Genomic DNA, 115,343 nt, shown 5'->3' on the forward strand with positions numbered 1-115,343 from the left:
CAAAACTCAAGACTAACTCTCCAGGGCCTCTACCCCTTCCAAAAGCGGCTGCAAAGAAAATCATTATTATCCCATTTCTCCAAACTTTTTCCAATCTTTTTTTACCCCTTTTTTATTACCATTCCTTAATCCCTTGAAATTGTGCTGTATAACATGAAAATTATTTTTACATGTTTCATAAATAAAGAGCAAAAGCTTTAAGAATAATACTTTCAGAAGTAAACTAAGAACTACGCGTCTGAGATAAGACACGATTAATATAACAGATAAAATTGCATAGTTGTTTACAAATAAGGCTTAAAAAAGTAAAATATATCAGTACATTCCAAAACATACATTAACGTTGTAACAGAAGAATGTCTACACTTTATCTATATAGGCAATCCATAATTATTTTAAAAACACAATAAATGTGATATTTTTGCAGTTCAATTTAATTAATCAGAAATGGCGCTATCAGAATTAACTGCAGTATCTCCAATCGACGGTCGGTATCACAGTAAAACAAAAGAATTAACGGACTATTTTTCGGAATTTGCACTCATAAAATATAGAGTTGAAGTAGAGATCAAATATTTTATTGCATTACACGAACTCCCACTTCCCCAGCTAAAAGACATCAAATCAGAAGATATAGAATCGTTAAGAAGCATAATTTCTAATTTTTCTTTAGAAAATGCCCAACGCATAAAAGATATTGAAATCGTTACAAATCACGATGTAAAAGCAGTTGAATATTTTATCAAAGAAGAATTTGATAAAATCGGGTTCAGCAAGTATAAGGAATTCATTCATTTTGGACTTACATCTCAGGACATTAATAATACCGCTATCCCATTATCTATTAAAGAAGCATTTGATAAGATTTATTATCCACTACTGTCGGAGGTAATTAATGTTCTTGCAGACGACGGAGAAAAATGGAAGGATATTCCTATGCTTGCCAAAACACATGGACAACCGGCATCGCCAACGAAACTGGGTAAAGAGATAATGGTGTTTGTTTACCGGCTTGAAAGACAGATAGAACATTTTAGCCAAATCCCTTTTACTGCTAAATTTGGAGGGGCAACCGGAAACTTAAATGCACATAAGATCTCCTTTCCGGAGATCGACTGGATGCAATTTGGAAATAAATTTGTATCAGAGTATTTAGGTTTAACACGGGAACAATACACAACACAGATCTCAAATTATGATGAACTGGGCGCATTTATGGATAACCTGAAGCGCATCAATACCATACTTATTGATTTGTGTCGGGATATTTGGACCTACATTTCGATGGACTATTTCAAACAAACGATTAAAAAAGGCGAAATCGGTTCATCAGCTATGCCACATAAAGTAAATCCAATTGATTTTGAAAATGCTGAAGGGAATCTGGGTGTTGCAAATGCTATTCTGGATCATTTAACATTAAAACTACCTATTTCCAGATTGCAGCGCGATCTTACCGACTCAACTGTACTAAGAAATATTGGTGTCCCATTTGGCCATACTTTAATTGCATTTAAATCGTTATTAAAAGGATTAGGAAAACTCCTATTAAATGAAGAAGCATTAAAAGCTGATCTGGATAAAAACTGGGCAGTTGTTGCAGAAGCAATTCAAACAATTTTGCGCAGTATTGGTTATCCTAATCCGTATGAAGCTTTAAAGGAACTAACAAGAACAAATAATGTAATTAACAAGGAAAGTATTCACTCTTTTATTGAGTCATTAAATATTGATAATGAACTGAAGGTAAAAATGAAAACAATTACACCTTATAATTACACAGGAATCTAATTAAACCAACCATTAAAGATTATTAATGAAGGATTTTTTCAAAATCTTAAGACGTTTTATTCCTCCTTATAAAACCAACTTAACACTTAATATTGTATTAACCATACTTAGTACTTTTGCCGGTTTGTTTTCATTTTATATGATGAAACCAATTCTGGAAATTCTATTTGGTATTAGTAAAGAGACTTACATCCATCAGAATATTTCTTATGAAAGTATTAAGGCCCTTACGGATTCTCTGAGCAATAACTTTTACTATTATATTGGTCATTTGATTGATATGAAAGGTAAAAGTTACACTCTGGGATTCATTGGAATATTTCTTATTGTATTCTCACTATTAAAAACTGGCCTTGCTTATCTTGCAGCTTATAGTATAATACCGATGCGTGCAGGTATATCCAGAGATATACGCGATATTATTTATAAGAAAATTCTTGATTTACCCATCGGTTTCTTTTCTGAACAAAAAAAAGGTGACATAATGTCCCGAATGTCAAGTGACGTACAGGAAGTTGAAAACTCAATTTTCAATTCTATTGAAATCATGTTTAAGAATCCCATCATTATCCTTATATATCTGGTGACCATGGTATATATGAGTTGGAGATTAACAATTTTTGTTTTTGTCTTACTGCCAATTAGTGGTACGATTATAGGTAGAATCGGGAAAACACTTAAACGAACCAGCAACAAAGGTCAGATTCAACTTGGCATAATTCTTTCAAACATTGAGGAATCGCTGTCCGGATTACGGATCATAAAAGCCTTTAATGCCGAACCTAAAAGCAAAAGAAATTTCAGGGAGAATGTTGATAAACATTTCCGGATCCAAAAAAGATTGATGCGTAAACGTCAGTTGGCTCACCCCGTTAGCGAATTACTCGGAACTATTGTCATAGTTATTGTACTATGGTATGGAGGAAAGTTAATTTTTGCAGGCTCAGCCTCTCTTGAAGCATCCATGTTCATGGTATATCTGGTTATTTTTTACAGTATTATCAATCCGGCAAAAGCATTTTCCACAGGATTTTATTCCATTCAGAAAGGTTTGGCCAGCATGGAACGCATAGATGAGATACTTCAGACCGAGTCAAATATTGTAGATAAAAGAGATGCTGAAGAATTGACTGGTTTTCATGACAAAATCGAATATAAAGATGTTAGCTTTAAGTATGAAAAGGAGATGGTTCTCAGTAACATTGACATTTCAATTTCTAAAGGCAAAACAGTGGCATTGGTTGGACAATCGGGATCAGGAAAAACGACCCTGGTGGATCTGCTTCCCCGTTTCTACGATGTTACAAATGGAGAGATCATCATAGACGGACATAATATTAAAAATGTCAGAGTAAAATCTCTGAGGCATTTAATGGGAAATGTGAATCAGGATCCCATTTTATTTAATGATACTTTTTATAACAATATTGCATTTGGTTTAGAGAACAGCACCAAAGAAGAGGTTATTGCTGCAGCAAAGGTGGCTAATGCCCATGAATTTATCATGGAAACAGAATTTGGATACGATACCAATATTGGTGACAGAGGAAGCAAACTTTCCGGTGGACAGAGACAAAGAATAAGCATTGCAAGAGCTGTACTGGCTAATCCCCCGATTTTAATTCTTGACGAGGCAACATCAGCACTTGACACAGAATCAGAACGATTGGTTCAGGATGCATTGGAGAACCTTATGAAAAACAGAACCACCATAGTAATCGCACACAGGCTATCAACTGTAAGAAATGCTGATGAAATTTGTGTTATGCATGAAGGTAAAATAGTTGAACGTGGTAAACACGAAGATCTGATCAGCCTTAAAGGGATTTATAAAAAATTGCATGACATGCAAATGTTCTGATCCAACAAATTGATTAGAGTCAATCATAATGTCATATCAGATTTCCATCCTGTCATGCCTTCCTAAACTTTAAAATCAAAATTGACAATTTGACGCATTTTATTACAGTCACCATTGTACCTCTGACATATTTTCAAGGTTAAAATCAACTTCCTTTTTTGGCATAACATTTGACTTAACAGTGGCGTGAATTTGAATATTAACCACTAAAAAAATAAAAAATGGGAAAGATTATAGGAATCGACCTTGGAACAACAAACTCATGTGTTTCTGTAATGGAAGGAAATGAGCCGGTTGTGATCCCTAACAGCGAAGGTAAACGTACAACTCCATCAATGGTGGCGTTTGTAGAGAATTCTGAGCGCAAAGTTGGTGATCCGGCAAAACGTCAGGCCATTACGAATCCACAAAAAACGATTGCATCAATTAAACGTTTCATGGGTGAAACTTATGATAACGTTACAAAAGAAATTAAGAGAGCTTCTTATAAGGTAGTTAAGGGAGAAAATAATACACCTCGTGTTGATATCGATGGCAGATTATATTCCCCGCAGGAAATATCTGCAATTGTTCTTCAGAAGATGAAGAAAACAGCAGAAGATTATCTTGGACAGGAAGTTACTGATGCAGTTATTACGGTACCTGCTTATTTTAGTGACTCACAACGTCAGGCAACAAAAGAAGCCGGAGAAATTGCTGGGTTAAATGTGCGAAGGATCGTGAATGAACCTACAGCAGCGTCATTGGCATATGGTCTCGACAAGCAGGATCATGATATGAAAATCGCAGTATTTGACCTTGGTGGAGGGACCTTCGATATTTCAATTCTTGAATTAGGCGACGGAGTTTTTGAAGTTAAATCAACAGATGGTGATACACACCTTGGTGGTGATGATTTCGACCAGGTAATTATTGACTGGCTGGCCGCCGAATTCAAAGCAGACGAAGGCATTGATCTTCGCGAAGATCCGATGGCTTTGCAACGTTTGAAAGAAGCAGCAGAAAAGGCAAAAATTGAGCTTTCAAGTTCAACTCAGACAGAGATCAATCTGCCATATATTATGCCGGTAAACGGAATTCCAAAACACCTGGTAAGAAGTCTGTCAAGAGCTAAATTTGAACAACTATCAGATTCTTTAATTCAGGCTACCGTTGAACCATGTAAGAAAGCATTAAAAAATGCCGGATTATCACCATCAGATATCAATGAAGTTATTCTAGTTGGAGGGTCAACACGTATTCCTGCGGTTCAGGCTAAAGTAAAGGAATTATTTGGCAAAGAACCTTCTAAAGGGGTCAACCCGGATGAAGTAGTTGCTGTAGGTGCAGCTATTCAGGGTGGCGTTTTAACCGGTGAAGTTAAGGATGTACTTCTTTTGGATGTTACACCGCTGTCTTTAGGTATTGAAACAATGGGTAGTGTGATGACTAAATTAATTGAAGCCAACACGACTATTCCAACCAAAAAGACAGAAACATTCACAACAGCTGCAGACAATCAACCTTCGGTTGAAATTCATGTATTGCAGGGAGAACGTGCGATGGCAAGAGATAATAAAACTATCGGACGCTTCCATTTGGACGGAATTCCACCAGCCCCACGAGGTGTACCACAGGTTGAAGTTACATTCGATATTGATGCCAATGGCATCCTGAACGTTTCTGCAAAAGATAAGGGAACTGGCAAAGAACAGAGTATTCGTATTGAAGCTTCTTCAGGACTTTCAGACGACGAAATAAAACGAATGAAAGACGAGGCTTCTGCAAATGCTGATGCCGACAAAAAAGAGAAAGAACGTATCGACAAACTTAACGCTGCCGACAGTATGATTTTCCAGACTGAAAAACAGCTCAAAGAATTTGGCGACAAGTTGCCGGCAGATAAGAAAAAACCGATTGAAGATGCATTAAATAAACTAAAAGAAGCACACAAGTCGCAGAATATTGAAGCAATTGATTCTGCCATGAATGAACTGAATACTGTATTTCAGGCTGCTTCCCAGGAAATGTATAATGCAAGTCAGGCTCAGGGCCAGGGACAACCTGATCCTGGAGCAGGTCAGCAGACATCCGGCGGTGAAAGTCAGAAAGGCGGAAGCAACGACGATGAAGTAACTGATGTGGATTTTGAAGAAGTAAAATAATACTGATATGTTATTACAAAAATGGGTTAGCAGTTGCTAACCCATTTTTTTTGCCATAAAAAAGAGGTAATTAAGAAAATTACCTCTTTAAATTAATTATTTAGAAAGCTCTTTAGTTTTGAGCAAATCCTGTATTCTCTTCTAATGTAACCTCAAGATATAAATTTTTATTCTTCTTAATTTTCAATTCCTTTTTAACAGGTTTATATCCTGCAAAAGAAAATGTTACAGTATATTTTCCTTCGGGTAAATCCAATTCAAAATCACCGGTTTTTTCAGAAAATGTTCCAATTGTAGTTCCCTTACACTGAATATTTGCCAGTGACAAAGGAATTTTATATCCTCTCACATTTTCGTAAACCACACCACTTATTTTAGATTTTTCCTGTTTATTAGAACCAAAAACAGTTACCGAGAAAAGTATAAAAAATAATAGAACAGTTGTTTTCATGCATTACAATTTGATGCTACAAATTAATGCCATCATCATTACAACTAATCGACACCAATATTTCAATATTGTTAAAATTTAATGACAAAAAAAGCTGCCAATTCTGGCAGCTCTCTATATGTTGCTTTTGCTTTGCATCAAATTATTCACCCAACATAGCCATTCTGCTTTTAGCCAATGAAACGGCTTCTCCATTTGGAAATTGTTCCAGATATGCATTATAAGCTTCCATAGTGTCCTGACTTTTGGCTTTTTGCCAAGAAACAATATCAACGGTCTTTTCTGCTTTTGCGGCAAACTGCCCCTCTGGATAAGTCTCCAGATATGATTTCAGTCCCCGAAGGTTAAAATCATTTACTGCATTATCGTAAGCTACAATGAAAAGTTCCTTTTCTAATGTTGCTTTAACTTCTTCACTGTTTTTACTGTCTGGGTAATTAGCAAGATATAATTCACACCTCTTTACAGATGGTGAATTATCTATTAATTTTTTAAATTTCTTTTCCGACGGGACCAAAACAATATCGGTATACAGGTCAACACCATCAAGCTGTGCTGCTCTTTTCACACCTTTATAAACAATATTGAGTACTGCATCCGGTGCTGCATTTATTTCAAAATACCCGTTTACATCAGTTTTCACCTGATCTCCATTGGCATTTATAACCTTTGCACTTTTAACTGGTTCATCAACGAAATACACAACACCTGAAACCTTTTGAGCAAATGTGTATGCTGAAAAGATTATTAATAATCCTAATACTAACTGAAACTTTTTCATGTCAATCTTTTTTAAATTTTCAACCAATTAATCCGGCTAACCGGAATCTCGTTTCATTGTTGTTTCGTTGCTTTTTCAAAAGTATTGCATGAATATTACAGGAATATTACAAAAATGTTTCAATTAGCTATTCACAAGCTTTTTAAACTGGTTTTAGATAAATTTTCCCGGAAAACCGGAATAAATATCTTAGTTTAACAACTTGTCCATGTGTGCCATATTAACCTGGTTAATAATATTTTTAGCTTCCGGCGTATATAAATATTTCAATTCCGACTCAAAATGTTCCGTAATTCTTGCCCTGACGATCTTCATGGTGCTGTTCATCAGTTTATTTTCCTCGTTGAATGATTCTGACAAAACACTTACCGAAGTAGGCAACCATCTTGCAGGAAATAAGTTTTGCATACTGCCACCGGCTTTGAATTTATCAACTTCACCTTGAAGAACCTTTAGTGCTTCTTCTTTCCCTTCCTTTGATTTAGGATCGACTGATTTATCTTTTAAATGTGCCACCAGCGCCTGTTTATTTGGAACTAAAAACATTACCGTATATGGATCCTGATTATTATGCAGCATTGCCTGCTCAATAAATTGCGAATTATCAACAATCGCCTCTTCAATTCCTTCCGGACTATATTTTTCGCCGTCGCTGCTAATCAAAAGACTTTTAAATCTTCCAAACACATACAAAAAACCATCATCATCCATATATCCCAAATCACCGGTATGCAACCATCCGTCTTTAAGCGTTTCTTCCGTCGCTTTAGGATTATTCCAATATCCTAACATTACATTATCGCCTTTTACCAGTATCTCCCCCTTTTCGTAATTTGGAAGCTCATTTCCTTCGTCATCAACAATTTTCAACTCCATATTTTTTACGAGATAACCCGATGACCCCAGTTTATGACGAAACATTGAATTTGCAGAAATAATTGGAGAAGCTTCACTCAAGCCATAGCCCTGAAGCATAGGGATTCCGAGCGCATAGAAAAATCGTTGCAGTTCTGTATCCAGCAAAGCACCTCCTCCTATAAAAAATTCCAGATTCCCACCAAAACCCTCACGAACCTTGGAAAAAACAATCTTATCAAAGAGTCCAACCAATGGTTTCAACAATTTTTTTGCTCCTTTGCCTTTGTCAAAACCCAGACTATTATACCTGTAAGCTGTATTAAGCCCTGTATTAAAAAGAGTTGTAACAACCTTTCCTTTGGCCTTTATTCCGGATTCAATGTTCTTTCTGAAATTTTTAGCCAGTGCCGGCACACTCATCATAATATGAGGCTTAATTTCATTGATATTTTTAGAAACATTTTTCAGCGTTTCCATCTGTGTTTTACCGGTCTGAACCGAAGCTATACTGGCCCCGAAATACATAAAAGCGTATAAGCAGGCTGTATGGGCAAATGCATGATCCCATGGAAGTATAGCCAGGGTTTTGTGCGTTTCGGGAATTGACATCAATGTAGAAGCCTGTTCCACATTGGCCGCATAATTCAGTTGCGAAAGCATAATACCCTTTGGATCCGCCGTGGTTCCTGAAGTATATGAAATATTAGCCACATCATCGGGCTTTATTGAATCCCTGAGTTTAAGAAATTCCTTTTCGTGATTCTTAAGGTAATTTTTTCCTTTCGCCAGAATATCACCTATATAAATCTCTTTTTCCTCCAAAGGAATACTGTCAAATACTATAATTAGTTCAATGTCCTTTAACTTATCTTTGATATCCCGTAATTTATTAATCTGATGTTTACTGGTTAAAATAAACCTGCTCCCTGAATGTTTTATCCTGAAAAACAACTCATTTTCCGCATCCAGTTTAACCGAAAGTGGCACATTAATACCGCCAGCATACAATACAGCCAGTTCGGAAATAAGCCATAAATTTCTGCCTTCTGACAATAACGAAGCCCTGTCGCCCTTTTTAAAACCGGAAGCAATAAGCCCGTTTGCCAAAACATAAACATCATCACGAATTTCGCTATATGTCTGAGAAACATAACCTTTCCCCATATTTTCGTACAGGAATGGATTACCAGAGTACTTTTCCACAGAAGTTTCAAACAATTCAATGATTGTCTTCATAATGAGATCAAATTTGGTTAACGTTCAAAAATAAGCATTTATTAGAAATAAAATACGTGATTTCCCCCCTTTAAATAAAATAGGTTATATAACATAATAATTTTAAATTTGCCTCTGAACTTAAATTTTTAATCTAAATAAAAATATGAAAGTAGCTGTAATAGGGACTGGTTACGTGGGATTGGTTACAGGCGCCTGTTTATCTGAGACAGGAATTCAGGTTGCATGTATTGATGTCGATAAAAATAAAATTGAACGTTTAAAACAAGGCATTATTCCTATATACGAACCAGGTTTAGACCGACTGGTTAAAAATAATTATGAAAAGGACAGACTTCAATTCTCTATTAGTTTGCCTGAAGGAATTAAAGATGCGGAAGCAATTTTCATCGCAGTAGGAACACCTCCGGGAGAAGATGGAAGTGCTGATCTGAGCTATGTAATCGCAGTAGCAAAAGAAATTGGTCAAAACCTTACTAAGTATGCAGTAGTTGTAACTAAAAGTACTGTACCTATTGGGACCTCACATAAAGTAAAGGCAGCTGTACAAGAGGAACTGGATGCGAGAAATTCTGATATAAAATTTGATGTGGCATCCAATCCGGAATTCCTGAAGGAAGGAAATGCTGTGGAGGATTTTCTAAGGCCTGACAGAATTGTATTGGGTGTGGAAAGTGAACAGGCGATAAAAATATTAAACAGGGTATATCATCCTTTTATGCTCAGTGGACACAGAATCATTACCATGGATATTCCATCAGCGGAAATGACCAAATATGCTGCAAATGCAATGCTAGCAACTAAAATCAGTTTTATGAATGATATTGCCAATTTGTGCGAAATTGTTGGTGCTGATGTAAGCATGGTACGCAAAGGTATTGCAGCTGATGCAAGAATTGGAAATAAATTCATATATCCTGGTGTAGGCTTTGGGGGATCCTGTTTTCCTAAAGATGTAAAGGCTCTGATTAAAACAGCCAGCGAATACAATTATTCCCTTGACGTACTTAAAGCTGTCGAATCAGTAAATAACAGGCAGAAATTTGTTATTGTAGATAAGATAAAATCGTACTTTAAAGACGATATTAAAGGAAAAAAAATTGCGATCTGGGGATTAGCGTTCAAACCAAATACTGATGATACGCGCGAAGCACCGGCTTTCGTTATCATTGATGAACTTTTAAAGCTGGGAGCCCAAGTTGCAGCTTATGATCCTGCAGCCATAGAGGAGACGAAAAAAGTATTCGGCGATAAAATCTTATACGGAAAAGAATCATATGATGTTTTAGTGGATGCTGATGCATTAGTTCTTGTTACAGAATGGAGTGAATTCAGGGTTTTGAATTACCCGGTTTTGAGCAAACTCATGAATGGAAGGGTCATTTTTGACGGAAGAAATATTTATTCCCCGCAAGAAGTAATTGAACATGGTTTCGACTATTTTAATATAGGAAGTCAACCTTTGAACCATTTATAATGAGGTAAAAGGAATTCAGCTAACCCTCAGATCTGACAAAAAACATAAAAGAAGGCTTTAACAATCTCGTTGGAAAATGGTTTATATAAGAGTAATTAATATTTTTGAAACCTATTATAAATATAAATAAGACTTTATGAAAGGAATAATTCTAGCAGGTGGTTCGGGAACCAGGTTATATCCAATAACCAAATCCATTTCTAAACAGATCATTCCGGTTTATGATAAACCCATGATATACTATCCTTTATCGGTTTTAATGTTGGCCGGTATCAAAGAAATTCTGATTATATCAACACCACAGGATTTGCCACTCTACAGAAACCTGTTTGGTGATGGTTCTGATTATGGATTAAGACTTGAATATGCGGAACAACCTTCACCAGATGGTTTGGCTCAGGCATTTATTATTGGTGAAGAATTTATAGAAAATGATAACGTTTGCCTTATCCTTGGGGATAATATATTTTACGGTTACAATTTTAGTGGGAAACTTAAGAATTCATCTAAACTGGAAGATGGTGCAGTAGTCTTCGGTTATTATGTGCATGATCCTGAACGTTATGGCGTTGTTGATTTTGATGATAATGGCAATGTATTAAGTATTGAAGAAAAACCGGAAAAACCAAAATCGCATTACGCTGTTACAGGTCTGTATTTCTATAGTAACGATGTGGTTGAAAAAGCCAAGAATCTGAAACCTTCAAAAAGAGGAGAGCTTGAGATCACCGATTTAAACAAACTGTACCTTGACGAAGGACGGCTAAGTGTTGAGCTGATGGGCAGAGGTATGACCTGGCTGGATACTGGTACGCACGACAGTTTATTGCAAGCCTCCAATTTTATATCAACAATACAAAACAGACAAGGATTAATGGTTTCATGTATTGAAGAAATTGCCTATAAAAGAGGCTTTATTAATAAAGAAAAACTAATTGAACTGGCGAAACCGTTAATTAAAAATCATTATGGCAGGTATTTAATGGATGTTGCCAATAATTACACAAATGAACTAACGAAATAATGGAAATAGTAGAGACTCCAATTAAAGACCTATTGATTATTAAACCCAGAATTTTTAAAGATGACAGAGGTTATTTTTATGAATCATGGAATAAAAAAACATTTGAATCGGAAGGTATAACAAATAGCTTTATTCAGGATAATGAATCCCAGTCTTCTTATGGTGTAGTAAGAGGCCTGCACTATCAGCTAGCTCCTTTTTCTCAGGCAAAACTCGTTCGGGTATTATCAGGTTCTGTGCTGGATGTAGCGGTGGATCTCAGAAAGAACAGTCCTACGTTCGGAAAATGGCACGCAGTGGAGTTAACCTCAGAAAATAAGCTTATGTTTCTTGTACCAAGAGGTTTTGCACACGGATTTGCTGTTCTTAGCGAAAAAGCAACGTTTGCATATAAGTGTGACAACGCCTATAATCCACAAAGTGAAAGAAGTATTAATCCGTTTGATTCAACGTTAAATATTGACTGGAAAATTGACAAGGCCGGTGCAATTTTGAGTGCAAAAGATAAGGACGCACCTGATTTTTCAATTGCTGAATTCAATTTTTAATCATTCTCATCATAAATAAAACAAATATGAAGATTCTTGTTACAGGCTCAAATGGTCAGTTGGGTTCTGAATTCAAAAACAGAGTTTCTGATTTTAAAAAATGGAAATTTGTATTTACTGATGTTGCAGAGCTCAATATAACTTCTCCTGATGCCATTGATAATTACATTAAAAAACAAGGGCCTTTCAATTATTTAATAAACTGTGCTGCTTACACGGCAGTAGATAAAGCAGAAGATGAACCAGAAAAGGCGAAATTGCTTAACTCTGACGCCCCTGGATTTCTTGCAAAAGCCTGTAATAAAAATGATATCAAACTAATTCATGTTTCCACTGACTATGTTTTTGAGGGAAAAAACTACTTACCTTATACAGAAAATGACGAGACAAAACCAAATTCAGAATATGGCAAAACCAAACTTAACGGAGAACTTCAGGTTTTAATGTATAATCCTCAGAGTATTATTATAAGAACATCGTGGTTGTATTCAAGGTTTGGACATAATTTTGTAAAGGTGATGCAAAAACTCGGAAGCGAACGCGATAAAATATCCGTTGTTTTTGATCAGATTGGAACACCCACGCATGCTTATGATCTGGCAGATGCAGTACTTGCTATACTTTCAGCTTCAGAAAATAATAAACAGGACTGGATTAAGGGTGTATATCACTTTTCCAACGAAGGCGTTTGTAGTTGGTACGATTTTGCAAGTGAAATTATGAAACTCTGGAACATTGATTGTAGCATTGAACCTATTACTTCAGACATGTATCCCCAGAAGGCACCAAGACCTTTTTATTCTGTCATGAATAAAACAAAGATCAAAAAAAATTATGCAATAAAAATTCCAAATTGGAAAGATTCGCTCCGGCATTATAAAGAACTGACAAAATAATGCTTACAAAATGTCAGTTTTTTCTCAAAAAATAACTTTTTCCAGTTAGACGAATCCAAGAACCTAAAAACTAAAAAACGAGGGGGTACAAGTAAAATTTTACCTTTTTATATCAAAACACCCCTGAATTGCTCATACACTTATCCAATATTTATCTAATTTAATCACAAATACCCCTTCCTTAAACAGGGAACAAACATTATTGACCTATTATACAAATTCATTATAAATACACTTTTTGATATCATTTTTCCATATATGATATTTTTATGTAAGACCAATGCATTTTTTGTAAACTATTTGATTATATTTGCAGCGGAGTGCATGACAAACGATATTAATTAGAATAAAGAATATTCATTATGTGTGGAATAGTTGGAGTGTTTGATGTAAAAATTGAAACAACCGGTTTAAGACCTCAGGTTCTGGAAATGTCTAAAAGAATTCGTCACCGTGGTCCGGACTGGTCTGGAATTTATTGTGGGGATAAGGCTTTGCTGGCACACGAACGCTTATCAATCGTAGATCCTCAATCCGGTAAACAACCCTTGTTTTCTCCGGACAAAAAGATAATTCTTGCGGTTAATGGTGAAATATATAACCACAAGGAAATAAGGCAACAATATGAAGGCAAATATGATTTTCAGACCAATAGCGACTGTGAAGTAATCATTCCGTTATACCTGGAAAAAGGAAAAGATTTTATAGAAGACTTAAGTGGAATCTTTGCCTTTGCACTGTATGATTCAGAGAAGGACATTTACCTGGCTGCAAGAGATCAAATTGGGGTAATACCAATGTATCGTGGATGGGATAAGTTTGGCAATTTTTATGTTGCTTCTGAATTAAAAGCTCTCGAAGGTTATTGTAACAATATTGAAGTATTCCTTCCTGGTCATTTAATGTACAGCCCCGATGGTATTGATTTCCAGCGTTGGTATTCAAGAGATTGGTTTGAATATGATAACGTAAAGGATAATCCTACGTCTATAGAAGATTTAAAAGATGCTCTGGAAACAGCTGTACATAAGCAACTCATGTCTGATGTTCCTTACGGCGTGTTGTTATCAGGAGGACTGGACTCTTCTGTAACTTCTGCTCTGGCCAAGAAATTCAGCGGAACAAGAGTAGATACAGATGATAAAGAAGAAGCATGGTGGCCAAGACTCCATTCTTTTGCAGTAGGACTTGAAGGTTCTCCTGACCTTGCTGCTGCTCAAAAAGTAGCAGATCATATTGGAACAGTTCATCATGAAATACACTTTACCATTCAGGAAGGAATTGATGCGTTAAGAGATGTAATTTATCATCTTGAAACATACGATGTAACAACCATTCGCGCAGCAACGCCGATGTATTTACTGGCAAGGGTTATTAAATCTATGGGGATTAAAATGGTATTGTCCGGAGAAGGTGCAGATGAAGTGTTCGGTGGCTACCTTTACTTCCACAAAGCACCAAATGCCAAAGAATTTCACGAGGAAACCATTCGTAAATTAAATAAGCTTCACTTATACGATTGCCTGAGGGCAAATAAAGCACTCGCTGCCTGGGGAGTGGAAGGCCGTGTGCCGTTCCTGGATAAAGAATTTCTTGACGTTGCCATGCGCCTGAATCCACAGGATAAGATGATAACACCTGAAAGAATGGAAAAATGGGTTGTTCGCAAAGCATTTGAAGATTATCTTCCGGCAAGCGTTGCATGGCGTCAGAAAGAACAATTTTCTGATGGTGTTGGTTACAGCTGGATTGACAGTTTAAAGGAATTGGTAAACAAGAAAGTTACCGACGAGGAAATGGCAACTTCAAAATATCGTTTCCCTATCAACCCTCCTATGAGCAAGGAAGAATATTACTACAGGACAATATTTTCTGAACATTTCCCATCAGATGCAGCAGCAAGATGTGTTCCTTCGGTACCTTCTGTTGCATGTAGTACTGCTGAGGCACTTGCATGGGATGAGTCATTTAAAAACATGACAGATCCGTCAGGAAGGGCCGTTAAAAACGTACACAAAGATGCTTATAAATAGCAGATCATAATTTTATATACTGAGCCACAGCAAATGATGTTGTGGCTTTTTTATTTTATTTCCATCGCAACACTTTTAGTCAGAATTGTATCCTAATTTTTATAAATTTGTGAATCAATAATAATTAATGGAACGAATCATTGTATTAGAAGATATAGACCCTGTATCATTTTACGGCGCTAATAATGCAAATCTGGATATAATAAAAGCATTATATCCTAAATTAAGAATAGTTGCACGGGGAAGTATCATTAAGGCAAATGGAAGCGAGGATCAGATTGCTGAATTTGAAGAAAAAATTAATGACCTGATTAAATATACAATTCAGTACAATCAGCTGACCGAAAAGATTATCAGGGAGATTATCACTGAAAATAAAATTTACGAAAGTATTCCATCCGATGCTATCTTATACAGTACCAGCGGAAGGCCTATTGTAGCAAGAACTCCTAATCAAAAAAAGTTTGTGGATGCATTTTACCACAATGATCTTTTGTTTGCTATCGGCCCTGCCGGATCCGGTAAAACTTATACGGCTATTGCCCTTGCTGTAAGAGCTCTTAAAAACAAAGAGATTCGAAAAATTATTCTTTCGAGACCTGCGGTTGAAGCCGGAGAAAGGCTTGGTTTTTTACCTGGCGATCTGAAAGAAAAAATTGATCCGTATTTGCAACCCTTGTATGATGCACTAAAAGATATGATTCCTGCGGCCAAACTTAAAGAATATACCGAAAATGAAACCATTCAGATTGCTCCGCTTGCTTACATGCGGGGCCGCACATTGAATGATGCCATTGTCATACTGGACGAAGCACAGAACACGACCAGGAATCAGCTTAAAATGTTTCTCACACGAATGGGGCGCAATGCCAAATTTATCGTTACGGGAGACGTGACACAGATAGACTTGCCAAGTCGTCAGGATAGCGGTTTGGTTCAGGCATTGCAAATACTCAAAGATATTGAAGGCATAAAACGCATAACCTTTAATGCAAAAGATATTGTACGCCACAGACTGGTACAGAAAATTGTAGAAGCTTACGAAAAAGAATAAATTATGAGCAAAACATCCCTGATCATCCAAAGAGAGTACCTGACAAGAGTAAAGAAAAAGTCGTTTATTATTATGACCTTTTTAACTCCCGTTTTATTTGCCGCTTTAATTCTTGTGCCTGTGGTATTGTCACAGACCATGAAAGACGATTCAACAAAGGTCATTGCCGTTGCAGATGAAACAGGATTGTACAGAAATGTCTTACAGAATAAGGATTATGTCAAATTTCAGTACTCCTCTGAAAATTTTAAAACGCTTGAATCAGAGTTTAACAGCAAGGGATATTATGCCATTTTAAACATTACGGCAGATCTGGAAAAATATCCTGATTCCGTTTTTATATATTCTAACAAACAGGTAAGCCTTGATATACAAGGTATGATAAGCAAAGACCTTAAAAACTATATCAGGGAAGAAAAGAAGAAGGAATATAACATTGCAAACCTCGACAATATTCTTGCCGACCTGAATAAAGGAGTTAATATTACATCTATAAAATGGGGCAAGGGTGGTGAAGCCAGAGAATCGTCTACAGAGCTGGCTATGGCCATTGGTTATATTTCAGCGTTTATCATTTACATGTTTATTTTTATGTATGGCGTACAGGTGATGCGTGGAGTGATCGAAGAAAAGACCAACCGAATTGTCGAAGTCATCGTTTCGTCGGTGAAACCATTTCAGTTAATGATGGGCAAAGTAATTGGACTGGCATTGGTTGCCCTGACCCAGTTTTTACTCTGGGTTATTTTATCAGGGGTATTGATTTCAGTCATCAAGGTATTGATTTTACCGGATATGCCGCATGATGCCAATACGCAAATGCAGTTATTGAATGCGGCACAGGAAATGCCGCAGGGCGCCGGAGCTGACATGGTCAGATTTATGAGTAAGATCTATTCATTCAACATTTATGAAATCCTGTCCTTCTTTATTATTTATTTTATAGGCGGATACCTGCTTTATGCGGCCTTGTTTGCCGCCATTGGATCAGCCGTTGACAATGATACAGATACACAACAATTTATGCTGCCGGTAACTATTCCAATGGTATTTGCATTATATGTAGCCATTAGCGCGATTAACAATCCACACGGCCCGATGGCATTCTGGTGCTCTTTAATACCATTTACCTCCCCGATAGTAATGATGGTACGGATACCATTTGAGGTCCCGGCATGGCAACTCATGGTTTCGGTTTCATTACTGATCCTTACATTTATTGGCATGATATGGGTGGCATCACGTATTTACCGGACTGGCATTCTAATGTATGGAAAGAAAGTAAGTTACAAGGAAATATTTAAGTGGCTAAGATATAAAGGATAAACTTACAATAGTATTTCTCCTTTCATATACAGAACGGCTGAACCGGAAATTTTTACCCGTGAATTACTAAGTTCAACCTCAAGATAACCTTTTCTGGCAGATAGTTGTCTTGCGGTAAGCTTTGCTTTATTCAGTTTATCAGACCAGTAAGGCGTAAGAGTAGTGTGTGCTGAACCGGTTACCGGATCTTCATCAATTCCGGACTGAGGCCCGAAAAACCGTGACACAAAATCAACATCTGTTCCGGGCGCCGTACAAATTACACCCCTTGCATCCACAGAAGCAATCGCATCCAAATCAGGTTTTAAATCTATAACCTGCTGTTCCGATTCAAAAATAACCAGATAATCATCTTTCCCTTTAAATATATTCCTAGGTTCAAAACCAAATGCATCGACCAAACCGTAAGGCATAAATGTCTCCTCAAGATGATCAACAGGAAAATCCAATTCGAACAAGTCGCCTTGCCGTTTTACATATAATGCACCCCGGTTCAGCGTTTCTAAATGAAGAATTTCTCCATTATAATTCAGTTCATTAAACAGCACATAAGCAGATGCCAGTGTGGCATGACCACAAAGATCTACCTCGCAGGTAGGCGTGAACCACCTGATATCATAAATGCCATCTTTAGCTACAAGAAATGCCGTTTCAGGCTGGTTGTGTTCTGCTGCAATCTTCTGAAGTTTTTCATCTGGCAGCCATTTATCCAGAATACATACGGATGCGGGATTTCCGCCAAAAACATTTTTTGTAAATGCATCTATCTGAAAAACCTTATAAGACTTTTTCATACATATTCCTTTTTAATTGAAGACATCAAGTCCTGTCGTGTCATCGAGAAAGTCTTTTCCCGCTCTTCAAGATATTCAAGTATAAACAATGCTCTTTCGAGCATCATGTTACTTCTGTTCCTATCGAACAATGTATGCATTTCAAAGAGTGTCCGTGCAAACAGTTCCATATTCTGAATATTAAACTGCTCAAGCTTTTCAAGAACCTGAACCATTTTAACCGGTTCCATCCGCAATATTTTGTCAACAGAAAGATCTGTTATTGATTCCAGTTCTTCCAGTTCGTTATTTATCTCAGCCACGTCCTGTTTCTTTTGAAGCTTGCCAATTATACCAAGCAACAACTCTCCTATTTTCTGGATCTCACGCAATATAAAATCTTCCTGCCTCATTTATGATATTTATGGATAAGAACTAAAACTGACACCGCTTCACCTAAGCAATTTACTAATTTTTAAAAATATACGAAGATAAAAAAAGGCCTTCATTAGCTGAAGACCTTTTTTAAATCATATCATTTTCAGGCTTCAGCACCACCTGAGTTACGCATTCCCATTATATCCCGATCAAAGAGATAAAGATTTCCATTGTCACCAATAAGGTTTAACCTGTCGAGGATATTTGATACAGATGCCTCTTCTTCAATTTGCTCATTCACAAACCACTGAACCCACTGGTGTGTTGCAAAATCCCTTTCTTCATGACACACAGCCACAATAGTATTTATAGCATCGGAAATATATTGCTCATGCTCCATTGTACGCTGAAATAAATCACTTACATTCTTAAAATCAACCGGAGGTGCATCAATTGCTGGAATAACAGCCTTCCCTCCTCTCTCATTAAGATAGCCAACAAACTTTAGCATATGAACGCGCTCTTCATCTGACTGAGCATACATCCATTGTGCTATTCCGGGGTAGCCATTGCATTCGGCCCAGGAAGCCATTGCCAAATACAAATTAGAAGAATACGCTTCTTTTCCTATCTGTTCAACTAAAATTTTTTCAACTTTTTCTTTTAACATATCTGATTATTTTTAGATTACAAGTGGTGTTTTTCAATTCTCAAATATAGTTAAAAAAGCCTGATGAAGCAATATAGAGCCGGTTATAAGGTCTCTGGTTAAGTATTTTTAATATATTTACCAACTTATAACAAAACCTGAAAAATACTTAAAATCGTTACAAAATAATATTGACTAATAAATTGTCTGCCGTTTTAAAATCCATAATTTGTATCTTGAAATCGCAAATGAGATTGCCGACTTATTACATATTAATCATACTACTGCTGTTTAGTACCTCATTGAGTTCACAAACTGTTATTTCAGGTACTATAGTGGATACTAAACGTGAACCTGTTCCCTTTGCAAATATTGTACTGAAAGGATCAACGGAAGGAACAACATCAGACGAATACGGGAATTTCAGGATCACATCTAATAAAAGCCTGGATACTCTTTCAATTTCTGCGGTTGGTTATATAACCAGGGTAATTCCAATTCGCCCTTATACAGGACAGCACGTAACCATACCCTTACAGGAAAATATATATTCATTAAATGAAGTCAGTGTATTGCCCGGTGAAAATCCGGCTCACCCCATATTACGCAACATCATTAAAAACAAACAGAACAATAATCCAAACAATTTTCCGTCGTGGAAAAGCAGGGTTTATAATAAACTTGAGGTTGATCTGAAAAACCTTGGAAAGCCGAAAAAAAACAGAAAGTTCTGGGAAGATATGGAATTTGTTTTTGAAAATCTGGATACACTTCCTGAAGACAGTGTGCCTTATTTACCGGTATTTATTTCAGAGTCAGTCTCTGAATATTATCATTCGCAAGAAGACAATACATCGAAAGAAGTTATTCTGGCAAATCGATTATCAGGAGTACGCACCAAGACGATTACCCAGTTTACAGGAAAATTTTACCAGGATTTTAACATTTATAAGAACTTTATCAATGTGGATAACATTGGGCTTATCTCCCCAATTAATGATCAGTGGAACCTTTTTTATCGCTATTACCTTGTTGACAGCCTAGAATCAGGGGGGCGAAAACTATATAAAATAGATTTCAAACCACGCATGACACATGAAGCCGCATTTGAAGGGTCCATGTGGGTAATTGATTCAATTTTTGCAGTTTATAAAATTGATATGAGCATTTCACCGAAAGCTAACATCAACTTCTTAAATAAACTTGAGATTCGCAAAATGTATGTTTTAAAAGATACTACCTGCATCCCTGAAAAAGAAGAAATTATGGCTGACTTTAACGTGGAAGGCAATAATAAAAACCGTACTGTGGGTATTATAGGGAGAAAAACTTCAATTTATCAGGATTTCGAATTTGCAGAACCTCCACCCGATTTAATGGCAAGCCCGTTTCAGACCAAAGTTGAAAAAGATGCCCTGCATCATCCTCCCGAGTATTGGGTACAGGCCAGACCAGAACGTCTAAATATCCGCGAACAGGGCATTTACGACATGGTAGATTCTCTACAGAATGTACCTAAATTCAAGTCAATTACAGAAATTGTTGAAACAATTTTATTTGGCTACAAGGATTTCGGAAAATTCGAGCTAGGACCATATTTTTATATGTACAGCTACAATCCTATTGAAGGAAACAGGATCAGACTTGGCGGTAGAACCACAAAAGATTTTAACGAAAAGCTACGGCTGGACGGATACATTGCTTACGGGTTTAAGGATAATCACATGAAATACAGCCTGGGTGGATATTACTACTTTAATAAGCAGCCGATGAATGTTTTAAGCATGCATTTTGAACACGACAACCAACTCCTGGGTAAAAGTCAGAATGCATTTATGGAAGATAACTTTTTATCTTCTCTAATTAGCAGGAATCCCAACAATAAACTAACCCTCACAGATCAGCTTGATGTGCAATATCAGCATGAATGGTTTACAGGACTGACTACCACCGGCATCTTCAAATGGCAATATATCAGACCAGGACAAAATGTTCCATTTTACGAACCGGACAGTACCGAAGCAAAGGCATTATACAATAAAGAATTTGGAATCAATACACACATTGCAATTGGTGAAACATTTATTCCTGGTGATTTTCAGCGGATCAGTCTGGGAAGCAAACGTCCTGTATTTAATGTGTATACCGGAATCGGAAGTGTAAGGCTGAACAAGACTGATTACATTTATGGAAGGATTCATCTTGATATATTTGACAAGCTTCCCATCAATCCTATTGGATATACTCTCTATTATTTGCAGGCCGGGACGGTTTTAGGAAGTGTTCCATTTCCTTTATTAAAACTACATGAAGGCAACGAAACACTCACAAACGACCTTTATGCATTTAATCTGATGAATTATTACGAGTTTGCAAGTGACAAATATGCCAGTTTATTTATTGAGCATCACTTCCAGGGCTTCTTTTTAAATAAAATCCCCTTATTCAGAGCATTAAAGTTACGCGAAGTTGGTGGGTTTAAAATATTGTATGGAGAATTAAGCGATACAAAACACAGGCAGATACTGTTTCCCGAAGGCTTATCCGGTATTGGCAAAGCGCCTTATATGGAAGCTTCAGCTGGCATTGAAAATATTTTTCAACTGATTCGCATCGACTCAATCTGGCGACTGAATTACCTCCATCATGCAGAAAATATTGTGGACTGGGGTATCAGAGTTTCATTGCATATTCGATTCTGATCCGGATAATTCCAACCATATCCCGACCATTCTTCTTTATTTCAAATAATTAAGGTGACTCCTTGAAGTTATATCAAACTCTCATTACATAATATGGAAGATCTTTTCAGATAAGAGATTCAATATTCATCATCACTCGACTATTTATAATCATTAAAATTTAAATCTTTTTATGTTAAAATAATCATAACTTGTTTTAATTATTGATGTTTTTTATATTTATTTGATGTAAAATTATCTTAAATATAATATACATGAATGACAAACATTTTAAAAAGTCAATTTTATTATACCTGTTTAAAAATATTACCGGAAATGAAGAAAAGACGCTTAACAAAAAGGGGAAATACAATGTCGTAAGTACTTCGTACGAAATCCCAGGCTATATTACTCTTTTCTATGGAATAAAGATTTATCTGAATTCATCGCCATAAGCCTTCAAAATCAATTCACAGTATATTACTATACAATCAACTAAAAATAGCTAGAAGTAATTTAATATATAAAAGCAAAACGATATGAAAAAACAAATACCGAACAACATGAAAAGCATTAAAAGATTCTCACTAATAATTTTTCTTTCTATAGTTTATTTCACAGGATCAATTTATGGTCAAACGACGTATTCTTTCGATTTCAATACGGCAGGCCTGTTAAATCAGGAATTCACAGGTACCGGTGCAACAGGCAATGTTAGCCAGAGTACGAATACCGGCATGGCTGGCTCAGGAGCAATAAGTGTTATTAGTACTTCAACAAACGCTGTCTTCATAACCAAACAGGCTTATGCAATAGGTGGTCCGGGTTCTGTTTATGAGTTTACGGCCTACATGAAAAGTGTATGGAATAGCGGTTATGGCGGTGTTGGCTTTACAACAGATGCTAATGCAACCTACTCGAACTACGCACATCCTACAAATTCTATAGGCATCTCTGTGCACGGCGGGGGTTATATTCTCAACAGTGGAACGCAATATTCGACCGGTAGCTGGACTCTGAGCGGCGGTGCACCTACAGATCTTCTCAATAACGGATCACCTGACGATTGGTATAAAATTGTTTATACCATTTCTCAGCAAGAAAACTCCATATTTGATGTAACTGTTAAGGTTTGGAGCGTGTATAACGATTATTCACTTGTCAGAACCGGGCCGGATGCAACACAAACATATTCATTTACAAATACCACTATAGCTAATGCTAGTTTACTACATGCATATTTTTGTTTTGGTGGATCCAGACTTTCAGACTTTGATGATTACATGATTACATTGACAAACAGTAGTATAATCCTTCCTGGCAACCCTGTGGTTATTGGTTCAGCCAGTGAATCATCCGGGGATATAAATCTTACAGGAAATGTAACATCTGAAAACGGAGCTCCTGTTACTGAAAAAGGGTTTGTATGGTCAACAAGTATATCTGAACCAACCACTACAGATGGCACCAAAATTATTAATGAGACAGGAGGTTCAGGAGAATTTACATCTCAGATCACTTCTCCGCCAACAGGAACGTATTATATCAGAGCATATGCAATCAATTCAGGTGGAACCAGCTATAGTTCAACATCAACAGTAATAATAGCTTCACCACCTCCAACAATCACTTCTTTTACTCCAACATCAGGTACAACAGGTACAACTGTAACTATTACCGGCACAAACTTTACCGGCACAACAGCGGTTAGTTTTGGTGGCACTAATGCTACTTCGTTTAACGTAGTTTCGCCAACAAGCATTACAGCAGTTATTGCTTCAGGTGCTTCAGGTGATGTAAGTGTGACCACTCCGGATGGAACAGCGACATTGGCTGGTTTTACATTTTTAATAAATCAATCTATAACCTTTGATGCATTATCTACTGTTGCTTATGGTGATGCTCCATTCGCAATAAGTGCGACAGGTGGTGCGTCAGGAAATCCGGTAGTATTTAGTAGTTCCGATCCAACAGTAGCAACCTGCACGGGCACTAACGGAACAACAGTGACCATTATCAAAGCCGGTTCATGTAGTATTTTTGCGGATCAGGCAGGTAATAACAGTTACAATCCAGCAACACAGGTTTCCCAACTACTGACCATTGACAAAAAGTCTCTTGCAGTGACAAATGCATCAGTGACAACTAAAACATATGACGGAACAACTGATGCGGCTATCGCAGGTGCATATCTGGCAGGTGTCGTAGGTTCGGATGAGGTTACACTGGAAAATGGAAACACAGGTACGTTTGAGTCTGCTAATGCAGGTACAGGTATTAACGTCACTACCAACATGACTCTGAGCGGTGCTGCTTCGGATAATTATACTCTTGAACAACCATCTCTGACCGGAACTATTGAAACCAAAGCATTGACCGTAACAGATGCATCAGTGACAACTAAAACATATGACGGAACAACTGATGCGGCTATCGCAGGAGCATCTCTGGCTGGTGTTATAGGTTCGGATGAGGTTACACTGGAAAATGGGAGCACCGGTACATTTGAGTCTGCTAATTCAGGTACAGGTATTAACGTCACTACCAACATGACTCTGAGCGGTGCTGCTTCGGATAATTATAACCTGACACAACCATCTCTGACCGGAACTATTGAAACCAAAGCATTGACCGTAACAGATGCATCAGTCACAACTAAAACATATGACGGAACAACTGATGCGGCTATCGCAGGAGCATCCCTGGCTGGTGTTATAGGTTCGGATGAGGTTACACTGGAAGATGGAAACACAGGTACGTTTGAGTCTGCTAATGCAGGTACAGGTATTAACGTCGCTACCAACATGACTCTGAGCGGTGCTGCTTCGGATAATTATACTCTTGAACAACCATCTCTGACTGGAACTATTGAAACCAAAGCATTGACCGTAACAGATGCATCAGTGACAACTAAAACATATGACGGAACAACTGATGCGGCTATCGCAGGAGCATCTCTGGCTGGTGTTATAGGTTCGGATGAGGTTACACTGGAAAATGGAAACACAGGTACGTTTGAGTCTGCTAATGCAGGTACAGGTATTAACGTTACTACCAACATGACTCTGAGCGGTGCTGCTTCGGATAATTATAATCTGGAACAACCATCTCTGACTGGAACTATTGTTGCAGCGGAACTCACTATTGAAGCCGATGACAAATCCCGCAAAGAAGGAGAAGCTAATCCTGAATTTACCATGACATATACCGGTTTTGTTAATGGTGAAACATCGGCGGTATTAAACACGCTACCAACGGTATCCTGTAATGCTGATATTTCAAGTGATGCAGGCAACTATGATATAACCGTTTCCGGAGGTGAAGCCACAAATTATAGTTTTATTTACGTATCAGGCACCCTTACGGTAACTCCAGCAACAGGTATTTCTGAAGTTGAGGCAGGTTATATGGTATATCCAAATCCTGCAAAAGACTTCATTTATTTCAAAGAAAACGTTTCAGTAAATATTTACAATCTACATGGGAAACTGGTTAAATCCGCTATTCATGAGAACAAAATGAATGTTTCTGATCTGGGGAAAGGCTTATATTTAATTAAAATAATCAACAGTCAGAAACAGGAATTTATAACCAAATTAATGATTACCAAATAATTCTGTTATTCGAGATTTTTTGATAAATAGATCAGATATTTTATATAATGAGGCTGTCCTATAAGTAATGGACAGCCTCTTAATATTTTAATACACATCCTTTTGATATCTATTATCTGTAACTAGCTGGTTTAAGTATTGTTTTGCAGTGTTGATATCCATCTTACCTTCATTTCTTACAATATCAAGCAAGGCAAGGTGAACATCAGTTGCCATCTTCTTTTTATCACCACACACGTAAATGCTGGCTCCTTTTTGTAACCACTTCCATACTTTGTCTGATTTCTGAAGCAAACGGTGCTGCACATAAATTTTTTCATCCTGATCACGACTAAAAGCAAGATCCAGTTTCTGCAGATAGCCTTCAGCCTTTAGGGTGTTCCATTCTTCACCATATAAAAAATCAGTTTCTTCATGCTGATCCCCGAAAAACAACCACGCTCCTTTCTTAATACCCTCATGTTTTCTTTGCTGAACAAACGCACGGAACGGTGCTATGCCGGTTCCTGGTCCTATCATAATAATTGGGACAGACTTATCTTCTGGCATTTTGAATTTCTTTTTATTCTGAATAAACACGGGTATTCTGTCTCCCTCTTTTACCCTGTCAACAACAAAGGTTGATATTGCCCCTTCACGAATGCGTTCATTTTTTTCAAACCGTACAGCCGCAACAGTAATATGAGCTTCACCGGGATGAGCATCAAAGCTTGACGCAATGGAATACTTTCTCGGGGGTAGTTTTCTTAAAACAGAAACGAGTTCCTGAGCATTTAGTGTTGCCGGAAAATCAGTCAGCAAATCAAGCACATCACTGCCATATAAATAATCAGCCAATTGAACCGGATCATTGATTAAACCGGTTAACTCTGCAGAACCGGCAAACTTGTTATATCGATCCAGTATCACCGGATTGATGACCGTTATCTCAAGATAATTCCTCAAGGCATGGTATAGGGTAAACATCTGTTTATCCAATACAACTTCTTCATCCCTACTGAAACTGAATTTATCCAGAATAGCTTCTACAAGCGAAGGTGGATTGTCCCCGACAATGCTCAAGGTATCACCAGGCTGATATGTAAATCCGGAATCACGTATTGAGAGTTCAAAATGATAGACCTCTTTGCCTGAACCATCACCATTTAATAGTTTCTTCTTCAGAATCTTTGCATAAAACGGATTATTCCGGTCATAAACACGTTTAAATGAAGGTACTGTAAAACCAGCCCTGGCCACTCCACCTAAAACAAGTCCTCCTTCGGGGGCTTTAACTTTCTCCGGCTTCAGCACAACAGAATTCCCTGAAAAATGATTGATAATCTGATCCATCCATTTCTTTGCATCCGGCATGAATTCAGCATCGCATTTACGAATTGGCAAAATTGGCTTTGCCTTTAGCTTCTTTAAAGCCTTATGAAAATCGACTCCTGCCTGACTGAAATTGGCATAGGTTGAGTCTCCCAATCCCAGCACAGCATAATTCAGCTCCGGCATTTCAGGCGTATTTTTGTCTCTTAAGTAATCCAGAAATCCCATGGCGTTCGAAGGAGGTTCCCCTTCACCGTGTGTACTGACAACAACAATAAGATTTTTTAATAACGGCGTATTTTTATACTCAAATTTTTCCATGATGGATATCTGCATATCCAGACCATTGTTCTTTGCAAGTTGTAACAGCTGTTCCGAGATAACTTCACTGTTACCGGAGTGGGTGCCATAAAGCACCTGAATATTAGGCATAGCGGGTCTTTCTTTTTTTTCTGATTTATTATTGTTTTCACCTTTTCCTGCCAGGTAACCGCTTGTCCATAACAATTGTTCCTTTGTCATTCCCTCCACAAGCTGATTCAGCAGCGTCTGTTCATCTTCACTCAATAATCCAAACGTCTTCTTCATCCCACAGTATTATTATGTCAACTAAACCGAACAAAAGACGCTTTGTTTAAAATGATTCAAAATAATTTCACAATATTCCGACCATAACATTCGCATTCACACCTTTCTTACGCACAACCGGACATTCCAAGCCAGCACAATACCAGTCAAAAGAGTTGCCCTTTTTCCCATTCTGTTGCTTATAATAATTTAATTCTCTACTTTTAAAGGAACTAATGGCCGAATGAAAAGTCACCTGGATAACAACCATAAAAACGTAATCGGCTCATTCAATTATTCCAAATTGAAATACATAAAAAAACACCTAACATAATTTATACTAAAGAGCCTGAATAATGACACTTAAGAATATGAAGAACAAATTTTCTAAATATGCGCTGCAGTTGCTAATTCTACTGTTTACAGCAAACTTATATGGTCAAAAATACTGTATCTATGAATTTGGAGACACTATTATCGATTATGAAACAAATTTCAAAAACCTTTTTGAAAACTGGAAACCGAATCATATAACGAATGCCGATGACTATGCTTTACTGAGTTTTTCATATGTAGAGACTATATCAAGCCCCAAAGTACTTAATTACTATCGCAATTATTTTTCAGGTGATCAATTTATTAGTCGTGCTGTCCGTGAGAAAGCCGGGGCAAATCGGTTTGGAAGCTACAGAGAATTCTATATTCAACCCAGTTATCTTTCACAAAGTTTTGTAGATACAACGCATATGTCGGCTGAATCGAAACGAATTTTTACCCGCGATTTTACAAAACAAATTAATCAACTGATGTCAGCAGAGATAAATATAGATTCCTCCACCTTATACAAGTACAATTATGAACATACTACGGTTGATACAATTACAACTTCTAACTCAGAAAAAATTAAAAGCAGTAGTACCTTTTCGCACATTATTTCTGAAAACAAACTAACTGAAGGTTGTGGAGATTTTATGTCCGGTGAAAAAAGATTTTCAGAAATCAGCGATAAAGAACAACAAAAGTTGCTCCTGGCAGAGTTAAATACCCAACGTTTAATTATGCAAAAAGCATTTAATGACATTGTCGAATTGGGTGATGTTGTTTATGGAGTTAATTTCAGATATCTTGATAAGTTTTATTCAAATTACGTTGTTTGCAGCAAGAAAACAAAAGAAGTTATACTTGACTATTTTTTTAAGGGTATAAACATTGAAGAAGTTGAATGATAAAATTACGTAAGCCTATGTATGGTTATAGTGCATCCCGACAAATCAGAACGACAGTTTCTTGTAGAACGTTGCCAACATAAAACAGAATTCATATATACATGATCACAATAGACTTTTTTCATACTTTACAGGTACTTTTTTCGTCCTTTAGTTACTTAGGCATTGAAAAGCGATACTCTAAATTTGTTCTGTAAATTAATTTCGAACTAAAAACTTATCATCATGAAACAGAAGAAAATTTATTTGGTATTATTTTCAATCATAGCCTTTATGCTATTTGGAAAAGTGTCGATGGGTCAAGTCGTAGTTGTTGATTCCGTTATTCCGGGTGACTTTCTTAAATCTGAAGGTTTAAGAAAAGTCTCAAAAGACACTAAGCCGTACGAAATTGAAATTTTGATAGGCGAAAAAACTCCTGAGTTGAAATTACAAATAAGTGCTGGTATCACCTCCGGGACTATCGCTTATACGATTTATGACCCTGCAGGTAAAAAGCAGGATGACGTTTCCATAATCTGGAGTGAGAAAGGACAAAATATTTATATAACAGAAGACTTACCTAAAGAAATATCCGGTATCAATAATGAATCGAAAAAGATTAGTGTAAGAGGTAATATTTTTGTTTCATATGAAAATCCTATCCCGGGGAAATGGTTAATTAAGGTATCTCCGCATAATGCCAATGGCAATTATAAGATTTATCAAATACGAACGAAATAATATTACTTCAATGAGATTACCACCAAAGGCAATATTGTTTTTAATCCTTTTTCAATTCTTCTTATCTGCCAACTCCTATGCTTCCCAAGGCACCATCTCAGGTCAGTTGCAAATTGACAGCACATGGAATCCGGTTATTTATTTGTCCTATATATCAAATTTTCGAGAGATGAATAGCATATCCAACACAATGATAATCTCTGAAGCACCCTTAGACAGCAATGGACATTTTAATATTGAAATCGGCTTTTTACCTAAAGAAGACAATTTATTCCGCATCCATTTAGTAAAAAGAGGATATCCCCCAAACACATTGATAATTGGTGGGAAGGATGAGAATTCAATATTTTTCCTGGCGAACCGGGATGCTAAGATTAATATTAAAAATAATGACAAAAATGGTTTATTCAAAGATGTTACATTTAGCGGCGATGCTAACAATATTGCGTTCCAGCAAATAACAGAAATTGTAGCATCATCAGATGATGAAATTGTGTTAACAAATTCGATATCGAAAAAAGAACTCATTGAAAAAGCTACATCTGAGCAATTAAGAATTATAGCTGATACCTGCAAAAACCCTTTAGTGTCACTTTATGCTTTGTATGAAAGTGATTTTGAATCAAACTATTCATCCAATTTATCTTTTTATAAATCATATCTAAAAAGGTGGAAAAATAATCATTCTACTTATTTTGAAACATTTAGGAACGATCTACCAATTACAAAAAATCACACAGGAATAGATGCTCTTGTTGGAATTCTTTTATTGTTAAGTGTCTATATAATTTTCACCCTTATAAACAAAAAGAATAATAACCAATTTAAAAAATTAAGCATTCAGGAACGAAAGATTCTTACGTTACTTCAGGCAGGATTAACAAACCAACAAATATCGGATGAGTGTAATATTGGATTAAGCACTGTAAAATCACATGTAAGTAGTATTTTTTCCAAACTGAATGTTAAATCAAGAAAAGATGTAATAGATTTGAAGAAATAAAGTATGATGATACATCGGTATACTTCATTCCAATAGATTGAAATAACTTCATATTACGGGAATATGCCATTCGTAGAAGAATAATGCAAACAAAACCATCATTACTAATATGAAAATACTGGCAATAGAAAAGGAATTAAAACATGTGGATTGGGAAAAAGAGTCCCAAACACTGATTGAAGAAGCAAAATCGGCTTATAACATGATGCTCTCAGATAAGCTGAGAGAAATATACTTCACTGAAAACAAGAATGCTGTTCTCTTCCTTGAATGTGAAGATAAATACACAGCCAGGCAACTTTTAGATAAATTACCGCTGGTAAAGAAAGGAATAATAGACTTTGAAATTATGGAACTAAGGCCATATACAGGTTTTTCCCGATTGATGGATTTAAAATAAAACGGCATACTGCAGCGTTCTGATAGATCAGGGCAATACTTTTTGAAAGTTAAATTTCAATTACAAATAAAATAGATTAGAATAAGAAAAAACAGCTGTAAATAGCTACATTTTTGATATTACAATCAAAAATCCATCCGAGTCTTTTATCATTATACCATTTTTCGGCCAGTATGGATTTACCGGAATTTCTAATTTTATTGTGTAGAAAAAAATATATAATTATATCACAAAAATTTATACCTTTAAGTTGTATAACGAACCTGTTAAATCAATTTGTTTGAATCTTTTTAAATTTAGTCCTTATGAAACCTGTTAGTATTTTTACCCTGTTTTTGACATTATGTTTATCAACACTTTCTGCACAGAATTATCAATCTGTTATATCCAACCGTACTGCATATTTTGAAGGTGACAACGGATATATCAGTTGCATTCGAATTGATTCAGTAAAATTTGATACTGATTCTATTTTATATCCGATGAAAAGTATCCGGCAGCTGGATTACGATTGTTTTACACCATACGGTGACTCATGGATCGGAGGAAAAGTAATCGTTAATGATAACGGAATCAATTTATTCTTTAATAAAAATCATGATACCATCCGCATCGAAACCCGGGCCAAACTTAACGATGAATGGACAGCCTTTTATCTTACTGATTCCATAACTATAAAAGCTGCCATAACAAAACACGACACTTTGCATTTTATGGGACTTATTGACTCCGTAAAAACAATTGACTTTGCAGCTTATGACAAAAACATGAATCCGGTAGAAATAAATAAGAAGAGTAAATGGCAGATGAAAATCAGTAAAAACTATGGCCTTGTTCAAACATTTGATATGTATTATTTTACATTATCAGACGAGGAATATAGTTATTTTCAGTCAGTTCCAGATTCATACATATTAGCTGGACTTTCCAGCCCAAAAATTGGTGTTCAAAATTTAACATGGTTTGATGTTTATGATTTCAATATTGGAGATGAGCTACACATTACAGATGTTTCAATGCAACTTGACTTTGATTATTCTTCAGAAAGTATAAATAAGAGTATTTTTATATACTTTGATAAAGTTAGTACCTCAAGTTCAATAACATATAAAATATCCAGAAAAGAAAGTAAATACAAGGATTATGATGGAGTGAAAACGTTTGAATACATTCATGATACTATCACTCAAACTATTGTATCAAATGAGTTATTTGATAATTACCTTCCAGGTGAGCCTGTATTTTACGAGAATAGTGCTAAAACATTCAGCATGATTAGTGATAATGTTAAAATTGATCTTTCACCATATATGGAAATTTATAAGACCGAAGATAGCTGCTGGGCTAACGGCATTTGGGATGGATGTTTTCCTGAAAATAGATTCTACAAAGGATTAGGCGGACCTTATTACTACTGTGAATATGCCGGTTATTCAGAGCGAAAACTGGTTTACTACAAAAAAGGAGATATAGAATGGGGAACACCGTTGGTGATTACAGCAATTGATGAAAAACAAGCTGAAAATAAGATTAATATCTACCCTAACCCGACATCAGACGTCATTACCATCGAAAGTAACAATGTAACTGAGGAAATATTCTTTGAATTAACAGATTTAAACGGAAGACAAATACTTGAAAAAGAACTAAAATCAAATTCTGAAATAATTAAACTAATGGATCTTGAACCTGGTATATATATTTATACCATTCGCAATTCAAATAACATTTATAAAACCGATAAACTCATAATAGAATAAACGTTAGCATTGCTAAATAGATCGATCATTTAAGACAATAAATGTCCCCTATCACTGTTTTATGATCTTTCTATAATAATGCTGTTGGTCAGAATCTTTAACAACACCGATGTAAATGCCATTTTCCAATTCACTTATATTCAGCGCAAAACTGGTCTGTACGGATTCCGTTAAATTCTTTGTAAAAATCAGCTTCCCTTTTAAATCATAAAGCTCAAAACATACCAGTTTCCCTGACATACCACTTATATTAACAATAGCTGTTGAGCTTACCGGATGCGGATAAATTTGCCAACTGTTTGAACCAGCTAAGCTGGCCTCATTTATGCCGACATTATCTTCAGCTATTTTTGCCATAAAAAGATCATAGGCAGCTGCCGGACCCAGCGTATTGTTGCCGATTTTCAGTTCATCAACAAAATCACCTCCTACGAAGTAATTGCCGTTTAAATCAGAGCAAGAACCGTTAATCCTCTGACCACCTGTTCCGCCACTTTGCAATCCCCACAGAATGTTTCCGGCTGAATTAAGTAGTAACACAAAACCATCCGCATAACCCTGAGATGTATATTCCAGTTCTCCAAAATTCACTTTTCTTTCAAATGTTCCGGCCAGTAATATGTTATCATCGGTATCACAATGCACCGTTCTTGGCTCGTCTGAGCCACTGGCTCCATATTTCACAGACCAGTTAGGCTCCAATGCACTGCTAAACCTGGCTAAAAAAACATCATATTCCCCCCATGAAAAAAGGGTGTTGGAGCCTATGGTTAGATTGGTCATGAACCAGCCTCCGACATAAATGTTACCCTCGCTATCAATGTCCATCCCTTGTATGTCCTCATTCCCGCCGCCACTCAACGATACCAACTGTTTAAAGACACCCACATTGTTATAGATGGCAATAAAGGCATCAGCCGCATCAATGGCTGTTATTGTAGAGTCGCCAAACGTTGCTGTTCCGGCATACCTTCCGGACATGACTACATCACCATTTGGAAGCACCTTTACGGCTCTTCCATAATCATAATTTGTTCCTCCGGCACTTGTTGCCCACAGGTTCGTACCCGACTGGTTCCAGGCAGCTAAAAATATATCAGTCACCCCCTTAAACTCAGTTACATGGTCCCCAAATACAGCCTCATAATTCATATCTCCGGTGACATAGATCGTTCCGTCATTTCCCAGGGCGAGCGATTTTGCCGCATCATCGGAAGTACTGCCACCGGTAACTGACCAAACAATATTGCCTTCCATATCCAGTTTAATCAAAAACATATCCATATCATCAGTATTACTGGCTGAACCCACACTATTTAAAACGGAATCCTTAAACGTTGCTGTTCGGGTAAAGCTACCGGTTACATATACAAACGCATTATCCGTAGCAATGTCCCATCCTGTATCTTCATAGGTTCCACCACCAGTCATAACCCAATTCAGGTTCCCATCCGGATCAAATGATGCCACAAAAACATCGGTATATCCGGCTGAACCAATTTCCTGTCCGAAAAAATCAACCGTATCCCTGAATGAACCCGTTGCATAAAGGTTTCCTGAATCATCACTGCACAGGGATAAAACCGTTTCATTATTAATACCGCCTTCCGAAATGGCCCATTGCCAGTCATACTGGGCGTAAGCACCAACAAACACAAAACAAATAAATGTAGCTAATAAGGAAAATGTTTTCATAGTAAAAGAGGATTAATTTATGGATATAAATTTACAACTTTATTTTTTTACATCCACATACAGGAAAAAAGAAGGAAATAATACCATATCAAAAAGTGTAAGAATCCTGAATTTTAGAACACGGAACTTACTTTGTCAAATTGATTAAGCCTTCTTACAACAAACACTCGGCGGATTTGAAATCAATAACCTTGCTAATCTACATCATCAATACCATCCCCAATTCAAACGAGGATGAGACACTTTCAAAAATGAGTCTTGTATCTTATGTCTTATGTCTTATGTCTTGTGTCTTGTGTCTTGTGTCTTATGTCTTGTGTCTTATGTCTAATTCCCATCCACCAGGTAATTTCGCAGGTATTTGGATTGCGGTTTTTTGAGAATTTCCGGGCTGCCGGTCTCGATAATTTCACCATTGTACATAAACACAACGTGATCAGCTAAGCGGACTGCCTGGCGCAATATGTGTGTTACGAGGATAATGGTATAATGTTTTTTAAGTGTACGGAACATATCTTCAATATTCTTACTGGATGCAGGATCAAGGGCAGACGTAGGTTCATCCGCTAAAATAATGTATGGTTTTACCGCAAGTCCCCGTGCCAGGCATAGCCTCTGTTGTTGTCCAATAGATAGCTCTGAAGCCGGATTATTTAGCCTGCTCTTTACCTCTTCCCACAAATTCACCTCCCGAAGCAGCTTTTCCACTACATGATCTACCAGTTTCCGGTCGCGAATTCCTTTCAGTTTCAGACCGTATGCCACATTTTTATAAATAGACATTGGTAACGGATATGGCCGTTGTGACAGCAATCCCATTTTCTGTCGCAATTCCGGAAGATTTTTCTTTGTATTCAGAATATCTTCATTTTCAATAAGAACCTGCCCGGTAACATTCAACTCTTTATAGAGGTCTGTTAACCGGTTCATACTTTTTAAAAGGGTGGTTTTGCCGCAGCCCGAAGGCCCCAGCAAAACCGTTATCTTATTTTTAGGGATCTTCAGATTAATATTTTTCAGGATGAGCCTCTCCCCTGTTCCTACATTCAAATTTTTAATGATGAGTGCATCTTGAACAGCCGGTTTCACTAAAGGCTGCTCAACTTTCAAATCCAGTGTTTCTATATTATACATATCATTCATTTTAAATTTGTTTTCGAATATTTTCCGGATAAAATCCTGGCTGAAATACTAATCACTAAAATTATTATTGTCAGAATAGCAGCAGCGGCAAATGCCCTGTCCCTTACTGCCTGTATCGGTGAACTCAACTGAAAAAAAATGGAAAGCGGCAACGTTGCTGCCGGTTCGTTCAGATTTACGGGGATCATATCGGTATAACCTGCTGTAAACAAAACCGATGCAGCATCACCAATTCCCCGGCCAAAGGCCAGTAGTATGGCAGTAATAAAACCTGGAAAACCTTGTTTAAACATCACGTTAAATGCTGTTTCCGTTTTGGTTGATCCCAACGCATAACTCGCTTCCTGTAAGCCAAGAGGAATCGTACTAAGCACTTCATCAAACGTTCTGACCAAAATCGGTGTTATCAGGAGTGCTACCGTAATAATTCCTGCTAACAACGATGCATTCATGCCCATATAAAGCATCAATGTAAAACCAAATGCACCATAAACAATAGACGGAATTCCCCACAGGGCATCAAGCAAATAGCGGATTGTATTTTGGGTCCGCTTAAACCGGATCAGATGAACATTTAAAAACAAAGCCGAAGGTAAACCAATAATAACGGCAAGCACAAGGGCTCCAAAAGCAAGATAAAAGGAACCGATAATCGCATTTAGTACACCACCCTCTCCACCATAATAATATCCTCCTTTGGGCAGAGTAAACACCATTTTTAATGACAAAGAGCTGAATCCTTTAGCAAAGATCATAGCAATAATGAACAACAGAACTACAACCAGCGAATAAGTTGCAGCGCGGCTCAAACCGCAAAAAATCTTTTCCTCTAAATATTTTAAATTATTCATGTCACACGGGTTTTATAGATAAAGTACCTGAAAACAAGATTAATAAGCAGGATGACTACCAGTAGAATCAGCGCAGCCAGCATTAGAGCCGAATCGTATTGTGGAACAGACAACATTTCTCCGTAGTTATTGGCGATCAAAGCCGGCAACGGATATCCCGGATCTAACGGATTCCATGTTAACTTTACCATATTTCCGACTACCATCATCACGGCAAGGGTTTCACCAAAAGCCTTGGCCAAACCAAGGCCGAAAGCAGAAATTATACCGGGCATTCCCTTTTTCAGAATTACATGTTTAATGGACTCCCATTGAGTGGCTCCCATTGAAAGCGATGCTTCTGTTAGCTCAACAGGAATGCCTTTAAAAACCTCAATCAGCATATTCAGCATGTACGGAATACACATAACAGCCAGCACAACTCCTCCTGCCAGGATAGAATATCCTGAAGATGATGTATTAAATACCGGAGCAACTACCTTGCTGATAAACGGAACAATAATAAGAATTCCCCAAACACCGTAAATTACAGAAGGCAGGCCGGCCAGAATATCTATTACAGGATGCATGAATTTAATTAACCTTTGCGTAGCATATTGGGTCAGGTAAATAGCAGCCAACAACGTTACAGGTGCCGCAAATAAAAATGAAAGTACAGTCACATAAAACGAACCGGTAATAAAAGGCCAGAATCCGAATTTTCGGTTAGCCGGGGCCCAGTCATTCGAAAACAGAAGGTCTGCCAACCTGATACTCTCAAGTATAGGCAATGACTTCAGATACAGAGCCACCGCAATGATTACCGGCAACAACAAAATAAGGATCAAAGCAACTATCATCCAGACATTTGTCAACCTGTCCGTTATTACGCGCTTTAAAATCATTCAATTCAGCTTTTCAAGATATTGGTTAATACTGTTTTGATTCAATGGTACATAACCTGATGCTTTTACATAAACCTGTCCCTTCGTCAACGTCCATTTCATAAAGTCGATTACCGATTCTTTCCCGGGCTTGCCATGTGCCACAAAATAGAGTTCCCTTGCCGGAGGCGACGGATAAATGCCCCTTGCAATAGCATTCAGAATGCTGTCAAATGATTCGTAAAAATTTTCATTTGCTTCAATTATTCCGTTTTCGTTAATATCTATCGGTATAATCTCAATACCGTCACGTTTCTTACCTGATTGTATGTCATACGCAAAAATGGTATTGTTAAAAGCAATGCCGGCAGCATCTTTGCTCACGGCATCTGCCAGTCCCGGATCACCATAAATACCCACACCTTTAAGATCTTCCTGTCTTCCTTCCAGATATTTTGCCCAGGTGCCCGCCGCTCCGCAGGCATCAGAACGGGTGTAAACCACAATATTCTCCCCATCTGTTGAACCCAACAGCTCTCCCCAGTTGGTGATGGAACCATCAATAAAAATGGCTTTAAATTCTTCACGGGTCAATCCGCGTTGTTTTATATTTTCAAGATAAGGATGTTCTGCGCTTATGGTTGGAACAACGGCATCAATGGTAAGACCTACCCACCATACACCTTTTTCCTTCTCTTCCTGAGATATTTCCCGTGAGAACATGCCCAGATCAACCGCCCCGGCCAGGGCATCAGCCATTCCTTTGCCGGCACCACCACCAGAAATATTAAACCGCACGTCAGGATTCTCTTTTTTGTATTCTTCGGCCCATTGTATAACCAGAGGATAAAGCGCGAAAGCGCCCGAAATACTAATGGTCCGATCCTTCTTTTTTTGTGACACACATGCACTTATCAGCAGTAAACCTATTATCAGCGCGATTATACTTTTTGTCTTCATGGTTTTAGTTATTTGCGATTATATTATTATTGTTAACTGCATGTATATAAACTGGTTAAATCTTGAATCTGTCACCCCTCGAATTGTATTAATTGTTTGTGTCGGAATATAAAACAGGTATCCGCCTTCTAACGTACCCCATTTCTGAAATTTACATTTCACAACCAAATCGTTCTCAAATCCAAGATTTTTATTATCCGGTGTTAGTTCGTTGGTTTCGGTCAACCTGAAATAGTGGCATGTATTCAAAATAGTTACTTTCCCAATTGCTTTCAAATTCAGAGAAGCATAGTAATCCGACAAACCGCCTTGTGCCGTATGGGATGTCAGATTTTTAAAATAATCCATATTTCCATAGAAGCGATGCCTTGCCCCATATAGAAAGTCAAAAATATGATCGGTAATTTGGCTACTTCCTGTATGGTGATTGCCGGAAATTATCGTTGCACCTATTCCGGGAGTAAAGCCCAATAAATCATAACTCAAATCTGCACTGATCAAATATGCACGCACTTTTGTTCCGGATGCATTCCTGCCATATTGGTAATATGCATCTCCCACAAAAATCAGATTACCGTTTTTATAACTTGAATAAATTCCCGTTGTATGTCTGAGATTCAGAGTATTCGTGGTATCAGTTTCAGTATTGCCTGATGAAACGTGAAGCAACGACAGGTTCAGCTCGTTGTCAAATTTACGGTTCACCCATAAAAAATTTAGTGTCTTAATCCGGTTCGAAGGATAAAGATTATCTATTAATGATTCATTCAGACTGTTCCAGGTTGACCCTATATGTATAGCGTAGTTTTTAGGGTTAAACTTTAATAGCAGCGCATCGTACGAAATTCCGTTATTGTTCCAGTTACGGGCTGCAAGAATCCGCTGATTATCATACACCAGTTGTTGCCGGCCGGCAGACAACCATCCAAGTTCTCCTAACTTTAGCTCAGCATATCCTTCAAACAGTTCCAGAGATGCTTCGTCGCCAAATAAACCGGTTAAGCTACGCATGGTTTCGGATCCCCACAGACGAACATCCTGAGGTGAAATTTTAATTTTAAGTACTTCGGAATCGTAAATAAATGACAAACGCGTACGCTGAAAGATCATAACTGCCGGAACAGCATTCTTTTCTGAAGGAATAGTATAGCCATCTCTGATTTCAAACCGGTTTCTGAATTGGGCCTCAAATGTTATCTGTGCCTTTACATAGAACGAACACGTCATAAGGACCAGAATTATCAAGGATCTTAATCTGAGAAATTGCTTCATCAACTGAACTTTGAAAATGATAGAGCAAAATTAGAGCAGCTGAAAAATTCAGAAAACAGCTAAAAAACGTAAATTTTAATACGTGTTTATACGTAGATCTAAATCTCAACAATTCCGTTTTTTATGGCAAATACCACCAATCCTGCAGTATTATTTGAACCAGATTTGGATAACAGGTTCTCGCGATGCTTGTCAACAGTACGTTTGCTGATTTTCAGTTTATCGGCGATTTCCTGGTTTGACAGTCCGTTGCAAATCAGGTGAAGTATTTCCTCTTCCCTTTCTGTTAGTGACAATGGAGAAGCTTGTTCTTGTTTGGGTTTCAATTGTTTTAAGAGACAGTCAAGAATTTCCTGTGCAAAATATGTTTTCCCTTCACTTATATAGTCAATAGCCATTTTCACTTCCTGAATTCCTGAGTTCTTGAGTATAAACCCTTTTACACCGGCATCAATCATTTGGGTATAATAATTTTCATCGGAATACATGGAAAGTGCAATGATATTCAGCTCAGACTTAATGCGAAGTGCTTCTTTCGTCGTTTCAATTCCATTGAGCCCGGGCATTTCAATATCCATAAATACAATATCGGGCTGATTTCCGGATTTGAGGTAATCCAAAAATTCTCTGCCGTCCGAAGCCTCTTCCACAATTCCGGTATCAGGCAGGCTTTTCAACAAAAGTTTCAAACCTTCCCTGAATAACTGGTGATCATCAACAATAATAACCGACAAACTTTTCATGATTCCAGTATAATTTTACTTTTAACATGAACACCTTCCCCCGGCTCACTATAAATTCCGAAAGTTCCGTCAAGAGATTTAATCCTCGACCTGATATTTGATAAGCCCTGACCTGTTTTTTCCGTTTCTTCCAATAACGGATCAAACCCTTTTCCGTCGTCAATGTATTCAAGCGAAATTTCTGTTCCCTCTGCAAACAAATCGATATAAATATTTTTGGCATCGGCATGTTTTAAGGTATTGTTTATAAGCTCACAAATCACACGATACAATACCACCTCCACATTAAACGGGAAACGCTGCTCTTTAATATTATTTTTTAGATGGATATTCGGCTCATCAATAATTTTAAGTTTACCAATAAAAGAATTCAACGCTTTTAACAGGCCAAAATTAACCAGAATATGCGGACTAAGGTTATTGGATATATCTTTCAACGTAAAAATCGATTCATCAATCAGTTTTTCTGCGTTCTCAAGTAGTGTTGGATTTTGGTTATTCTGAAACCTGCAGGTTGAAATGGTCATTTTTACCGACGACAGCAGCGGCCCAAGGCCGTCGTGAAGTTCTTTTGATAAATGCTGCCTTTCTTTTTCCTCTGTTCTGACGATAGCTGACAAAACCCTCGATTCATTTTTTTGTCTCAGTTCATCAAACTGCTTCTGAATATTAAAAATACGTTTGATATAAATCAGGCTCAAAAGCATTATTACAGATATAAGCACTCCGGTCCAACTACCAAGAAATCCGGATATAAGTGCACTTTCTGAGTTATAAACCTGCATAATTTCAAAAACTCTTCTGAAAGCCATAAGCAAGAATCCAAGTGATATCAGCCACCAGGCTACATTGTTTCGGGTTCTTCTAATAAGCGTAATAGCAATAAAAGCTGCGGAAAACTGTAAAACCACAGAAATAATAAGGGCTATTTTGATGGGCATTTTTTTTTAAAAGTATAAAAAATTTACAGAGTGTTTATGGATCGTCCCATAATTAATAGCATATTATTCATTACGCAATCTTAACTTTTTTCTATTTTTGTGACCCTATTTAAATACGAGACAAAAACATCAGAAAATGAGTATTGACAGCAAATACAATCCGTTAAACGTTGAGGACAAGTGGTACAGCTACTGGATGGAGCAGGGCTTTTTTAAATCTGAGCCGGATGAAAGAGAACCATACACTATTGTTATTCCACCGCCAAACGTAACCGGAGTTCTCCATATGGGGCACATGCTGAATAATACCATCCAGGATATTCTGATCCGGAGGGCCAGAATGCTGGGCAAAAATGCCTGCTGGGTTCCGGGCACCGACCATGCATCCATTGCCACAGAGGCCAAAGTTGTGGCTAAATTAAAATCGGAAGGGATCAAAAAAACCGATCTTACACGGGATGCATTTCTGGATCATGCATGGGAATGGACACATAAGCACGGCGGGATCATTCTGGAACAATTGAAAAAACTTGGTGCTTCGTGCGACTGGGACAGAACCTGCTTTACCATGGATGAAACACGAAGTAAAGCGGTAATCAAGGTTTTTGTGGATCTTTATAATAAAGGTCTAATTTACCGTGGCGTAAGAATGGTAAACTGGGATCCGGCTGCACAAACCGCTGTTTCTGATGAGGAAGTTATCTATAAGGAAGAAAAATCGAAACTTTATTATGTACGCTATAAAATTGAAGGAACTGAAGATGAATGGGTAACCGTAGCAACCACACGTCCTGAAACGATTCTGGGCGACACCGCTGTTTGTGTGAACCCGAATGACGAACGTTTTTCGCATTTAAAAGGGAAACACGTACTGGTTCCGCTTGTTAACCGTTCGGTCCCTATAATCATGGACGATTACGTGGATATGGAATTTGGTACAGGCTGTCTGAAAATTACACCGGCCCACGACGAAAACGACTACGAAATAGGTATGCGCCATAATCTTGAGATTATTGACACCTTTAACGATGATGGTACTTTAAGCGAAGCGGCACAATTATTTGTTGGCGAGGACCGCTTTGACGTACGCAAAAAGATTGTTCCTGAACTTGAAAAAGCAGGTAACCTGGTTAAAATTGAAGACTATAATAATAAGGTAGGTTTTTCGGAACGTACCAATGTTGCTATTGAACCGAAACTGTCTGCGCAGTGGTTCCTGAAAATGGAAGAACTGGCTAAACCAGCCCTGGAAGCCGTAGAAAATGACGATGTAGAATTTCATCCGAAAAAGTTCAAGAATCTGTATCGTCATTGGATGAGCAATGTAAAGGACTGGTGTATTTCACGGCAGTTATGGTGGGGCCATCGTATTCCTGTGTATTATTTGGAAGATGGAAGTTTTATTGTAGCAGAATCTGATGAATTGGCCCTGAAACAGACACAGGAAAAAACGGGTAATGAAGAACTAACCATGGCTGACCTGCGCCAGGAAGAAGATGTGCTGGATACCTGGGCATCGAGCTGGCTGTGGCCAATTTCTGTTTTCGATGGTTTTGATCCGGAAAATAATGAAATAGACTACTACTACCCGACCAACGATTTGGTAACGGGTCATGATATTATCTTTTTCTGGGTGGCCAGAATGATTATCGCAGGCTATGAATTCCGTGGTACTTTCCCGTTTAAGAATGTGTATTTCACCGGGATGGTTCGTGATAAACAGGGCCGAAAGATGTCGAAACAACTTGGCAACTCGCCTGATCCTCTGGAACTGATCAAACAATTTGGTGCCGATGGTGTACGCGTAGGCATGCTGCTGTGCTCTCCTGCGGGTGGAGACCTGCTGTTTGACGAAAGTCTGACAGAACAGGGCCGTAACTTTGCCAATAAAATATGGAATGCGTTCCGTCTTGTTAAAAACTGGGAAGTCAGTGAAAACATTAACCAACCGGAAGCTTCTCGTGCTGCACTGAATTGGTTCAGCCATAAATTAAATGAAGTTTTGGCACAGGTTGACGACCATTTCAGTAAATTCAGGATTTCCGATGCACTGATGTCAACCTATACGTTGTTCAGGGACGACTTTTCAGGATGGTTGCTGGAAGCTGTTAAACCTGAATATCAAAAACCTATTGATGCAGCAACCTATAATGAAGTTATCGAATTATTTGAGAAATTACTGAAGCTATTACACCCTTTTATGCCATTCATCACTGAAGAATTGTACCAGGAACTGAAGCCAAGAAGCGAAGACGAAAGTATTATGGTTACCTTGCTGTCTGAAAAGGAAGAATGGAACGCTACAATCCTCGAAAAATTTGAAGAGGCTAAAGAAATTGTTGCAGCCATCCGTAACGTGAGGAAGGAAAAAAACATTGCTTTTAAAGATTCTCTTAGTTTACAGATTGTAGCCGGCGAAGCAACTTATTTTTCAGACTTTATTCCGGTTATAAAGAAACTGACAAATATCGAGTCAATTTCGTTTGTTGAAATTACGGACAGTACGGCAGCTTCATTTATGGTTAAAACAACGGAATATGCCATTCCGCTTGGTGAAATGATAAATGCTGAAGAGGAGATTGCAAAACTTGAAAAAGAACTGAAATATACCGAGGGATTTTTAACCAGCGTTAACAAAAAACTAAGTAATGAAAGGTTTGTAAACAATGCGCCGGAGAAAGTAATAGAAGTGGAACGTAAAAAGCAAACTGACGCTGTGATTAAAATTAGAAGTCTGCGTGAAAGCATTGAAAAATTAAAAAACTGACAACACAAATATTACCTCCAAAAAAAACCGGACTTTGTTCCGGTTTTTTTATCCTTATTTATAATGAATATTTATTATATATAAATTTAATTTCTTCCTTAAATTTAATGTCAAAAATTGCATATTTAATTAGCGTAGAACATACGCTATCCTCTTTTTAGGTCACATATTACATTTTAGAAATAAAAGTCTAATTAAATGCAACTTATACTCAAAATAAACACATAATCCTACCGCATTATATCATATATAATTATTTCAATCCGAAAATAAGCGTAAAATTTACATTTATTATTTGGTGTCAAAATGTGCAAGCAATGTGCCAATTTATATATTGCGAATAAAACCGGAATAGTTTAATTTTAGTTAATTTTTGAAAACAACATTTAATGCCACAACATTAAGTTGTAAAAAATCCGCTGATAATCGACAATAGAGGACGATTTGCAACTAAAGAATCAATACAGAAAAAAACGTTTTTCTGCATAATAGGGTTTGAATTGGAAAGTTTTTCTTTCTTAAACATATTTAAAATTTTAGATATGTTTAACCTATCGCTAAAATTAGAGATCAGAAATACGACCTAACAAAATGTAATATTTTCTTGAAATTTTCATTTCTATCTCATTATTGGTACAAGAAAGAGAGTTTATTTTCCATTAACCTGAAATTAATCAAAGGAAGAACATTAACTAAACAGTTAACTAAGTTACTGGAAAACTAATATTTATTGTATGAAAACACATCTCAGAACTGAATTATCACACAGACAATTTTGTTGTGTCAAAACATTAATTACAAACGCTAACAGAGCATTCAAAATAATTTAAATTCATTTTTATGTTACTTAGAAGAAAGTTAAATATACTATCATGGTTTGGAATAATCATGGTTCTGGTTTTATCCTCCTGTAAGGACAGAATGGCAGAGCATTACGAAGATCCGCCATGGTTAGTGGGAAGTGCAACTGATTATTTAAAAAGTCAGGGAAACTACACCATTTTTCTGGATGCACTTGAAAAAACAGAGTATGGCAATATTGTAAGTGGTCGGGGACTGGTCACCGTTATGGCTCCGAATGATGAAGCCTTTACTGCTTATTTAAGCAGCAAAGGTTACAGCTCTATTGATGATATGCCACAAGCTGAACTGAACACCTTAGTCGGATACCATTTAGTAGATTACAAATACAATAAGGAATTATTTGCCAATTTTCAACCTGGTGGACGCGAAAGTTACAATCCGGCGGAGAAGGGATTGTTTTACAAACAACGAACAAAAGCAGCTAATCCCATAACAAAGGAACAGGGTTACGAGCCCAACGGAAGACCACGTGAATACTCGGTATTCCACAGAAACCTTTATTTACCGATATTCTCAAGCTATATGTTTGATTCCAGAGAAATAGAAGCTAAGTATAACTATGAGTTTTTATACCCAAACAGCACCTGGACCGGAGACAACGGAGGCTTTAATATTTCTGAGGCCAGTGTTGATGATTATGAAATTGCAACAGATAATGGTTTTATCTATTTAGTTGACCGTGTTCTGGATCCAATGAAAACGATTTATGAGAGTCTTAAATACGAAGGTAACTACTCCAACTTTCTGACACTCTATGATCAGTTTTCTTATTATGAATATGATGCAGATTTATCAGACGACTACGGCAATGGAGACTCTTTATTCATCCATATGCATACAGAATTGCCGGCAATTGCCTCAGAATGGCCAGTACAAAATGCTAATTCATGGTCTATATTAACACGTTTCGCTAATAGTGTTTTTGTACCGGACAACAACGCTCTGGAGGCATTTTTCCAACAAACATGGGAACCGTATTATGATTCTTTTGCAGATGTAAATCCGCTTGCAGTATTATATTTACTTTATAATCACACTTATTCCGGCGATCTGGCCTTCCCTGAAAATATTAAGAAGGGCGAAATAACCACCTACTGGGGAACACCTGTTACATTCGATCCTGATATAGATGTATCTAAAAGCCAAATATGTGCTAACGGAGTTTACTATGGTCTGAATACTGTACTTACACCCCCCATGTTCACAAGCATTACCGGTCCGGCTTTCAGAGATCCAAAATACAAAATGTTTTTACATATGATGCTATACGGTGAAGGCTCTCTTCCCCTTACCAGTACAGCTATAAATTATACTATATTTCTTCCTTCTGATAATAAAATTGTGAATGCAGGTATTGACGGATTAGACGTCAGGTATTACGATCCAACACCTGGGAGATTCGGCGATGAAGCTGTTCAGGTAAATGACCAGACCTGGGGTGACATGTCATCTTCTACTATGGCCTATTATATTAATAGTCATGTAGCAACTGATGTTCTTACAAATGTAGACGGTATTGATGTATATAAAAGCAGAAACAGTTATTCTTACTTATTTGTGAAAGGCGATTCGGTTGCATCTAATAAAATGTACAACGAAGGCAGTAAATTCGCTGCCATAGAACCCATAGAAGGAGACTGGACAAATGGATCCTGTTATAATGTGGATTCAGTTTTACTTACAGAAAAAGGTGAATTTAAATATCTGATAGGTCTGGCAGATGAAATACCTTACTTGTCGGCCTATAAAGAATTCGCTAATCAACTGACACTGGCAGGTTTATTACCACTTAATGCACCATTACCGGATATAAGAGATAAGTACATGTTATTTGTTCCATCGGATGAAGCCATACTGAATGCGCCGGCAGGAACAATTCCATCTGATCCTGATACTTTGGCAAATTTTCTAATGTACTATTTTATTCCTGTACCGGATAATGAGATTTCGGATTATGCCTTTCCCGGAGCAGGTATAGAAGGTGATTTTGTTACTTATCAGGGACTGATTAAAACAAGTTCGACAGATACCGTACCTGTATCAAGGGTAATTTTATCAGATTTGGGAAGTAGTTTGAGGCTGACAACTCCTGATGGAAAGACAGCTAATGTTACCAGTAACATTCCCAAAGTATATGGAGATTGTGCCGTATACACAATCGATGCTTTAATTCAACCGTGATAATTAAAAATTAATGGAAAATAAAAAAGCATACCGGGTAATTTTAAATCTGAATCATAGTATAAAGCTGAGAACCAGTCTGATTAACAGGGCAGGTCAAGAATATAAAATATTATTCTAATGAAAATAAAGTACAAAATATTGGCTGTTTTACTTTTCACTGTTTCGCTTATTCACGCACAGGACAAAGTGCTGACCGGAAAAGTAACTGATGCAAAAGGAGAACCACTAATGGGTTGTAATATCCATGTGGAAAACGAATTACACAGATCTTTGTCGGGAACCATTGCAGATATGGATGGTAATTACCGGTTATCGGTTCCGGATAAACCAAACCTGTCAGTCGTTTTTTCTTTTATTGGTTTCGAAAGTAAAGTCATTCCTTATACAGGACAGTCCGTTTCCAATGTTGTTCTGGGAGAATCAAATGTAGAACTGGAGGGCGTAACCATAACCTCTGAAAGGATTGAACGTAACTCTCTGGGGCTCAGCAACAGGGAGTTGGTAACCTCAACACAGACCATAGATATGAAAGAATTGGAATCAACTCCATCGGCCTCCATTGAGGATCAACTTCAGGGAAGAATGGCAAACGTGGATATCATTACCAGCGGTGATCCGGGTGCAAGAAGCTCCATCCGAATCAGGGGTACATCATCCCTGAATGCTTCATCAGAACCATTAATAGTTATTGATGGTGTTCCCTATCCAACGACCATTAATGATGATTTTAACTTTGCAACAGCTAACGATGAAGATCTGGGTGCTCTGGTAAATATCTCACCCGCCGACATTGAGTCAATAGAAGTACTGAAGGATGCTGCTGCTACTGCCATTTGGGGCTCCAGAGGAGCAAACGGTGTTTTAATCTTCAAAACAAAGAAAGGGACTCGTGGTAAGACAAGGTTTTCATTCAACTCTAAATTTGACATAAAAAAAGAACCCAACACTATTCCGATGCTAGATGCTGATGGGTTTATTACACTTTTGAACGAGATGAACTGGAATACCTTCCTTGACGAAGGAGAAAGCAGAAGTGATGTTTTAACCAATTTAAGTGATCGTAAAGAGATTAATAATGACCCAAACTGGATATATTATGATGAATATAACCAGGAAACAAACTGGCTGGATGAAGTTACCAGAACCGGTTTCACCACAGATAACAGCTTTTCCATGAGTGGCGGTGGTGATAAGGCAACTTACCGCATCTCACTGGGGTACTTAAATGAAACAGGAACTACCATTGGAACAGGACTGGAGCGTTTCAACACCCTTATAGGTTTGGACTATCGTTTTTCCGACAAATTCAGGTTAACAGCTGACTTTTCATATTCACAGGCCGGTATTGATAGTTACTGGGGTGGTTCAAACCCGCGTTCTGAGGCACTTAAGAAGTTACCTAATATGAGTCCTTATATTATTGGGGATGATGGTCAGCGTACGGATGAGTACTTTACGCCTGTAGAAAATGTACAGGGCTCCTGGGCTTCAAATAAAATGTACAATCCGGTCGCCATGGTAAATGAAGCAACTAATCATTCCACAAAACGAAACGGCAGGGTAGTATTTGGTGCAATTTATAACATTACCAAAGGACTGGAATATAGAAGTATCCTGGGAATGGACATGAGAACCACCAAAAACAAACGGTTTCTTCCCAATATCGTAACTGGGGTTAACCTCACCAATTCCAATAGTAACGAAGGAAGCGATAATTTATCGGATAACATGTATATACAAACAGAGAATAAACTGATCTACCGTAAAACATTCTCTGAACAACATAAAATTATACTTACAGGGATTTTTCAGACCTATGAAGGTCGTTCAGCAGGATATTCCAGTGCAACCAGTGGTTCACCATCTATATTTCTGGCTGATCCGACCTCAGGATCAAATGTTGCTTCAATGGGATCAGGAAATTCAGTCGTCAGAAATCTGGGCTTTATTTCAAATGCCCATTATACATTTAAAGATAAGTACATGATTTCTGCCGGATTCAGAAGAGAAGCCAATTCAAGTATGGGAGCAGAAAATCGTTGGGGCTCCTTCCCTACAGTGGGTTTGGCGTGGCATTTTGGTGATGAGAATTTCATGCGTGCCGTTGATTGGTTCAACATGGGTAAACTACGTCTTAGCTGGGGCCAGAGTGGTAATGCTCCGAGTGGATCTTCGCCATATATCGGAACATTCCGGGGTCTTAATGAACGTTATGTTACTATGACGGCAGTTGAGCCACAGAGACAACAGCTCGATAACCTGAAATGGGAAACCGTATCTCAGACCAATATTGGTATGGATATTGAACTTATTCAGAACAGATTACGGATTACTACAGATTTTTACGACAAAATGACAACTGACCTGTTACAGCGTGACGTTAACATACCATCGTCCACAGGCTATTCTCAGGTTAAATGGTACAATTCCGGTGCAATGTCCAACAGGGGATTCGAGTTAATCGTTGGATATGATATTATCAAAAGTAAAAACTGGAGTTTTAATACAGATGTAAACTTTTCCAAAAACATCAACAAAGTAATCGACCTTCCGGATAACAAGGAATTCGAGAGTTTTGAACTGGCAAACGGAAACTATGCCCATAAAATAATTGAAGGAAACCCGCTCGGATCATTTTACGGATTCCGCTGTCTGGGTGTTTACCAGAATGAAGAAGAAACATTGGCACGCGATCCGGAAGGAAATGTAATTTATGATATCAACGGAGAACCAGTTTATATGCAGAACGGACTAACAGAAAATTACAGGGTATATCCGGGTGATGCCAAGTATGAAGATATAAATGGGGATGGCGTCATCGACAAATATGATATTGTGTACCTGGGAAATGCCATGCCTCTGTTTACAGGTGGTGCTTCGTTTAGAGTGAGGTACAAAAATCTGACCTTATCATCTTTTTTCCATGGGCGTTTCAAATATAAGATAATTAACCGAACACAAATGAACTTAGAAAGTATGATTGGGCCAAACAACCAAAGTACAGCAGTCATGAGCAGATGGATAAAAGAAGGTAATGATACAAATATTCCAAGAGCCTTATGGGGTAAAGGGAATAACTACCTGGGATCAGACAGATTTGTGGAAGACGGAACCTTTGTACGTTTAAAAACGCTCTCTCTGAAATACGCTTTCCCTAAAAAACTCATCAGGGACAAAGGTATCGACAGACTTGATTTATGGGTAACCGGCTATGACCTGTTTACCTGGACAAACTACACCGGACAGGATCCTGAAGTGGGATTGTCAAACAATATCTACCTTTTAAGTGAAGATAGATCCAATACACCGAAAGCACGTAGGTTTGCGGTTGGTATAACAATGAACTTTTAATCGATGATGAAAATGAAGACTAACATAAAAATATTACTGTTAATCGCTTTAATTGGTTTTAGCTCTTGTAACCAATGGCTGGATGTAATACCTGAAAATGAGCAGGTAGCAGACGAATACTGGAAAAACAAAGAGCAGGTAGACGCAATTATTGCTTCCATCTACATAAAGTACAGAACAACGGTAAAAGATCAGATTGTATGGGGTGAGGACCGGGCAAACTCTATTGCCCCGTTTACAATTACCGGAAATGAATTGGATATTATGAGATGGAATATCCTGCCTGATAATAATTATTGCCAATGGGGCAAATGGTACCAGATTATAAATCTTTGCAATATGGTTATCAAATATGCTCCCGGAGTTGCGGATCCTTCATTCCCTGAAGAAGCTAAAAATGCAACTATTGCCGAAGCAACATACCTCCGTGCTCTGGCCTACTTCTTTCTTGTGCGGAATTTCAGAGACGTACCGCTTATCCTGGAGCCATATATGAATGATTCCCAAAATTATGAAATCCCTAAGTCACCTGAATCAGAAATATGGGCACAGATTAAGGCGGATTTATTGTTTGCTGAACAGAACATAAAAGACTCATATTCAGCCGCTGAGCCATGGATGAACAAAGGACGGGCAACAAGGCTGGCTGTCAAAGCCACCATGGCTGATGTTTATTTATGGACGGAAGAATATGATAAAGCCATCATAGCATGTAACGACATTATTGGCTCAGGTAAAGTAGGGCTGATACAGGGGCTGACTGGTGAGAATGAAAATAACTGGTTTTCGCTTTTCAATCCGGGAAATTCAAATGAAAGCATCTTCGAGCTGCAGTGGAATAATGCACAGGGACAATCTAACAGCAGCCTGTTTAACATGTTTAATGGAACAACATATAATTATCATATATCCCTGACCTTGTACATGAAATATTTACAATCGTACAACGATATCAGAGGTCTGAATGCAACATACACTGCGATGCCGACACTTAAGGTCTGGAAATATATAGGTTCAAATGCCGGGAATCATTTACTGACAACAGAAGTTGGTGCAGAAAGAACTGATGGCGAAAAAGACCAGAACTGGATCATGTACCGTTTTGCCGATGTTTTGTTAATGAAAGCAGAAGCACTGGTAATGAAAGAACCAGGAAATCAAACCAACTATGCAGAAGCTGTTGATATCGTAAATACTATTAAAGAAAGAGCCCAGGTCACTAATCTGATCACTGATATTCCACAGACTGAACTGGAAATGCTGGAAATAGTGATGGATGAAAGATCACTGGAACTTGCCATTGAAGGTAAACGCTGGTACGATTTGCTCAGGGTGGGGAAACGCAATAATTATCAGTATCTTGATTATATGATAGATGAGGTATTAAAAAATATTAGCCCGGAAAAGGCGTTAATCGTTCAATCAATACTAAGGAACAAGGACAGTCATTATTTACCGATTCATTTCGATGAACTGACCAATAACAAAGAACTGGTTCAGAATCCTTACTATGAGAGTCTCAAATAATTAATTAAACGATTTATTGCATCATGAAAAAAGCTATAAAAAAAATAAATATGCAAAAAATATTAACCACATTCTTATTAGGCTTTGTTCTTTTCGCATGTAAAGATCCATACGAAGGAACCACATATGTTGCCTATGATGAATTGCCTGTTGCCAGTTATTTGAACTCGCGTTCCGAGGATTTCTCATTATGGGTCGAACTGCTCCGCTATACAGGACTGTATAGTACATTTAATCTGTATACTGATTATACGGCTTTCGTTCCTAATAATGCCGCTATGGAAAAATTTATGAACGAACAAGGGTACAACTCAGTAACGGATATCGACAAAGAATACGCTACATTCCTGGTTAAGTATCATACGTTACATAATAAAGTGCTTAAACAAGAAGAGTTTTCAAGCGGTGTGATGAACTGGCCTACAGCAATTGACGAATATTTATCCATATCGTTTGGTGAAGGTGGATTAAATGCCATTTATATTAACAACACCAGTAAAATTGTTGAATTGAATATTGAAGTGACCAATGGCGTAGTTCATGTTCTGGATGAAGTTCTGATTCCTGTAGTAGAGACTATCTGGGACAGAATTGATTCTGATCGCTTCTCCATCATGAAAGATGCTGTAACAGCTACCGGTTACAATGCGCTGCTGAATAAAGTGCAGGATACGGCACTTGACCTGAGTGGTAATGAAATTATTAAAAGGTATTATTTTACACTCTTTGCTGTACCGGATAGTATCTACAGCATTGACGGTGTCCAGTCTCTTGATGATCTGAAAACTAAAATTGGTGTTGATCAGACTGATTACACAAATCCTGATAATCTGCTCAACCAGTACGTTGCTTATCATATTGTTTCTCAGAGACAATCGTATGATGTACTGGCGACTTTTCAGGATGGTGTGGAATCTAAAAATATCAATACACTGGCCAATAAGGAGCTGATAAACATTTCAAAATCTGATAACGGAATCTGGATCAACTATGATGAAACAGTTCAAACGGGAACCAGGTTTATTCCGTTCAGAAATGACATTACCTGTAAGAATGGTGTATTACACGAGGTAGACACCTGGATGCCCGTAGCCACCCCTCCCACTACTGTTATTGACTGGGATTTGTCCAATTATGCTGATCTGGCAGCCATCTGTGATTATTTCCAGAGTCCTAACGGCAGAGGCGGTAGTGGAACATATGAAAAAGTAGTTCCTGAAGATGAAGTTGCTGCGTACTACTGGGAAGCCATTCCACTGACAAAACCGGATGTGATTAAGTATGTAAATAACCGAAACAATGATGGCGCTTATTATGACTGTAAGTTTTACGACCATCTTGAAATCTCTACCGGTGCAGGAGGATGGGTTGAAATTAAAACGCCTGTTATAGTGAAAGGGACATATAAGATGACGCTATTTTACGTGAGCTATTTATCTGTAAATAGTGCAGGTGAAATGCAATGTTACATGGATAATGATACAAAACTGGGCTCGTCTTTCTTCGTGTCCAATGCTACTTCTACCAGATATTCAGAAAAAGTTTTGGTTAATTCGATCACATTTGATGAAACAGATGAACATACCTTAAGAATAGTGGGAATTGATGGAAAAAAACTGGAACTTGATTATATCAAATTTGAGCCAATAAATTAAAAATAATAGTTATGAAACGTTTAACATATATTTTAGGTCTGGCAATTCTGTTGCTTGGTGCGTGCCAGGATAACTGGAAAGAACATTATGATGAAGGTAATTCCACTATTTCATCGCAAAGTGTGTTGGAGTATCTGAAATCCAATCATGACTATGACAAATTTGTTGCTGCTCTTGAAGCAACAGGCGTAGCAGAAGAACTTGAGCGGGATCAGAACTTAACGGTCTGGGCGGTGAATAATGAAGCTATGGATCAGTTGGCTGACCTTGAGAAAATGTTTACCGATACCTTTATCATGCAATATCAAATCAATAACCTGACATTTGGATATTCCAAATTATATGATGGATTAAGATTGCGTTCTCTGAACGGTAAATATATTTCTGTGTCCCTTGGTAGCGATGATGCGTATGTAGCAGACGCAAAAGTCCTTAAAACGGATCAGTTCTGTAAAAATGGCGTGGTACATGAAATTAACCACCTGATGGAACCGGTTATCGGTATTTATGACTATCTGCTGGCACTCGGTGATAATTATTCTACCATTGTCGATACTATATTCAATTCAAATGACACAGTATTTGATGTAGAAAACAGTGTGCCGATTGGCGTTGATATCACTGGGAATACTATTTACGATTCAGTATTTGTAATTGAAAACCCATTGCTTGCTCAGGCAGATTTCAAATCGGAATTTTCCCAGCTTACCATGTTTTTACCTGACAACAACGTTATTGACGAATGTCTGGAAAATTATAAAAACCAGCTGCTCTCTATTGGGAAGCCGTGTACATTAAAAGATACAATCCTTGCATTCAACTGGATTAAAGGTGCACTTTTCTACGACGGTATAATGCGAAATATTGATCCTAATACCGACCTGGTTTCTGCGGTATCGATGCCGGAACCTGATGGCAGAAATATTGTTTGGAGAACGTCGGTTCAGCAACTGGATATGAATCCTAAAATGATGAGTAACGGTATCATTTATAATGTAACCAAAATGAAGATCCCTAATAACATTTTTATTACCAGGATAAAATCGTTGGTTCAGTATATACAATATGTGCCGGAAGAAGAAAAGCCAAATTTTATTCAGTATTTCAACGAGACCAGCCACACTATTGTGCAAGGTGATAGTTACGATTTTACAAAGTATGGTTACCCCAAAGGGTATTATTTCTATTTAAAAGCCCTGGGAGATATTAATGATAGTCTACCATTGGCTGTGGAATTCTCACCATTAAAAATTGAGACCCTTCCCGATAATACTACGTTAGCGTCTGAGATGCTGATACCGGCCGGAGAGTACAAGTTTTATTTTGGGTTCAGAAGTAAAAACCATGCTTACGTCAATTTCTATTTCAATGGAGAACTGGTTGGCGAAGAGGTGAAAGTAAATCAGTCCAGTCCCTGGAACTATGACCGCGTAACGGAAACTGTGGTATCAAAATATGATGGACTGGGAGGTCTGGTGAACATTGTTAATGTTGCCGGTGAAGGTCTGCAACATGTTAAAATAAAAGTTGAATTCAGTAGATTGGGAGGAGGAAGTACAGAAGAACTACAGTTATATCACTGGGCACTCAAACCAACTGAAAACAACTATTAAAAAGCCGTCTCTAATGAAGTTAAATTGTTTTCAAATTAATAAAAAGGCTGATCCCGTTTCCGACAGGAAGCGTAAATCAATACATCTTAAAAATAATATCCTAATGAAACGATTCCAGTTTTTTCAGGACAAGTTCCCCGTCCGATCCGGTTTGATCCCATCGGGCATCCAAACAATAAAATATAATTCACGGATGAAAAAATGTATTAATCTCTTCCTTGTGATATGTATGCTCTTGACAACAGTATCCGCATCAGCACAAGAGCCGTTAAAAATTACAGGAAAAATATTAAGTCCATATAATAATGAACCGGTTAAGGGCGCTGTTATTACGAGTTCAGTTGCAACTGAATCTGCCACAACCGACAGCCTGGGACAGTTCTCACTGGAGGTAAGTTCACTTGACGGTACAATTGAAGTATGGGGACAGGGTTATTTTCAGCAAAAGCTTCCAATTCTGGGTAAAAGTACTTTCCAAATAACCATGATCCCTTCCGATAAGTTTGACTATAACCAGGATAAGGTTTTACCATTCCACCCGTCAGATTATAATATAGTAACCGGAAATAGTCAGAATATAAATGAAAAAAACATAGATCCGGGTGCTGCTACGGTAGATGATGCTCTGTTGGGTAATATTTCAGGACTTTATATGATCAACAAAGGCGGTATGCCGGGTGAAGGATCATATTTAAACCTTAGAGGTATACAATCTGTACTTGGAAATAATGCTCCGCTGATCATCTTAAATGGTGTCCCCTATTTGCCTGACATGAATGAATCTCCTATTATTGGAGGGTATTCAAAAGGTATTTTCAATGCTATCAGTGTGAATGATATTAAGAATATTACCTTACTCAAAGGACAGGAGGCTTCACTTTACGGTTCAATAGGATCAAATGGTGTACTACTCATAGAAACTAAAAAAGCAACGGACCTTGAAACGGCAGTTGAATACTCGGGGCAGTACGGCATGGCATTTAACAATACCACGTTGCCGGTACTTAATGTTTCGGATTTTAAAGCCTATATCGGTGATGTCGGGATAACTCAATATGCTGACATGGGAGAATTCCTGACCGATTTTCCGTTTTTGAGAGATGATCCTGATTATTATTATCAGTTTTTATATAACAACAATACCAACTGGCAACAGGAGATTTACCGTCCTGCTTTTGTTACCGATAATAATATAAGGATTAAAGGTGGTGATGCGGTTGCCAAATATGATTTATCAGTCGGCTATTTCGATCAACAGGGAACCGTTGATAACTCAAGCCTGGCAAGATATAATACCAGGTTAAATGCAAATATCAACTTAGGTCAGAACATTGATCTGTTTTCATCTGTTGGTTTTGCCTTTTTAACCAGTTCATTGTATGAACAGGGAATGTTGAGTGCAACGAACCCATTACTCACTGCATTATATAAAGCACCAATTTTAAATCCTTACAGAAAAGATGCATTTAACAGTACTTTACCCGGATACGATGCCGTACGCCAGTTTGGCGTAAGCAATCCTTTGGCCGTGGTAAACCAACTGACGATCGGATCAGATGTTTACGATTTCAGTTTTAACACCGGCATAAATTACCGCGTTACACCGAAACTGACGTTTACAGGAACTTTCGGTCTGTATTATAACTACAGCAGGGAAAACGCTTTTATTTCCGGAAAAGACAATCTGTCCATTCTTCCGCTTCAGGATGGATTTGCACTTAATACTGCCCGTGCCGGTGTTGGGGAAGCAGTAAACTACTACTCCAATGTAAATAGTGTTTATAAAACCATGATTGGTAAAAACCCGTTTAACGTATCTCTGGGCTTCCAGTCCCTGATAACACGCCACGAATATGATGCAGGAAAAGGAACAAATACGGCATCTGATTTCTACCGAACACTGGACTATGTAACTCAGGATAAAGACTTCTGGGGTTATATAGAAGAATGGAACTGGATGAACTTTTATGGTCATGCGGATTATACTCTGAATAATCTGCTTACCCTTTCAGCCAACGCATCTTACGACGCAGCATCTTCAACAGGTAAAGAGGCAACACGATGGGGTATTTTCCCATCAGGTGGTGCTACACTATACCTGAAAAATACATCGTTTCTTACCGATGTTGATCCCATTAACAAACTTAATCTTAGAGGTGAATATGGCATAAGTGGTAACAGCCGTTTCTCTACAAGAATCAGTAAATACTATTACTTGAGTACACCTTTCCGTGATCTGTCAGGTATTGTTCGTGGAAATATGCCGAACACCCTGCTGAAATGGGAAACCAGTAAGACATTTGATGCAGGATTGGATATGGGAATGTTTAAAAACCGTGTTCAGGCTGAGTTGAGCTATTACAGTATCATAACGTCTGATGTTATTATGCCAAGTAAAACACAACCGGAGTTCGGAATTGAAGAAATCATATATAATCAGGGTGAAATTAGCAACAAGGGATTTGAGTTGTCACTGATGGTTGATGTGATCAGCAGCAGAAACTTTGGTTTTACCTTAGGTGGTAACGCATGTCTGAATAAAAATGTGCTGGAAAGCTTAGGAAGCTCAAATGAAATTATTCATGAATTAAGCGATGGATCTGCTGTTATTTCGCGCGTTGGTGAATCGGTATACAGCTTTTACGGGTACGAGACAGAAGGCGTTTTTGCCTCTCAACAGGATGCTGAAAATGCTGGTTTAGCAGATTATAAAGGTGATCCGTTCAATGCCGGTGATATTCACTTTAAAGATTCATACGGAAACGATAACATCATAGACGCGCGTGACAGAACAATAATTGGTGATGCCAATCCGGATGTATTCGGTGCATTATTTGCTAATTTCAGATACAAACAATTTGATCTTTCTGCTGCATTCGGTTACAGCTATGGTAACGATATGTATAATGCTGTAAGAAGATCACTGGAGGCTGTTGACAGTTATAACAATCAATCGGCTGCTGTGGTGAGAAGATGGCAAACAGAAGGTGAGGTAACAGATATTCCTAAAGTAACCTATAATGACCCGATGAAAAACAATCGTTTCTCTGACAGATGGATTGAGGATGCATCATATATTAAACTCAGAAGCATCACCTTATCTTATACACTGAAACCTGATACGTATGATTTTATAAAGAGTGGAATTGTATATGTTTCAGCTGAAAACCTGTATACACTTACAAATTATCTGGGTTTGGATCCGGTAACATCTTATTCTTACGATCCAATGATGCAGGGATTTGATTATGCCAAAACACCTGCCCCGGCTTCAGTTAAACTCGGTCTAAAACTACAATTCTAATGGAGGATACAATGATGAAGAAGATGAAATATGCAATAGTTTTAATATCAGGCTTGGTTCTTTTACAAAGCTGTTCAGATTTTTTCAATACTAACCCGGATGATTTGCTTTTAGGAGAAGATTACATTTCGAGTAACGATGAACTCTACTCCGGATATATGGGTGTTGCCGCAAAAGTAGCCGATGTTGCAGACAAGGCAGTAATCCTTTCTGAGCTTCGTGGCGACTTGCTTGAACCGACAGAAAATGCACCTCAGGGTTTATGGGAGATTTATAATTACACCAACGATAATAACAACGAATTCACTAATCCCAGCGATTTTTACGATGTGGTGGTAAATGCCAACGATTTTATCCGAAATGCGATCATTTACAAAAAGAATAATCCCAAAGCTGTTACTGATGACGTATTTGACGGTTTTATCAGTGCTACAATCCGGTATAAAGTATGGGCTTATCTTATGATCGGAAAACTCTACGGAAAAGCAATTTACTTTGATGACCCTATGGTGGAATATCAACCTGACCACAACTATCCTACTCTGGATTTTGATCAGTTAATTGATCAGTTAATTCTGTTAATGAGAGATGGAATAAGTATTACTAACGATACAATTGATTATAAGATTAACGGCATGGTTCCATTTCTTTTCTCTGATGTGATTTCGTCAGAAACAACAGATCAGTCCTGGGATATTATCAACCCATTCCCTGAATGTCTGAACATTGAACTTGACCTGTGGGATGAAAATTATGATCGGGTTATCGATGAGGCTATATGGTTTCTGTATGCTGATGGATCAACAAAGAAATGGAAGATTACATTTGATGAACATGATAATGAATGGATATCTGACATCTTCACAACAATCAATAACGGATTGCTAACAGATATAAGAATTAATACGACTCTTTACAATTACGAAAATGGGCAGGTTAACGATCTGTTACGCTATTTTTCCAATAAGGAGCCTAATTTTTACTATCTGAGGCCCACAAAGGCTATTATGGACCGGTTTGATAATCAGTATCAGAAAGATGGAATAACCAAAGGGGATAAATACCGTGGTGATGGCAGATCATATGATGAAATCAATGGACAATTAGTATATCGTAAGCTGACACGTTATTTTGAGGATGATCCCAACCAGGTATATAAAACGGTGGACAATATTTACATGTACAGGGCTCCGGATATCCATTTTTTCCTCATGGAAGCATTGAATCAAAAACATATGTTCAGGGAAGCAGAAGCCCTTTTAAACGGAGGTATGTTTAGTGATTACTATTCAAAATTTGAAGAGTCAGAATGGCGTTATCCATTTACAGATCCTTTGATTTATGATGCGTTTACAAATAATAAATATCCGAATGCCGGTGTAAGAGACCGTGTTTCACTTGCCTACGTATTTCCGTCTGCAGATTCCATTGCACAGCCGGATACCTACTGCTACCAGCTCGATTCTCTGATACTGGATGAAACCTGTATGGAGAGTAATGGCGAAGCCCGCTCCTATTTTGCTATGATCCGTATGGCAAAACGCTGGGACGATCCATCCATTTTGGCGTCAAGGGTCAGTGCAAAATATACTGACGGAAAAAAAGAAGAAGTATACCAGTATCTGATGACACCGGATAACTGGTTCATAAAATTTGACTTATCGAATAAATAAAACGTTTACAGGAGAGCAGCAACAAACTTCTCTCCTGTTTTTTTAATATCGAATACGAATTATCAAATGGAAGGAGTAGTTTACTCCTAAGCAGGTTATACCAGTGCCTTAGTAAGGCTAAAAATTTAAGCGGATGAAACAGATACTATTAATAACTGCTCTATTACTTACCTTATCCATAAATGCACAACAGCTCGCATTTCCGGGTGCGGAAGGTTATGGGAAATATGCAGTAGGCGGAAGAACAGGAACAGTATATCATGTTACAAATCTTAACGATAGTGGCACCGGATCTTTTCGTGATGCGGTAAGTCAGCCAAACCGCATTGTTGTATTTGATGTTGCCGGCATCATACGACTTGAGAGTGTTGTGGTCGTTAGCCGCAATGTTACAGTTGCAGGGCAAACTGCTCCGGGCGATGGAATTACACTTTTTGGCAACAGACTGGCATTCAACAGTAATTCAGGAAATAATATCATCAGATATCTCAGGGTCCGTCTGGCACGGGCTGCCGGTAGCGGTGTGGATGCCATGTCCATTTCGGATAACGCGGACGACATGATGTTCGATCATGTATCTGTGACATGGGGAGCTGACGGTACTTTTGATATTAATAGTGGAGATGCAGAAAATATCACCATTCAGGATTGTATCATTGGCCAGGGTGCTGACTGGCACGGGCATTCAACCGGAGGCCTGATTCAGTGCGGCCCGATTTCCATTATCCGTACACTATGGATCGATAATAATACGCGTAATCCCAAAATAAGGTTTGAACACGAAATCATCAACAATGTATTATACAACTGGGGTTCACGCGGTTTAATTATGGGTGATACCGAGGGTGCAGATTCCCATTGCAATCTCATTGGTAATTACTTTATTGCCGGCCCATCGAGCAGTTCAGACAGTTATGTTTCAGGAACCACACCATACTATCATGTTTATCAGCAGGATAACTGGCTTGATATCAACAAAAACGGTTCGTTGGACGGCACATTACTTGGTAGCGGAGATTACAAAACAGCTACCGTTGAATCAACACCATACAATCATCCCGGAGTTAACACAATACTCTCAGCACAGGATGCCGTTGCACATATTATTGATAACGTTGGCCCCTCAATAGCCAGAGATGCCGTAGATAAGTTTCTTATCAATCAGTTGTCATCTTACGGAACCTCCGGTGCAATCGTAATGGATGAAAACAGTAATGGTATACCCAATGGTGGTCTTGGTTATGTTTTTAATGGTCCTAAACCACTTGATTCAGATAATGATGGAATGCCTGATGACTGGGAAGATGCAAACAGCTTAAACAAAAACAGCAACGACGCAATGACAATTGCCGCCAATGGTTATGCGAATATTGAAAATTATATCAATTCAATCAATGGGCCGGTACAACCTTTCTTAAGATATCCAACCGGGGTTTACATTACAGGAAAAACAGAGAATTCCGTGTCATTAAAATGGACAAACAATGACGAAGCTGACAAGATATATATTCTATACGGTAAATCCATTGATAATTTAATCAGATCGGTTTACGTAACGGGTGATCAGACTACTGTTACTATCCCCAATCTGACCAGCAGCACAACATATTATTTCAGGTTGATGGCAGCCAGTGCAACAGCAAATTCTACCTATTCAGATGTTATTTCTGCTAAAACCGACGATGCACCAATGCCACCTGTCGCCTGCTCTTCACCTTCTCCTGCCAATGGTTCTACGTTGAATTTCACAGACGACATACATCTGACATGGGATAATACCACCAATACTCTTGGTGGAGTATTGTATTATGATGTCTACTTGGGCACAAGTCAGGAAAATATGAGTTTAGTGGCTGAAAACATCACGGATAAATCATTTGCTGCAGGTTCACTGGAAGCAAACCAGACATATTACTGGCAAGTTAAGACAACCAACGACCTGGGGACTGATGATGGTGTAATATGGTCCTTTTCAACAGAAAGCAGCAGTTTAACTAAGCTTCTTTACATCCCGTTTGATGAATCAAGTGGAACAACCGCAGCGAACGAAGCCGGATCACAAAATGCCGTTGCAAAAAATATTACGCCGGTGTGGATGGCCGGAAAAGTCAATAATTGTGTGTATCTGAATCCTATAACCACGCAAGCCGGAATGGTGGTTCCATACTATTCAGACCTTTATATAAACAACACCTCTTTTACCATTACATTCTGGATGAAAGCAGATGTAAATGCGAACGGAGATGACGTTTATGTGATTCATAAAGGAACACATAACACAGACAACGGAGGAACCGGAAAATGGATTGGCATTCAGTTAAAAAAAGGGGAACGTTTTACATTTGGAATCGATGATAATTCAACTAAAACCGTGATCGATTTAAAGAGTAATCCTAATCAGTATTTTAATAACCAGTGGCGTTTTATCACCTTTATACGTGATGTTGAGCAGGATCAGTTAAAAGTATACATTGACGGTAATTTGGTACAGTCAACCACAGACAATACCGGCAATATTGGAGAAACAGGGGATTTAGCTATTGGAAATAATAATACGGCATACGATACGCCTTACAAAGGTTCCATTGATGAGTTGACAATTTACGATGGGGCATTAGTTCCTGCTGACATACAATATTTGTTTAACTCATCTGTGAGTGCCATAAAAGGACTAAACCTTAAATCGCTGGAAATTTATCCTGTCCCATTTTCTGAGAACCTGAATATTACGAATCCTGAACAAAATTCAGAAGCTGTTAATATTCAAATCTTTGATTTGTCCGGACAGTTAGTGCACTCAGCTTTGGCATCCGGTTCAGTATTGCATATTAAAAATCTCAGCGGTTTAAATGCGGGCTTATACACATGTCAGATAAAAAGCAAACAAAATCTGTACATTCAGAAAATAATAAAACTTTGATCAACGTCAGTTCGATGTAAGGATATAATTTGACTATAACGGTTTTTATCTGGTAAAAAATCCCCCTGCTTCGCACCCCCTTTTTCAAAGGGGGACTTCAAAACCTGCAATTCGTTGTAAGTTTCCTCCTTGCCCGAAAGGAGGTGGATCCTGACCAAAGTGTCAGGAGACGGAGGATTTAAAACTATTGTTTTCTAAATTTATACCAAACTCACGTTAATTAAGCTGATCACTTACTATTTGACCCGGAAATTCTTTTCCGGGTCTTTTTTTAGCATCTTATTTCGATTGATTAAGAAGATCAAAAAACCTATTTTTGTACTAAGCAGGTTTTGGATAGTGTTCCCCTGCCCTGTTTTAACTTAAAACTTTGAAGCATGCCATTTCTGGTCACTGAAATCAATCCTGTTTTTTCCAATATCGTAGTGCTTTCGATGGTTATTATTGCGGCGGGATTCATTTTTAATCTGCTTAAACAACCATCTATCATATCGTATATCCTTGTAGGCATCCTTGTTGGCCCTCATGTGTTTGGCCTGATTACAAATGAAGCACTAATATCTGATTTCGGTTCATTGGGTCTGGTTTTGCTTTTGTTTTTCCTGGGCATGGAACTCTCACTGGATTCCCTGATAAAAAACTGGAAACTGGCTGTTATCGGCACACTATTTCAGATTATTTTCAGCATTGCAGCCATTGCGGTTATCAGCTCCATATTCGACTGGAACTTTAATAAAATAATAATCTTTGGATTTCTTATCAGTTTAAGCAGTACGGCCGTCATTATTAAAGTTCTGGAAGGCAGGAAAGAGCTCGACACAAAAGTTGGGCAACAGGTAATTGCCATTCTGTTGGCCCAGGATATATTAATTGTCCCTATGATGCTGAGCATTAATTACATGGGAGGTGATAAACCCGAAATGAAAGAAATCTTACTGCAGGCTATAGGTTCTGTGGCTATTATTGCCATACTGGCCTGGATTTTTTATAAAAAGCAGATTAAACTCCCGTTTGAAAAACTAATTCTCCGCGATCACGAATTACAGGTTTTCGTGGCTTTCTTTATTTGTTTTGGGTTTTCTTTACTGACGGCTATCTTTCATCTTTCGGCAGCATTGGGGGCATTCGTTGCAGGTATTATTGTGGCCTCTTCCCGATCTACAAACTGGGTACATTCCAGCCTGCATGCGTTTCACATCATCTTTGTAGCCATGTTTTTTGTTTCCATTGGTTTAATGCTGGATATTTCATTCTTTCTGGAAAATTATGTAAGGGTAATTATTCTGGTTGTTACGGTACTTGTTATCAATAACATCATAAACGGTGTGGTTTTTAAAATTTTTAAGGCACCCTTATGTAACAGCATTTATGCCGGTTCGTTGCTTGCTCAGATCGGAGAATTCAGTTTCATTATAGGAGCAACTGCTCACCTGAACGGAATATTGACTACCGAGGAATACCAGATTGTTATCAGCGCCATAACGCTATCCCTGGTACTTAGTCCTTTCTGGATTTCACTTATCCACCGCTTATTCAGAAAGAAACTTAGTGCCTGCAACTTTTAAATTCTTACTAATTGCATCTGAATTTAAAAAAATTGTAAACGTTTACAGTTTTTTTTAAATTAATCCCGCTATAACTTTAATGATCGGCTATTTTTTCATATTTTAGTGGTGATATTAGTATGTTTCACTTATTAAAATAATTATAGTATGAAGAGAATCTTTACAATTTTAATTGCTTTTACACTTTTAGTAACATTTGCAAATGCGCAAAAGAATGTAGTGTATTGTACAACTTTAAGATCTAACCCTGCTGCAAACATGTGGCCCGAGAATAATGATGTAATTATTCAAATGCTGAATGCAGATCCAAATTTCAATGTTACTGTAGTAGTTTTGGAAGAAGGTGGTATTGACCCGGACACACAAAGTGCAGTGGACCTTTCAGGCTATGATGTTATAATTCTCCATGATGGTTTAGGCTCAAGTGATGCATTCTGGAAACCTGACGGTGCTGCTGCTTTAGCAACATTGCCTGCTCCTACTTTATATGATAAAATTTATGCACTTCAAGCGGGTAAAGCGTTCACAACCAGTGATGGAGCTTCAACAAATGCAGAAAATGTTTATAACCTGACAATTGTTGATGGCACAAGTGATTTATTTAAAGGGATAGATGTATCATCGGGTGTTATTACAGCAATGAAAGGTGGTGTAGCAGATGATGGTAGTACAGGCGTTAGAGGTCTGCAGTATAATAAAGGAAATGTAGTACCTGATAATACATTGCTTGCATATCCAGAAGGAGCATCTGATGTTACTATATCTTTTTCCGATTATGCTGCAGGCTCAACAATTGATGATGCCACACTTCAAAACAGGGTAATTGTATTAGGATATAATGTTGGTGTAACAAGAAACACTGATTACGCAGACAAGTGCGCGTTGACAGCAGAAGGATTGACAATTTGGAGAAACGCAATTTATATGTTAGCTGAGTTGGCTGTACCGGAAACGTTAGCAGATTTTAGCTTTTTAGCAACCGGTATTGAAAAAACTCAGGTTGAGAGTGCTTCTGCATATGCTGTAAGTGGTGGTATAAGAGTACCTGCAGAATCAAATGCAAGTATATATTCCATTTCAGGAAAAGTTGTTGCTAAAGGTATTACCAGCGATTTCGTAGAATGTCCAAAAGGCATTTACATTGTTGAAATTGCAGGTAAAACATCAAAAGTTTTGGTGACTAAATAATTTCAAAGACATATTACCATATTACAGAAAAGCGGTAGAATTCTCTACCGCTTTTTTTATGCCATTTTTTTAATACCCATTGAAATTAATTCACTTCCTATAGTTAATTTACTCCTCCCTAATATTTATATTAAAACTAAATAGAATGGTTATTATTACCAAACCCTTTGTTAATACTATAAGTAATAATAATCTAACCGTTTTCCGTGATAGTATGTTTTATGGTTTTCCGTGATATTTTAGAGCTAGAATATGATTTTCTTTATGTATTAATCTAATAAAATTTATTATTCAACTTTAAAAATGATGTTGTGAAAAAGATAATTTTATTTCAGTTGTTAATGATGCTTCCATTAGCCAGCTGCACTTTATTTGATGAAGTTGAAGAACTCACAGAAAACGATAAAGAATGGCTGGTTTGGAATAATGATAGTTTGTACTACTTGTTTAACGGTTTGGATACTGTTACAATAGACATTATCACAAATATTTGGCAGGAGTCATATTCTTACAGATGGGGAATACCACATGGAGGAAATGACTATAATGGAGAAACAAGCGTAGTATTTAATTTTTCTGAATCAGAAAGGATTTTTTTTAGTACAAGTGTCTCAGGAGGAGGAAATTATAATGTTTGCTTCTCTTTAAGCGTTATTGTAGATAGGGAAAGATTTGATAGATATATAACTTGTCTACCCAACGATACCATTTCAGATAATGCACAGGTATTTAACGGTAAAAGGTACGATGAATGCTATAATATAGCTTTTGATGAGGAAGCTGGAATTAAAAAGTTAGTTTATCATAAAGATTATGGTGTGCTAAAGTTGGAAACAACACAAAATGATGTGTTTGAGATATTGCCTATTGGGTATTAGTAGTCACTTTAAACATGTTCCTTACAGATGTTATGTTTAAAGAAAACATAATAACACATAAAATTATATTGAAAAACGAAACCAGATTAGTAAACCTTGTGCCGAACCTGGTATCCTTCGTGGTAAAATTTAACCACAAAGAAACTGTTCCTAAACAAGAAACGCCACCGAAAACGGCAGCGTTCCTTTACAAATTGTTATTAATATTTTAAAATCCAAAAACATCTTCCAGCGTCAGCGTTTTGACCGGGGCAATGGATTTGAGTTTATCGTTGGTTACAATATTCTGATCACCGATAATAACATATGTATATTTTTTATCTTTAATATGTTCATCAAAGAAATTCTGCACATCATCAAGCGTCATGGTCTGTGCAGCTTCATAATAATCTTTACGAATATCGTGATCTATGCCTTTTTTCTCATTGGCAAGCCAGGTCCAGAAGATCCGTTGTTTGGTAATTCTGTCCGTCTGAATATTCTTGATGATATTGTTACATGCAATATTAAAAGGATTCTCAGACACAACCATAGTTTCCAACAACCCATCCATGGCTGAAACAGCATCCAGCATTTTATCTGCCTGTGTATAAATTACGCCCTGAATAAAGAAATTATCATCCTTCTCCTTTGGTGTTATATAACCAGCCCAGGCCGAATATGCCAGCGCTTTTGCTTCCCTGATTTCCTGAAAGACGATAGAGCTCATGTTTCCACCATAATATTCATTAAAAATATGCGAATCCACCATAACCTTTTCATTATAAGGCACATCTTTGGATAAGTAAAGTACATCAACCTGTGTTTTGGGATAATTGAGGTACAGCACATTTTTAGCGGTAAAATCGTTGGTTGTAAATTTCTTCTCTGCCGGACAATCTGCGAGCTCTCCTTCCACCCTGTGATGCTTTTTAATAATATTTGCTACTTCAGGTGCCATTTGTGGTCCATAGTAAAATACCCTATGCTTAAAACTATTGAATTCTGCAATGGCATCAGTCAGATCCTGTGGATTCATAGATCTCAAATCATCTTCAGATAATATATCTGTTATAGGTGAAACAGGACCGTATTTCGCATAATTCAGGATAGCTGTTCTGATGGCACCGGGGTTCTTCTTCTGATCGCTGCGACTTTTTAAGATTCTGTCCACAAGGCTCTCATAAGCTGCAGAATCAGGTTTGGCGCTCGCCAGCAAATGTTCTACTAATTCCAGTCCCTGCAACATCTTTTCACTTAATCCGGAAATTTTAATGGTCGATTGAGTCCCCCCAACACTGGAATTAAATGTAATTCCCATTTTATAAAATTCCTTGCTTATTTCCTCAGCCGTATAATGATCTGTTCCAAGAAATTGGAGATAACTCATGGCCAAAGCCAGTTTTTTGTCGTTCCTGTCACCCATATCCCAAATGAAATCCAATTCAAAGAGATCGTTGGTAGTGTTTTTAATATAATCCAGTTCAAGGCCCGGCTCCAGCTCTTTCCGTTCAAGTAATTCGTCAAAATTCACAAAAACGGGTTCTATAGAATCCGTCTTTTCACTCAGAAAATGCTTCAGATAATCGGACTGAATATCACGGTTAATTTCCACGGAGGTGATTTGCGGTTTTTCAACTTTTACAACGTCGCCCGGCTCTCCGTTTCGCTTATAAACAACCACATAATTATCTTTATAATGTTCATTGGCAAACGCTACGAGTTCACCTTTGGTGATCCTGGCTACCTGATTATAAAAATCAAATAATTCTGCCAGATTCATGTTGTACACAAAAGCATCCAGTAACAAACTTACCCTGTTATTACTTTCAGTACGCTTTATCATATCAACTTTAAAATTATTATTGACAGCATCCATCAGCCAATCTTCAAACTCACCCTTTTTAACCTTTTCTATTTCGCCCTGGATAAGATCTTTCACTTCCTCCAGTGTCTGGCCCTCTTTCGGAACACCGTAAAACATATGCATGCCGTAGTCGCTCTGAAAGCTCGGCCCACAGCCAGCATTCAATACTTTCTGTTTCTGTACCAGATCCAGGTCAATTAAACCAGCCACACTGTTGTTCAGGATCATATCAATCATGTACACATATTTTTTATCTTCCGACTTTTCTCCGTTGAACCGGTAGGCAAACATCACATTCTCAGCTTCCGGACCATAAACATCCTTTTCAATAACGTGCGTAATTGGCTCTTCTTTGGGATGTTTTATCTCAGGCAATGGTTTTGATTTGAATTTTCCAAATGTTGAATCTACCAGCTGAATGGTTTTATCATAATCCAGATCACCACTTAAAATCACGGCCATATTATTAGGCACATACCAGGTATGAAAAAATTCCATGATATTCTTCTGGGAAGGATTTTTCAGATCTTTGGGGTAACCGATTATATCACGGCCAAGCGGATTATTGGGAAACAGGTTCTCCATAAGAACAGATCTTTCCCTTGACATATCCCTGTCCTGACTCATATTGAACTCTTCATACACTGTTTCCAGCTCGGTGTGGAATAGCCTTAGTACAGGATCTGTAAAACGCTCCTGCTCCATCTCCAGCCAGCGTTTCAGTTCATTTGATGGAATTTCATTGACATATGTCGTTGTTTCGTACGACGTAAATGCATTGGTTCCGGTTGCACCGATAGCCGAGGTCATCCTGTCATATTCATTCGGGATGGCATATCTGGATGCAATTTGAGACAATCTGTCTATTTCCTTATAAATAGCTTTCTTCTCTTCTTCTGTTGCCGCATTCTTATGCTGTTCGAACAAATCAGAGATACTATCGAGATAGACCTTTTCCTTTTCCCAGTTCGAAGTACCAAACTTAGCCGTTCCCTTGAATAGCAAATGTTCAAAATAATGAGCCAGACCGGTTGTTTCTTCCGGATCATTTAATGAACCGGACCGTACCGAAATATAGGTCATAATACGTGGTTCATCCTTGTTAACAGAAAGATAAACCTTCAATCCGTTATCAAGTGTATAAACGCGTGTATCAGTAGGATCATTGGTTACTTTTTCATAGGAATAACCATTTTCGTCAACCATCTCGCGAACAACGTATTTATCCTTGTTACATGAATAGAAAATTAACGTTGTTAAAATGGCGGTTAATAGAATAAATCTTTTCATTATATACCTGTTTAAATGTGTAAATACAAAAATACTGAATTGTTTACATTGTTCTATAAACGCATGTTATTAGTACGCCAATTACCTCTTTTTATCGGTAAACAGCGAAAATAAGGGGTTAACCGACGTAGGGCTTATTCAACATTCAGTTCAAGCTCTGCTGCTTCTATTTCTTCCCGGCTTCCAAAATCAATAACTCCCAAAGCAGAATACTTTCCCGCATTCAGGGTATCGGGCAAGGCAAAAAACACTTCACGTTCTGAATCAGGAAGCATGGTGAAAGCTTTCACCCCGATCCGGTCTACTTTACCGGTGCTATAGCTTGTAAGTTCAACATACGAGGCACAGTTCAGGATTGCTTCGCCCGTATTATCAACGGTCATCAATAAACCGTTTTCACCTTTGTCGTTTTTATTTTTTTCAAAACCGGTAATTTCAGCGCGTTTCAGGTTTACGGCCGGCGGCGTCTGAAATACATAAACAACCAGCTGGAACGTTTCCATAATACCGAACCCCATTTGATTACCATTTTCACCAGGCTGCCTCTCCCTTGCCAGTCTAACAACAACAGAACCCCATTTTACCTGGTTCGCCTCCGGTACATTTGCCAGATTTATGGCCACATTTATTTCCTGCGTTTCGCCGGGACCCAATTCAAAGAAATTAGGTGTGGCTGTAATATTACTCTTTAACGAATGAACCGATTCACCATGCTGCATCATTCTTGTTTTCCCCTTGTTTCCCTCCGGTTCAAAATCCGAAAAACTTATGGCATATGCCTGATTCGTAGATGTACTGTTTGTGACTCTAAGCGTCTGTGTTTCTGATGATCCGGGACTTGCACTGAAAAATAGTCTGGATGGTGCAACTGTGGCTCCCTGTCCATAAGTATTCAATACTATAATGGTAAAAAATAAAATTGCGGGTAATAACTTCTTACTTAATTTCATGGTTCTTAAAATTTCTTTATGTTCATTCTGCGTTCCTGTTCTGATATTAAGAAATTTACAAATACAGACTTGTTTTTATCGTTAATTTCCACCGGAATATCATTTTCCTGTACTGAGAATCCGGATCCAAAAACAGCACCATTGACGGCTACGGTATAATTTCCGCCCGGCACTTCTATTTTGAAAAATCCATTCTGATCCGTCAGTGTGGAATATTCATTTCCAAAAGCATCTTTTGCAACAACTCTCACATTGGACATTTCTACATCTTTTTCAGAGAACCGGGTATATTTTGCTTTTTGAATTTGCAAGGTACCCATAATTTTTCCTCCTGAAGAGAAAGGTAAATATACAACTTCGTCTTTAAAAAGCTCAATTGAATTTATGCTGTTGTTGTAAAACCCATCCCCCTGGGTGAGTTTTTCCACCAGCAGTGTGTAATTTCCCCTGGTTATATTTTCAAGAAATCCTTCACCATCATCACCTGTAAGAACCTTATATCCATCCATTGAATTGAATAAGCCTTCATCTTCTGCCGGAATGAGCGATACCAATACGTTTGACAGACTTTTTTCGTTTTTATCCTTAATGCCATTACCGTTTTCATCATAAAAGGCGATGCACTTTACATCGAAGAAACGCTTCCCCGAAACCGGAATTCCAAGTTCCTTACGCACACCAAATCCCAGCTCCAGATTTGTAGATGAAGTCCTGTTGTAAGTATCAGGTTGATTGATAAACTGCTGTTGTCTGCTGAAATAGGATATATTACTGTAAAAGCTGAACCGGAATCCGGTCTTTGAATACCAGAATAATTCAGGCCTGGAATTAAAAATATGTTGCTTTCGGATCAACCTGTAATTATAGTTGCCGCTGAACCGGGCCAGCAACCTGTTTTTTGCCATCCATAAATCGTAATATCCATTCAGGAAGATCGTTTGTGGATTTTCCCTGGACTGAGCATATTCACTGAATTCGTAATAATAAAACGGACCGTAATGATATCTGAGGTTAACCAGAAAGTTGCTCCTGTACCTGTAAGAGGTCTTTAAACGGGCACTGAAAAAGGATCCGAAACCTGCTAACTCAGGAAACTGATTGACATCCGTATTTACCGAGGCAGATATGCGTGAATTATCTTCAAATCTGCGGTAATACGAAAGTCCTACTCCCTCGTTAACCATTTGCAGACTGTTATAAAAGCGCTCGCGCGCGTAGAATGAACCGGTAAATGTATTCATGCGTTCCGAAGCAGACAATTTGTATTCTGCCTGATTTGTCCTTGACCTCAAACCCTGCTGAACGAGATTTCCAAATACATCGTATATGTCAGGTCTTGAGGAGAAATGACTGACCAGCAACCGGGATTGCAAACCGTTGCTATGGTAATAACCGGTTATCCCCGACAGTTGTGTAATACCCGGCGATGGTTCATATGTTGGTGTTCCGTAGCGCCCGGTAGCAGAAAAAGTTACGCGGTTAAACCTGCCGCCGTAACTTAACCGGGCTCCGTAACCGTTTTTGGTAAAATTTCCCGGATTCTTATACAGATAGGTCCTCATGTTGTAGCCCAGCATCAGGCGCACCATGTGGTTCTTATTTATTCTCCACGAAGATTCAGGAATAACCGTAACATTTCTTTGGTTGTTATAATTGTTTTCTTCGTAAAATGAATAAACAGCTGAATTAAGATTACGGGGTGAGTAATTATATTTATAATACAGGCTTCCACCCCATCTTTCAATGTCAAACATATTCGGACTGGCAACAATACCTCCACCTACTTCATGGCCTCCTGATCTGTATCCGCCCCGGACACCCTTACCCGAAACAGATGCTCCTTCATGGTTCAGAACAAGGTTACCCAGTTCGCCATAATATTTCGGAGCGTTGTAACCAACAAAAAAGTAATCACCCAGAAAGGCATCAGCATTCAGGACGTTTGTATTAAAATTGGTCTGGTAGAAATAATTTAATTCATTTACCTCATTTATGGTTTTATTTCCATAAGCCTGAAAACTCAAATAAGTGGATTGCTCCAGAATATTATAGGCATCAAGTTGCACTACCAAAGGCAAACTGACAGATCCGTACCGGTTTTCCTGGTAATAATCAGAAACCTTATTGAGAGTAATATTTTCCTTATCCACAGCATACAAATGATCATCACCCTCATTATTCGCCTCTGCCCTGACGTTATAAATTTCGCGGTTAGGCTTTTTAATCAGTGTGTTATATGTATTCTCTCCCTCGAATGTCCTGTTGATGGCCGCATGAAAATTCAATACCGTATCTTTTCCACTTTCCAGACTAAAATTCTCGGGTTTAAAAATTCTGTAATTATCATCGTATAATACAAGTTTATCTCTGAAAGCATCCAGGTTAAAGGTCAGGTTTTCTGTCGCATTACCCTGATTTATCACAGAAAAGCTTATATCTGCTGTATCCTTCCCCTGCAAAAAATAAATCTGATTTGATTCCGGTTGAATATGCCAGTTGCTCATTCTTTCGACGGTTAAAATCCAGTTGTCGTTGCTAACCAGAAAACCATCACTGAATAATTCAGCTCCCAGAACAGCATAATCACCTCCCTGTATGTTTTTATCCGGAATCATGTACACCGGAACATATATACTATCATGAGGCGCAAGTATAAACGTCCGGCTCTGTATCCCCAATAGTTTCCACTTTTGAGGAACCTTAAAATTCAATAGAAAAGGATATGTATTATTTGTATTATTCAGGATCTTTATTCTGTTCCGTGCTATTTCGGAAACAGATTCAGATGAATTTTTTTCCAGAAACTGCATTACGATTCCCTGTTGGGCATACAATGCCTGAAAACCTACTATCCAGAGTAATATATACAGTAAATATTTTTTCATTTACAGGTCTTCACTTATTGTAAAAACAATTTCCAGCCGGTACAGGCCGGGCCTTAAATAATTAACAGGATCTATACCGGGCGTTATTCTGAAATCAACGAAAAACTCATAACATGAAGGTGTGGTCAGATAATTTCCTGCAACATTTGTTCCGGAATTGGGACATGGGACATCAATATCCGTTACCGATGAACCGATTAAATACTGATCGTTATCTGTAACCGAAAAAAAATCAGAGATTAAAGGTGTTGATGATGCATTCCTGACACGTAATTCAAGCATATCCAGTGATGGAACGGTACCGTTCGATCCATAAGATTCCACCACAGACCAGTCTGCAGTGGTTGACTTTACACTCAGATCCCATCTTCTGTCGGTGGACACGTTCAGTTTTAATGAATTAAACCGGGTAATTCCGGACTTGTAGTCAGCAATAGAGGAAAAAATAAAATCAACTTCAGGTGAAGTTTTTAATTCAAAGGACACCTGAGCTGCTAAAGGCACAAGCCAATATGTACAGTTTAAAACAACAAGTAATATTAATCTGATACATTTCGACATAATCCTAAAAAAGGTTGTCAATTGGTGTTTGACAACCTTTTCAATGCTAAAGTAGTATTTTTTTTATAAATCTTCAACCAAAGAATACACCACTTCGATGTAATAGTAACCTGCCTGTGCATAATCCACAGCGTTACCTAAAGCAATATCATCGAGTGCTACAGTTGAATTAGGAAATGTTGCAGGAACATTTGGTTTCAACCTGTAAGAAATTCTGAATTTATGTGTGGTTGGATTTCCATCTGCAGTACCGGGAGCACCATTTTCGTCCACTCCTGCGAGCGTGTTGTCACCACCCATTAAAAACTGTGTATTGGCATCAGGAGTAGCATCATCCATACCGGAGTTGGTTAAACCTTTTAAAGATACAAGGTTGTTATCCAGACCAACACCACCTGTAATTGCCGAGTTATCGTAAGAAGAATTAATCTCAAGAATCTCAGCAGGTAAAACAGCTGCACCATTGGTTGAATAAGCTTCAACCTGTGTCCAGGTGTCAGATGCTGCATACACATACATGTCCCATGCAACGGTTGCATCAACCTCAAGCTGGGTCGCATTATACTTAACAATACCTTGCTTATACTCTGCTATGCTGCTAAAACTAAAATCAACCTGTGGATTAGTTGTCATAGTCAGGTTTAGGATTCCCTGCAAATCCATGGTAATATAAGCATACTCTTCGTCAGACAATTGAGCATATCCCGAAAACACACCCAAGCCTGCAACAAACATTACTAAAGTTAATAATCTTTTTTTCATCTCATGAATTTTATAGTTATTCTGACGCAAATTTACATTTATTTTACATTTAGAACAAATTAAATTATTATTTTTTTAACCATAAAAACACCTTACATTTGAAGTATTTCTCTAATAATTAGCTAAATATTTCATTTAATGATCTTTACGACAATAAACCCAGATATTACCAGAGGTTAATTTAAAATAATTCTTAAAAGAAAAACTCAACTAAAGTTAAAAAACCTAACATTCAAACGCGCATAAAACTTATACCTGTAACAGAAAAACAGCTTTACGAATGCACTCCTCTTCTAATTAAGACTATTTAAAAATATCAGAATTTGAATGTGTTATAAGACACAGACTATTGCTTTGTTTCAAACATATAACTACTTTTATTTCAGAAGAAAAACCTGACTTCACTTTAAGGATTAATGTTACGCGGTTTAATTGAGGCTATAAGCACAGTCTTCGGTATGTTATTTCTATTCGGCGGGGACTGACCTGGCGAAGCTGTGAGAAGTATTACGACAGTTGTCATTACAGGGTGACGTTATCTCATACAGACCTGCCTATTAATTACTTATGATCACATTCTCATATAGGACTAATATGTATATAATGAAGTACATTCCGGCTCTTTTACACATCTCTTTGATTCTTTTTCAACTTTCGGGTTGCAAACACTGAATCCTTCAAAGCTGGATTCAATTAATACCCTTATTCATTTAATATATCCTGACCTTGTTTCTATCACACCTGACAGTAATCCGTTAATCTTAAGGTTTGAAACAAAAAACGCTTCTGAATGAATTAGTTTAACACGAAATATATAACGTAAAATATAATGTTTATGAGAACGCAAGGTGTAATTTTAAGTTCTGTTCTGGTTCTTCTTTTATCATTTGTGTCATGTAATTCAAAGGAATCCACCGGCGTTTTACATGTAGATATCAGAAGTGCAATTGATGCTAAACCTGAAAACATCGGGTTATCTGCCATTGCTGACAAAATTCAGTATATTCCTTTAGAAACCAATAAAGCTTGTTTTTTAACCGGTATAACAAAAATAAGCAGCTATAAGGATTATTATTTTATTACGGACTATAAACGACTTTACCAGTTTAATAAAAACGGGCGTTTTATCCGTACAATTGGTGTTCGCGGAAAGGGCCCAGGAGAAATTGGTAATAATATCAGGTTTGCCATTGACAAGGAAAATAAAGAGATCTATGTTTTGACATACAAAACCTTAATGAACGTATATGATCTTGATTCTGGCAATTACAAGCGATCTTTCAGAATAAACAGGGATTTCACCCGTTTTGATGTGTTTAAACCTGGCCAGATTGTTATTTACACAATCAACTCACCCGAAATATTTCTTCATTACACTGTTTATGAATGTTTTCTTTATGATTCAAAAGGGAATTGTCTGGATTCCATTGCAGAATTTTCCAGAAGAATGAATAAAAACATAAATTTTATTAGCTACACGAATTCGTACTTCAATGACATGGGAATCTTTTACAAAGACCTCCTTAGTGATACATTATACCACATGAGCAAAGAATTTAAGAAAGAACCGTACATTATATATGAAACGGATAATGATATACCCTACGGAAGTTTGTTTATGCCTCCTGAAAAAGCGGGCAATCAATTCCGGGATAATATTATGATTCACTACACAGTTGAGTACAACAACTACCTTTTTGTTACCACCGAAAGAGGTGTCGGGAAAGGACCTGACAGACAATTCTTTCAAATGCTTTATGACAAACAAAGTGGAAAACTTACTAATGTAAGTGAATTATCAGATGATATTGAAGGAGGCCCCGGGCTCTGGCCGAAATTTGTTGTAGACGGTTATTTAATGGCATCTAAAGAAGCTTATGAAATAATAGACTATTACAATAACTCAAAAAACAAGGATGATTTCTCTCCTGACTTTCAGAACCTGGCGAAAAAATTATCTGCAAATGATAATCCGGTTCTAATGATCCTGTCAGATAAATAATAGTGGATCAAACATGAACCCAAAAAGATTTAACGGTACAATGCATTAACTACCTTACCATGAACAAAACACCAATTCTCCTCGCGTTAGCAGTCTTATTATTAATTGGCTGCAATCCCAAATCGAAACGATCCAAGCCTGATGTTCCTGTTACACATATTAGTGTGCTTAAAAATGATATCATAAACCAACCGGTATCATACTTTATTGAAGTAGATTCTATTGTAGCTTTAGAGACTAACGATTATTCAAAAATCGGCGAAATATACAAAGTTGATGTTACTGATGATCGGATATATGTTATGGATAATTCTGTTGCCAGGGCCATGTTTTGTTTCGACAGGAAAGGAAATTTTATTAATGCATTTCATAGTTTAGGGAACGGACCGGATGAATATAGCCGTCTTGAGTATTTCGATGTTTATAATGATACGGTCTATATTACTGCAGATCCCTACAAACTCTTTCAATTGGACAAAGACCTGAATCTTATTGAAAACATTAGTATATCATGGCCCGAAGGCGAATTTATTGGATACCGAATTCATGCTTTAAATAATGATACTATTCTGTTTACAGCATTTGAAAATCCATTCAACTTCTACTTTTATGATCTGAGCAGAAAAAAATTCATTTCAACCCTATCAAAATCATCAGGTTCCTTTACCTGGGTTGGCGTTAGCCGGATTACCTTAGACAATGTCACCCATTATACATACAGCAAAGAGTTTTATGATACGATCTATCTCCTCACCCCTGAAAAGATGACTCCTCATGTTATTGTCGATTTTGAAGACCCTGTCCCTCCTGAAATATGCAGGCAAAAAGAAGTTCTGCATCCATTTAATAGAAGAATAAGACCAGAGGAGATGAGAGATATCAGACGTTATTATGAAACAGATAGTTATATTTATTTTTCTTTTGTCTATCAACAAAGATTTCATTATTTGTTTTTCAATAAAAGCAATTCAAAAGCAAAAATTCTTAGAAATGACATGACGAATGATGTCTTTGGTAGTCGGTATTTTCCATTAACAAAAGGCACATATAAAAATAGTATCATCACACCCGTAGACGCATCTGATCTGATTGAAAACAGGGATAAAATTACAACCAGGGTACCGGGAAACCTGAATTATAATTCCAATCCTGTACTGGTGTTTTTCCATCCCAAATTTTAATTTTAGCCCATTATTATTTCATGAAAAACCTATTTGTTTCTTTAAGCATAATCCTGTTCATCTTCGCCTGCAAAAACAAGACAGAACAAAATAAAAAGCCCTTTTCCTTATTAAATACACCTGTAGAAAAATTTGCTGACTCTGTAATCATTGATTTCAGTGCTGCGGATACAATACTATTGGAAACCAATAAGCAATCCGTTTTTAACTACGAAAGTGCCCAATTTAAGTTTACATCAGAATACATTTTTATTTTCGATAATAATCCATTGTTTTCTACGCAATTAATTAAAGTCTTTAACTGGCAGGGGAAATATATCGGATCAATCGGGAATATTGGTCAGGGTCCCGGTGAATTCACTTCTGCACTTAATTTTATGGTAGACGATGCAAAACAAGAGGTATATATAAATACGGGGCATAAACTTATTGTATATAATTATAAAGGCGATTATTTAAGAACAATCAAATACCCTTCCTATATCGGACTGTATTCTTATGAACTTCCCGGAGGTGGATTTATTAGTTTTTCACCTCATCCGGTTAATAATCAGCTGCTGAACAAATTTGATTTTAACGGAAAGCATACAGACAGCTTATTCAGCATTCCACAAAACTATTATCCCTACGCAAGTCCTATATGCTCCAAAAACAGCAACAGACTTTATGTTATTCCACTTTGGTACGACGAAATTTATTCGATAAATGACAAGAACCAGATAACCAGGGAATTTGATTTTAATATTGAAGATGAATTCTTAATCAGACACATCAGTTTAAATGAGGATAATATGCTTTCGGCTTTTCTCTCATCTGATTATTATGGCCCCTTTCAAAAACTACATGTTAGTGATGACAGCATTTTTTTAACCGAAATACGTAAAAACAGAGATACCTATCAGGTATTTGGTGATTTATCAACCCGAAAAATAAGGGTGCGGGAACTTACCTTCGAAACCAATTTTAATACTATCGTTGGCACATATAATAATAAATCTATTAGCTATACCAGTCTTGCTCAATTTAAAGATGTTGATGGTAATTATATGTATAAACCAGATCCGAATCATAACGGCTGCCTGCTTCTTTTTACCATAAAAAAAAGCTTTTTGAATAAAACAGAATAACTATTAAACCCATAAAAACAAGCTTATGAACAAGCCACTTAACTTACTTTGGTTTTTACTAACTTCCATGGTATTAAACACCGGATGCCAATCAACTGCCGAGAAGAAAAATCCAGAAGTTACTGTTATTGAATTAGGTGATTACCTCGCTGCAAATTCTAAAATTAAACTAAGCGGTTTTATTGATTCCATTGCATATATTCCATTGGAAACAAATGAAAATTGCCTGATGGGCAGCTTCATAAGCTTCGGAATAAAAGGTTCTCACATTATAATAAGTGATGAATCAACGTCTTCCATCTATATTTTTATGCAAAACGGTAAATTTTTGTCAAGGATCGGACATCAGGGTAAGGGACCGGGAGAATATGTTTCAGTTTCTGATTTTTATCTGAGCGATGACAGTATCGTTCATATCTATTCATCGCGCAACAAAGCGATCCTAAGATACGACCTGACGGGAACATATCTTAATAACGATATCCCTGTAACACAGACTGCAAATCAGATTTGCAACCTTGGGGATGACAAAATTGTTGGCATTGCGGATTATACCGGATTCAACAGCAACCAGGTAAATTACGATGCATTTGTTTCAGACGAAAATGGCAAAATACTGAAAAGATTTCTTCCCTGCCCTGATTCACTGAATGTCGGATATTTAACCCTGCCTCTCCATAACATCAGTAGCCGGGATAACCTGGTCCGCTTTATTCTTCCATATTCCAATACCATTTATGAAATTGACCAAAACCTTAATCTCAGGCCTGCTTACAGCATTGATTATGGACGGTATAATATTGATGAGGCATTCCATACATTTCTGTCTCAACCTCAGATAGAAATGGAAGAATTTATGACCTTTTTCAATCAAAAGAAATACTGTAACCTCGTCGGTTATGTAGAAAATGATATTTACTTAGTACTGCTGACCCTGCAAAATCAAACTGCCAATACCACTGTTTACAGCAAGCCCGATCGACAGATAATGTCCGGTTCCTTTAGTCTGGAAACTGCGAACAACGGATTTTTTGAAAATGACATTGACGGGTTGCCGATTGTGGGCATCTATGCTATGGATACTAATTATTTATACTCAGTCATTGATCCCCTAACCGTGCTAAAGCACAAAGAGAATCAGGGAAGCGAAGCCTTACCTTCTTCAAATATTGACAAAATTTTGTCCAGCATCTCCCCCAATAGTAATCCGTTAATTGTAAGATTAAAACTAAAAAAATAGTTGAATATAATTTTTCAACTAAAACTTTCGTTATATTTGAACTAAGTTTTTAGTTGAAAAGAATTAAACCTCAGTGCCTGACCAGATACATTTTCAATGCATGATAATGTAACTGAGCTGGCGAAGCCGTAAAAACCACATAATATATTTTGACATTACTAGTAATCCTGCGGTTATTAAATTTAAAATAAATGAAGGCCTTTGAAAGCTATAAAGAGTATGTTCCTAATAAAGGTCCTTATACTTCATGGGATATTAAAGTATTTTTATGCCTGATACAAAAGTAAAGAACGTACATTGTGAATGGTTCATAAAACGGCTTGATCCTTATAAGCTGAAAGAACATATAGCATCTTGAGCTTTTAAAAATGCAGCCCCCCAATACCCTGAAAAGAAAACGGAGCTGGATGAGCTAGCCAACAGCCCTACCGTAAACGATAATCCAGTGTTGATGCTGGTGAAACTGAAATAAAGATCAGTCAAAAAGGAATAGCCATCCTTATCACTTTTCTGCATACGTCAACAATATATGTGCTTAATGTTTAGTTTTAATATCGTATCGATATCATTGAGCAATAAGTATATACAATTATATCCTGACAGAAATATTACCAGCCGTCCTGCATTAGTTAAGTTTATAATGCAGCCAGGAAAAGCTGTTATTACAAAGTCCACCGGCTCCTCAGATAAAATGTATTCTTACATATATGTATATTTTCAAACCAATAAAATAACACTAACATGAAAACTTCACAGATTGCAACATCCATTTTTATTCTTTTCATCCTGGTATTTACGCAGTGTAAAAAAAGCGGATCACATGCCATGCTTGAAACCGTTAACGGGCACAATGTCATACACTGTGACATCAGTAAAGTGAAAGACAGCATTGACCTTCCCCTTTCTGATCTCGTCAAAGACTGTGAACTGGTGCAACTTGAGACAAACGATCAGTCCATTTTTAAAGGAACACATGCCGTAGGCATTTCGCCGAACTATATCGCTATAAAAAGTAATGACTATCCGGCCATTACCGTGAAACTGTTCAGCCGCGATGGTAAATTTATCCGAAACATTGGTGCCATAGGAAAAGGCCCCGGGGAATACCAGTCGCTGTACGGAATACAACTGGATGAAGCTTCCAACAGGATATATTTGACGCCATTTGCCAATGCCCGTTATATACAGGTTTTTGATCTTGAAGGCAACGCTTTGCCGGAGATCCCACTGGCATATCAACAAACCAAATGCAGGGTTTATGTTAAGGATAACGTGGTAACCGTGTTATCCATGCCTTTCAACGACCAAATCCCTCCGGCTTATCAGCAGACAACGGGAGGAAAGGTTATTCAGGAACTTCCTCGCATGCAACAGCTCATATTAAGGCCGGATTTCAGTAGTGAAATTTCATCCGACTATAATGCAGATGCCTTTGACATGTATGTTATGGGCTGGGGTAAGAAAACTCCAGATACCCTTTACCACTACGAAACGGATAAAAACGAGCTTGTACCTGAATTTGTAGTGACCAACGGAGATACGCGCATTGGTTCATGGTCCCGCGAACTCAAAAGTCACTATTATGCCTTTTTATTCGACAAGCCTTACCAGGGCAAAAAGGTTATTGTAGATAAAGGAAACCTAAGCGCCAACTTTTTCCGGATCATCAATGATTATTATGGTGGTTTTGAAGTTAATAAGTTTTTTATGAGTAATAATGGCATGTTTATCAGCGCTATTCCATCCATAGACCTGATGAAGACGATTGATGATATCCTTAAGAAAAATGAAGTGGATAAAAAAACTTACGACAGGTTGGCTCAGGTGCGTAAGTCGCTGAATGAAAATGATAACGAAATCCTTTTTATAGGAGAAATGAAGTAATCCGGATTTGGATTTGGATTTATTCTCTTCTAAATTCAGGTCCATATCTTTATATTATTGTTTAAAACTTTACTGAAACTTTAGTATTCCGGTCACAACAAATTTATTATCGTGAGGTCTTTATACCTGGTCAGCATATTCATGGCATTTGTTATGTGTAAACCTGAAACAACAGTTGACCGGGATACTAAAGTTTTAAATATTCCTATTTATGAGGCTCTTAAGAATACAACTAATGAGCCAGTAAAGTTATCATCATTTGCTACCGGGTTTGAATATGTAAAACTTGAAACCTCAAAAGAGTGCATGTTAGGAAACGGCAGATGGGCTATTTCTTTTAAAATAACCCCCAGATACATTTATTCAGGAGGGAAAAAATTTCTGAGAAAAGATGGTACTTATGTTTGCAACATGGGTATTAAAGGTAAAGGTCCGGGAGAATTTACCGGAGCATTTGGTGTTGATATCGATACGCTCAACTACACTTATTTTGTACTATCAAATTCACATCAGCTTATGGTGTACTCAGATAGTAATAAATTCATCAGATCATTTAAAATAAATAATGATGTCCTGAATAACATGCTATATATCTATGATAGTTGTATGGCCCTGATCCGGGATGTGGCAGCCGTGTCTGATCCTTATACGAGCCTCCAGATTATTAATATCAACAACGGTGAAGTAATAAATTTCGGCAATGAAACCTTTACAATTAAACAAAGATCGGTTAAGTCTGAAGAAAAATATTATTTAGGTATCGGAGGAGTATGTACATGGGAGTATGAAGGCAATAATTTTTATTTTGATCCGGTTTCCGACACAATCTATACCATTTCATCGGAGGGTAGAAATCCTGTTGCTTTTTTGAACAGGGGGCAATACCGCCCGGAATATGAAATGATGCTCAACAATAAAGATTTTGGATTAAACAGGGCAAGATATATGGAAATAAAGACGATAAAACAGATTGGATCAGATTTATATATAAGCTTTACGATGGGAACAGGTAAAAATATGAAAGGATTTATCTCCATGTATAATTTAAAGTCCCAAAGATTAAATACAATAAAACTACCGGACAGACTTTTTGAAAATGATATTAATGTGTTACCGGTTTATAATTTAACGAAAATTGCAGGAGAAAAGCAATATTACTTCTATTTAAACAGTGATTATATCGTTACAGAACTGTTGCCAAAGTTAAAATCAATGGATTCTTCAAAACTTAGTGAAGAAAATAAAAAATTACTATTTGCTATTAAAGATCACAAAATTGAGGATAATCCTGTTATCACATTTTTAAGGCTGAAATAATACACCAAACCGTTTGTTGCAGGCAGAATTATATGGTACATTTTTAAATTAAAGATGGGAAAAACATAAATTCTTTACTTATGAGGAAAATTTTATACCTATCTGTTTTAGTACTGTTTGCATGTCATACTGATCGCAACGCTACAAACCATACCACTTTAAAGTTCTATAACGAATCTACTGATGGTGGATATTACCCTATGCATTTTACTTGTTCTGAGATCTCTGGCATTGATCCCTGCACAGGACTTTTGGGCATAATTTCAGATTAACTGTAATCCTTTATATTGGCAATTATAATAGTATAGAATATAAATAGGGCAAGTCGAAAGACTCGTTCTATTTTAAATACATGATTATGAAAATAATTTATTCAATCGTAATTTTTTGTCCTTTGTTATTATTAAGTGGGTGTAATAAAGAATACAGCCCAAATGTTATTGAAATTAATCTGGGGGTTAAACCTGAAAAAGAGAACGTTTACAAGTATTCTGATTTTTTTGATAGTATAAGTTTCTATAAGATTCCGGTTGAAGAAGTTCTACTTGGAGATATGATTAAAAAGATAGTAAAATCAGATGAATTAACCTTTGTATTAGATCATCGTATCGCTAAGGCCGTTGTTTGCATTGACAAAGATGGAAAAATAAGGTATGTTATTAATAAAATAGGTAAAGGTCCTGGTGAGTTTGTTAAAATTTGGAATATTTCAGTTTGTAATGGAATTTTATATGTTTATGATAAAACACAAAAGAAAATTATACAATTTAATGCTCTCAGTGGAAAATTTATTAGAGAGGAAAAAATCCCTTTTATGTTTAGAGATTTTGTAGTTACAGATAACTATACATATTATTTAACTTACCCAAATAAAAAAGTATCTCATTGGTTGTACATTGTTAATAATAAAACATCACAAATTAAAAAAGAACTTTCTTACAAAGAATTCCCCAACTTTAACATCCCTGAAAGGATAAGTCCTTTTTTTAAACTGGAGGACAATGAAGTAATACTATGCCATTCTTATATTGAAACTATATTTAAAATTAGTGATGATGTTGTAATGCCATATATAAAGCTAAATACTGGTTCAAAATCATTATTTAATCACATAAATGAATTAGAGAAAGCTAACAAAAAAGGGCGAATAGAGATAGAACAAAAATGTATATCAAGTTTTGGCGATTATTATGAAAATAATGACTTCATCTGGTTTAACTTTCGAAAAGCAAATACTGTTGCAATTCTCATTCATGTATTAATTAATAAAAATAACGGTGAGGTAAAAGTTATGAATAACTTTAAAAATGATATTACTAATAAATACAGTCAACTATTTAAAGCAAGTGGAAATAACGCAGTTTCCATCCTGGATATTGGAACTCTTTTTCGAATTAAAGAAATGGAGAAAGATGAATTCCGAATCATTAACGATAATAAAGAAATATTTAAGAATTTAGATATAAATGACAATCCATTAATTATAGAATATCATGCGAAAGAATAAGGTTCTGTTGCTGATTTATTCACAATTTTTAGTGCTGTTTGCATGTCATAATGATCCCAACGCTACAAATCATACCACTTTACAGTTCTATGACGACCCTGTTGATGGTGGAATGGTAAGTGAAACAATAAGTAAGTTCATTCCAATTCCTCTCGAAACAAAACCCGGATGCTTAATTGGTGAAATTGAGAAAATTGTAATGGATGATAGTCTGATTTATATTCAGGACAGAAAAAGTAATTCACTGTTTGTTTTTAATCTCAAAGGAAAATTCATTTTTAAGATATCATCCGTTGGTAATGGTCCGGGGGAATATATTTATTTAAGAGATTTCTATATTGATAATGATTCCAGGAATATTTTTATTCTGGGAGCTCACAATAAAATTCTAAAATATAATCTTAGTGGCAAATTGCTAAACGAAACCAGACTGAAATTTATGCCATTAAAATTTGTAGCTGTATCTCCTCAAACATATTATTTCTGGAATAACAATAACAGTCCTGGTCAAGCTCCTGTGGTTCGAACAAATTCAAAATTTGAGATAAAAGAAAGTTTTTTTACCGAGATTGAAAGAGCCATAGGTTCGAATACAATATTTACCCTTAGTGATAAGGACATTAACCTTCGCCCTTTTCCACAGAAAGAGAATGATATGGTTTATGGACTAACCGAATCAAACCTATATAAAAAATATTCGATCGATTTTAGTTCTAAAAAATTACCATACAATTTAGAGGGAAATATAACTGAACTTAGAAAGTCAAATATTGATTATTGCTATTTTTTTAGAGATTTTATAGAAGGTGACGAATGGATTACATTTCATTTAACCTATAACAAGAGAGAATACTCCGCACTCTACAATAAACAGAATAATGAATCTTGTTGGTGGATTTCCAAACATCCCGGAACGTTACCGGAGATCATGCTAAGTTCTGTAATTTCCCGGAATGGCAGATCATTTATTGGCTATTTAGAACCAATGTATTTGAGAAAGTTTCTGAGTAATTACAAAACGAATGACCTTATTTACAACTATAACCATCTTGAAAATTCGTTGCATAATTTCTATGACATTATAACAAACTCAAAAGTGTCAGATAATCCTATTGTATTTTGTTTTGAACTATCACCAAATTAATAAGGAACACCGGATATAAACTACAGCCTGCATCGTATGAGAAAAAAACGGAACGCCCAACTATTTCTAATCCTGGTATTATTATCATGTATTGCGTGTAAAAATGTGAACCAGGATTCTTTAGAAGACCTGAATATTTATGCCATGTTACAACAGAAGGAAGAAGTTGTTAGTCTGGACAATTATTTTGACCGGATTGAACTCATACCCTTAGAGACCCGTAGCGATATACTGGTTTCGGGAATTCTTTGGTTTGAGGCAGATTCCCGTTTTTTTTACCTGTCCGATAATTTCAACAACCTTTTCATTTTTGATGCTGATTCAGGCCGGTTTCACGCTAAAATATCAATGCACGGTAAAGGCCCGGGTGAATTTATTGAAATATCCGACTTCTCAGTATCCAGCGATGGTAAAACGGTTGCTATTGGGGATATGTCTCAACATAAAATCCTGCTGTTTACAACTGAGGGTAATTTTATTAAAGAATTTAAAACAGAAAATAACGCCATGTCGCTATCCTTTATCGATGACTCCAATCTGATTTTTTATTCTCCTTCACAACTAAGCAGATCGAAAACGCCCACTTTATCTTTTGCAAATATAAATTCCGGTAAAATTTATAAAATAAGGGAGTTTTCGTCTGTCTCCGTATTAAAATCACCTTACATCATGCCTTGCAATTTTAATAAACTCAATGATCACCTGCTTGTTAAGATTCCATTTATAGATACCATATATGCTGTTGATCATATGAATATTTATCCGAAATATAACCTTACATTTTCGAATAAAGATATTCCGACAACGGTTTTTGAGAGCACAGAAGAATACCGAAATAAAGCGTCCGTTTACATTGCCTGGGGCGGCTTTTGGGAATCTTCAGATTTATTTCTATTCACGGTTTCTCATGAAAATAAACTTAAAAGAGGGATTATAAATAAAACGACCGGTAGAGCAAGATTAGTTAAATCTGCCAAATCACAAAGACCGGGTTTCACAAATCAGTTACTGGACGAAAGACTTATCTGGCCGGATTACCAGTGTAACAATGTTTTCTATTCGTACATTGATGATCTTTCTCTGTTAAGTGAGCATACAAGGATGAAATTCAAAGACAAAACAATTAATGACAATCCAATTATTATCAAAATGATAAAAAATTAACTATATTTCTGTCAACTAATTATCTGACTAACATGAAAAAAATTTACGCTAATCTCTTATTCCTCTTTATACTTGTTTTTATGCTGACCTGCTGTAAAAGCAACAGAGCAAAAACACAGGAAGCGCCCCCGGAACAAACATTAAGTCCGAATTATACGAAAATAAAACCTAAACTCAGTACATACAATAACACCTTAGACCTAGACAGCATCATTAACCACATCACATACATACCTCTCGAAACAAACAAAAACTGTCTGATCGGCCATATTCATAAAATACATTCCGATTCAACCGATATTATTATCCATGATAAACGCAACAATAAAGTACTCCGTTTTAACACTGAAGGCAAATTCCTGAACCAGATAGGCCATTTAGGCCAGGGGCCGGATGAATTTAATGAAGCGTTTAATACCGTTATTGATGCCAGGAAAAATGTGGTCTCCATTATGGATCTCAAAGGACGCAAATACGTGTTTTATGCCTATGACGGAAAATATTTAGGCATGCAAAAAATGGAGGTCATTTGTCTACAACATGAATATTATAATAATGGTATGCTACTGGATATTGACCGGTGTTACAACCCTTCGTATCCGGAGCTTAAAAACTGCTGTCTCATTCTTAAAGAAGGAGATAACATTAAAAAATTAGTTTCATTTGAATTACAAAATAATTCGTATGCTGGCTTTCCTGTTATTCAGAAATTTGGATCAAAGTTCTACTATAATATTCCTTTTCAAAATAAAATACTGGAAATAAATAATTCAAAACCTGAGTTAATCTATGAACTCGACCTGGAAGAATTTGGCTGGACCAGTGAAGATCTTACAACTTTTACAAATAAGGACATTTATGAGAAGATAAGAAGTAATGGGTTTTTTAACGGACAGTTTGTAATTTCGGATAACATATTATACTTTAACATGTCATACAAAAACTTACTGTATCATTACTTTTATTCAAAAACAACAGGGAAAAATATATCTGGTACAGCATACATTAATTCAAAAAACAAATTTAAGGAATATACTTTTGGCTTTCCAAAATTCTTATCTCCTGATAATCATAAGTTTATATCTTATTTTGAGCCAGGAAACTTCATTTATAGAAAAAACAGAATTGATACGTCTAAAAATATATCTAGCAAGGAAGTTAAACTGATGAAATCAATAAAAGCTGAAGACAACCCGGTTTTGCTGGTATATGACCTGAAAGAATTTTAAAATTACAGATACTTTACACTATTGATAAAAGCCTTTGAATAAAAAACATAACATATCCTCTTTCAGTACCATTACAATGTTTGTCTTGGTTCTTATCGTAGGGCTGGCTCTTATTCCCCTGCTCCACCTTAATCTTGAACCGACAGGCGCATTACCATCGGTTACCATTAGTTACCGTATGCCCGGCACTACAGGCGAAATTATTGATGCAGAGGTAACCACGCCAATGGAAGGTATGCTCTCGACAGTAAGTGGAGTTAAAAATATGACATCAAGAACGGGAAACGGCTATGGATCCATATATCTGCAAATGAATAAGAAAAGTGACATGGATGCCGTAAGGTTTGAAATATCCATGCTGATCCGACAGATATACCCTACTCTTCCTGCTGAATGCTCTCTTCCAACCGTATCCATAAACAAGCCCGATCAGGAAAACAAGGTTGAAACCCTCATAGCCTGGCATGTTTCAGGTCCCGGGAGTAAAAACGATATTGCCTCTGTTCTGAATAAAGAAATCGTTCCTGAGCTTGCGGCTATCAGCGGAATTCACCAGGTAAACTGCTACGGTGGTGAACAGGAGCAGCTGGAACTGATCTACGACCCTGAAAATTTAAACCGTTATGGATTTACCACTGCTGATATCCAGACAGCCATACGCAACCATTACAAATTAAGACAACATGTTGGATTTGCCACGTCAGAGGAGGAAAAGAAGATACCTGTAATTTTAAGCAGCCAATCGCACACTGACTTCAGCCTTAAGGGAATAAAACTAAAAAACGACAACTTTGAAGTCCCGCTGAAAGATCTCGTACAACTGAACCATAGCACGAAAGATCCGGGTACCTATTTCAGAATAAACGGCATGGACGCTGTATATCTTTCTGTTACAGCGCAAAAAGGTATAAACACACTTGAACTGGGAAAACGGGTAAAGGAAAAACTGGCCGGTTTACAAAACGGTCTCCCCGACTACAGCTTTTCCACTTATTACGATGCCACGGTTTACCTGAAGGAGGAACTGAATAATATTTTCATCCGTATTGCGCTGTCGGTATTTCTTTTGTTATTGTTTATACTTATTGTCAGTCGAAGCTGGCGCTACCTTTTTATCTGTTTTACAGGTATTATCTCGTCCCTCATCATCGCATTTATCTTTTATGTGCTGTTGGGAGTTGAAATTCATCTGTATTCCCTGGCAGGTATAACCCTTTCCCTTGGCATCATCATCGATAACATTATCATCATGACGGATCATATCAGATACCGTGGAAATCTGAAAGTATTCCTTGCCATCCTCGCCTCAACGCTCACCACAATAGGATCACTCCTTGTCATCTTCTTTCTGGACGAACATCAGTTGCTTCGGCTAAAGGATTTCGCCTGGGTGATTATTATCAATCTTGCTGTATCGCTTGTTGTGGCACTATTTCTTATTCCTGCACTCATGGAAAAAATACCCCTGAAAAAGAATCATTCTGTAACCACTATAAAACGAAAAAGAAGAATTATCAGGATAAACCGGCTTTACGAACGATTGATTATCTACAGCTATAAAAAAAGAGCATTGTTCATTATCCTTGCCATCCTGGCTTTTGGAATACCCGTACAGAAGCTCCCCACAATACTTAACGGTAACGATTTCTGGACAACTGCATACAACAAAACACTGGGAAGCAATCTGTTCAATGCACACATTAAACCCTATGCTGAAGTTATCCTTGGTGGCGTTTACAGGCCATTCAGCCAACAAACCAAAAATTCGGGCTCGGGAACCACTTTAAGAACAATGCTAAGAGTCAGAGGCAGCATGCCATACGGGGCAACGTTAAAACAAATGAATGCAGTTTTCAAACGGGTTGAAAACTACCTGTTGCAATATGACGAAATAGACCGCTTTGAATCACGAATCAACAGCCCGCAGAACGGCAGCATTAACATATGGTTTAAAAAAGAACATGAACTAAGCAACTTTCCGTTTATGCTGAAAGATGCCGTACAGACCTACTGTATCGATATTGGCGGCATCGACTGGAGTATCTCCGGCGTAGGAAGGGGATTTGACAACTCACTTAACGAAGGATATCGCAATTCCAGGCTGGTATTGTACGGTTATAACCTGGAAATGCTCAAACGCTTTGCCTATAAATTACAGGATTCTTTAAATACCATACAACGTGTTGAAAAAATCTATGTGAACGGCAGAGCTACCACCAGCGACAAGATTATGTATGAGCAAAAACTTGATTTTGATGAAAATGAACTCCTGGGCAGCGGTATTAATAAAAGCAGCATTCTGAATAAACTACAGGATGCTTCAACAGAGCAGATTTCAGTGACACAATTTCTCATGCCTTCCGGTGAACCCTATGATATCCTGTTGAAAAAAAGCGGATTTACCTATAACGACCGGTGGAGACTTAACAATATACCTATCTCTGTAACAGATGAAAAAAGCATCAAGCTCAACCAGCTCAGCCACACATCAAAACAGAGAACCAGTGATTTGATTAATAAAGAAAATATGGAATATAAGCTTGTGGTAGAGTTTGATTTCATAGGATCGTACGGACAGAAGCAATACCTGGTTGGCGGTCTTGCAAAGCGCTTTAACCAGGATCTGCCGGTAGGCTTCAGAATTGAAAACCAGAGGTATTTTGGAAGTTACTGGGGCACAGAAAAAGAAACCGGAAAACGGTTTTACCTGATCATCCTCATCATGGCCATCATATATGTGATTTGTGCCGTCCTACTGGAGAGTCTGTTACAACCCATAGCCGTTGTACTGATGATCCCGTTGACTTTTATCGGTGTTTTCCTGGTATTCTGGCTCTTTAAACTGCCGTTCAGCGACGGAGGATACGCCTCCCTCCTGTTATTAAGTGGATTAACAGTAAATTCCAGCCTTTACATTTTGAATGATTTTAATAACTTAAAGAAGGATAAGCCCCAGCTCGCGGATATTCCCGGTTACTATAATCGTCCGCCGATGAACTATCAACAATACAAATCAAAAAAATGGTTTATACGGCTGCTGATAGGTGGAAAACAAAAAGGAGTAAAAAGAGGTACTGTGAGATTTTATATCATGGCCTTTAACCACAAGATTATTCCCATTATCCTGACTATCTTCTCTACAGTACTGGGATTTGTTCCATTCTTACTGGGAGGCAAGCAGGATCCATTTTGGTTCAGCCTGGCAGCCGGTACCATGGGAGGCCTTGTGTTTTCTATATTTGCTTTGTATATTTATCTACCATTATTCATAAAAATGAACCGAAAAAAATTCACAACCAATTAATTCACTGATAATCTTTAATATAGTTTGAAATGAAAAAAAACGCAGTAATCTGTTCTCTTGTCATCACAGCACTACTAATTGCAGGTGCATGTAAGAACAAAACAGAGGACCAATCCGCTAAAAAAAATACCTTTACCGAAGAAGCTGTTCTTGTTAGAACCGTACCTGTTACCCGGGGACTTTTTTACAGGGAACTCTATAACAACGGTACATTGTCTGCCTATAAAAAAGCAACGCTTACCTTCAGACAAAACGGAATGATTAATGCGGTTTATACCGAAAACGGAGCACGGGTCAGCAGTGATGATGTTCTGGTTAAAATTGACGATTTTGACCAGAGGCAAGCCTTACTCAAAGCAGAAATATCCCTTGAAAATTCCAGGATAAGTCTGACTGATGCCTTAATAAGTGCAGGCTATTCTATAAACGATTCCGCACGGGTTCCTGAAAATACTATGAAGTCGTGTCTTATCAAATCAGGTTATAATACTGCCATATCCAATCTTGAAATTGCCAGAAGAAATCTTAGTGAGACAACAATCAGGGCTCCGTTCGATGGCATTGTTGCCAACTGCGACCTCATGGAAAACAACAGCACAACCGGCTATAAAGAAGCCTGTACAATTATCAATGATGACTTTATGGATGTAGAATTCAACATTCTGGAAACTGAATACAGCATATTACATAAAGGTCTTCCGGTGGATATTATTCCATATGCCATGAAAACAGATACCTTTCCCGGTAAAATAATTGCCATTAACCCAACCATCTCTGATAATGGAATGATCACGGTAAAAACAAGAATTAAAAACAGGAACAACCGCTTAATAGATGGGATGAATGTACAGGCTGTAATAAAAATAGCCTTAAACGACAGAATCATGGTACCCAGTGAAGCCATTGTATTGCGGCAGGAGAAAAAAGTTGTATTCACCGTTAAAAACGATACAGCTATCTGGAACTATGTTGAAGTTGGCAATGAGAACAGCCGGTTTTCAGAAATCATAAGTGGCTTAAAACCGGGAGACGATGCGATAGTATCGGGACAGTTAAACCTGGCTCACCTGGCAAAGGTTTCTGTCTCAAACTAAAGACCCTGTTGCTAAAACTTATATTATGAATAAACTATTCTTCATTCTGATCCTGTCCTGTTTCATCATTTTCCCGTATAAGGTACAATCCCAGGAAAAAGTGCTTACGCTTGATGAATGTATTGCCATTGCGCTTGAAAATTCGTTTGAAGCGTTTAAAACAGATAACCTGTTCAAAAGTGAATACTATGTTTACATGGAATACCTGAATCTTTTCAGGCCTACCCTTTCGTTAAATATTACACCCTTGTATTATAACAGATCATTGCAACAGGTGTATGATTCAGAAGTGGAACAACTGGTTTATGTTGATCTCCACAACCTTTCCAGTCAGGCAGGACTATCTGTAAACCAAAAAATTAAACTTACCGGAGGCACCTTGAGTGCTTCGTCAAATATTAACCGTTATCAGAAATTCGGATCCATAAACGACCTCGATTTCATTACCGTACCGTTCAATATAAACTACAGCCAGAATATTTTTGCTGTCAATGAATTTAAATGGAAATCAAGGTTACAACCTGTAGAATTTGAAATTGCAAAACATGAATATGCAGAACAAAGGGAGGCAATTGCCCTGCAGACTATAAACCTGTATTTTGCATTTCTCTCGGCACAAAGTAACCTGACCATCTCCGGAAACTACTACGAAAAAGCTGAGGCTTTATATGAGATGGGGAAAAAGAGGTACGAAATCAATACCATATCACTGGACGAACTTTATCAACTGGATTTAAGGCGATTAAAGGCAAAAAATAATCTTGAACGACAAAAAAATGCCTTCAGTTCTGTTTCAAGGGAACTCACTTCATTTCTTGAAATCAGCGGTAATACAAAACTAATATGTACCATACCTGATAATATCCCGATTGATTTTATACCGGTAGAAACAGTTGTTGAGCTGGTTAAAATAAATAATCCAGCCATTTTAGCGCTACAACATGAATCGGCTCAGGCCAGATATAATCTGGAGCGCGCTAAATCAAACCGCTTCTCTTCAACCCTGAACCTTGGTGTGGGACTGAATAACAATGCAAATACATTTTCTGAGTCTTACCGGAATCCCACACAAACGGAGAATGCCAGAGTAAGCATCAGCATTCCTATCATGGACTGGGGTAATGTAAAACGCGATATCATTCTGGCAGAGGATAAAATTGATGAAACGGAATGGCATATCAAAAAACAGAAGGATTATATCATCAATAATGTCATTGATCAGGCCAATGAATTTAACATTCAGAAATTACAGGTTATGAATGCATATAAAGCCGATACACTTGCCCAGACAACCTATGACATGGTTGAAAAACGATTTATAAACGGAACATTAAATGTACTGAATCTGAATGATGCTCAGAATGAAAAGGAAAACACAAAAAACGAATATCTGAATGCATTAAGAAACTACTGGACCAGCTATTACAGACTAAGACAGTATTGTTTGTTCGATTTTGAACAAAAGGAAGACATACTGGATCAGGTGGAAAATAAATTAAATGACATTATGAAATAAGCGCATACCTGATGTGTATGAACATTTCAAACCGATAAAGACATGGTTAAATTTCTCATAAACAAGCCTATTGCCGTATCAATGGTTTTCATAATCTTAATGGTACTCGGTATTATTTCGTTACGATATATTCCGGTATCATTAATGCCTGAAGTCGATATTCCTGAAATAACCGTACGAATTTCAACACCTGAAACATCAGTTAATGAGGTGGAAGAGCGGTATACTACCCCTATCAGAAGACAGCTTTTACAGGTTAACCATATCAGGGATATAAAAAGTACCTCGTACAACAATAAGGCCTATATTAAAATATATCTCACTTATGGTACAAATTTGCAGTATGCATATCTTGATGTGAACGAAAAAGTTGATGCAATAATGCAGGGGATGCCTAGGGAATTTGAACGGCCCAAGGTCATCAAGGCAAGTGCCACAGACATTCCTGCGTTTTACCTCAGCGTATCAATGAAACAGGCGTTTTCGGGCAATGAGGAACGCTTTTTCGAGCTGAGTCAGTTTTGCGAATCTGTCATAAAAAAAAGAATAGAACAGTTACCCGAAGTCGCCATGTCTGACATCACAGGAATGGATTATCCTGAAATTTACATTGAGTTGGATGAGGCTATTTCCAATCAACTGGGAATCGACAGAAACACGATTAGTAAAACACTTACTGACAACAATATTAACATTGGAAATATCATTGTCAGGGAAGGTCAGTACATATACAATGTGAAGTTTTCATCTGTCATCATAGACCGGTTCGATCTTGAAAACATTTTAATAAAATCGGGAAATCGTGTCTTTAAATTAGGTGATATTGCAAAAATTGGTGTTCGGAGCAGAAATACTGAAGGGCTGTTTTTAACCAAAGATAAAACCGGATTATCGATGGCCATCATTAAAAAAAGTGATGTGCAGATGAAAGAACTGAAAAAAGCATTTTCTGATCTGCTGGTCCAAATGAAAAGTGATTATCCAAGGTTGTCGTTCGAAGTATCCAGAGACCAGACCGCACTGTTGAGTTACTCTATCGGTAATTTAAGGAACACCCTTATTTCGGGATCAATACTGGCCATTATTATCATGCTGCTGTTTCTGTCAGATTATAAAAGTCCTGTTTTAATTGCTATTTCTGTCCCGGTGAGCCTGATAATTACCATGCTGCTGTTTTACCTTACGGGGATATCCATCAACATTATTTCGCTTTCCGGATTAGTATTAGGGGTCGGAATGATGATCGATAATTCCATCATCGTTATCGACAATATACACCAGTACCATAAACAAAATGAGATAAACCTGGCATGCATTTTAGGAACGAATGAAGTTATCAAACCTTTACTGAGTTCGGTATTAACCACCTGTGCCGTATTTATACCCTTACTGTTCTTGAGCGGCATTACCGGTGCACTGTTTTATGATCAGGCCATTGCCATAACTATCGGTTTGTTTATTTCCCTATTTGTTTCCATTACCTTGTTGCCTGTGTATTACAGAATCTTTTATTCCCGGGGAAATGCAGAAACATCAAAGGTTAATAAAATTCTAAAAAAAATCAGTTTGTACAGTACCATTGAAGGAAGCTACGACAAAGGCTTTGATTTTATTTTTAAATACAGAAAACCGGCCATTATAGTATTGGTTCTTCTCATTACAGCCGGCTTGTATATTTTTAATCAACTGCCCAAGGAAAGTTTCCCAAAGTTCGAAGAGAATGAAAGTCTGGTGATGGTTGACTGGAATGAAAATATATCGGTACAGGAAGGAGCCGACCGTATGAAAACACTTTTTAAGCAGGTTGAGTCCAATGTTGTACATTTTAATGCGAATATCGGGAAGCAGGAGTACCTTCTCGCGCACAGCAATGAACTGGATATTAACGAGGCAGAACTATACGTTAAAACCAGTTCTGCTCAATCTCTGGACTCGGTAAGATATGCCATAAAAAATTGGATCACAAACACATACCCGGGAGCTACCTACAGTTTCGCTACTCCTCCAAATTTGTTTGAGCAGGTATTTAAAGTAGAAAAAACACCTTTAATTGTAAAGTTCTGGGATAATAAACAAAATGGTGCAGTTGATGCAGAAATGTTTGGTGTTATACAAAGAGATATGGCAGAACAAACAGGTTTTACGATTGCCAGCAACCAGGCATTTCAGGAGTATTATGTACTTCACCCCAATTTTGAAAACATCAACCTGTATAATGTGAATTTGAATTCCATTACTTACGCATTGCAAAAGGGCTTAAGAGGATACCAGATCACAAATCTTAAAAACGGAAATTACCTGATACCCATAGTATTAACTGAGGACCAAAAATCGTTCGACAAAATAATGAATGAAACACTGATACAAAATGAGAGTCGTGTTCCTATTCCATTATCAGAACTGATCAGCTTTGGAAAGACCATAGATTATAAGAAAATTGATGGTGGAAAAGAGGGTAGCTACAATCAGCTTTTTATTCAGGCCAGTGAAAAAGAAAGCACAAAACTGATATCTGAAATAAATGCTTTCTTTAAAACAAACCCTGCTATTGACCACGTTTTCACCGGTGCAGTTTTCCGCAACCGGGCATTGGTTAACGAATTAATTGTTGTATTACTGATTGCTGTTTTACTGCTCTACTTCATCCTGGCCAGCCAGTTTGAATCTCTTACACAACCCCTGATTGTATTGCTGGAAATTCCTCTTGATATTGCTGCCGTTCTGTTGATTCTAAGGATTACAGGTACAAGTCTTAACCTTATGTCACTGATTGGAATTATTGTGATGACCGGTATAATCATCAATGATTCTATCTTAAAAATTGACACCATTAACCGGCTTCGAAAAGATGGCTTCAAGCTTATTGATGCCATTCATAAAGGAGGACAAAGGAGGCTCAAACCTATTATTATGACAAGTTTAACGACTATACTGGCTCTGGTCCCTTTTCTGTTTGGACATGATTTAGGTTCCGTTTTACAAAGGCCACTGGCAATCGCCATCATTGGAGGTATGTTTTTTGGTACTATTGTCAGTCTGTTTATAGTTCCCCTTTTATACTGGTTTCTGTTCAGAAAGAACGCAAATGTAAGAACTACAACAGAATAAATCAGATATCTTTCAGATACTTATTCAGAGCCATTAGGGCATTGGTTGCAGTCCGTTCTATGTTAACCTGGCGGGTGTAAGGCAATGAGAGTTTCTTTGCAAAACAATCTCCTTTTATGCACCACCCTAACCAAATAGTACCGACCGGTTTTTCAGGCGTACCACCATCGGGACCGGCAATACCACTGGTTGCGATACCTATCGCGGTATTTAAGCGCCGGCTTACTCCCAATGCCATGGCAATAACGACCTCTTCTGAAACAGCACCATAATTAATAAGCAACTCCTCCGGCACATCGAGCATATCCATTTTCACTGCATTATCGTAAGCAACCACTGAACCTTTAAAATACTTTGAACTTCCGGGTACGGACGTTATCTTATGCGCTATAAGACCACCGGTACAACTTTCTGCCGTGGCTATAGTCAGATTCTTATCCAATATCAGTCTGGCGAGAATCCGTTCAGGCAATATTTCATCTTCAGATACCAATATGCTGCCCACCTCATGCTTCAACCTGTTTAAATACGTATCATAAGTAGAACCTGCATTTTTTCCGGTCAGTCGTAGTTTGATATATCCGGGAGATGGTAAGTAAGCCAGACGAATACTTTCGGGCAAATCGCTTTCAAATTCGGACAGATTTTCAGCCAGCTCGGCTTCCGTGATTCCTGAAACCACAATGGTTTTATATATGTTCAGGTTCTGAAGGTTAAATTTCTGTATCAGCTGAGGAACGACATCCAATTCCATGGATTTTTTCATTTCATACGGAACACCGGGCATTGATACCACAACTCTGCCCTTTTCCTCAAACCACATAATCGGTGCTGTACCTAATGAGTTCATAATAATCCTGGCTTTTTCAGGTACTTCGGCCTGTGACCGGTTATGCGCATTGATATGCCCTATCCGCGGTAAAATAATGCGTTCAACATTTTCCAAAACGTCCTCATTAAACACAAAACCGGAATTAAAGTACGCTGCCAGAACCTTTTTTGTAATATCATCGTTTGTCGGTCCGAGTCCACCGGTTATTAACACCACATCAGAATTTTCCAGTGCATAATCAAGTGCACCTACAATAGAGTTTCTTTCGTCTCTGACACTTTGTTTTCCTGCAATCTCAAAACCTTCCTTTGAAAGGTATTCTCCTATCCATGCAGAATTTGTATCAATCACCTGACCAATCAGCAATTCATCGCCAATTGTAATTATATGTACGCGAACCATCTTCTGTTGTTATAAACCTGTTATACCGAATTCCAGTTTTAACAGCGACTGGAAGTTCTTAATCACTTTAAAAATCTCTTTCAGGGTAATTTGTTCAACCTGCGTTAATTTTGCGGGCTCAATAAAATTCGTTGGTTCAAGGTAATCGTGAATAATATTCTTTGCCTGAGCCTTTAAACGTAACCCCATCAAATAATAGTAGGCCTGACTAAACTCCCTGTAATTATCCTGGTTCAGGATTCCTTTTTCCCGCAATGCCAGCAAACGCTCACCAGTATTGGTCTTATTAATTCCGTTTCGTAAACAAAGCATCCGTGCGAGGTCAACGATCGGCGTCATCGCCTTCTTAATATCCACAACCTTTCGCTCGTTATCCTCAAAAGTCCGGATAGTATTGAATAATGTAATAGGCGGTTCGTACAAAAGGGCATTGTTTGCCATACTCCAATAGAACTTTGAACTGGCCTTTTCAAGCAAAGCATTCACATGTGTGAATAGCCCGGTGAGCAATTCCGGGTCACCATGAATAAACCGGCAATCAAAAAACGTGGTTACATTGATGGCAGACTGCTTTCCAGCCTGATTGATCCACTCTTCGTAATTCCTTTTCCAATGTGATAATGAATGTGTCCAGTCAGGATTTTTTGCCATGTATCCACCTTTGCAAAAGCTAAAACCAATCCGGTCGAGCCGTTCAGAGACCAATGTGGCAAAGTGCAGAAAGTACTCCCTAACCTCTTCCCTGTGCTCATTGGCTTTGTCTTCGTATATAATGGCATTGTCCTGATCTGTTAATAACGTTTGTTCCTTGCGGCCTTCGCTTCCCAACACAAAAAACGCAAATTTTGCAGGTGGCTCAGGAACAACTTTCAGCACACCTTCGATGACACGGTGCAGTATTGAATCGGAAATGGTAGTCACAATCTGGTTCACCACTGCAGCATTCACCCCACGTCCTAAAAGCTGATTCACAATTTCCGGTACCTGATCCCATTTTTCTTTCAGATCCTTAACAGACCACGCCGATTTTACGGATTGAATAAACAATAATGGAGACTGTGCGTGTTCTGATAATAAACGGTGACGGTCGAGTACACCGACATGATCACCGGTTCGCACCAAAATATAGTTAATTTTTTCGCGAAACATGGTCAGAATTGCCTCATAAACCAGGGTTTCACCTGACATTTCCACAACGGGTGTTTCCATTATTGCTTCTACAAAACCATCCGGAGAGAAATTTTCAGCCAATCCTTTCTCAATGATGCTTCTATGTGTTACAAAACCAAGATACTGCCCTTTTTCCTCCACGAAAAGACAGGGGACATTGTTCTGCTTCATTATTTTAGCCGCATCACGCAAGGAGGTATAAGGTGCACAAAAAACCACATCGCGGGATTCAAACGCATTCAGTCTGCGGCTGTAGATCTGATCAGCGTCCAGAAAATTTCCCTCCCTCGTATTATGGCGCTTCACAAAATGAGCATACTCATCATTTAGAACTTTCTGTGCAAACAGTGTGGTGAAATAATTAAAAAACCCACTGAAACTCCGGCATACTTCCTTAAATTCAACCTTATCCATAAAAAGAATCCGTGTTCCCTTTTTAGCAACCACCGTACGGATAGAAACTTTTTTATTCAGCAAAACTGAGCCACCGCCAAACACATAGCCGGTTTTATATACTTCATCCAGGCGCTGAACATTATTGCTGTCGTAAAAAAATGCATCGTATTGCCCCTCCACAATAATATCAATACCTTCCAGTTTGGTCTCATCCTGACGGTATATCAACGTTTCCTTAGTATAATACTTCTCTTCCATCAGTTCGGCCACATGCTCCAGAACCTCTTCGGGCAGTAAATCGAATGGCCTGGTCTGCCTTAAAAAATCTATCCGCTCTTCTTTCGTCATCCTTTTTTACATTACATATTTTAAAATCAACACAATGGCCGTCACAACAATCAGCCACAACAGGATATTCGCTATCCGTAGGGCAACAACATTCCGATTTAATCCTATCTTTTGTACCTGATCCGAAATTACCTGATCCGTTATAATGCCCCGTTTCTGAAGTTCAAAAAAACAGGACGCTGTAGTTTCTGCATCGTTCAGTGCATTATGAGGATTCTGTTGATTTTTATTGAATAATTTTCGGTATAGATCCTGCAGTCTCAGGTATTGCGATCCTGAAGGAGCTAAATCTGCATCATGCGTGAGCTGCATGGTACAAAACGTTTTTAAGCGATCCGGATCATACTGCACTCCTGACCTGTGAAATCCTACGTCCAGCATTTTACGGTCAAATTCGAGGAAATGGCCAACCACCAAAGGCTGATAAAATTCAAAATCCGCAGCCAATAACTCTACGACCTCTTTACGGTCCTCCCCTATTTTCTCAAGCTTTTTTAAAGTGATCCCATGAATTTTACGGGATGATTTCTTAATCCTGATCCTTCCGGGTTTAATGTAGTGATTTTCGCTTTTAACTTTTTTACCACCCTCGTCATAAATCACCCAACTGATCTGCAGGATATAGGGCCAGTTTTTTTCAAACAGAACCGGGTTATCCCAGTGCTTAGGAACGCCTGATGTCTCTGTATCTAAAAAAAGGATGTATTTCATAAATGGCAGCCCTCAATTCCGGATCAATACAAAATTGGGAAAATAAATTGACTAATGTACTGATTACTAAAAATCATTCTTAATTTTAATTATTTAAATATAATTTCATAAATTTACTTTTAATTATCATGTATTTTAAAACTATATATTTTAATTATCATGTATTTAAGAAAACAAATATTTGAAGGATCTGAAAATGAAAGTTTATTTCTTTGGGGTGTCAGACAAACTGGCAAAAGCACATTATTAAAATCTTTGTTTAACGATTCATTATGGTTTGACCTTCTAAAAACCGATATATTTGAACAGTTAAACCGAAAGCCTTCACAACTTAGAGAAATTATATTGGCAACCCAACCACAAAAACCAATAATTATTGATGAGATACAAAAAATCCCTGCACTACTTAACGAAATCCATTGGCTTATAGAAAATAACCATAATATTTTTATTTTGAGTGGCTCCAGTCCAAGGAAAATTATTCGTAGCGAATCCAATCTACTCGGGGGAAGAGCTTTGCGTTACGAATTATTCCCGCTAACAAGTGCAGAAATACCAGATTTTGATTTAAAAAGGGCATTAAATAATGGTCTGCTCCCAAGACATTATCTATCTAACAATCCTAAGAAATTGATATCTGCTTATATTGGGAATTATCTAAAGGAGGAAATAATAGCGGAAGCTCGAATAAGAAACGCCTCTCTTTTTTCATTGTTCCTGGAAATGGCAGCCTTCTCAAACGGAGAAATAATTAACTATTCAAATATTGCTTCAGAATGTGGTGTAAGTGCTCCAACAGTCAGGGAATATTTTCAGATACTAATCGATACATTAACCGGAAGATTTCTTCCTTCCTTTCAAAAGAAACCAAAAAGAAGAGTAATACAGGCTCCAAAATTTTATTTTTTCGATATCGGAATTGTTAACTATTTATTGAAACGCGGTGAAATTGAAATTGGAAGCGAAGCTTTCGGGCATGCGTTTGAACACTTTATTTACCAGGAAATTACTGCCCACAGTCATTATAGTGGACTAAATTATCCTGTTCGTTATTGGCGTACAGCTTCACAAATTGAGGTAGACTTTATTTTAGGAGACCATGAAACAGCCATTGAAGTGAAATCAACCCGCAACGCCATTCCACGCCATGCAAAAGGGTTACAGCATTTTGCAGAAGAATACATTGTAAAAAATCAAATATTAATTACTAATGATACATATCCTCGTCAAATGGGGGACTGCCTGGTTTTACCGTGGCAAATTTTTCTACAAAAATTATGGGCAGGAGAATTAATATCCTAAACTTTAGTATAGCATACTTACCCTAATGCAAAAACTTATACAAGCTACCGATATGGAAGTTATCAATTTTCGTTTAGATTGATTCTTTCAGACCTTTTGCAAAAATAAAGGAATCTCTGTCTTTAACCAGAACAAAAACAGCCACTGCCGGAAGATTACCAACAGTGGCTGAATTTTTTGTTACAGCGACAATTAAACAGATATCAGAACATCTAAGAAATATATTTTATTGTCGTTAACTTTTCCAAAGTTTAAAACTTTGGAAAAGCTCATATCATAACACGATAATTTACCTCGCTTTGCTCATAATCGAACAATGCGGTTGATAAGTAGCGTTCTCCTGTATCGGGTAGCAAAATAACAATCGTTTTTCCTCTACTTTCAGGTCTGGATGCAATTTCAAGGCCTGCAGCAAGCGCTCCTCCTGATGAAATACCAACCAGAATCCCTTCATTTACGCCGAGCTTTCGGGCCGCATCTATTGCATCATCCTCGTTGACCCGAACAATTTCATCGTAAATTTCTGTATTTAGAATCTCAGGTACAAAACCGGCACCAATACCCTGTATTTTATGTGGCCCCGGATCTCCACCTGACAGTACCGGCGATTTTTCAGGCTCGACAGCCACGATTTTCACATCGCCTTTTTCACTTTTCAGAACTTCACCCACTCCGGTTATGGTTCCACCGGTTCCAATTCCTGCCACAAACACATCCACATTTCCTTTTGTATCTTCCCAAATCTCCCGAGCTGTTGTCTGACGATGTATATCAGGATTCGCCGTGTTCTTAAACTGTTGAGGAATAAAGGTTTTATCATATTTCTCTGCCAGTTCAAAAGCACGTGATATGGCACCTTTCATACCTCCCTCTTTTGGCGTCAATTCAAGTTCTGCACCCAAAGCCTTTAGGATTTTTCGTCGTTCAATACTCATGCTTTCCGGCATGGTAAGGATTAAACGATAGCCTTTTGCTGCACTGACCAAAGCCAGTCCGATACCGGTATTCCCGCTGGTTGGTTCAATGATAACGGTATCTCTATCCAACAAGCCATCTTTTTCTGCCTGCTCTATCATATTTTTAGCGATCCTGTCTTTCACTGAACTACCCGGATTAAAGGCTTCCAGCTTAACCAATACATTTACACCTTCCGGTGCTAGTTTATTGAGTTTTACCAATGGTGTTTTACCAATTGTTTCTGTGATATTATTATAAATCATGATACTATATTTTAGTTTGAATAAGCAACTTTACGATTAAGGTTCAGATGTAAAGGTGTTGGGTTGGTAAGATTATCATTTACCGGACAGCGTTGTTTAATAACCTTTACCCAATGATCCAGCTCTTCTTCGGAAGCTACAGTTACCGGTTCAAAATCCACTACTATGTTTTTGAAGCCTGCTCTGTCTTCGGTTTCATTACCGAATAATTTATCAGGATTCAGATTCCCGCTTACACTGATCTTCAAGCCCTGCAGCACAATACCCAGTTCCTTTGCCGTAAGGTGAGCCACCACATTTAAACAACCAGCATAGCTTGCCAACAGATATTCCACCGGATTAGCTCCTTTATCTTCACCACCCAACGCAGGTGGCTCATCCACTACAATACTAAAATCCCTTGCAACTGCATTCAGGCGTGTTGCTGTTTCAGAACTCCCGTTAACTTTAAAATTTAAATCTGCCATTTTATTGAAATTAAAAACTTAAAAACGAAAAAAGCCCCCCGCAACTTGCGGAGGGCTTTCATATCTAACACTATTTATTTCTACTTCATATCAGACAATGAGATTTCCTTCCGCAAGGTTTTGCAGAACATCATACAACAACACATCATATTGGTATGAAAATATCTCATTTATCCTACTAATTTTATAGGGTACAAATTAAACCTATTTAGATTTAATTGACAAAATAAAATAACGCCTTTTTACAAATTAATTCTCAGAGTTCACCTGAAATATCTGACAACCAGCTCTCTATACGTCTGTTTGTCAACTCGGGTTCGGAGTCTTCATCAATAGCCAAACCGACGAATTTGCCATCTACTATGGCTTTTGATTCATTAAAAGCATACCCATCTGTTGAAGTTTCACCAATAATCTGCAGTCCGGCAGCTTCCAGCTTTTTCTTCATATACATCATGTCATCCACAAAGTTATCGGGATAAAGTACCTGATTACCCAGTCCTAAAAGCGCACCTTTTTTACCATCCAGCCGGATATTTTTTTGCTCCATATCTGCAAAGAAAGGTCTCCAGTCCATTTCTGTTTCCTTATTACTCCAGTAATCGGCACCAACAGTTGAACCACCAAAGATATAAGTATCAAAATCATTCAGCTGCTCTGTTGTCATATCTTCCACACAGATAAAAGACACTGAAAAACCAGTAAGCTTCTCTTTGATGATGTTGGCAACATGTTCAACGCTACCACCTTTAGGCCAATAAATTAATGCAAGTTTTTTCATTTGTACTTTTTTAGATACAAGACACAAGAATCAAGACACAAGACTTATCAAATAACGTCTGAGGGTATATTCCTGATATCATATAATAGTTTTAATAATTCAGTAAATATCGGTTTTTATGATTAAAAAACAATAGGATAAGTGCAGTTGTTCAACAGCTATTTTATACCTGTTTTAGTTTACCCGCAATGTTACATAAAAAACAAATGGCGTAGCCATATAGACTACGCCAAACTGTTAATTATTTTTGATTGGAACGAGGGTTTCACTCAAGTGAAGCCCTCACTAACGTTTCAATTATTTATATTCCGCAATAATATCGGCTACCATTTCGGGAGCTACGCGGCCATAGGTCTTTTCTCCTACCATAACAACCGGTGCCAGACCACAGGCACCTACACAACGCAGACAACTCAGCGAAAATTCGCCATCAGTTGTCACCTCACCCACTTCAATACTCAGTTGCTTTTTAAATTCATCAAGTACATTTTCTGCACCACGAACATAGCATGCAGTTCCTGTACAAATTGAGATTGGATTTTTACCCTTAGGTACCATGGTGAAGAATGAGTAAAAGGTCACCACACCATAGACCTTGGCCACTGACATTTTCAGTTCTGCAGCGATCAATTCCTGAACCTCTGCAGGTAAATAGCCGAAGTGTTCCTGGGCTTTGTGCAACACATTTATCAGTTCCCCTTTATCGTTTCTGAATTCCGCACAAATCTTTTTGATGAATTCAGTATCCTGTTTCTTAAGTTTTATTGTGATGTTATCTGCCATGATTCATGCTTTATTCGTTAACTTCTTCCTGAAATTTCACCTGTCTGTCAAAATAATTGGTATGCAACAGATGATGCGCTTTTTCACTCATAGGCTCACCCAGAAATTCTTCATACAGTTTAATGATGTACGGATTCTGATGTGATTTACGGATTGGTTTTCCTGCATCCTCACGGTAAATAGCTTCCACCCGTTTTTTAAGAATAGAACTTTTTCCATGATGCAAGGGTTGACCACCTCCACCGATACAACCGCCGGGACAGGACATAATTTCTATGGCATGATACACACATTTCCCGGTCTGAATGCATTCAAGCAATTTCCGTGCATTTCCCAGTCCGTGAGCGATACCGATATGAATGGGCGTGCCATCAAAATCGATGGTTGCCTGACGGAAACCTTCCATACCGCGCAGTTGTTTGAAGTCCACTTTTTCAAGTTCCTTGCCTGTATAAAGTTCGTAAGCTGTACGTACGGCCGCTTCAATAACACCTCCCGTTGCACCGAAGATAACAGCGGCACCGGATGAGTCACCCATTGGTCGGTCGAAATCTTTTTTCGGCAGTGATTTGAATTCCACATTCGCCCGTTTCACCAGATTAGCCAGCTCGCGGGTCGACAAAACATAGTTTACGTCAGGATCATTTTTCACCTTAAATTCATCACGCTGACGCTCATATTTTTTAGCCAGACAAGGCATGATGGAAACCACAATCAGTTTTTCTCTTTGTATACCCAGTTTATCCGCAAAATAGGTTTTTGCAATTGAACCGAACATCTGCTGCGGTGACCTTGCAGTAGAAGGAATATCGATCAGATCGGGGAACTGCTTTTCGAAGAAATTTACCCAGGCAGGACAACAGGACGTCAGGATCGGCAATTTAACCGATTCATCACCTTTCAGATGTCTTTCCAGACGGGATAACAACTCCGTTCCTTCTTCCATAATGGTCAGGTCGGCAGCGAAGTCGGTATCAAATACATAATCGAACCCCAGCTCTTTTAACGCTGAAACCATCTGGCCGGTCACCAGTGTACCGGCCTCATAACCAAACTCTTCTCCAAGGGCTGCTCTAACTGCTGGTGCTGTCTGAACAATGACTGTTTTATCCGGATCAGCCAGTGCCCGGATGACTTCATTGGTATGGTTAACCTCGGTCAATGCTCCCGTTGGACACACAGCCACACATTGCCCGCAATAGGTACAAACGGAATCCTTCAGGTCCATTTCGAACGCCGGAGACACTACGGCATTAAACCCGCGGTTAATACCGGACAATGCACCTACAGTCTGAACCTCATTACACATGGTTTCGCACCGGCGGCACATGATACATTTATCCATATCGCGGATGATAGATGGCGAAAAGTCTTCACGGTACGTGGATTGTTCGCCCTGGTACCTGATCTCACGCACATCGAAACGGTGTGCCATGGATTGCAGGTCGCAGTTACCGGATTTAGGACAAATGAGACAGTCAGCAGGGTGATCGGACAACAACAGTTCCATCACGGTCCGGCGTGCATTTAAAACACGCATGCTGTTGGTCCTTACGATCATACCTTCTGCTACATCCGTTGCACACGATGGTGCCAGGTTACGGCGTCCGTCCACCTCTACCACACAAATACGGCAACCGGCAGGTTTGTTTTCAATGCCCATATCATCCAGCTTCATGTGACAAAGCGTGGGAATATCTATTCCAACAGAACGGGCTGCTTCCAGAATAGTGGTTCCTTTTTCGACCACTACTTTATGTTTATCGATGGTTAACGATACTATTTTTTTAGATTCCACAGTTCTTCTATTTTAATATTACGGCATTAAACTTACACTTATCCACACACGCACCACATTTTATACATGTTTCCTGGTTTATGGTGTGCAGCATCTTCTTTTCTCCAGTTATGGCACCAACCGGACAGGCTCTTGCACAAGCTGTACAGCCCACACACTCCTCTTCGGTGATATAATACTTCATTAATGCCTTACACGTTCCGGCAGCACATTTATGCTCTTCCACATGTTGTATATATTCATCCCAGAAATTCTCCATGGTTGACAAAACCGGATTCGGTGACGTCTGCCCCAAACCACAAAGCGAAGTATCTTTGATGACACTGCAAAGGTTTTTAAGGATATCAAGATCTTTCCGTGTAGCTTTTCCTTCTGTAATTTTTGTCAGGATCTCATGTAAACGCTTGTTTCCGACACGACAAGGCGCACATTTTCCACACGACTCCTCCACCGTAAATTCCAGGAAGAACTTTGCCATGGACACCATACAATCGGTTTCATCCATTACAATCATTCCACCTGATCCCATCATGGAACCTGCAGCAATCAGGTTGTCAAAGTCGATGGCCGTCTCCAGGTGATTTTCCGTTAAACAACCACCAGAAGGACCACCGGTCTGAACCGCTTTAAATTTCTTACCACCTTTAATTCCGCCTCCAATATCGTAAATGACTTCACGTAAGGTAATCCCCATTGGAACCTCGATCAACCCAACATTGTTGATTTTTCCGGCCAGGGCAAACACCTTGGTTCCCTTGCTTTTATCTGTACCAATCTTATTGAACCAATCCGCTCCCTTTAAGAATATGACCGGAATATTAGCCAGTGTTTCCACATTGTTCACGTTGGTCGGTTTATTCATATAACCGCTTTCTGCCGGAAACGGAGGCTTCAGTGTTGGCTCACCACGCTTCCCTTCCATGGAATGGATCAATGCTGTTTCCTCACCGCAAACAAATGCTCCGGCACCATAACGCAGTTCAATGTCGAACGCAAAACCGGTTCCGAAAATATCGTTACCCAACAGGCCGTATTCCCTTGCCTGATCCAGGGCTATTTTAAGTCGTTTGATCGCTAACGGATATTCCGCACGAATGTAAACCAGGCCTTTACTGGCACCGATGCAGTAACCACAAATAGCCATGGCTTCAATTACGGAATGCGGATCACCTTCCAGGATGGATCTGTCCATAAATGCGCCCGGGTCACCCTCATCAGCATTACACACCACATATTTCTGATCCGCTTTGTTTTTACGGGCAATATCCCATTTGATACCTGTGGGAAAACCACCTCCTCCACGTCCGCGGATTCCACTCTCAATAACCTCCAGAATAGCCTGTTCAGGAGATAATTCTGTCAACACTTTCCCCAGTGCCACATAAGCATCTCTGGCAATGGACTCATCTATGTTTTCTGGATTTACAAAACCACAGTTTCTAAGCGCAATACGCAACTGCTTTTTGTAGAAATCCATTTTCTGTGTATCGCTTACGGACTCTTTTTTCTTTGGGTCATTATAAAGCAGACGTTTTACCTTACGTCCTTTCACCAGATGTTCCTTTACAATCTCATCCACATCCTCCGGCGTTACCTGCACGTAGAAGGTATTATCCGGCATGATCTTAACAATGGGGCCTTTTTCACAAAAGCCGAAACAACCCGTACCTACAACCTGCGCCTCTTCAGACAGGCCGTTTTCCTGTATAGCGGTTTTGAGGTTCTGAATGATCTCATCACTTCGTGATGCCTTACACCCGGTACCTGCACAAACCAGTATGTCAAATTTTGTATCTGTCATTCCGGGTCCTCCTATTCCTGAATATTTTTATACGATACCGGAATAACGCCATCCACAAGCTGACCACCTTTAATGTAGGTTTCTATGATATCATCAGCCTTCGACATATCCACATGTCCGAATACAACCGGTTCCTTCCCCGGGATGGTTACTTCAACGGTAGGCTCCGCATAGCAATAGCCCATACAACCGGTCTGGGTTACTACAGCATCAATCTGACGCTTTTTCAGAGCTGAGATGAAAAAGTTCATCGTTTCACGTGCTCCTGAAGCAATGCCACAGGTTGCCATAGCGACTTTTACCTGCACTACCTTTTCAGGATTCAGCCCCTTTTCCCTCATATCCATCTTGTTCTGAAGGTTTTCCCTGAGCTTTTTTAAATCATCGAGAGTTTTAACTTTTGTCATAGCTAACTGACAGTTTTTTTAAGATTGTTAGATAATTATTTTAGTTCTTTTATGTTATTCTTCACTATTTCTTTTAAGCCTGTTACCACATCAAGGTCGTTTATAGGCAAGCCCTCAAAAAGCTGTTTCACTTCCCTTGTATCCAGTATAAAATCGCCTTTTTCAGACGTGTACGTCATGATAAAGTCTACCTCAGGATATCCCGTCGCAATGTTGACAAACACATCATCTATTTCACCTTCGGGCGGACGATCGATGTGTGACAGGCCAAAGGTTGCCTTTAGTTCGGTTCCTTTGCCCGGTACACTTTTAATGTCTACCTTGCCTCCACTCATTTCACTGTTCTGCACCAAAAGCGGTATGCCCAACCCTACTTTCCTGGTTTTACGTGTTGTGTAAAACGGATTCGTCAGATTTTTCACCATGTCAGCATCCATTCCAATGCCGTCATCCTTAATCTCCAGTACAAGTGTATCCCTGGTTATATCCTTTTCCAGCGAAATATAAACCAGTGTAGCATTTGCTCGCACTGAGTTTTCTGTTATATCAAGTATATGTGATGCAATGTCCTTCACACCTAAAATCCTACCTGTTCATCTTCATATTCAAACCCAATCACATGGCGTCCCTTCTCATTTCTTAAAGCTTTTTTCAGCTCCCTGAATGTTGGCTTTTTAGCTTTTATCAGTGTTACTGCCCGGCCAATATCATCCACCCGGTGTGCATCGGAAGAAGTCAATAAAACATGATCAGCACTTTCCGGATATTTCCTTTTCAGCACGTTGTCTTTCGTATTGTAGGAAAACTCCAGTGCATCCACTTTCAATCCCTGAGGCAGTATACCCAACTGAGAATACAGTCCGTATGCCTGACGATCCACGTGTGCCGGAATAAACAAACCTCCCAGACTGTGAACCTTCGTTTCCACATCCTCAATGCTTTGATCAATGGCCGATAAAAGCAGCCGTTTCTCATTATGAATAATGTGTTCTTCTGCATCTACTGCCACCTGAAACCCAAACACATGTTCCTTATTTTTTATATCCGGCAAATGCTCATCCAGGTAAACCTGAAACTCACCTGCCAGCTCCCTGTTTTGAAACAGACACAGCACATGAACATCTTCACGTGTTGTAACCTCCGCACCGTACAAGACTTTAATTCCAATCTGCTTTCCCATTTCCCTGATCACGCCCGCCTGTCTGGTGGAGTTATGATCAGTAATCGCAATGATATCAAGTCCTCTGACCTGCGCTTCTGATATTATATTGGCAGGACTCATCTCCAGTTCACCACATGGTGAAAGTACCGAATGAATATGGAGATCAATCCTTAGTGTTTTCATTTTATAGTATCAGGTATCAAGTATCAAGTATCAGGAATCAAGATTATCGCATGTCTTGTGTCTTGATACTTGTGTCTTGTTTCTTTATTTAATCAACTTGTATAATTTCCCACTCAGCGGAAATACCTCTTCGGTTGATCCTAAAACCGGTAAACCTTCTTCTTTAGCAAAATGCAGCATTTCTTCATCCGGTTCAATTCCCTTTGCCAGGATAACCGCAGCCACTTCCCTTAATGTAGCAATAGCCACCACGTTTTTATGATTTTGTATGGTGATCCAAACAGAATCTTCTTCTACATTTCCCATTACATCCGATAACAAATCGGATACATACCCGCCGTTTACCGGATTATCAAGTTGTTCTTCTCCTGCATAAACAGTGAGATTCAATGCTTTCTTTATATCAGATATTTTCATTTTTGGCTCCTTTTTTCGTACAGTCTTTGTCCAGTCTCGATTTTCCCCAGACTTTTTCAATAATCTTAATGGCATGATCCGGGCTTAGTTTTTTATGTTTTTCCATTTGGCGTTGCATAAAAATACAATGAGAAAGATTGGCCTTTCGGTTCACGATATCTTCGGCCAGTGTCCGGCATGTTGGTGCACCACAGGCACCACAGTCGATACCTGGAAGGTAACACATCAGGTCACGCGCCCGCTGCATTTTTTTCATAGCTTTCACCATGTCTTCATCAAGCACAATACTGCGGGGTTCAATAGGCTGATTCAGGAAGATTCGCTCAGTAAGATAATCCGCCTTGTCATTAAAATTCCTTACCGTAGGACCATTTTTTTCCTGAAAGCGGTCACGGTGTTCCTTTACCCTGTTATTGAGCCTTTCCACAATTAAAAACCTGTTATCACAATTCAGAATACCACCGGCACAGGATTCGTCGCACATGCGTAATTCCAGAAAGTTGACACTGTTCATCTCGTCATTTTCCACTTTTTCAAGAAATGCATTCGTATTCCTTATACCGTCTATGGATAGTGATCGTCCCTTAATATGTTTGGCTTCGCCATTTGTTAAAGGCCAGCGTATGGATATATCATCCAGTATATTTTCCTCTACCTCATCAGGGATGGGCGGATTCTCAGTTTTAAGTATTTTAAGCAGCTTATTGTAAACCGTATTGATGTTTATTACACCATCAATCTGTGATTTTTCTTCTCCAACAGGACTTTTAATAGCGGCTATTTTAGCGGCACATGGGGTAAGATAAAAGATGCCAATCCTGTTTTTATCAAATCCTTCCTCATGTAATTTTTCACGGTAGTACTCTGCCGCAACATCCGCCGGTGCCTTCAGATGAATGATATTATCGACGAGCGAGGGGAACTTTACCTGAATAGTCCGAACCACAGCGGGACAAAATGAAGAAATTAAAGGCTTAATCTCGGCCTTATCAACCTGTTTATTAATCTGATCACGAAGGAGGTTCACCCCGGCTTCTATCCCGTAGATATGGGTAAAGCCAATGTCCTTCATTAGTTTTCTAACCAGTTTTGGTGGCACAGCCGATGGAAACTGACCGTAAAACACAGATGGGATCAATGCGACACGGCAATCAAACTGCATCATGGTTTCCATATCATCATGAACCACGGAGTAGGCATCAACCGGACAAACCCTGAAGCATTCGCCGCAATCCACGCACCGCTCTGCACTCAGATCAGCCTTCCCGTTAACAATGCGTATAGCTTCAGTCGGACAGGCTTTCATACAATGTGCACAGCCAATACATTTGTTGTAATCTATTTCTATGGCATGAAAAAATCCTTTCACCTGATATAATTTGTTAATTCCAATGTTGTTCCTACGCCTACTTCAGAATCTATTTTCAGTTCATCCACATTTTCCTGAATGTTCGGCAAGCCCATTCCGGCACCGAAACCCATTTCCCGCACTGCCTTTGATGCAGTAGAAAAACCTTTGGTCATAGCCAGTGGTATATCCGGTATACCGGGTCCCTCATCCTGCAAAACGAGCCTTATCACATCCGGATCGATATCAACTTTAATTGACCCTCTTTGGGCATGCGCTGCAATATTTACTTCGGCTTCGTATAAGGCAATAACAGTACGTTTAATTATTTTATGATCCACACCAAGTTGCTTGAGGATTTTCTTCACCTCACTCGAAGCTTTTCCCGCCTGTGTAAAATCACCTCCTGTTACCTTAAACTCAAAGTGCATCCTTCTAATATATTGGTTCCAATCCTGCCTTATACAACATTCCCACTGCCCTGAACATTGATTTGGTAGAGGACAACAGAACCATGTTGTTTTCTTTGGCCAATTCACACATTTCTGGTGTCACGGCTTTGTTACGTACAAAAATTATCTGTGATATATCTGCCATTTCTGCGGTTCTGATGGTTTGCAGATTAGCCAGACCCGTAATCAGAATCATATTGTCTGTATCCAGCGTCAACACATCGCTCATCATATCAGATGCAAATCCAAACCGGACCTCCCTGTTTAACATATCACCACCGCACACCACCCTGGCATCCAGCACTTCTATAACATCAGATAATTTCATCAAATTTCAATCCTTTTAAACAACATCAACATACACCCGATGCAAATTTTCCGCAAAGATATGTGAAAAAATCATGACGATAACACACTAAAAGTCAGGTATTAGCAATTCATAATGCTTCTAAATTACAGAAATATTTCTTTAATGCAGAATATCAATATATTGAGTATACGATCAGAGGTATGTGAATAAGTATGATCTATGGCGGGAATGGATTACAGCCCTTAGTTTTTTAAAATCAAAATGTAAAAACCTAATCGATAATGATATCATATTTGTCCAACAAACCGGTAATACTGTCCACTGAAAACTTTGCATTTTTAATGTTGTTTTCTTCCGGGTCAATGATAAAATTGAACGATTTTTTCAGATCTGCCTTTTGAAGGTTTGTCCGGTCGAATAATGCATTCGATAGATTGCAGTCACGTATAATAATGCCAGACAGATCTGCTTCAGAAAAATCAGTTTCAATCAGATTACAGGTATAGAACGAACTGTTCTTAAGGTTCATCCCATGAAATGACGTCAGATTTAAAATACACCTCTGGAATGTCATTGCCAAAGCAAATGGATTGCAGACTTCAAACCGCACACCCAACAACTTACATCCGGTGAATTTAATGCTCTTCAAACCAGTGTTGTCAAGCTTCACTGCAGTCATATCGCAATTAAGAAACTCACACTCCATAAAGTTATAATCTGTAAGATCCTGTTTTGAAAAAATACAATTCTGAAACGTGCAGTTTTCGTAATCACCAGGTTCCAGGATTTCATCGTTAAAGTTAACACCGCTGTAATCTGTATCTTCAATCAAAGGTTTACTCATTCCCCAAATTTTAATCCAAATTTAAGAATCTTCGTTTAAAAAAGAATGCACAATGAAAAAATTCCTTAAAAAGTCAGATGTGATTACCGTTAAAATGCTGATATATTTTTGAGAAGGTCGGTTGTGCCAGGATCCATGGCACCTCAGACAACAGCGTTACAAACATAACCTGTTCTGAAAAATAGTTATTGGCAAACAGGATGATTAATCCATTATTCATAACACCAAACAGTAGAGCATTCGACCAGCGCTCCTTTTTATTGGCTGCAGGCATAACAAAGCCGGTTAAATACCGGATCACAAATACGGAAGTCAGCATTAAAAGCAATGGAATTGTATTCCACTGAAACAGATGCTGGCTTAAAAACGCATGATTATGAGCAATAACTATGGCTATAAAAAAGGACATATTTATGCTACCAACGGTTCCAGAATAACGCATAAACCGATCTGACAAACCCGAAAAATATTTACGGAAAACATAGGCCAGAAGTGCCGGAGGAAAAACTATTTTGGCCAGAAAAAGAATCATATCCAATCCCGATATTTCCATGTTTATGCCAAACATTAGCTTGA

Annotated in this window: 85 protein-coding genes (1 of these 85 running past the window's edge); 46 read left to right on the forward strand and 39 right to left on the reverse strand. The window is 38.0% G+C overall.

The genetic code is table 11. The features are described from left to right. The first annotated feature begins 447 nt into the window (after window positions 1-447). The 3 genes from purB to dnaK all read left to right on the forward strand — a co-directional run bounded on the left by purB (window position 448) and on the right by dnaK (window position 5,796). Window positions 448-1,791: an adenylosuccinate lyase gene (gene purB / locus ACE01N_RS16650; protein WP_380591502.1), complete on the forward strand. Its 1,344-nt coding sequence runs from the start codon at window positions 448-450 to the stop codon at window positions 1,789-1,791. A 25-nt stretch (window positions 1,792-1,816) separates the two neighbouring features. After that, window positions 1,817-3,652 (forward strand): ABC transporter ATP-binding protein, encoded by a 1,836-nt coding sequence (locus ACE01N_RS16655; protein WP_380591504.1) that lies wholly within the window; start codon window positions 1,817-1,819, stop codon window positions 3,650-3,652. A gap of 221 nt (window positions 3,653-3,873) precedes the next feature. Beyond that, entirely contained in the window at window positions 3,874-5,796 is a 1,923-nt protein-coding gene (gene dnaK / locus ACE01N_RS16660) for a molecular chaperone DnaK (protein WP_380591507.1), read from the forward strand. 112 nt (window positions 5,797-5,908) lie between these two features. Here dnaK and ACE01N_RS16665 read toward each other — a convergent pair whose 3' ends face one another. The 3 genes from ACE01N_RS16665 to ACE01N_RS16675 all read right to left on the reverse strand — a co-directional run bounded on the left by ACE01N_RS16665 (window position 5,909) and on the right by ACE01N_RS16675 (window position 9,122). Continuing rightward, window positions 5,909-6,247 carry a carboxypeptidase-like regulatory domain-containing protein gene (locus ACE01N_RS16665; protein WP_380591509.1) on the reverse strand — a complete coding sequence of 113 codons (339 nt, stop codon included), beginning with the start codon at window positions 6,245-6,247 and terminating at the stop codon, window positions 5,909-5,911. A gap of 142 nt (window positions 6,248-6,389) precedes the next feature. Further along, complete coding sequence (locus ACE01N_RS16670; RefSeq protein ID WP_380591511.1) at window positions 6,390-7,028, reverse strand: hypothetical protein; 639 nt, start codon at window positions 7,026-7,028, stop codon at window positions 6,390-6,392. A gap of 189 nt (window positions 7,029-7,217) precedes the next feature. Continuing rightward, the gene (locus ACE01N_RS16675) at window positions 7,218-9,122 is read right to left on the reverse strand and encodes an AMP-dependent synthetase/ligase (protein ID WP_380591513.1); all 1,905 of its coding nucleotides are present in this window, start codon (window positions 9,120-9,122) and stop codon (window positions 7,218-7,220) included. Window positions 9,123-9,267: 145 nt separating this feature from the next. Between ACE01N_RS16675 and ACE01N_RS16680 the strand changes: the two genes are divergently transcribed. From ACE01N_RS16680 to ACE01N_RS16710, 7 genes are all read left to right on the forward strand, one after another. Then, window positions 9,268-10,599: a UDP-glucose dehydrogenase family protein gene (locus tag ACE01N_RS16680; protein ID WP_380591515.1), complete on the forward strand. Its 1,332-nt coding sequence runs from the start codon at window positions 9,268-9,270 to the stop codon at window positions 10,597-10,599. A gap of 136 nt (window positions 10,600-10,735) precedes the next feature. Then, window positions 10,736-11,623, forward strand: coding sequence for a glucose-1-phosphate thymidylyltransferase RfbA (rfbA, locus tag ACE01N_RS16685; RefSeq protein WP_380591517.1), 888 nt, complete (start codon window positions 10,736-10,738; stop codon window positions 11,621-11,623). Beyond that, complete coding sequence (gene rfbC, locus ACE01N_RS16690) at window positions 11,623-12,171, forward strand: dTDP-4-dehydrorhamnose 3,5-epimerase (RefSeq protein ID WP_380591519.1); 549 nt, start codon at window positions 11,623-11,625, stop codon at window positions 12,169-12,171. The genes rfbA and rfbC overlap by 1 nt, the downstream gene beginning before the upstream one ends. A gap of 26 nt (window positions 12,172-12,197) precedes the next feature. Beyond that, complete coding sequence (gene rfbD / locus ACE01N_RS16695) at window positions 12,198-13,067, forward strand: dTDP-4-dehydrorhamnose reductase (protein WP_380591521.1); 870 nt, start codon at window positions 12,198-12,200, stop codon at window positions 13,065-13,067. A 362-nt stretch (window positions 13,068-13,429) separates the two neighbouring features. Continuing rightward, window positions 13,430-15,100 carry an asparagine synthase B gene (gene asnB, locus ACE01N_RS16700; protein ID WP_380591523.1) on the forward strand — a complete coding sequence of 557 codons (1,671 nt, stop codon included), beginning with the start codon at window positions 13,430-13,432 and terminating at the stop codon, window positions 15,098-15,100. A 127-nt stretch (window positions 15,101-15,227) separates the two neighbouring features. Next, window positions 15,228-16,154 (forward strand): PhoH family protein, encoded by a 927-nt coding sequence (locus ACE01N_RS16705; protein WP_380591525.1) that lies wholly within the window; start codon window positions 15,228-15,230, stop codon window positions 16,152-16,154. 3 nt (window positions 16,155-16,157) lie between these two features. Beyond that, window positions 16,158-17,480: an ABC transporter permease gene (locus ACE01N_RS16710; RefSeq protein ID WP_380591527.1), complete on the forward strand. Its 1,323-nt coding sequence runs from the start codon at window positions 16,158-16,160 to the stop codon at window positions 17,478-17,480. A gap of 2 nt (window positions 17,481-17,482) precedes the next feature. Here ACE01N_RS16710 and ACE01N_RS16715 read toward each other — a convergent pair whose 3' ends face one another. The 3 genes from ACE01N_RS16715 to ACE01N_RS16725 all read right to left on the reverse strand — a co-directional run bounded on the left by ACE01N_RS16715 (window position 17,483) and on the right by ACE01N_RS16725 (window position 19,301). Then, entirely contained in the window at window positions 17,483-18,274 is a 792-nt protein-coding gene (locus tag ACE01N_RS16715) for a PhzF family phenazine biosynthesis protein (protein ID WP_380591529.1), read from the reverse strand. After that, window positions 18,271-18,666 (reverse strand): hypothetical protein, encoded by a 396-nt coding sequence (locus ACE01N_RS16720; RefSeq protein WP_380591531.1) that lies wholly within the window; start codon window positions 18,664-18,666, stop codon window positions 18,271-18,273. The genes ACE01N_RS16715 and ACE01N_RS16720 overlap by 4 nt, the downstream gene beginning before the upstream one ends. Before the next feature lie 128 nt (window positions 18,667-18,794). Further along, a complete protein-coding gene (locus ACE01N_RS16725) occupies window positions 18,795-19,301 on the reverse strand; it encodes a ferritin (RefSeq protein ID WP_380591533.1) in 507 nt (168 codons plus the stop codon). Between the two features lie 227 nt (window positions 19,302-19,528). Here ACE01N_RS16725 and ACE01N_RS16730 point away from each other — a divergent pair, with 227 nt between their 5' ends. The 3 genes from ACE01N_RS16730 to ACE01N_RS16740 all read left to right on the forward strand — a co-directional run bounded on the left by ACE01N_RS16730 (window position 19,529) and on the right by ACE01N_RS16740 (window position 25,575). Continuing rightward, window positions 19,529-21,982 (forward strand): DUF5686 and carboxypeptidase-like regulatory domain-containing protein, encoded by a 2,454-nt coding sequence (locus tag ACE01N_RS16730; protein WP_380591535.1) that lies wholly within the window; start codon window positions 19,529-19,531, stop codon window positions 21,980-21,982. 254 nt (window positions 21,983-22,236) lie between these two features. Next, window positions 22,237-22,416: a hypothetical protein gene (locus ACE01N_RS16735; RefSeq protein WP_380591537.1), complete on the forward strand. Its 180-nt coding sequence runs from the start codon at window positions 22,237-22,239 to the stop codon at window positions 22,414-22,416. 84 nt (window positions 22,417-22,500) lie between these two features. Further along, on the forward strand, window positions 22,501-25,575 hold the full coding sequence (locus tag ACE01N_RS16740) for a YDG domain-containing protein (RefSeq protein ID WP_380591539.1): 3,075 nt from the start codon (window positions 22,501-22,503) through the stop codon (window positions 25,573-25,575). Between the two features lie 87 nt (window positions 25,576-25,662). On the opposite strand, the gene ACE01N_RS16745 is transcribed toward ACE01N_RS16740, so the two are convergent. Beyond that, window positions 25,663-27,474, reverse strand: coding sequence for a diflavin oxidoreductase (locus ACE01N_RS16745; RefSeq protein WP_380591541.1), 1,812 nt, complete (start codon window positions 27,472-27,474; stop codon window positions 25,663-25,665). A 350-nt stretch (window positions 27,475-27,824) separates the two neighbouring features. Here ACE01N_RS16745 and ACE01N_RS16750 point away from each other — a divergent pair, with 350 nt between their 5' ends. The 4 genes from ACE01N_RS16750 to ACE01N_RS16765 all read left to right on the forward strand — a co-directional run bounded on the left by ACE01N_RS16750 (window position 27,825) and on the right by ACE01N_RS16765 (window position 30,805). After that, window positions 27,825-28,679 carry a hypothetical protein gene (locus ACE01N_RS16750; protein WP_380591542.1) on the forward strand — a complete coding sequence of 285 codons (855 nt, stop codon included), beginning with the start codon at window positions 27,825-27,827 and terminating at the stop codon, window positions 28,677-28,679. A gap of 225 nt (window positions 28,680-28,904) precedes the next feature. After that, window positions 28,905-29,402: a hypothetical protein gene (locus tag ACE01N_RS16755; protein ID WP_380591544.1), complete on the forward strand. Its 498-nt coding sequence runs from the start codon at window positions 28,905-28,907 to the stop codon at window positions 29,400-29,402. A 10-nt stretch (window positions 29,403-29,412) separates the two neighbouring features. Then, window positions 29,413-30,405, forward strand: a complete 993-nt coding sequence (locus ACE01N_RS16760) for a helix-turn-helix domain-containing protein (RefSeq protein WP_380591545.1) — start codon at window positions 29,413-29,415, stop codon at window positions 30,403-30,405. Between the two features lie 109 nt (window positions 30,406-30,514). Then, the gene (locus ACE01N_RS16765) at window positions 30,515-30,805 is read left to right on the forward strand and encodes a hypothetical protein (RefSeq protein WP_380591547.1); all 291 of its coding nucleotides are present in this window, start codon (window positions 30,515-30,517) and stop codon (window positions 30,803-30,805) included. Window positions 30,806-30,910: 105 nt separating this feature from the next. Here ACE01N_RS16765 and ACE01N_RS16770 read toward each other — a convergent pair whose 3' ends face one another. Continuing rightward, on the reverse strand, window positions 30,911-31,021 hold the full coding sequence (locus ACE01N_RS16770) for a hypothetical protein (RefSeq protein ID WP_380591678.1): 111 nt from the start codon (window positions 31,019-31,021) through the stop codon (window positions 30,911-30,913). 89 nt (window positions 31,022-31,110) lie between these two features. On the opposite strand from ACE01N_RS16770, the gene ACE01N_RS16775 reads away from it, so the two are divergent. Continuing rightward, entirely contained in the window at window positions 31,111-32,565 is a 1,455-nt protein-coding gene (locus ACE01N_RS16775; RefSeq protein WP_380591549.1) for a T9SS type A sorting domain-containing protein, read from the forward strand. Between the two features lie 51 nt (window positions 32,566-32,616). On the opposite strand, the gene ACE01N_RS16780 is transcribed toward ACE01N_RS16775, so the two are convergent. The 8 genes from ACE01N_RS16780 to ACE01N_RS16815 all read right to left on the reverse strand — a co-directional run bounded on the left by ACE01N_RS16780 (window position 32,617) and on the right by ACE01N_RS16815 (window position 41,033). Beyond that, entirely contained in the window at window positions 32,617-34,260 is a 1,644-nt protein-coding gene (locus ACE01N_RS16780; protein ID WP_380591550.1) for a T9SS type A sorting domain-containing protein, read from the reverse strand. Window positions 34,261-34,587: 327 nt separating this feature from the next. Then, on the reverse strand, window positions 34,588-35,394 hold the full coding sequence (locus ACE01N_RS16785) for a phosphate ABC transporter ATP-binding protein (protein ID WP_380591552.1): 807 nt from the start codon (window positions 35,392-35,394) through the stop codon (window positions 34,588-34,590). 5 nt (window positions 35,395-35,399) lie between these two features. Beyond that, window positions 35,400-36,254, reverse strand: coding sequence for a PstA family ABC transporter permease (locus ACE01N_RS16790; RefSeq protein WP_380591554.1), 855 nt, complete (start codon window positions 36,252-36,254; stop codon window positions 35,400-35,402). Next, on the reverse strand, window positions 36,251-37,138 hold the full coding sequence (gene pstC / locus ACE01N_RS16795; RefSeq protein WP_380591556.1) for a phosphate ABC transporter permease subunit PstC: 888 nt from the start codon (window positions 37,136-37,138) through the stop codon (window positions 36,251-36,253). The genes ACE01N_RS16790 and pstC overlap by 4 nt, the downstream gene beginning before the upstream one ends. Beyond that, window positions 37,139-38,077, reverse strand: a complete 939-nt coding sequence (locus ACE01N_RS16800) for a PstS family phosphate ABC transporter substrate-binding protein (RefSeq protein ID WP_380591558.1) — start codon at window positions 38,075-38,077, stop codon at window positions 37,139-37,141. It lies immediately after the preceding gene. An 18-nt stretch (window positions 38,078-38,095) separates the two neighbouring features. Further along, window positions 38,096-39,349 carry an alginate export family protein gene (locus ACE01N_RS16805; RefSeq protein ID WP_380591560.1) on the reverse strand — a complete coding sequence of 418 codons (1,254 nt, stop codon included), beginning with the start codon at window positions 39,347-39,349 and terminating at the stop codon, window positions 38,096-38,098. A 98-nt stretch (window positions 39,350-39,447) separates the two neighbouring features. Continuing rightward, window positions 39,448-40,092, reverse strand: a complete 645-nt coding sequence (locus ACE01N_RS16810; RefSeq protein ID WP_380591561.1) for a response regulator — start codon at window positions 40,090-40,092, stop codon at window positions 39,448-39,450. Next, the gene (locus ACE01N_RS16815) at window positions 40,089-41,033 is read right to left on the reverse strand and encodes a sensor histidine kinase (RefSeq protein ID WP_380591563.1); all 945 of its coding nucleotides are present in this window, start codon (window positions 41,031-41,033) and stop codon (window positions 40,089-40,091) included. The genes ACE01N_RS16810 and ACE01N_RS16815 overlap by 4 nt, the downstream gene beginning before the upstream one ends. A gap of 136 nt (window positions 41,034-41,169) precedes the next feature. Between ACE01N_RS16815 and ACE01N_RS16820 the strand changes: the two genes are divergently transcribed. From ACE01N_RS16820 to ACE01N_RS16875, 12 genes are all read left to right on the forward strand, one after another. After that, window positions 41,170-43,800, forward strand: coding sequence for a valine--tRNA ligase (locus ACE01N_RS16820; protein WP_380591565.1), 2,631 nt, complete (start codon window positions 41,170-41,172; stop codon window positions 43,798-43,800). Between the two features lie 840 nt (window positions 43,801-44,640). Next, window positions 44,641-46,845, forward strand: coding sequence for a fasciclin domain-containing protein (locus ACE01N_RS16825; RefSeq protein ID WP_380591567.1), 2,205 nt, complete (start codon window positions 44,641-44,643; stop codon window positions 46,843-46,845). Between the two features lie 120 nt (window positions 46,846-46,965). Further along, window positions 46,966-50,199: a SusC/RagA family TonB-linked outer membrane protein gene (locus ACE01N_RS16830; protein ID WP_380591569.1), complete on the forward strand. Its 3,234-nt coding sequence runs from the start codon at window positions 46,966-46,968 to the stop codon at window positions 50,197-50,199. 12 nt (window positions 50,200-50,211) lie between these two features. Further along, complete coding sequence (locus ACE01N_RS16835; RefSeq protein ID WP_380591571.1) at window positions 50,212-51,726, forward strand: RagB/SusD family nutrient uptake outer membrane protein; 1,515 nt, start codon at window positions 50,212-50,214, stop codon at window positions 51,724-51,726. Window positions 51,727-51,776: 50 nt separating this feature from the next. Continuing rightward, a complete protein-coding gene (locus ACE01N_RS16840; RefSeq protein WP_380591573.1) occupies window positions 51,777-53,381 on the forward strand; it encodes a fasciclin domain-containing protein in 1,605 nt (534 codons plus the stop codon). 11 nt (window positions 53,382-53,392) lie between these two features. After that, the gene (locus tag ACE01N_RS16845) at window positions 53,393-54,994 is read left to right on the forward strand and encodes a fasciclin domain-containing protein (RefSeq protein WP_380591575.1); all 1,602 of its coding nucleotides are present in this window, start codon (window positions 53,393-53,395) and stop codon (window positions 54,992-54,994) included. A gap of 193 nt (window positions 54,995-55,187) precedes the next feature. After that, window positions 55,188-58,298: a SusC/RagA family TonB-linked outer membrane protein gene (locus tag ACE01N_RS16850; protein ID WP_380591577.1), complete on the forward strand. Its 3,111-nt coding sequence runs from the start codon at window positions 55,188-55,190 to the stop codon at window positions 58,296-58,298. Then, window positions 58,298-59,971 carry a hypothetical protein gene (locus ACE01N_RS16855; RefSeq protein ID WP_380591579.1) on the forward strand — a complete coding sequence of 558 codons (1,674 nt, stop codon included), beginning with the start codon at window positions 58,298-58,300 and terminating at the stop codon, window positions 59,969-59,971. Before ACE01N_RS16850 ends, ACE01N_RS16855 begins: the two co-directional genes overlap by 1 nt. 133 nt (window positions 59,972-60,104) lie before the next feature. Continuing rightward, on the forward strand, window positions 60,105-62,891 hold the full coding sequence (locus tag ACE01N_RS16860; protein WP_380591581.1) for a LamG-like jellyroll fold domain-containing protein: 2,787 nt from the start codon (window positions 60,105-60,107) through the stop codon (window positions 62,889-62,891). A 377-nt stretch (window positions 62,892-63,268) separates the two neighbouring features. Further along, window positions 63,269-64,456, forward strand: coding sequence for a cation:proton antiporter domain-containing protein (locus ACE01N_RS16865; RefSeq protein ID WP_380591583.1), 1,188 nt, complete (start codon window positions 63,269-63,271; stop codon window positions 64,454-64,456). A gap of 147 nt (window positions 64,457-64,603) precedes the next feature. Next, a complete protein-coding gene (locus tag ACE01N_RS16870; protein WP_380591585.1) occupies window positions 64,604-65,644 on the forward strand; it encodes a hypothetical protein in 1,041 nt (346 codons plus the stop codon). Between the two features lie 311 nt (window positions 65,645-65,955). Then, entirely contained in the window at window positions 65,956-66,522 is a 567-nt protein-coding gene (locus ACE01N_RS16875) for a hypothetical protein (RefSeq protein ID WP_380591587.1), read from the forward strand. Between the two features lie 208 nt (window positions 66,523-66,730). On the opposite strand, the gene ACE01N_RS16880 is transcribed toward ACE01N_RS16875, so the two are convergent. The 5 genes from ACE01N_RS16880 to ACE01N_RS16900 form a co-directional block, all read right to left on the reverse strand. After that, window positions 66,731-69,658 (reverse strand): M16 family metallopeptidase, encoded by a 2,928-nt coding sequence (locus ACE01N_RS16880; protein ID WP_380591589.1) that lies wholly within the window; start codon window positions 69,656-69,658, stop codon window positions 66,731-66,733. Window positions 69,659-69,792: 134 nt separating this feature from the next. Continuing rightward, entirely contained in the window at window positions 69,793-70,608 is an 816-nt protein-coding gene (locus tag ACE01N_RS16885; RefSeq protein ID WP_380591590.1) for a fimbrial biogenesis chaperone, read from the reverse strand. A 5-nt stretch (window positions 70,609-70,613) separates the two neighbouring features. Further along, window positions 70,614-73,493, reverse strand: coding sequence for a hypothetical protein (locus ACE01N_RS16890; RefSeq protein WP_380591591.1), 2,880 nt, complete (start codon window positions 73,491-73,493; stop codon window positions 70,614-70,616). Further along, window positions 73,494-74,054 (reverse strand): hypothetical protein, encoded by a 561-nt coding sequence (locus ACE01N_RS16895; protein WP_380591593.1) that lies wholly within the window; start codon window positions 74,052-74,054, stop codon window positions 73,494-73,496. Window positions 74,055-74,117: 63 nt separating this feature from the next. Continuing rightward, window positions 74,118-74,816 carry a hypothetical protein gene (locus tag ACE01N_RS16900; protein ID WP_375727453.1) on the reverse strand — a complete coding sequence of 233 codons (699 nt, stop codon included), beginning with the start codon at window positions 74,814-74,816 and terminating at the stop codon, window positions 74,118-74,120. A gap of 835 nt (window positions 74,817-75,651) precedes the next feature. Here ACE01N_RS16900 and ACE01N_RS16905 point away from each other — a divergent pair. The 15 genes from ACE01N_RS16905 (at window position 75,652) to ACE01N_RS16975 (ending at window position 97,633) form a co-directional block, all read left to right on the forward strand. Continuing rightward, complete coding sequence (locus ACE01N_RS16905; RefSeq protein WP_380591596.1) at window positions 75,652-76,818, forward strand: 6-bladed beta-propeller; 1,167 nt, start codon at window positions 75,652-75,654, stop codon at window positions 76,816-76,818. A gap of 59 nt (window positions 76,819-76,877) precedes the next feature. Continuing rightward, window positions 76,878-77,999, forward strand: coding sequence for a 6-bladed beta-propeller (locus ACE01N_RS16910; RefSeq protein WP_380591598.1), 1,122 nt, complete (start codon window positions 76,878-76,880; stop codon window positions 77,997-77,999). Window positions 78,000-78,019: 20 nt separating this feature from the next. Continuing rightward, on the forward strand, window positions 78,020-79,126 hold the full coding sequence (locus ACE01N_RS16915; RefSeq protein ID WP_380591600.1) for a 6-bladed beta-propeller: 1,107 nt from the start codon (window positions 78,020-78,022) through the stop codon (window positions 79,124-79,126). Between the two features lie 25 nt (window positions 79,127-79,151). Then, window positions 79,152-80,366 (forward strand): 6-bladed beta-propeller, encoded by a 1,215-nt coding sequence (locus tag ACE01N_RS16920; RefSeq protein ID WP_380591602.1) that lies wholly within the window; start codon window positions 79,152-79,154, stop codon window positions 80,364-80,366. Window positions 80,367-81,107: 741 nt separating this feature from the next. Continuing rightward, the gene (locus ACE01N_RS16925; protein WP_380591604.1) at window positions 81,108-82,250 is read left to right on the forward strand and encodes a 6-bladed beta-propeller; all 1,143 of its coding nucleotides are present in this window, start codon (window positions 81,108-81,110) and stop codon (window positions 82,248-82,250) included. 111 nt (window positions 82,251-82,361) lie between these two features. Next, window positions 82,362-83,567, forward strand: a complete 1,206-nt coding sequence (locus ACE01N_RS16930) for a 6-bladed beta-propeller (RefSeq protein WP_380591606.1) — start codon at window positions 82,362-82,364, stop codon at window positions 83,565-83,567. Window positions 83,568-83,647: 80 nt separating this feature from the next. Next, on the forward strand, window positions 83,648-83,839 hold the full coding sequence (locus ACE01N_RS16935) for a hypothetical protein (RefSeq protein WP_380591608.1): 192 nt from the start codon (window positions 83,648-83,650) through the stop codon (window positions 83,837-83,839). A gap of 86 nt (window positions 83,840-83,925) precedes the next feature. Continuing rightward, window positions 83,926-85,074, forward strand: coding sequence for a 6-bladed beta-propeller (locus tag ACE01N_RS16940; protein WP_380591610.1), 1,149 nt, complete (start codon window positions 83,926-83,928; stop codon window positions 85,072-85,074). Next, window positions 85,061-86,218, forward strand: coding sequence for a 6-bladed beta-propeller (locus ACE01N_RS16945; protein WP_380591612.1), 1,158 nt, complete (start codon window positions 85,061-85,063; stop codon window positions 86,216-86,218). Before ACE01N_RS16940 ends, ACE01N_RS16945 begins: the two co-directional genes overlap by 14 nt. A gap of 36 nt (window positions 86,219-86,254) precedes the next feature. Continuing rightward, the gene (locus ACE01N_RS16950) at window positions 86,255-87,382 is read left to right on the forward strand and encodes a 6-bladed beta-propeller (RefSeq protein ID WP_380591614.1); all 1,128 of its coding nucleotides are present in this window, start codon (window positions 86,255-86,257) and stop codon (window positions 87,380-87,382) included. A 32-nt stretch (window positions 87,383-87,414) separates the two neighbouring features. Further along, window positions 87,415-88,611, forward strand: a complete 1,197-nt coding sequence (locus ACE01N_RS16955) for a 6-bladed beta-propeller (protein ID WP_380591616.1) — start codon at window positions 87,415-87,417, stop codon at window positions 88,609-88,611. Between the two features lie 34 nt (window positions 88,612-88,645). Beyond that, entirely contained in the window at window positions 88,646-91,915 is a 3,270-nt protein-coding gene (locus tag ACE01N_RS16960; protein WP_380591618.1) for an efflux RND transporter permease subunit, read from the forward strand. 29 nt (window positions 91,916-91,944) lie between these two features. Next, window positions 91,945-93,009, forward strand: a complete 1,065-nt coding sequence (locus ACE01N_RS16965) for an efflux RND transporter periplasmic adaptor subunit (RefSeq protein WP_380591620.1) — start codon at window positions 91,945-91,947, stop codon at window positions 93,007-93,009. A gap of 25 nt (window positions 93,010-93,034) precedes the next feature. After that, window positions 93,035-94,525 (forward strand): TolC family protein, encoded by a 1,491-nt coding sequence (locus tag ACE01N_RS16970; protein ID WP_380591622.1) that lies wholly within the window; start codon window positions 93,035-93,037, stop codon window positions 94,523-94,525. Between the two features lie 42 nt (window positions 94,526-94,567). Then, window positions 94,568-97,633, forward strand: coding sequence for an efflux RND transporter permease subunit (locus ACE01N_RS16975; RefSeq protein ID WP_380591624.1), 3,066 nt, complete (start codon window positions 94,568-94,570; stop codon window positions 97,631-97,633). A 1-nt stretch (window position 97,634) separates the two neighbouring features. On the opposite strand, the gene ACE01N_RS16980 is transcribed toward ACE01N_RS16975, so the two are convergent. From ACE01N_RS16980 to ACE01N_RS16990, 3 genes are read right to left on the reverse strand one after another with little or no spacing between them, the layout of a single operon-like run. Next, complete coding sequence (locus tag ACE01N_RS16980; protein ID WP_380591626.1) at window positions 97,635-98,867, reverse strand: CinA family nicotinamide mononucleotide deamidase-related protein; 1,233 nt, start codon at window positions 98,865-98,867, stop codon at window positions 97,635-97,637. 9 nt (window positions 98,868-98,876) lie between these two features. Beyond that, window positions 98,877-100,781, reverse strand: coding sequence for a DUF294 nucleotidyltransferase-like domain-containing protein (locus tag ACE01N_RS16985; protein ID WP_380591628.1), 1,905 nt, complete (start codon window positions 100,779-100,781; stop codon window positions 98,877-98,879). Window positions 100,782-100,787: 6 nt separating this feature from the next. Continuing rightward, entirely contained in the window at window positions 100,788-101,492 is a 705-nt protein-coding gene (locus ACE01N_RS16990; RefSeq protein WP_380591630.1) for a 3'-5' exonuclease, read from the reverse strand. 159 nt (window positions 101,493-101,651) lie between these two features. Here ACE01N_RS16990 and ACE01N_RS16995 point away from each other — a divergent pair, with 159 nt between their 5' ends. After that, window positions 101,652-102,794: an ATP-binding protein gene (locus ACE01N_RS16995; RefSeq protein ID WP_380591632.1), complete on the forward strand. Its 1,143-nt coding sequence runs from the start codon at window positions 101,652-101,654 to the stop codon at window positions 102,792-102,794. A gap of 269 nt (window positions 102,795-103,063) precedes the next feature. Here the strand turns inward: ACE01N_RS16995 and cysK are convergent, their stop codons facing one another. The 15 genes from cysK to ACE01N_RS17070 all read right to left on the reverse strand — a co-directional run. Further along, window positions 103,064-104,014 (reverse strand): cysteine synthase A, encoded by a 951-nt coding sequence (gene cysK / locus ACE01N_RS17000; protein ID WP_380591634.1) that lies wholly within the window; start codon window positions 104,012-104,014, stop codon window positions 103,064-103,066. A gap of 11 nt (window positions 104,015-104,025) precedes the next feature. Further along, complete coding sequence (locus ACE01N_RS17005) at window positions 104,026-104,481, reverse strand: OsmC family protein (RefSeq protein ID WP_375727447.1); 456 nt, start codon at window positions 104,479-104,481, stop codon at window positions 104,026-104,028. A gap of 256 nt (window positions 104,482-104,737) precedes the next feature. Continuing rightward, window positions 104,738-105,262, reverse strand: a complete 525-nt coding sequence (locus ACE01N_RS17010; RefSeq protein ID WP_380591637.1) for a flavodoxin domain-containing protein — start codon at window positions 105,260-105,262, stop codon at window positions 104,738-104,740. Between the two features lie 297 nt (window positions 105,263-105,559). Further along, window positions 105,560-106,045 (reverse strand): NADH-quinone oxidoreductase subunit NuoE, encoded by a 486-nt coding sequence (gene nuoE / locus ACE01N_RS17015; RefSeq protein ID WP_380591639.1) that lies wholly within the window; start codon window positions 106,043-106,045, stop codon window positions 105,560-105,562. 10 nt (window positions 106,046-106,055) lie between these two features. Beyond that, complete coding sequence (locus ACE01N_RS17020) at window positions 106,056-107,843, reverse strand: NADH-dependent [FeFe] hydrogenase, group A6 (RefSeq protein ID WP_380591641.1); 1,788 nt, start codon at window positions 107,841-107,843, stop codon at window positions 106,056-106,058. A gap of 7 nt (window positions 107,844-107,850) precedes the next feature. After that, window positions 107,851-109,644 carry an NADH-ubiquinone oxidoreductase-F iron-sulfur binding region domain-containing protein gene (locus ACE01N_RS17025; protein ID WP_380591643.1) on the reverse strand — a complete coding sequence of 598 codons (1,794 nt, stop codon included), beginning with the start codon at window positions 109,642-109,644 and terminating at the stop codon, window positions 107,851-107,853. Window positions 109,645-109,655: 11 nt separating this feature from the next. Continuing rightward, window positions 109,656-110,051 carry a (2Fe-2S) ferredoxin domain-containing protein gene (locus ACE01N_RS17030; protein ID WP_375722282.1) on the reverse strand — a complete coding sequence of 132 codons (396 nt, stop codon included), beginning with the start codon at window positions 110,049-110,051 and terminating at the stop codon, window positions 109,656-109,658. A 35-nt stretch (window positions 110,052-110,086) separates the two neighbouring features. Beyond that, window positions 110,087-110,626 (reverse strand): ATP-binding protein, encoded by a 540-nt coding sequence (locus tag ACE01N_RS17035; RefSeq protein ID WP_380591646.1) that lies wholly within the window; start codon window positions 110,624-110,626, stop codon window positions 110,087-110,089. Window positions 110,627-110,628: 2 nt separating this feature from the next. Continuing rightward, window positions 110,629-111,396, reverse strand: coding sequence for a PHP domain-containing protein (locus tag ACE01N_RS17040; RefSeq protein WP_380591648.1), 768 nt, complete (start codon window positions 111,394-111,396; stop codon window positions 110,629-110,631). A gap of 84 nt (window positions 111,397-111,480) precedes the next feature. Next, complete coding sequence (locus tag ACE01N_RS17045) at window positions 111,481-111,813, reverse strand: DRTGG domain-containing protein (RefSeq protein WP_380591650.1); 333 nt, start codon at window positions 111,811-111,813, stop codon at window positions 111,481-111,483. After that, window positions 111,800-113,182, reverse strand: coding sequence for a [Fe-Fe] hydrogenase large subunit C-terminal domain-containing protein (locus ACE01N_RS17050; protein ID WP_380591652.1), 1,383 nt, complete (start codon window positions 113,180-113,182; stop codon window positions 111,800-111,802). The genes ACE01N_RS17045 and ACE01N_RS17050 overlap by 14 nt, the downstream gene beginning before the upstream one ends. After that, complete coding sequence (locus ACE01N_RS17055) at window positions 113,179-113,592, reverse strand: ATP-binding protein (protein WP_380591654.1); 414 nt, start codon at window positions 113,590-113,592, stop codon at window positions 113,179-113,181. Before ACE01N_RS17055 ends, ACE01N_RS17050 begins: the two co-directional genes overlap by 4 nt. 4 nt (window positions 113,593-113,596) lie before the next feature. Next, entirely contained in the window at window positions 113,597-113,941 is a 345-nt protein-coding gene (locus ACE01N_RS17060) for a DRTGG domain-containing protein (RefSeq protein WP_375727436.1), read from the reverse strand. 253 nt (window positions 113,942-114,194) lie between these two features. Next, window positions 114,195-114,767, reverse strand: a complete 573-nt coding sequence (locus tag ACE01N_RS17065; protein ID WP_380591657.1) for a pentapeptide repeat-containing protein — start codon at window positions 114,765-114,767, stop codon at window positions 114,195-114,197. A 73-nt stretch (window positions 114,768-114,840) separates the two neighbouring features. Further along, window positions 114,841-115,343: the 3' portion of a bile acid:sodium symporter family protein gene (locus tag ACE01N_RS17070; RefSeq protein ID WP_380591659.1), read on the reverse strand. It continues 427 nt past the right edge of the window; the window shows 503 of its 930 coding nt (coding positions 428-930); the start codon falls outside the window, past its right edge; it ends in the stop codon at window positions 114,841-114,843.

It is taken from the genome of Quyinboa ferrireducens, assembly GCF_042436675.1.
Classification (GTDB): Bacteria; Bacteroidota; Bacteroidia; order Bacteroidales; family UBA5342; genus JBHJHP01.

Coding starts and splice junctions, on each gene's coding strand:
- ACE01N_RS16925 (WP_380591604.1), top strand. CDS start 81,108: ATGAAAACTTCACAGATTGCAACATCCATTTTTATTCTTTTCATCCTG.
- ACE01N_RS17060 (WP_375727436.1), bottom strand. CDS start 113,941: ATGAAATTATCTGATGTTATAGAAGTGCTGGATGCCAGGGTGGTGTGC.
- ACE01N_RS16965 (WP_380591620.1), top strand. CDS start 91,945: ATGAAAAAAAACGCAGTAATCTGTTCTCTTGTCATCACAGCACTACTA.
- ACE01N_RS16675 (WP_380591513.1), bottom strand. CDS start 9,122: ATGAAGACAATCATTGAATTGTTTGAAACTTCTGTGGAAAAGTACTCT.
- ACE01N_RS16935 (WP_380591608.1), top strand. CDS start 83,648: ATGAGGAAAATTTTATACCTATCTGTTTTAGTACTGTTTGCATGTCAT.
- ACE01N_RS16710 (WP_380591527.1), top strand. CDS start 16,158: ATGAGCAAAACATCCCTGATCATCCAAAGAGAGTACCTGACAAGAGTA.
- ACE01N_RS16885 (WP_380591590.1), bottom strand. CDS start 70,608: ATGAAATTAAGTAAGAAGTTATTACCCGCAATTTTATTTTTTACCATT.
- ACE01N_RS16810 (WP_380591561.1), bottom strand. CDS start 40,092: ATGAAAAGTTTGTCGGTTATTATTGTTGATGATCACCAGTTATTCAGG.
- rfbA (WP_380591517.1), top strand. CDS start 10,736: ATGAAAGGAATAATTCTAGCAGGTGGTTCGGGAACCAGGTTATATCCA.
- ACE01N_RS16940 (WP_380591610.1), top strand. CDS start 83,926: ATGAAAATAATTTATTCAATCGTAATTTTTTGTCCTTTGTTATTATTA.
- ACE01N_RS16815 (WP_380591563.1), bottom strand. CDS start 41,033: ATGCCCATCAAAATAGCCCTTATTATTTCTGTGGTTTTACAGTTTTCC.
- ACE01N_RS16850 (WP_380591577.1), top strand. CDS start 55,188: ATGAAAAAATGTATTAATCTCTTCCTTGTGATATGTATGCTCTTGACA.
- ACE01N_RS16740 (WP_380591539.1), top strand. CDS start 22,501: ATGAAAAAACAAATACCGAACAACATGAAAAGCATTAAAAGATTCTCA.
- ACE01N_RS17010 (WP_380591637.1), bottom strand. CDS start 105,262: ATGAAAAAACTTGCATTAATTTATTGGCCTAAAGGTGGTAGCGTTGAA.
- ACE01N_RS16750 (WP_380591542.1), top strand. CDS start 27,825: ATGAAGAACAAATTTTCTAAATATGCGCTGCAGTTGCTAATTCTACTG.
- ACE01N_RS16775 (WP_380591549.1), top strand. CDS start 31,111: ATGAAACCTGTTAGTATTTTTACCCTGTTTTTGACATTATGTTTATCA.
- ACE01N_RS16790 (WP_380591554.1), bottom strand. CDS start 36,254: ATGAATAATTTAAAATATTTAGAGGAAAAGATTTTTTGCGGTTTGAGC.
- ACE01N_RS16705 (WP_380591525.1), top strand. CDS start 15,228: ATGGAACGAATCATTGTATTAGAAGATATAGACCCTGTATCATTTTAC.
- ACE01N_RS16680 (WP_380591515.1), top strand. CDS start 9,268: ATGAAAGTAGCTGTAATAGGGACTGGTTACGTGGGATTGGTTACAGGC.
- ACE01N_RS16865 (WP_380591583.1), top strand. CDS start 63,269: ATGCCATTTCTGGTCACTGAAATCAATCCTGTTTTTTCCAATATCGTA.
- rfbC (WP_380591519.1), top strand. CDS start 11,623: ATGGAAATAGTAGAGACTCCAATTAAAGACCTATTGATTATTAAACCC.
- ACE01N_RS17065 (WP_380591657.1), bottom strand. CDS start 114,767: ATGAGTAAACCTTTGATTGAAGATACAGATTACAGCGGTGTTAACTTT.
- ACE01N_RS16670 (WP_380591511.1), bottom strand. CDS start 7,028: ATGAAAAAGTTTCAGTTAGTATTAGGATTATTAATAATCTTTTCAGCA.
- ACE01N_RS16910 (WP_380591598.1), top strand. CDS start 76,878: ATGAACAAAACACCAATTCTCCTCGCGTTAGCAGTCTTATTATTAATT.
- ACE01N_RS16950 (WP_380591614.1), top strand. CDS start 86,255: ATGAGAAAAAAACGGAACGCCCAACTATTTCTAATCCTGGTATTATTA.
- ACE01N_RS16840 (WP_380591573.1), top strand. CDS start 51,777: ATGCAAAAAATATTAACCACATTCTTATTAGGCTTTGTTCTTTTCGCA.
- ACE01N_RS16905 (WP_380591596.1), top strand. CDS start 75,652: ATGAGAACGCAAGGTGTAATTTTAAGTTCTGTTCTGGTTCTTCTTTTA.
- ACE01N_RS16920 (WP_380591602.1), top strand. CDS start 79,152: ATGAACAAGCCACTTAACTTACTTTGGTTTTTACTAACTTCCATGGTA.
- asnB (WP_380591523.1), top strand. CDS start 13,430: ATGTGTGGAATAGTTGGAGTGTTTGATGTAAAAATTGAAACAACCGGT.
- ACE01N_RS16760 (WP_380591545.1), top strand. CDS start 29,413: ATGAGATTACCACCAAAGGCAATATTGTTTTTAATCCTTTTTCAATTC.
- ACE01N_RS17030 (WP_375722282.1), bottom strand. CDS start 110,051: ATGACAAAAGTTAAAACTCTCGATGATTTAAAAAAGCTCAGGGAAAAC.
- pstC (WP_380591556.1), bottom strand. CDS start 37,138: ATGATTTTAAAGCGCGTAATAACGGACAGGTTGACAAATGTCTGGATG.
- rfbD (WP_380591521.1), top strand. CDS start 12,198: ATGAAGATTCTTGTTACAGGCTCAAATGGTCAGTTGGGTTCTGAATTC.
- ACE01N_RS16855 (WP_380591579.1), top strand. CDS start 58,298: ATGGAGGATACAATGATGAAGAAGATGAAATATGCAATAGTTTTAATA.
- ACE01N_RS16985 (WP_380591628.1), bottom strand. CDS start 100,781: ATGACGAAAGAAGAGCGGATAGATTTTTTAAGGCAGACCAGGCCATTC.
- ACE01N_RS16785 (WP_380591552.1), bottom strand. CDS start 35,394: ATGTATAATATAGAAACACTGGATTTGAAAGTTGAGCAGCCTTTAGTG.
- cysK (WP_380591634.1), bottom strand. CDS start 104,014: ATGATTTATAATAATATCACAGAAACAATTGGTAAAACACCATTGGTA.
- ACE01N_RS16975 (WP_380591624.1), top strand. CDS start 94,568: ATGGTTAAATTTCTCATAAACAAGCCTATTGCCGTATCAATGGTTTTC.
- ACE01N_RS16845 (WP_380591575.1), top strand. CDS start 53,393: ATGAAACGTTTAACATATATTTTAGGTCTGGCAATTCTGTTGCTTGGT.
- ACE01N_RS16830 (WP_380591569.1), top strand. CDS start 46,966: ATGAAAATAAAGTACAAAATATTGGCTGTTTTACTTTTCACTGTTTCG.
- ACE01N_RS16780 (WP_380591550.1), bottom strand. CDS start 34,260: ATGAAAACATTTTCCTTATTAGCTACATTTATTTGTTTTGTGTTTGTT.
- ACE01N_RS16870 (WP_380591585.1), top strand. CDS start 64,604: ATGAAGAGAATCTTTACAATTTTAATTGCTTTTACACTTTTAGTAACA.
- ACE01N_RS16880 (WP_380591589.1), bottom strand. CDS start 69,658: ATGAAAAGATTTATTCTATTAACCGCCATTTTAACAACGTTAATTTTC.
- ACE01N_RS16655 (WP_380591504.1), top strand. CDS start 1,817: ATGAAGGATTTTTTCAAAATCTTAAGACGTTTTATTCCTCCTTATAAA.
- ACE01N_RS16735 (WP_380591537.1), top strand. CDS start 22,237: ATGAATGACAAACATTTTAAAAAGTCAATTTTATTATACCTGTTTAAA.
- ACE01N_RS16980 (WP_380591626.1), bottom strand. CDS start 98,867: ATGGTTCGCGTACATATAATTACAATTGGCGATGAATTGCTGATTGGT.
- ACE01N_RS16990 (WP_380591630.1), bottom strand. CDS start 101,492: ATGAAATACATCCTTTTTTTAGATACAGAGACATCAGGCGTTCCTAAG.
- ACE01N_RS16890 (WP_380591591.1), bottom strand. CDS start 73,493: ATGAAAAAATATTTACTGTATATATTACTCTGGATAGTAGGTTTTCAG.
- ACE01N_RS16745 (WP_380591541.1), bottom strand. CDS start 27,474: ATGAAGAAGACGTTTGGATTATTGAGTGAAGATGAACAGACGCTGCTG.
- ACE01N_RS16895 (WP_380591593.1), bottom strand. CDS start 74,054: ATGTCGAAATGTATCAGATTAATATTACTTGTTGTTTTAAACTGTACA.
- ACE01N_RS16955 (WP_380591616.1), top strand. CDS start 87,415: ATGAAAAAAATTTACGCTAATCTCTTATTCCTCTTTATACTTGTTTTT.
- ACE01N_RS16765 (WP_380591547.1), top strand. CDS start 30,515: ATGAAAATACTGGCAATAGAAAAGGAATTAAAACATGTGGATTGGGAA.
- ACE01N_RS17055 (WP_380591654.1), bottom strand. CDS start 113,592: ATGCACTTTGAGTTTAAGGTAACAGGAGGTGATTTTACACAGGCGGGA.
- nuoE (WP_380591639.1), bottom strand. CDS start 106,045: ATGGCAGATAACATCACAATAAAACTTAAGAAACAGGATACTGAATTC.
- ACE01N_RS17005 (WP_375727447.1), bottom strand. CDS start 104,481: ATGGCAGATTTAAATTTTAAAGTTAACGGGAGTTCTGAAACAGCAACA.
- ACE01N_RS16860 (WP_380591581.1), top strand. CDS start 60,105: ATGAAACAGATACTATTAATAACTGCTCTATTACTTACCTTATCCATA.
- ACE01N_RS16995 (WP_380591632.1), top strand. CDS start 101,652: ATGTATTTAAGAAAACAAATATTTGAAGGATCTGAAAATGAAAGTTTA.
- ACE01N_RS16800 (WP_380591558.1), bottom strand. CDS start 38,077: ATGAAGACAAAAAGTATAATCGCGCTGATAATAGGTTTACTGCTGATA.
- ACE01N_RS16835 (WP_380591571.1), top strand. CDS start 50,212: ATGAAGACTAACATAAAAATATTACTGTTAATCGCTTTAATTGGTTTT.
- ACE01N_RS16820 (WP_380591565.1), top strand. CDS start 41,170: ATGAGTATTGACAGCAAATACAATCCGTTAAACGTTGAGGACAAGTGG.
- ACE01N_RS16665 (WP_380591509.1), bottom strand. CDS start 6,247: ATGAAAACAACTGTTCTATTATTTTTTATACTTTTCTCGGTAACTGTT.
- ACE01N_RS16805 (WP_380591560.1), bottom strand. CDS start 39,349: ATGAAGCAATTTCTCAGATTAAGATCCTTGATAATTCTGGTCCTTATG.
- ACE01N_RS16945 (WP_380591612.1), top strand. CDS start 85,061: ATGCGAAAGAATAAGGTTCTGTTGCTGATTTATTCACAATTTTTAGTG.
- ACE01N_RS17025 (WP_380591643.1), bottom strand. CDS start 109,644: ATGACAGATACAAAATTTGACATACTGGTTTGTGCAGGTACCGGGTGT.
- ACE01N_RS16725 (WP_380591533.1), bottom strand. CDS start 19,301: ATGTTAAAAGAAAAAGTTGAAAAAATTTTAGTTGAACAGATAGGAAAA.
- ACE01N_RS16755 (WP_380591544.1), top strand. CDS start 28,905: ATGAAACAGAAGAAAATTTATTTGGTATTATTTTCAATCATAGCCTTT.
- purB (WP_380591502.1), top strand. CDS start 448: ATGGCGCTATCAGAATTAACTGCAGTATCTCCAATCGACGGTCGGTAT.
- ACE01N_RS17045 (WP_380591650.1), bottom strand. CDS start 111,813: ATGAAAATATCTGATATAAAGAAAGCATTGAATCTCACTGTTTATGCA.
- ACE01N_RS16900 (WP_375727453.1), bottom strand. CDS start 74,816: ATGAAAAAAAGATTATTAACTTTAGTAATGTTTGTTGCAGGCTTGGGT.
- ACE01N_RS16970 (WP_380591622.1), top strand. CDS start 93,035: ATGAATAAACTATTCTTCATTCTGATCCTGTCCTGTTTCATCATTTTC.
- ACE01N_RS16720 (WP_380591531.1), bottom strand. CDS start 18,666: ATGAGGCAGGAAGATTTTATATTGCGTGAGATCCAGAAAATAGGAGAG.
- ACE01N_RS16825 (WP_380591567.1), top strand. CDS start 44,641: ATGTTACTTAGAAGAAAGTTAAATATACTATCATGGTTTGGAATAATC.
- ACE01N_RS16730 (WP_380591535.1), top strand. CDS start 19,529: ATGAGATTGCCGACTTATTACATATTAATCATACTACTGCTGTTTAGT.
- ACE01N_RS16915 (WP_380591600.1), top strand. CDS start 78,020: ATGAAAAACCTATTTGTTTCTTTAAGCATAATCCTGTTCATCTTCGCC.
- dnaK (WP_380591507.1), top strand. CDS start 3,874: ATGGGAAAGATTATAGGAATCGACCTTGGAACAACAAACTCATGTGTT.
- ACE01N_RS17040 (WP_380591648.1), bottom strand. CDS start 111,396: ATGAAAACACTAAGGATTGATCTCCATATTCATTCGGTACTTTCACCA.
- ACE01N_RS16715 (WP_380591529.1), bottom strand. CDS start 18,274: ATGAAAAAGTCTTATAAGGTTTTTCAGATAGATGCATTTACAAAAAAT.